This is a genomic window from Enterovibrio norvegicus, from assembly GCF_002876705.1.
GTDB classification, from domain to species: domain Bacteria; phylum Pseudomonadota; class Gammaproteobacteria; order Enterobacterales; family Vibrionaceae; genus Enterovibrio; species Enterovibrio norvegicus_B.
This window is the reverse complement of record NZ_MDAG01000057.1, coordinates 465437-580779: the sequence shown is the minus strand read 5'-3', so window position 1 is coordinate 580779 and position 115343 is coordinate 465437. Positions and strand designations below refer to the sequence as shown.

86 protein-coding genes and 5 tRNA genes (1 of these 91 cut by a window edge) are annotated in these 115343 nt (G+C 47.0%); 45 read left to right on the top strand and 46 right to left on the bottom strand.

The features are described from left to right. Window positions 1-1371, top strand: the 3' portion of a protein-coding gene (locus BCT27_RS21920; protein WP_102396762.1) for an FAD-binding and (Fe-S)-binding domain-containing protein. 1533 nt of this gene lie to the left of the window's left edge; only the last 1371 of its 2904 coding nucleotides appear in the window; its start codon lies beyond the left edge, outside the window; it ends in the stop codon at window positions 1369-1371. A gap of 19 nt (window positions 1372-1390) precedes the next feature. On the opposite strand, the gene BCT27_RS21915 is transcribed toward BCT27_RS21920, so the two are convergent. The 4 genes from BCT27_RS21915 to hrpA all read right to left on the bottom strand — a co-directional run bounded on the left by BCT27_RS21915 (window position 1391) and on the right by hrpA (window position 8607). Then, window positions 1391-2398: a LacI family DNA-binding transcriptional regulator gene (locus BCT27_RS21915; protein ID WP_102396761.1), complete on the bottom strand. Its 1008-nt coding sequence runs from the start codon at window positions 2396-2398 to the stop codon at window positions 1391-1393. 193 nt (window positions 2399-2591) lie between these two features. After that, window positions 2592-3476 (bottom strand): DNA ligase, encoded by an 885-nt coding sequence (locus BCT27_RS21910; protein WP_102396760.1) that lies wholly within the window; start codon window positions 3474-3476, stop codon window positions 2592-2594. Between the two features lie 242 nt (window positions 3477-3718). After that, entirely contained in the window at window positions 3719-4345 is a 627-nt protein-coding gene (locus BCT27_RS21905) for a murein L,D-transpeptidase catalytic domain family protein (protein WP_102396759.1), read from the bottom strand. 359 nt (window positions 4346-4704) lie between these two features. Continuing rightward, window positions 4705-8607 carry an ATP-dependent RNA helicase HrpA gene (gene hrpA, locus BCT27_RS21900; protein WP_102396758.1) on the bottom strand — a complete coding sequence of 1301 codons (3903 nt, stop codon included), beginning with the start codon at window positions 8605-8607 and terminating at the stop codon, window positions 4705-4707. A 412-nt stretch (window positions 8608-9019) separates the two neighbouring features. Here hrpA and BCT27_RS21895 point away from each other — a divergent pair, with 412 nt between their 5' ends. Beyond that, window positions 9020-10696, top strand: a complete 1677-nt coding sequence (locus BCT27_RS21895; RefSeq protein WP_102396757.1) for a GMC oxidoreductase — start codon at window positions 9020-9022, stop codon at window positions 10694-10696. A gap of 204 nt (window positions 10697-10900) precedes the next feature. After that, entirely contained in the window at window positions 10901-11881 is a 981-nt protein-coding gene (gene trhO, locus BCT27_RS21890) for an oxygen-dependent tRNA uridine(34) hydroxylase TrhO (protein WP_102396756.1), read from the top strand. A gap of 92 nt (window positions 11882-11973) precedes the next feature. Here trhO and BCT27_RS21885 read toward each other — a convergent pair whose 3' ends face one another. From BCT27_RS21885 to BCT27_RS21875, 4 genes are all read right to left on the bottom strand, one after another. Continuing rightward, window positions 11974-13317 (bottom strand): endonuclease/exonuclease/phosphatase family protein, encoded by a 1344-nt coding sequence (locus BCT27_RS21885; RefSeq protein WP_102396755.1) that lies wholly within the window; start codon window positions 13315-13317, stop codon window positions 11974-11976. A 196-nt stretch (window positions 13318-13513) separates the two neighbouring features. Continuing rightward, window positions 13514-14482 carry a TAXI family TRAP transporter solute-binding subunit gene (locus BCT27_RS21880; protein WP_102392228.1) on the bottom strand — a complete coding sequence of 323 codons (969 nt, stop codon included), beginning with the start codon at window positions 14480-14482 and terminating at the stop codon, window positions 13514-13516. A gap of 19 nt (window positions 14483-14501) precedes the next feature. Next, window positions 14502-14678 carry a hypothetical protein gene (locus tag BCT27_RS25725; RefSeq protein ID WP_017008536.1) on the bottom strand — a complete coding sequence of 59 codons (177 nt, stop codon included), beginning with the start codon at window positions 14676-14678 and terminating at the stop codon, window positions 14502-14504. Window positions 14679-14686: 8 nt separating this feature from the next. Then, window positions 14687-15463 (bottom strand): hypothetical protein, encoded by a 777-nt coding sequence (locus tag BCT27_RS21875; protein ID WP_241902480.1) that lies wholly within the window; start codon window positions 15461-15463, stop codon window positions 14687-14689. 484 nt (window positions 15464-15947) lie between these two features. Here BCT27_RS21875 and BCT27_RS21870 point away from each other — a divergent pair, with 484 nt between their 5' ends. After that, complete coding sequence (locus tag BCT27_RS21870; protein WP_102392230.1) at window positions 15948-16211, top strand: glutaredoxin family protein; 264 nt, start codon at window positions 15948-15950, stop codon at window positions 16209-16211. Window positions 16212-16305: 94 nt separating this feature from the next. Here the strand turns inward: BCT27_RS21870 and BCT27_RS21865 are convergent, their stop codons facing one another. Then, on the bottom strand, window positions 16306-17127 hold the full coding sequence (locus tag BCT27_RS21865; RefSeq protein WP_102396754.1) for a c-type cytochrome: 822 nt from the start codon (window positions 17125-17127) through the stop codon (window positions 16306-16308). Window positions 17128-18078: 951 nt separating this feature from the next. Between BCT27_RS21865 and BCT27_RS21860 the strand changes: the two genes are divergently transcribed. The 3 genes from BCT27_RS21860 to BCT27_RS21850 all read left to right on the top strand — a co-directional run bounded on the left by BCT27_RS21860 (window position 18079) and on the right by BCT27_RS21850 (window position 22122). Then, window positions 18079-20250, top strand: a complete 2172-nt coding sequence (locus BCT27_RS21860; protein WP_102396753.1) for a lipoxygenase family protein — start codon at window positions 18079-18081, stop codon at window positions 20248-20250. A gap of 16 nt (window positions 20251-20266) precedes the next feature. Further along, window positions 20267-20635 (top strand): hypothetical protein, encoded by a 369-nt coding sequence (locus BCT27_RS21855; protein WP_102392232.1) that lies wholly within the window; start codon window positions 20267-20269, stop codon window positions 20633-20635. A gap of 245 nt (window positions 20636-20880) precedes the next feature. After that, complete coding sequence (locus BCT27_RS21850; protein WP_102396752.1) at window positions 20881-22122, top strand: outer membrane protein transport protein; 1242 nt, start codon at window positions 20881-20883, stop codon at window positions 22120-22122. A 432-nt stretch (window positions 22123-22554) separates the two neighbouring features. On the opposite strand, the gene BCT27_RS21845 is transcribed toward BCT27_RS21850, so the two are convergent. The 3 genes from BCT27_RS21845 to BCT27_RS21835 form a co-directional block, all read right to left on the bottom strand. Continuing rightward, window positions 22555-24129, bottom strand: coding sequence for an AMP-binding protein (locus BCT27_RS21845; protein WP_102396751.1), 1575 nt, complete (start codon window positions 24127-24129; stop codon window positions 22555-22557). Between the two features lie 146 nt (window positions 24130-24275). Further along, entirely contained in the window at window positions 24276-25733 is a 1458-nt protein-coding gene (locus tag BCT27_RS21840; protein WP_102396750.1) for a coniferyl aldehyde dehydrogenase, read from the bottom strand. A 253-nt stretch (window positions 25734-25986) separates the two neighbouring features. Continuing rightward, entirely contained in the window at window positions 25987-27048 is a 1062-nt protein-coding gene (locus BCT27_RS21835) for an AraC family transcriptional regulator (RefSeq protein WP_102316467.1), read from the bottom strand. Window positions 27049-27707: 659 nt separating this feature from the next. Here BCT27_RS21835 and BCT27_RS21825 point away from each other — a divergent pair. From BCT27_RS21825 to BCT27_RS21815, 3 genes are all read left to right on the top strand, one after another. Next, window positions 27708-29312 (top strand): ABC-F family ATPase, encoded by a 1605-nt coding sequence (locus BCT27_RS21825; RefSeq protein ID WP_102316465.1) that lies wholly within the window; start codon window positions 27708-27710, stop codon window positions 29310-29312. Window positions 29313-29420: 108 nt separating this feature from the next. Continuing rightward, window positions 29421-29831 (top strand): VF530 family protein, encoded by a 411-nt coding sequence (locus BCT27_RS21820; protein WP_102316464.1) that lies wholly within the window; start codon window positions 29421-29423, stop codon window positions 29829-29831. Window positions 29832-30019: 188 nt separating this feature from the next. Further along, complete coding sequence (locus tag BCT27_RS21815) at window positions 30020-30469, top strand: tellurite resistance TerB family protein (RefSeq protein ID WP_102316463.1); 450 nt, start codon at window positions 30020-30022, stop codon at window positions 30467-30469. A 116-nt stretch (window positions 30470-30585) separates the two neighbouring features. On the opposite strand, the gene btuD is transcribed toward BCT27_RS21815, so the two are convergent. The 6 genes from btuD to pheS form a co-directional block, all read right to left on the bottom strand. After that, window positions 30586-31341, bottom strand: a complete 756-nt coding sequence (btuD, locus tag BCT27_RS21810; RefSeq protein ID WP_102392239.1) for a vitamin B12 ABC transporter ATP-binding protein BtuD — start codon at window positions 31339-31341, stop codon at window positions 30586-30588. After that, window positions 31338-32324 carry a vitamin B12 ABC transporter permease BtuC gene (btuC, locus tag BCT27_RS21805; RefSeq protein ID WP_102316461.1) on the bottom strand — a complete coding sequence of 329 codons (987 nt, stop codon included), beginning with the start codon at window positions 32322-32324 and terminating at the stop codon, window positions 31338-31340. The genes btuD and btuC overlap by 4 nt, the downstream gene beginning before the upstream one ends. Before the next feature lie 63 nt (window positions 32325-32387). Then, on the bottom strand, window positions 32388-33398 hold the full coding sequence (locus BCT27_RS21800) for a succinylglutamate desuccinylase (RefSeq protein ID WP_422386144.1): 1011 nt from the start codon (window positions 33396-33398) through the stop codon (window positions 32388-32390). 318 nt (window positions 33399-33716) lie between these two features. Continuing rightward, window positions 33717-34013, bottom strand: a complete 297-nt coding sequence (gene ihfA / locus BCT27_RS21795; RefSeq protein WP_017008553.1) for an integration host factor subunit alpha — start codon at window positions 34011-34013, stop codon at window positions 33717-33719. Window positions 34014-34426: 413 nt separating this feature from the next. Beyond that, entirely contained in the window at window positions 34427-36814 is a 2388-nt protein-coding gene (gene pheT / locus BCT27_RS21790; protein ID WP_102396748.1) for a phenylalanine--tRNA ligase subunit beta, read from the bottom strand. A gap of 19 nt (window positions 36815-36833) precedes the next feature. Next, window positions 36834-37817, bottom strand: a complete 984-nt coding sequence (pheS, locus tag BCT27_RS21785) for a phenylalanine--tRNA ligase subunit alpha (RefSeq protein ID WP_017008555.1) — start codon at window positions 37815-37817, stop codon at window positions 36834-36836. Window positions 37818-38304: 487 nt separating this feature from the next. On the opposite strand from pheS, the gene BCT27_RS21780 reads away from it, so the two are divergent. Further along, window positions 38305-39669, top strand: coding sequence for a polysaccharide deacetylase family protein (locus BCT27_RS21780; protein ID WP_102396747.1), 1365 nt, complete (start codon window positions 38305-38307; stop codon window positions 39667-39669). A gap of 75 nt (window positions 39670-39744) precedes the next feature. Here the strand turns inward: BCT27_RS21780 and rplT are convergent, their stop codons facing one another. From rplT to thrS, 4 genes are all read right to left on the bottom strand, one after another. Next, window positions 39745-40098 carry a 50S ribosomal protein L20 gene (rplT, locus tag BCT27_RS21775; protein ID WP_017010328.1) on the bottom strand — a complete coding sequence of 118 codons (354 nt, stop codon included), beginning with the start codon at window positions 40096-40098 and terminating at the stop codon, window positions 39745-39747. Between the two features lie 42 nt (window positions 40099-40140). Continuing rightward, window positions 40141-40335 carry a 50S ribosomal protein L35 gene (gene rpmI, locus BCT27_RS21770; protein WP_017010327.1) on the bottom strand — a complete coding sequence of 65 codons (195 nt, stop codon included), beginning with the start codon at window positions 40333-40335 and terminating at the stop codon, window positions 40141-40143. A 103-nt stretch (window positions 40336-40438) separates the two neighbouring features. Beyond that, window positions 40439-40984: a translation initiation factor IF-3 gene (infC, locus tag BCT27_RS21765; protein ID WP_074925450.1), complete on the bottom strand. Its 546-nt coding sequence runs from the start codon at window positions 40982-40984 to the stop codon at window positions 40439-40441. A 3-nt stretch (window positions 40985-40987) separates the two neighbouring features. Continuing rightward, window positions 40988-42916 (bottom strand): threonine--tRNA ligase, encoded by a 1929-nt coding sequence (gene thrS, locus BCT27_RS21760; RefSeq protein WP_017013690.1) that lies wholly within the window; start codon window positions 42914-42916, stop codon window positions 40988-40990. 721 nt (window positions 42917-43637) lie between these two features. On the opposite strand from thrS, the gene BCT27_RS21755 reads away from it, so the two are divergent. Then, entirely contained in the window at window positions 43638-44486 is an 849-nt protein-coding gene (locus BCT27_RS21755) for a hypothetical protein (protein WP_102392243.1), read from the top strand. 267 nt (window positions 44487-44753) lie between these two features. Here the strand turns inward: BCT27_RS21755 and BCT27_RS21750 are convergent, their stop codons facing one another. Then, window positions 44754-46004, bottom strand: coding sequence for a glycerophosphodiester phosphodiesterase family protein (locus tag BCT27_RS21750; RefSeq protein WP_102396746.1), 1251 nt, complete (start codon window positions 46002-46004; stop codon window positions 44754-44756). A 318-nt stretch (window positions 46005-46322) separates the two neighbouring features. Here BCT27_RS21750 and hutC point away from each other — a divergent pair, with 318 nt between their 5' ends. The 8 genes from hutC to BCT27_RS21710 all read left to right on the top strand — a co-directional run bounded on the left by hutC (window position 46323) and on the right by BCT27_RS21710 (window position 55112). Beyond that, window positions 46323-47027, top strand: a complete 705-nt coding sequence (gene hutC, locus BCT27_RS21745) for a histidine utilization repressor (protein ID WP_102396745.1) — start codon at window positions 46323-46325, stop codon at window positions 47025-47027. A gap of 182 nt (window positions 47028-47209) precedes the next feature. After that, the gene (gene hutI, locus BCT27_RS21740) at window positions 47210-48436 is read left to right on the top strand and encodes an imidazolonepropionase (RefSeq protein ID WP_102396744.1); all 1227 of its coding nucleotides are present in this window, start codon (window positions 47210-47212) and stop codon (window positions 48434-48436) included. Further along, window positions 48426-49505: a formimidoylglutamase gene (gene hutG / locus BCT27_RS21735; RefSeq protein ID WP_102396743.1), complete on the top strand. Its 1080-nt coding sequence runs from the start codon at window positions 48426-48428 to the stop codon at window positions 49503-49505. The genes hutI and hutG overlap by 11 nt, the downstream gene beginning before the upstream one ends. After that, the gene (hutU, locus tag BCT27_RS21730) at window positions 49492-51186 is read left to right on the top strand and encodes a urocanate hydratase (protein WP_102396742.1); all 1695 of its coding nucleotides are present in this window, start codon (window positions 49492-49494) and stop codon (window positions 51184-51186) included. Before hutG ends, hutU begins: the two co-directional genes overlap by 14 nt. Window positions 51187-51194: 8 nt before the next feature. Further along, on the top strand, window positions 51195-52742 hold the full coding sequence (gene hutH / locus BCT27_RS21725) for a histidine ammonia-lyase (RefSeq protein ID WP_102396741.1): 1548 nt from the start codon (window positions 51195-51197) through the stop codon (window positions 52740-52742). Between the two features lie 163 nt (window positions 52743-52905). After that, on the top strand, window positions 52906-53769 hold the full coding sequence (locus BCT27_RS21720; RefSeq protein ID WP_102396740.1) for a fructosamine kinase family protein: 864 nt from the start codon (window positions 52906-52908) through the stop codon (window positions 53767-53769). 180 nt (window positions 53770-53949) lie between these two features. Beyond that, on the top strand, window positions 53950-54600 hold the full coding sequence (gene hxpB / locus BCT27_RS21715) for a hexitol phosphatase HxpB (protein ID WP_102396739.1): 651 nt from the start codon (window positions 53950-53952) through the stop codon (window positions 54598-54600). A 308-nt stretch (window positions 54601-54908) separates the two neighbouring features. Beyond that, window positions 54909-55112 (top strand): CPXCG motif-containing cysteine-rich protein, encoded by a 204-nt coding sequence (locus tag BCT27_RS21710; protein WP_102396738.1) that lies wholly within the window; start codon window positions 54909-54911, stop codon window positions 55110-55112. An 81-nt stretch (window positions 55113-55193) separates the two neighbouring features. Here the strand turns inward: BCT27_RS21710 and BCT27_RS21705 are convergent, their stop codons facing one another. After that, window positions 55194-55802: a riboflavin synthase gene (locus tag BCT27_RS21705; protein WP_017013700.1), complete on the bottom strand. Its 609-nt coding sequence runs from the start codon at window positions 55800-55802 to the stop codon at window positions 55194-55196. Window positions 55803-56129: 327 nt separating this feature from the next. Here BCT27_RS21705 and BCT27_RS21700 point away from each other — a divergent pair, with 327 nt between their 5' ends. The 11 genes from BCT27_RS21700 (at window position 56130) to BCT27_RS21650 (ending at window position 65530) form a co-directional block, all read left to right on the top strand. Next, the gene (locus BCT27_RS21700) at window positions 56130-57500 is read left to right on the top strand and encodes an MATE family efflux transporter (RefSeq protein WP_102392252.1); all 1371 of its coding nucleotides are present in this window, start codon (window positions 56130-56132) and stop codon (window positions 57498-57500) included. 185 nt (window positions 57501-57685) lie between these two features. Further along, window positions 57686-58708 carry a DUF3080 family protein gene (locus BCT27_RS21695; protein WP_241908620.1) on the top strand — a complete coding sequence of 341 codons (1023 nt, stop codon included), beginning with the start codon at window positions 57686-57688 and terminating at the stop codon, window positions 58706-58708. Window positions 58709-58921: 213 nt separating this feature from the next. Further along, window positions 58922-58998, top strand: a tRNA-Val gene (locus tag BCT27_RS21690). A gap of 22 nt (window positions 58999-59020) precedes the next feature. Next, window positions 59021-59097 (top strand) — tRNA-Val (locus BCT27_RS21685). Window positions 59098-59125: 28 nt separating this feature from the next. Beyond that, window positions 59126-59202 (top strand) — tRNA-Val (locus BCT27_RS21680). 32 nt (window positions 59203-59234) lie between these two features. Further along, window positions 59235-59311, top strand: a tRNA-Val gene (locus tag BCT27_RS21675). Window positions 59312-59363: 52 nt separating this feature from the next. Continuing rightward, window positions 59364-59439: transfer RNA gene (locus tag BCT27_RS21670), tRNA-Val, on the top strand. Between the two features lie 688 nt (window positions 59440-60127). Next, entirely contained in the window at window positions 60128-60904 is a 777-nt protein-coding gene (locus tag BCT27_RS21665) for an Imm49 family immunity protein (protein ID WP_102396737.1), read from the top strand. Next, entirely contained in the window at window positions 60901-61932 is a 1032-nt protein-coding gene (locus BCT27_RS21660; protein ID WP_102396736.1) for an Imm49 family immunity protein, read from the top strand. The genes BCT27_RS21665 and BCT27_RS21660 overlap by 4 nt, the downstream gene beginning before the upstream one ends. 338 nt (window positions 61933-62270) lie before the next feature. Next, window positions 62271-64160 (top strand): methyl-accepting chemotaxis protein, encoded by a 1890-nt coding sequence (locus BCT27_RS21655; protein WP_102396735.1) that lies wholly within the window; start codon window positions 62271-62273, stop codon window positions 64158-64160. A gap of 407 nt (window positions 64161-64567) precedes the next feature. Then, a complete protein-coding gene (locus BCT27_RS21650) occupies window positions 64568-65530 on the top strand; it encodes a TerC/Alx family metal homeostasis membrane protein (RefSeq protein ID WP_102392255.1) in 963 nt (320 codons plus the stop codon). A gap of 127 nt (window positions 65531-65657) precedes the next feature. Here the strand turns inward: BCT27_RS21650 and BCT27_RS21645 are convergent, their stop codons facing one another. The 4 genes from BCT27_RS21645 to BCT27_RS21630 all read right to left on the bottom strand — a co-directional run bounded on the left by BCT27_RS21645 (window position 65658) and on the right by BCT27_RS21630 (window position 68781). Next, entirely contained in the window at window positions 65658-66437 is a 780-nt protein-coding gene (locus BCT27_RS21645) for a DUF3307 domain-containing protein (RefSeq protein WP_102396734.1), read from the bottom strand. Between the two features lie 81 nt (window positions 66438-66518). Next, entirely contained in the window at window positions 66519-67151 is a 633-nt protein-coding gene (locus BCT27_RS21640) for a winged helix-turn-helix domain-containing protein (RefSeq protein ID WP_241908619.1), read from the bottom strand. A 110-nt stretch (window positions 67152-67261) separates the two neighbouring features. After that, window positions 67262-68053: a ParA family protein gene (locus tag BCT27_RS21635; RefSeq protein WP_102316440.1), complete on the bottom strand. Its 792-nt coding sequence runs from the start codon at window positions 68051-68053 to the stop codon at window positions 67262-67264. Between the two features lie 194 nt (window positions 68054-68247). Further along, window positions 68248-68781 carry a cytochrome b gene (locus BCT27_RS21630; RefSeq protein ID WP_102396732.1) on the bottom strand — a complete coding sequence of 178 codons (534 nt, stop codon included), beginning with the start codon at window positions 68779-68781 and terminating at the stop codon, window positions 68248-68250. 302 nt (window positions 68782-69083) lie between these two features. Between BCT27_RS21630 and BCT27_RS21625 the strand changes: the two genes are divergently transcribed. After that, window positions 69084-70802 carry a mechanosensitive ion channel family protein gene (locus tag BCT27_RS21625; RefSeq protein WP_102396731.1) on the top strand — a complete coding sequence of 573 codons (1719 nt, stop codon included), beginning with the start codon at window positions 69084-69086 and terminating at the stop codon, window positions 70800-70802. An 81-nt stretch (window positions 70803-70883) separates the two neighbouring features. Here BCT27_RS21625 and BCT27_RS21620 read toward each other — a convergent pair whose 3' ends face one another. From BCT27_RS21620 to BCT27_RS21580, 8 genes are all read right to left on the bottom strand, one after another. After that, a complete protein-coding gene (locus BCT27_RS21620; protein WP_102316437.1) occupies window positions 70884-71168 on the bottom strand; it encodes a hypothetical protein in 285 nt (94 codons plus the stop codon). 36 nt (window positions 71169-71204) lie between these two features. After that, a complete protein-coding gene (locus BCT27_RS21615) occupies window positions 71205-71945 on the bottom strand; it encodes a metallophosphoesterase family protein (RefSeq protein ID WP_102396730.1) in 741 nt (246 codons plus the stop codon). 192 nt (window positions 71946-72137) lie between these two features. Then, window positions 72138-72536: a hypothetical protein gene (locus BCT27_RS21610; RefSeq protein WP_102316435.1), complete on the bottom strand. Its 399-nt coding sequence runs from the start codon at window positions 72534-72536 to the stop codon at window positions 72138-72140. A gap of 345 nt (window positions 72537-72881) precedes the next feature. Beyond that, a complete protein-coding gene (locus BCT27_RS21600; protein WP_102396728.1) occupies window positions 72882-73727 on the bottom strand; it encodes a citryl-CoA lyase in 846 nt (281 codons plus the stop codon). Then, on the bottom strand, window positions 73724-74926 hold the full coding sequence (locus BCT27_RS21595; RefSeq protein ID WP_102396727.1) for a CaiB/BaiF CoA transferase family protein: 1203 nt from the start codon (window positions 74924-74926) through the stop codon (window positions 73724-73726). The genes BCT27_RS21600 and BCT27_RS21595 overlap by 4 nt, the downstream gene beginning before the upstream one ends. An 8-nt stretch (window positions 74927-74934) precedes the next feature. Continuing rightward, entirely contained in the window at window positions 74935-76485 is a 1551-nt protein-coding gene (locus tag BCT27_RS21590; protein WP_102316431.1) for a tripartite tricarboxylate transporter permease, read from the bottom strand. A 4-nt stretch (window positions 76486-76489) separates the two neighbouring features. Then, window positions 76490-76963, bottom strand: coding sequence for a tripartite tricarboxylate transporter TctB family protein (locus BCT27_RS21585; protein ID WP_017013715.1), 474 nt, complete (start codon window positions 76961-76963; stop codon window positions 76490-76492). Window positions 76964-77061: 98 nt separating this feature from the next. Further along, on the bottom strand, window positions 77062-78045 hold the full coding sequence (locus tag BCT27_RS21580; protein WP_102316430.1) for a tripartite tricarboxylate transporter substrate binding protein: 984 nt from the start codon (window positions 78043-78045) through the stop codon (window positions 77062-77064). A 241-nt stretch (window positions 78046-78286) separates the two neighbouring features. Here BCT27_RS21580 and BCT27_RS21575 point away from each other — a divergent pair, with 241 nt between their 5' ends. From BCT27_RS21575 to BCT27_RS21565, 3 genes are all read left to right on the top strand, one after another. After that, complete coding sequence (locus BCT27_RS21575) at window positions 78287-79891, top strand: ATP-binding protein (protein ID WP_102392263.1); 1605 nt, start codon at window positions 78287-78289, stop codon at window positions 79889-79891. A 113-nt stretch (window positions 79892-80004) separates the two neighbouring features. Continuing rightward, window positions 80005-80730 carry a response regulator gene (locus BCT27_RS21570; protein WP_026024875.1) on the top strand — a complete coding sequence of 242 codons (726 nt, stop codon included), beginning with the start codon at window positions 80005-80007 and terminating at the stop codon, window positions 80728-80730. Window positions 80731-80912: 182 nt separating this feature from the next. Further along, entirely contained in the window at window positions 80913-81806 is an 894-nt protein-coding gene (locus BCT27_RS21565) for a DNA-3-methyladenine glycosylase family protein (protein WP_102396726.1), read from the top strand. A 30-nt stretch (window positions 81807-81836) separates the two neighbouring features. On the opposite strand, the gene BCT27_RS21560 is transcribed toward BCT27_RS21565, so the two are convergent. Continuing rightward, the gene (locus BCT27_RS21560) at window positions 81837-82694 is read right to left on the bottom strand and encodes a hypothetical protein (RefSeq protein WP_102396725.1); all 858 of its coding nucleotides are present in this window, start codon (window positions 82692-82694) and stop codon (window positions 81837-81839) included. A gap of 330 nt (window positions 82695-83024) precedes the next feature. On the opposite strand from BCT27_RS21560, the gene BCT27_RS21555 reads away from it, so the two are divergent. Next, entirely contained in the window at window positions 83025-84065 is a 1041-nt protein-coding gene (locus BCT27_RS21555; RefSeq protein WP_102392307.1) for a Preprotein translocase subunit SecY, read from the top strand. 140 nt (window positions 84066-84205) lie between these two features. On the opposite strand, the gene BCT27_RS21550 is transcribed toward BCT27_RS21555, so the two are convergent. Then, on the bottom strand, window positions 84206-85522 hold the full coding sequence (locus tag BCT27_RS21550) for a hypothetical protein (protein WP_102396724.1): 1317 nt from the start codon (window positions 85520-85522) through the stop codon (window positions 84206-84208). Window positions 85523-86335: 813 nt separating this feature from the next. Between BCT27_RS21550 and BCT27_RS21545 the strand changes: the two genes are divergently transcribed. From BCT27_RS21545 to BCT27_RS21535, 3 genes are all read left to right on the top strand, one after another. Next, the gene (locus tag BCT27_RS21545; RefSeq protein ID WP_102316425.1) at window positions 86336-87736 is read left to right on the top strand and encodes an L-cystine transporter; all 1401 of its coding nucleotides are present in this window, start codon (window positions 86336-86338) and stop codon (window positions 87734-87736) included. Window positions 87737-87910: 174 nt separating this feature from the next. Next, the gene (locus BCT27_RS21540; protein WP_102396723.1) at window positions 87911-89248 is read left to right on the top strand and encodes a CoA-disulfide reductase; all 1338 of its coding nucleotides are present in this window, start codon (window positions 87911-87913) and stop codon (window positions 89246-89248) included. Between the two features lie 415 nt (window positions 89249-89663). Beyond that, the gene (locus BCT27_RS21535; protein ID WP_102396722.1) at window positions 89664-91091 is read left to right on the top strand and encodes an NAD-dependent succinate-semialdehyde dehydrogenase; all 1428 of its coding nucleotides are present in this window, start codon (window positions 89664-89666) and stop codon (window positions 91089-91091) included. Window positions 91092-91255: 164 nt separating this feature from the next. Here the strand turns inward: BCT27_RS21535 and BCT27_RS21530 are convergent, their stop codons facing one another. Both BCT27_RS21530 and BCT27_RS21525 read right to left on the bottom strand, forming a co-directional pair. Next, window positions 91256-92302: an NAD(P)H-dependent flavin oxidoreductase gene (locus BCT27_RS21530; protein WP_102396721.1), complete on the bottom strand. Its 1047-nt coding sequence runs from the start codon at window positions 92300-92302 to the stop codon at window positions 91256-91258. A gap of 59 nt (window positions 92303-92361) precedes the next feature. Next, window positions 92362-92685: an Imm58 family immunity protein gene (locus BCT27_RS21525; RefSeq protein WP_017010936.1), complete on the bottom strand. Its 324-nt coding sequence runs from the start codon at window positions 92683-92685 to the stop codon at window positions 92362-92364. Between the two features lie 350 nt (window positions 92686-93035). Between BCT27_RS21525 and BCT27_RS21520 the strand changes: the two genes are divergently transcribed. Beyond that, window positions 93036-93524 (top strand): hypothetical protein, encoded by a 489-nt coding sequence (locus BCT27_RS21520; RefSeq protein ID WP_017010934.1) that lies wholly within the window; start codon window positions 93036-93038, stop codon window positions 93522-93524. 59 nt (window positions 93525-93583) lie between these two features. On the opposite strand, the gene BCT27_RS21515 is transcribed toward BCT27_RS21520, so the two are convergent. The 3 genes from BCT27_RS21515 to BCT27_RS21505 all read right to left on the bottom strand — a co-directional run bounded on the left by BCT27_RS21515 (window position 93584) and on the right by BCT27_RS21505 (window position 95281). Next, the gene (locus tag BCT27_RS21515; protein ID WP_241908629.1) at window positions 93584-94135 is read right to left on the bottom strand and encodes an NnrU family protein; all 552 of its coding nucleotides are present in this window, start codon (window positions 94133-94135) and stop codon (window positions 93584-93586) included. Between the two features lie 201 nt (window positions 94136-94336). After that, entirely contained in the window at window positions 94337-94954 is a 618-nt protein-coding gene (locus BCT27_RS21510) for an HAD family hydrolase (protein WP_102396719.1), read from the bottom strand. 75 nt (window positions 94955-95029) lie between these two features. After that, the gene (locus BCT27_RS21505; RefSeq protein ID WP_017013725.1) at window positions 95030-95281 is read right to left on the bottom strand and encodes a hypothetical protein; all 252 of its coding nucleotides are present in this window, start codon (window positions 95279-95281) and stop codon (window positions 95030-95032) included. Window positions 95282-95560: 279 nt separating this feature from the next. Here BCT27_RS21505 and BCT27_RS21500 point away from each other — a divergent pair, with 279 nt between their 5' ends. Both BCT27_RS21500 and BCT27_RS21495 read left to right on the top strand, forming a co-directional pair. After that, window positions 95561-96577, top strand: a complete 1017-nt coding sequence (locus BCT27_RS21500; RefSeq protein ID WP_102392272.1) for a TAXI family TRAP transporter solute-binding subunit — start codon at window positions 95561-95563, stop codon at window positions 96575-96577. Window positions 96578-96683: 106 nt separating this feature from the next. Then, the gene (locus tag BCT27_RS21495; protein WP_102396718.1) at window positions 96684-98819 is read left to right on the top strand and encodes a TRAP transporter permease; all 2136 of its coding nucleotides are present in this window, start codon (window positions 96684-96686) and stop codon (window positions 98817-98819) included. Between the two features lie 127 nt (window positions 98820-98946). Here BCT27_RS21495 and BCT27_RS21490 read toward each other — a convergent pair whose 3' ends face one another. Beyond that, window positions 98947-99975: a chemotaxis protein gene (locus BCT27_RS21490; RefSeq protein ID WP_102392274.1), complete on the bottom strand. Its 1029-nt coding sequence runs from the start codon at window positions 99973-99975 to the stop codon at window positions 98947-98949. Between the two features lie 127 nt (window positions 99976-100102). Next, the gene (locus BCT27_RS21485; RefSeq protein WP_102396717.1) at window positions 100103-110371 is read right to left on the bottom strand and encodes a retention module-containing protein; all 10269 of its coding nucleotides are present in this window, start codon (window positions 110369-110371) and stop codon (window positions 100103-100105) included. A 455-nt stretch (window positions 110372-110826) separates the two neighbouring features. Between BCT27_RS21485 and BCT27_RS21480 the strand changes: the two genes are divergently transcribed. Then, entirely contained in the window at window positions 110827-112278 is a 1452-nt protein-coding gene (locus BCT27_RS21480; protein WP_102316417.1) for a TolC family outer membrane protein, read from the top strand. Then, the gene (locus tag BCT27_RS21475) at window positions 112275-112901 is read left to right on the top strand and encodes an OmpA family protein (RefSeq protein ID WP_102316416.1); all 627 of its coding nucleotides are present in this window, start codon (window positions 112275-112277) and stop codon (window positions 112899-112901) included. Before BCT27_RS21480 ends, BCT27_RS21475 begins: the two co-directional genes overlap by 4 nt. A 304-nt stretch (window positions 112902-113205) precedes the next feature. On the opposite strand, the gene BCT27_RS21470 is transcribed toward BCT27_RS21475, so the two are convergent. Next, complete coding sequence (locus BCT27_RS21470) at window positions 113206-113541, bottom strand: hypothetical protein (protein ID WP_102316415.1); 336 nt, start codon at window positions 113539-113541, stop codon at window positions 113206-113208. Window positions 113542-114013: 472 nt separating this feature from the next. Between BCT27_RS21470 and BCT27_RS21465 the strand changes: the two genes are divergently transcribed. Then, the gene (locus BCT27_RS21465; RefSeq protein WP_102396716.1) at window positions 114014-115297 is read left to right on the top strand and encodes a DASH family cryptochrome; all 1284 of its coding nucleotides are present in this window, start codon (window positions 114014-114016) and stop codon (window positions 115295-115297) included. Window positions 115298-115343 lie beyond the last annotated feature (46 nt).

Sequence of the window (115343 nt, the reverse complement as noted above, 5' to 3'; positions counted from 1 at the left end):
ATGAAACGGATTAAGGCACTGTTTGACCCTCATGGTTTGCTCAATCCCGGCGTGATCATCAATGACGATCCGAACGCCCACATCACACACTTAAAACCCATGCCCAAGGCCGATGACTTAATTGACCGCTGCATCGAGTGTGGTTTCTGTGAAGCGGTGTGCCCCTCAAGAACCTTGTCCTTGTCACCGAGACAACGCATTGTGCTGTATCGCGAGCTACAGCGGCTCGAAAACACCCCGAATGCAGACGAAGCCAAAAAAGCAGAGTTGAAAAAGACGTTTGATTATTTGGGTGTCGATACCTGTGCCGCAACGGGTTTGTGCGCAGAGCGCTGTCCGGTAGGCATTAACACCGGGGATTTAATTAAACAGATCCGCACCGAAAAATACCAAAGCTACCAGCCGATAGCGCGTTGGACTGCAAAGCATTTCTCAACGGTTACATCCTTGACCAAGATAAGCCTAAAAACCAATCAGGTGCTTCAAAATACGCTGGGTGAGAAAGCGTTAGATAGGACGGTGAATGGCCTGAGAAACCTGACAAACAAACGCACGCCAGAATGGCATGCTGCCTTTCCGTCACCCAATGCATATCGATTGAAAGCGAGCTCGGAGCGTCGACAAAAGAAAGTGGTGTATTTCCCCTCTTGCGCCAGTCGCAGTATGGGCAATGAAGTTGGCAGCGAGGAAGAAAGAAGCCTTACCGAAGTGACAGTGTCACTACTTGAGCGCGCGGGTTATCAAGTGGTTCTTCCTAAACAGGTTAACAACCTTTGCTGCGGCATGCCGTATGACAGCAAAGGCATGAAAGATATCAGTAAAGACAAACGCTACCGACTTGAAGCTGCACTGTGGCAAGCCAGCGAATTGGGTAAATGGCCAATCCTAATGGATACCAGTCCCTGTAAAAAACTGACCCTTGAAGGGCTGACGTTCCCCCTAGACGTGTTCGAGCCCTCGGAGTTCATCATGCAGTATTTGTTTGATGATTTGGATATCACGCCGATCGATGACACCGTCATGCTGCACATTACCTGCAGCACGCGCCGTATGGGGTTGGCGGAGAACTTTGAAAAAGTCGCTAAACGATGCGCGAAACATGTCGTTGTGCCTGAACACATTGAATGCTGTGGCTTTGCAGGCGATAAAGGCTTTTTCACCCCGGAGTTGAATGCATCAGCAACCGCACCGTTGAAAGAACAAATACCTGACGGCTGCACTACAGGTTTTAGTAATAGCCGAACCTGTGAAATTGGCCTGACAAGACACAGCTGTATTCCCTACCGCTCAATTCTCTATTTGCTCGATGCAGCGACGACCGGCGCCACCTCTATCAGCCGTAAAAAACAAAAGGAAAGAGAAGCGCTATAGCGCCTCGACCTAGTCAAGGTTAAGCATGAACAGGGAGAAGGCTTTCTCCCTCGTCCAATTCAAACTCAAGGGGTGTTGAACTGTGTGGCAACCCTTGTATCTGCGCCAATAAAGAGAGCGCCGCTTTTTCGCCAGTTTGGTGGTCTGGGGTCACGATACTGGCCAGACGCGGCATCATGGATTGGCCAATGTCGAGCGCATGTACACCTGCAATGCCAATGTCTTCCGGCACGTTGATGGATTGTCGCTGACATTCAAGTAGCACGCCGGCCGCGATTTCATCGTCTGTACAGAAAAACGCATCCGTTTCAGGATACCGTTCGAGCACTTTTCGTGTCATTTGGCGCGCCAAAGAAACCGAGGACATCGATTTGGCTGCCAAACTGCGCGGCGTGAGCGAATGGCTCTCCATGGCGTCGACATAGCCTTGTGTCTTCTCTCGGGTAAAGATGCCCTTTTTCGCGCTCAAACAAACGATGTGCTCATAACCACGCTCAATCATCATAGTGACCATGGAACACGCGGCGAGCGTGTTATCGACGCCTACAGACGGTTTAGAGGAGGTTTCGCTTGCGTCCATCATCTCCACTACGGGCACACCGGCCGTTTTTATCATTTTATGGCTTCGCACTGAATGTTCCGAGCCGGCCAGAATCAGGCCATCCACGTTGAATGACAACAACGTCTCGATACGCTTTTCTTCTATGCCTTGGTCATAATCATACTGTGTGTACATCAATTGATAGCCCGACTCTTCGGCCACGCTCTCAATGCCACGAATCACGTCTTGAAAAACAGGATGACTTAATGATGGCAAGATAACGCCAAGGGTTTGGCTGCATTGGTTTGAAAGGATGTTTGGGACACAATTGGGAATGTAGCCAATTTCGTCTAAGGCCGTTGCGATCTTCTCACCGGTTTTCGACGCAACCTTTTCAGGTGATTTCAGATATCGGCTCACGGTCATCTTGGTGACGCCAACACTGTCAGCGATGTCTTGCATGGTGGGACGACGAGGTTTTTGCATTTGACCTAATCCTTGTTCAGCGTTTCTTTGATGCTTACTGTTTTAAGTTTCTGAACAGTTAAGCACTTTCGCCAAAAACAATGATGGAAGTGTGACGGGTAACGTAGAGAGAAACGCCCTCACTTGAATGCCAACAAGCGCCAATGGATAAAGCGCGCGGCGAGCAAGGGTGATGAAGGCGATAGGTATCGAATTACTGCTTGGTTTTGTCGATGCGCACAAAGCGTGCAAACTTTGGAACGCCGTACTTGGTGTACCCGTTATAGCGATATGTGACTTTGCTGCCGACTGATGGTGGCGTTTCGCGTTGTTTGTCGCTAAACCCAGAACCAATTTTGAAGGTTTTCCCATTCGCCATACGAACAATGATTGCACCCATCATGTTGGTGTATTTCCCTTTGCCTTCAACGTAGCCGATGACCTCTGCTTCGGCATCTTGGGCAATCTTTACTTTAAGCAGGCTGACATCCCTGCCTTGAATATAGATTTCATCAACATTGCGTAGCATGATGCCTTCCGCGCCCTGAGCATGAAGATTGCTCAGCGCCGCTTGAATGTTCGCATCGCTTATCGCGGGAAAATGAGGAATCAATGCAACGTGCCCATGCGCTTTCTCGAGTGACACAGGCACAGCGTTCAGATACTGTTCAATAGCCTGGGTGCGTTGTGAGAAATTTCCTTGGTGATTTGGAGCATCAAATAACATAAAACGAATAGTTTTCCACTCTAGCTCGTTGGGCGTGTCATCCATCACCGCAGACAACGTATGTTCGAACTTGCCTCGACCAGCCCACAATTCGCCTTCGACAGGAAATGGTGGTAGCACTTCAATAAACCATTGAGGCGCATGAATCTCATTTCCTTTGCGCGTCACCAGACGCTCGCCTGTCCAGTAAGCGCGAATACCATCAAGCTTTTCACTGTAGACGTACTGAGACCAATTTCTCGCCTCATTCTGTTCGTAATCCATCGCGAGTAAAGGCACGTAGGATTGTTCATTGACCGTTTCAACTGCGTGAACATGGCTCGCACTCAATAGCGCTGCGCTCAACACATTTATGCTAACACCTTGCTTCATGGATATTTTCCCTCCTCACTGATCTAGACAAACATACCAACACCTAACGAAGGGCATGTTATCTTCAAGCGGGAAAGACTCTAGTTAGGGCGGCAGGATTGGGATTGTCTTTGAAGTGCCACAAGCCTGGTTGCATTTCTATACAGAAAAAAGGCGCGTTCTCTCGATACGCGTCTTTCTCATTTGGGGAGTAACTGCTTGTTTCTATGTTTTTTTCTATGCTTATTTCTCTGTATTAACGCCTAGGCATACGCATAGATGAAGGTTCCGTCTTTAATGACGTTAATCACTTTCTTCGACAAGTAACTCGGCAAAGCGGGACACCCCCAACTGCGTCCAAGCTGGCCTGTTTTAGATATCACCTTTGGGTTCGCATAGGCTGCACCATGGATCACGATAGCGCGGCGTCTCGCGTTGTCGTTCACCCCTTTCGACAACCCATCTAACCGCAAAGAGTAGCCATGCTTGCCATAGTAGGTTTCGCTGGCGCGGAAGACACCTATCGAGGTTTGATGCGAATTCACGCGGTTTGAAAACTTCTTCGCGTAGAGATGACCACTGTTTTTCCCGTGAGAGACATACGAGGAAAACAGGGTTTTACGTTTTGCCACATCAAACACCCAAAAACGTTTCTCTGAAGATGGCTTACCGTAGTCGATCAGTGTAAACACAGGTCTTGCGCTTTTACTGAACTTGAAATGGTTATAAGCGTCGGCAAATTTATCAAACGACAGTTCATGTTTAATGCCGAGTTGGTTGTACATGCTATAAGCATCAGGCAACGGGCTCGCAGCCGCAGCGCCTGAATAGATCAAGGTAGAAAATGCGATTAACGTCAGCGCACAAAAAGCGTTTAATGCCCTAAACATGGTATTCCCTTAAAAAATGATACTAAACCCAACAAAGCAATGCCTTTACCCGGTATGGTTTGGGATTGCCGCTTTGTTGTAATGAGTACCAAAATCCGTGCCAGAACAGCGCCTAGGCAATGTATGACATGAATTACATATAAAAATTCAATGAATTAGATACTGAAGGGAGATCCATTCTTCTCTGCGCATTGGGCCACAAACACAAGAAAACAGCGTGAACGGCTTGTCTTTGCCGCCTTGTTTCTTGTGAATGCGGAATATTGCCATAGGGGGAATACGTGAAAAAGCCAGCGTGGACGCTGGCTTTCTATTTATTAATAAGTGTGACTCTTATTTAATACAAAGGTGTAAAGCAATCAGATTTGGTTAATGGCATTCTTGATGCGCTTATCTGAAATTGGGTAAGGCGTACCGAGTTGCTGAGCGAAGAAACTCACGCGAAGTTCTTCGATCATCCAGCGAATGTCTTTCACTGATGTCGGTATTTTTTGCCCTTTCGGAATCTTGTTTAACAGCTCTTTGTAATCACCGCTGACGGATTCAATTTTCAGCATATGTAAACGATCGCGATTAGGATCGACAGGTAGCTTATCAAGTCGACGCTCAACCGCATTTAAGTAGCGCTGAATGTCAGGCAAGCGTTTCCAACCGCATTCAGTCGCAAAGCCTTTAAAGATCAATCCATCGACTTGCGCCTTAATGTCCGACATCGCAAATGCCATGGTAAAGTCGATTTTGCCTTTCAACTTCTTGTTGATGTTGAACGCCGTCGTCAGGATCTGTTCCACTTGCTTAGCGATATCGACCACGGTGTCACCCAATTCGCCGCGAACGACTTCTTTGAGCGCGTTAAAGTCTTCAGACTGCCACTTCAACCCGCCCTGCGATTCAACAAGCTTATCCACACCACAAGCAATGCAATCATCGATCAAATCCAACACGCGCCCGTACGGGTTAAAGTACAAACCAAGTTTCGATTTGTTCGGCAAGTTATCGTGAAGGTATTTAATCGGTGACGGCACGTTCAACAAAATTAATCGGCGTTGACCTTGCGCCATCACTTGTTGCTGTTCATCTTCCGTTTCGAATAGCTTAATGCCTACTGAGTCTTTGTTATCGACAATCGCAGGGAAGGCTTTGACTTCAAAACCACCGCGCTTTTGCGTGTACATTTGTGGCAATGCGCCAAAGCTCCACGTCGTTAATCCTTGCTGTTCAATATCGTCATCCGCCACTTGAGAAAGGGTTTCTTGTACCTTTTCCTTCAAGCTGTCTTTTAACGCATAGAGGTCTTGGTTTTCTTTTAGCTTGCGGTTCTTATGGTCAACCGCGCGGAAAGAAATCTTTAAGTGTTCCGGCAACTGATCGGTTTGCCAGTTCTCGCGCAACACTGTCACACCCGTCATGCGTTTCAACTCGCGCTCCAACGCATCAAGCAGCGGCATTTCCATTGGCGTAACACGCTGTAGGAAGGCAGACGCATAGTTCGGTGCTGGCACAAAGTTACGTCGTAACGTCTTTGGTAGCGACTTAATCAACGCAACAATCAACTCATGGCGTAATCCTGGAATTTGCCAATCAAACCCTTCTGGAGCAACTTGGTTAAGTACGGGCAATGGCACATGCACGGTCACGCCATCATGATCTTCGCCGGGTTCGAACTGATAACTCAAACGCAGCTTCAGGTTGCCTTGGAACCAAAAGTTCGGGTAATCCAACTCGGTAACATGGCTAGCATCACCGGCCAGAAGCATGTTCTTTTCGAAGTTCAGCTTTTCAGGTTCGTGCTTACTGACCTTCTTCCACCATGCATCGAAATGACGGCCTGACACGACAGTGTGGTCAATACGTTGATCGTAAAAACCATAAAGCGTGTCATCATCCACCAAAATATCGCGGCGACGAGATTTAAGTTCCAGCTCTTCCACTTCCGCCAATAGCTTACGGTTTTGGTGGTAGAACTTATGCTTAGTCTCCCAGTCCCCTTCTACAAGTGCAGAACGGATGAAGATTTCGCGACTAAGTACAGCATCAATGTGGCTGTAATTCACCTTGCGCTTCGGCACGATCGGAATGCCGTACAGCATGACTTTTTCATGCGCAAAGACGGCCGCTTGTTTTTTCTCCCAATGCGGTTCGCTGTAGCTTCGCTTGATCAAATGCTTGGCTAATGGCTCTACCCACTCAGGTTGAATTTTGGCAGCAACACGGCCCCACAACTTAGAGGTTTCAACCAGCTCTGCAACCATCACCCACTTCGGCTGCTTTTTGAAAAGACCGGAACCTGGGAAAACACCGAAGCGTGCGTTTCGTGCGCCTTGGTATTCGTTCTTCTCTTGGTCTTTCAAGCCAATATGAGAAAGCAAACCAGCCAGCAAGGCAGTATGAACCGCTTGGTAATCTGCGGGCTCTTGGTTGATTTTAAAACCAAGCTCATGCACGACCTGACGAATTTGGAAGTGCACGTCTTGCCACTCGCGAACACGCAGATAGTTTAAATATTCTTTCTTGCACTGACGACGGAACTGATTACCTGACAGTGCTTTTTGTTGCTCGGCAATGTAGTCCCACATGTTCACGAACGCGACAAAGTCTGATTCTTTGTCGTTAAATCGGCTGTGCTTCTCGTCAGAGGCTTGTTTCTTGTCTGATGGGCGTTCACGCGGATCTTGAATCGACAACGCAGATGCAATCACCATCACTTCTTTCAACGCACCCAAACGTGCGGATTCCAGCACCATTCGCGCTAAACGCGGATCGATCGGCAAGCGCGCCAAAGCACGCCCTGTGTCCGTCAGGCGTTTTGCGTCGTCTTTATTTCCACCTTCTTTTAGTGCGCCAAGCTCTTCAAGAAGACGAACACCGTCTTGAATGTTACGACTATCCGGTGGCTGAACAAACGGGAATGCGGCGACGTCACCAAGGCCAATGGCCGTCATTTGTAAAATTACGGACGCCAAGTTAGTACGTAGAATTTCAGGATCGGTAAATTCTGAGCGAGAAAGGAAATCCTCTTCAGAAAATAAACGAATACAAATACCGTCTGATACACGACCACAACGGCCTTTACGCTGATTCGCACTCGCTTGCGAGATGGCTTCAATCGGTAAGCGTTGTACTTTGGTGCGGTAGCTGTAACGTGAAATACGCGCAGTACCTGGGTCGATCACGTATTTGATGCCCGGCACGGTTAACGAGGTTTCCGCGACATTTGTTGCCAAAACAATGCGACGACCACCGTGCGTTTGGAACACACGATTTTGTTCCGCTGAGGACAAACGCGCATACAAGGGCAAAATTTCCGTACCGCGCAAGTTACGCTTGGTCAGCGCGTCAGCGGTATCGCGGATTTCCCGCTCGCCATTCATGAAAATCAGAATGTCGCCTGGGCCTTCTGCATGAAGCTCATCCACGGCATCAAAAATCGCCTGTAACTGATCGCGATCGGTGTCGTCACTGTCATCCACAATGGGACGGTAACGCACGTCAACCGGATATGTACGACCTGATACCTCAATGATTGGCGCACCACGGAAGTGGTTAGAGAAACGCTCAGGGTCGATGGTGGCTGATGTGATAATCAGTTTTAGATCGGGGCGTTTCGGCAGTAACTGTTTGAGGTAGCCAAGAATGAAGTCGATATTCAAACTGCGTTCGTGGGCTTCATCGATGATGATGCAGTCATACTGATTTAAGAAACGGTCATTCTGAATCTCTGCCAGCAAGATACCGTCTGTCATCAGCTTCACTCTCGATTCTTCAGACACTTGGTCATTAAATCGAACCTTGTAACCGACGGTTTTACCTAACTCGGTTTCAAGTTCTTCCGCGATACGCGTTGCGACAGTGCGCGCAGCAAGTCGACGTGGTTGTGTATGGCCAATCACGCCCGATATCCCTAAACCAAGCTCCATACAGATTTTAGGTAGCTGGGTGGTTTTACCTGAACCTGTTTCACCCGCAACAATAACCACTTGGTTGTTGGCAATGGCTTCCGCGATGTCATCTTTTTTCTGACTAACGGGCAATAATTCAGGGTAGGAAATCTTTGGTGTAGCAGATTGGCGTCGCAGTTTTATTTGCATTGAACGCGCAATATCAATGGCGATTTCTTCAAAGACGGCCTGACGGGCTTCGTCTTTATTAATGCGTTGCGCCCCTTTGATACGCTTGCTCAGACGAAATCTGTCTTTGATCATGCAGTCGTCTAGCGCGGAGAACAGAGTTTTTGCGTTATTTTGATGATTTGAACCGGTCAAAACGTTGTCCAAGAAATGCTGAAATGGATGAATAGCTGAGGATGGTATGTTTTCGGCAATAATGAATGCTGAGATACCATGTCAAAATTGGCTCAATTCTATCACAGTCCTAAATAAACGCCCTACCATTCTGATTTTTACGCCGTCTTTGCTTAGGGCTCGTTTTCCCCTCATCGCCTATTAGACCAAGGTCTAACGTCCATTAACATTTGCTTATATTCTCAACCATGAGCATTAGTCACATAAACATTGTGTATATCATTCTAGCCAGTTAGAACCTGTTTTTTTCATGTCTTCAGTTTCTAATTTATCTATATAAAACTGTTCATTATGCAGCCAATTTCATTGTCAGTCCTGTTGATTGTATGTCACGTCATACATTTTGCGTTGTAAACGGCTCAAGGAGAAGGAAATGGAAAGCCCGAAAAGAAGGCAATTTGTAAAATCCACCATCGGTGTTTCAGTCGCAGCTGCCGTTGCGCCATATTCCAGTGAGACGAAAGCTCTAACCTCCCTCTTACCGATCAATTATCGATTGTTGGTTCCTGAATTATTCAATACGCCGCCAAGGCTCTCTTATCACTATCCTGTCTTGATCATTGGCAGCGGCTTTGGTGGTGCAGTGAGTGCGCTCAGGCTGGGTCAGGCTGGAATCAAAGCCGCCATTATCGAACGCGGTAACCGCTGGCCGTTGAGCAAGCACCGAAAAATCTTTGCTTACGACATGATTGCTGATGGCCGAATGTTTTGGCATCGAGAAACCACAACGTTCCCGGCACTCACTTATCAACTTCCCTTTTTTAATGCCATACAAACCAAAAGCATTGATAAATTTTGTGGCGTGCTCGATATCATTGATCGTCAGGGCGAAAACTACCGTGGCGGATCTGATATTTTGCTCGGCACTGCCGTGGGCGGCGGCTCTGTTATCTATACCGGCGTAAAGGCGATTCCTAAACAAGCGTATTTTGAACGACTTTTCCCTGCGGACATTACCTTTAGCGAAATGGTGAATACCTATTACCCGCGCGTGAAGTCTGTCCTGAATTACAGCCAAATGCCAAATGACATCTACAACAGCCTTTCCTTTAAACACTGTCGAGATTGGGACAGAGAAGCCGCCAAAACTGGTTATCACTCTTACAAAATCGACGGTAACTGGGATTGGAATGTCGTTCGAGAAGAAATGACAGGGCACTCCCTCCCTTCGAGCACCTTAGGTTTAACCAATTTCGGGAACAGTAATGGCTGCAAACAGAGCCTAGATCAGAACTACATTCCCATGGCGGAGGCCACCGGCAACGTGACGGTTCACCATAATCATGAAGTGAAAGAAATCTCACGTAATGGTGATTTGTATGAACTGGATATTGTTGAATACGATCCTTATGGCGAGATCATCCATCAAAAAACCGTTACCTGCGACAAGCTCATCATGGCGGCCGGTGCATACCACACCCCGCGTATGCTGGTTCGTGCGAAAGCAAAAGGCACGCTCCCTGAGCTCAATGAATTTGTTGGTAAAAACTGGGGCGATAACGGAAACCGCATGGCCTTTAGGCAGTCACTGTTTGGGCTGCCACAAGGAGGCCCTCAAGCATCGCCCTCGCCGTCAGCCATCTACGTGAAAGATCACGGCGAGAGCCCGATTGTTGCCGAGAATTGGGCCAATGCTGCCATCGCCGAAGTTGGCGTTTCCATGTCGTTAGCCGTCACTGCGGATTTCAACAATCGCGGATACTTCTATTACGATGGCGCAAAAGACGACGCTGTTTTGCATTACCCGAAAGCACTCGAAGCGGATGCAACTAACTCAATGCGAAAAGTGAACACCAATATGGCCTTAAGAAATTGGCAGCGGTTGGGCGCGCCGGGATTTGATGATGTTATTTTTACGGGTGCTCACCCTGTTGGTGGTATGGAAATTGGCAAAGCAACAGATATGTATGGCCGCGTAAAAGGGCTACCTAACATGTATGTCATGGATGGCGCCTTGATTCCCGGTAACACGGGTGGCGCCAATCCCTCATTGACCATTGCGGCACTGGCGGAAAGAAACATAGAGAAAGTGATTCAAGAAGATTTCTAGCTTCTTACCTAGACGATAAACCACACCAAAGCCGAGCCCGTCTCGGCTTTTCTTTACCCACCCATCGTAATGTTTATTCGTTAGATCTTGATTACGTCTTTGCGATTTTGTATCGCAATAACCACATTTTTGTTGCATGTTTATAGTGGCGTCCATCAGTTACACTATTAATCGTTAATTAAACCTGCAGTGAAAGGAAACCGTGTGAGTCAGTTTGTAATTTGTGCGTTGTATAAATTTGTTGAATTAAAGGACTATAAAAACATTCAAGCGCCACTGACGGCGTTGATGGATGAACATGAAGTTCGAGGTACATTATTGCTCGCACAAGAAGGCATAAATGGCACAGTGGCAGCGAAGCGCGAGAGCATTGATACCCTACTCGCTTATTTGAATGCTGACCCACGACTGGCAGGTATTAATTTCAAAGAATCCTTCTCTGATGAACAACCGTTCAATCGCACCAAGGTCAAACTGAAAAAAGAAATCGTCACCATGGGCGTTGAAGGCATTGATCCTCGTCATGTGGTCGGCACCTACGTAAAGCCTTCTGAGTGGAATGCACTGATTTCTGATCCTGAGGTTTTCGTGGTTGATACACGTAATGACTACGAGATTGAACTCGGCACATTTGAAGGTGCAGTTAACCCAAACACAGAAACGTTCCGTGAGTTTCCAAGTTACGTAAAAGAAAACATGGATCCAACGAAGCACAAAAAAGTTGCGATGTTTTGTACCGGCGGCATTCGTTGTGAAAAATCGACGGCCTACATGAAAGAGCAAGGCTTTGATGAGGTGTATCACCTTGAGGGCGGCATACTTAAATACCTTGAAGATGTGCCTGAAGAAAATAGCCTTTGGAATGGCGACTGCTACGTGTTCGATGGCCGCGTTGCCGTGAACCACCAGCTAGAGCAGAGTGATTACAGTTTGTGTAACGCGTGTCGTTTACCGATTACGGAAGAAGACAAGCAATCGCCACAGTTTGAGCAAGGCGTGAGCTGTCCGAAGTGTTTTGGCACACACACAGAAGAACAATTGGCGAACTTCCGTGAGCGAGAAAAGCAGGTTCAACTTGCGGCGGCACGTGGTGAAACGCATGTGGGCGCAGATGCAATAAAACAAAAAGAGGCGCGCCGCGCAGAAAAGTTAGCGTTAAAAACACAACAACGCGCTAGAAAATAACGCGCATTCGCAGTATTGGTTAGCCAATAAACATTAAAAAGAAACCGAGCATTCCGCTCGGTTTCTTTCTTTTATCGATAGCCCAAACGCGTTTAGTAGAGCTCGACAACGTTCCAGACTAAACGGTGGTCTGACGAAATGTCCTTACCATCACCATACTGTCCTACCCGCTCGTCGTTCATCAGCAAACGCCCTTCTTCACCCGTCGCCGGCCAATACACACCTGACTCAATAACGTTTAAGCCTGCGGACGGAATAACATGATCCACTCGCAAACCAAAGGTGCTGGTAACACGCTCAGGGTACTGCCCTGTGTTATTGGCCTCCAATGCCCCCGTGCTGGTGGGTGTTAAATCACCTTCAGTCGCATCGTGATTCACGCGAGGATGCGATAACAATGCACCGATGGTTTCTTGAAATCCGTCACCTTCAAAAGGATCAGCATTCAGATCGCCCATCACGACGAAATGCGCTTTCTTAGAAAGCCCGCCAACCTTGCCTTTGTCGTCATAAATGAAGTCTGCATTGTCGATATAATCAATCCAAAACTGAATTTCATCGCGATTACGCAATTTGTTATTTTCAGTCACCGTGTCAAAAACAGGCGGCGTGGGGTGTGAAAGCAGCAAATGCACGACTTCTTCGCCAAACGGCGTTGAGATCTTAATGGGCACATCAATGTGGTTCTTGGAAGAAAGGCGCATGCGTTGCCATTCTTGGTCGGAGTACCACTCATCACCACACCCTAGCCCTTCAGGGATGGGGTTGTTCGGATCATCGCAATTCACAACCCGCGGCTTCTCTGCATTCGGGAGGTCTTTCCATTTAAAGGTTTGAAATGTTCGGGTACGTTTCTTATCAATCTCAAATTTCGACATCAATGCAAACGCATACTGCCCATGATAAAAACCAAATCCCCATGCATCCCCAGGTAATTGACCCGCTTCGCCGTTATTGTCTAAATCCAGCCCACTGTTAAGGCCGGTATTGGTGGCATAGGTTTCTTTAAAGGGATATTTAATAGGTTTTAGCTTGTCTCCACCATCAATACTGTTGGGGCTTTGACCATGAGACAGGTAGTTTTTCTGAAAACCTTTCAACGCCTTTAGCTTAATGCCGTTACCGTCGTTGTTAAACTCACCCATCATGAGAATATCGGGACGTGAGGTTTGAATGATCGCTGCAACATTACGGATCTGAATGATTTTCTCTGCGCGTTCTCTGTCTTCGTCGCTCATGCCATCCTTGTCACTAACATACGCATCAACCAATACAGTTTGCTTCTTCCTCGATGTTTTCATTTCATCGACGAGTTGCTCAAACGATCCACGATCAAAGGAAAGATTGAACGACGCCACCGTCACTTCCTCGTTTTTGCAGCCCATCAGCGTTAACGTACTAAGGAGCGTAACAAGCCCCCATACTCGCATTTTCATTGCCATTTCCTCGATGTGATCACCTATTCGCTATCACGAGAGTTAACTTAAGTATTGTTTGGATAGCGATGTGTGAATAAACATGGTCGCTTTGAGCTATCTTCATGCTCTCTTTTTCAAGAATCACACCGTCACTAACAAAAAAAGAGACCTAGAAGGTCTCTTTTTTGTTCTATTGTTCTGTTGTTCTGTTGTTCTATTCGTATTCTTCTAATTTTTCTTCATCAAGAGGAAAGTACGACCAATCTGATTGACCTTCATCTTCAATGTAATCATAAACACTCGCCCAGTTTGGGTTTGTATTCGGATCATCGGCTAAATCAGCGACATTCGCATAAATACATGTTGCGAGTTCTGTCATCGACGCATTTCGTGTTTTCTTGCGGAAAGATTTACCGACGAGCAAAGCGCGAACACCGACCGTTTGCACGGACTGAACTTTACCACCAATCTGGTAATTGACATTTTGCTTGCTGTAAAAGCCTGCTGTTTGCGAAATATCATCGTAATCCAGCGCTGCCAATGTCCACTTGCCTGACTTAAGATATTCGTCAACCACTGAATATGGAGCACCACCAACCAAAATCAGTGGCATGCTTACATCATTCACGTTGTTGGATGTTTCAGCCACACTAAGATTCAAATTGAAGAAATAACTCAGTGCTTGTGCAGAAACCATTGAACCGCCCCAAGACCCTACAGTCTGGCCTTTCAACATAGAAAGTTCGAATTTACTCGCTTTCTTGTCCGAATTTCCAAACCACTTGTTCCACATCCCACCACTGTCTTTACCCTTAGGTTTGTAGTTTTTAGGAATCAGTAAATGAACCGCTTCTTCGTGCAAGCCAACCAGCACCTTAATGCGATTCTTATTCACTTGCTTCGGTGAACGTTTTGCGTGGAAGTTGAGAACATCTTCTTGCACCATGCCCAATGCGTACTTCTTGTTTGTAATGCCAAGTAGGTTGTCGACAGAACCACCAGAGTTTGCAATGCTTAAGTCATAGTTTGTCACATCATCTGCACAATATTCGCTGATGTCATTCCCCATACCAAAGTAGTTACCCGTTGGCCCACCAGTTCCCATTACAAGTTCTTTTGCTGCCACTGATGTTGTTACAAGGCTTGCCGCGAGTACGGCAACCGAGGTGAATTTATACTTCATTTCGCTATACTCCGTTAGCTCAGAAAGGACTTTCCGTTAGTACGTTATCGTTATAGTTTTCTGATGAATCGTCACTTGGGCCGCTTAAAAAACTGAGCACACCAAATGCTAGTGTCATCACACACAAAATTGCGATAACAATCTGCATCACTTTTGTCGTTTTTCCGACGTTTACTTCTTGATCAACATTTGACATATAGCCTCCTATCCATTGTCAATTTCATAGTCAGCTACTGAATTTTCTACGCTTACCATTGCTTCATGAAAATCTTGTTCAATAGCAGCAAACGCTTCCATGCCGAGCATTTCTTCAAGCTTGTTTCCATTTGAATCATTCGCAAACTTAAGTGCATCACCCACCATGTCAGAGAACTCTGCCATCTCTTTGTAATCACGCACTTTTACTTCCAGCGCTTTGTGGGCGTTGGCCGCGCGATTTACATTGGCTTTTACCATTTCATACGCAAGTTCAACCTTTTCCGTCATTTCTACTTTTCTATCAAAATTAGAAGACTCTTGGTTTGACGCTTTAAGGCGCGTATTTATTTTGTTCACAAACCCACCCATTTTGTCTCTAGCCGCTCGCGCTGAATTCAAACGATTTCCGGATTCAATAACCATGTTGGTGAGTGTTTCGATTTTGTGCGTTTTAGCTTCTTCAATCATTTTCTTAAGAACATGATTGCGCATTTTTTGCTTTATTAGAGGGTCCGCCATTTTCAGGTATCTGTAGGCATAGATCATAAGTGCAACAGCCCCTAGCCCCACTACAAGTGCGATAACACCCGTGATGATTTGGAACATGATCGTTCCCAAAAGCATGAGGCCAAGAAGTGCAAAACCTGCAAAACCTAAGTTTCTTGCTGTACCCGTGACAGATGAGCTCTGCTCTCGTTTAATATCAGCAATTCTGTTATTGCTCTCTTCAACGAGCGAAGTGAAATTCAATGATTTTGTAACCGTAGACAAGCTACCTCCCAATCCTTTGGTATTTATTTGAAATGCTCCACGTTCTTGCCTGCCGTTAAAGAAGGCAAAAGAAAACGTCAGCTTACGTTTCGAGTTGCGCGACCTTTTAATACAAACAAAACATATGAGGACACGATGCCGAAAGGTCTTAGAGGCTATGTGTAAAATGCAAATAGCTCTCAGAGACAAAACACGTAAGTTTGAGGAGTAAAACTGGATACACAACAAAGAGGAATACTAAGATAGAGCGCATCAAGAATTCAGTCGCACAACAGAGAAAAGCTCAAAACAGGCTGCACAAGATCTCAAGTTAACGTTCGGGAAGAACTCAAGAACCGACGAAGGTAATACTCAAAGTATCAAAAACTGGCTCGTTCAGCGCAAAGCTATGGTGATCAGGGTATAAAGAGGACTAAGATGAAAGTGATTTATGAAATGTGCGGTCTATTTTACGCAAGCAATTAGACCCAATCTCTCAGATGTATAAGGATTATTCATGTCAAACTTAGAACTTCTTAGCCTTTACCACAAAGACTACTGCCCATACTGCTTAAAAGTACGTGCAGCAATGACATACATGGGTGTCGACATCAAATTGGTGAATGTGGGGACAGATTCAGATGCGCGCGATCGCCTCATTTCTGAAGGTGGCAAAAGCATGGTTCCGTGTTTGCGCATTGAGAGCACAGATGGCTCAGTTGAATGGATGTATGAATCCGATGATATTATCGAGTATTTAAAAGAAAACGTTGCCAGCTAACATTAAAAAGGCCCTTTACGGGCCTTTTTTTGTGCTTGTGTTTCTCACGCGCGCACACCTGGCAGTATTGTATTACCACCAGCAAATACGCACATTATTGATCAATCTTATCCATCATTTTTTGACCTTTCATGAAGGTCAGGTAATCAATGATAGCGCTAAGCTCGGCGTCGGACAGATGGTCGAACATCAACATACGAGACTTAGCACGGTAAGAGTTCGGATTTTTAATGAACGCCATTAAGTATTCCGTGTCTCGATACTCTGTAATGTTCTGAGGAATGTTGAGTTCAGGACCGATATCCCCGCCCTCCAAGTTGACAGAGTGGCAAGAGATACAAAGGTTATTGAAAGTGGTGTAACCCGACATCACGGTTGAGCCTTTGTCTGCGCCAACAGGGAAGTAATCCGATGTTGGTTTTTCGTAGTTAAATTCAATTTTGTAAACTTGGAAAGGCCATGTCCACTTCTTGTATTCACTGGGCTCTGTCGTCATGACGTAAAATGGGCCCGGGTTCAATACCTGTTTACCTTCTCCGATATCGGTAAACAGTGCCTCATTCCCCTCTTCGCCAGTGACAACGACTAATGGGCTTTCAGTCACTCCTTTTGACCACGTAGCAATGAATCCATCCAATGCATGGAATTTGATTTCTTCAACTTTAGCAAAGTCGATGCCAGCAAACGTTGCCACGTCAATGAAGTCCATACCGTTGTAAACCATATCTTGGTGGTAAACAGGTGATGTAAAGGACAACGTATGGTTTTTCGATGCCTTATCCAACTCAGCTATCTTAAGTGTTTTATCAAATATAACCGTGTCACCTTGCTTTAATACAAACTCCAGCTTTCTATCATCTGCTAACCCAACCAACGAATAACAACCAAGAACAAGAAAAAGTATACATCTCAACATTGGAATCCCTTTTTATTAATTGCGAGTCACATCTTTGACTTAAATACTACCTTTCCTTACACCTCAAACATTCACCATGTAAAAACACAGGCCATTTCAAATATTGAAGAAGTAAGTCAGAAGGCACACCACCAAACCTTCAACTCATTGACTAAGAAAGATTTAAATAATGCGCCGTAGTAAATCGATTATAGGACTAAATTCAAAGACTGAAGGATGTTTACGTTGATCTAGCGCATAAATGAGAAATTAGGCGTGCGGTATTAAGCGTGAAGATGAAACGTGTTTTATATATAAATATATTCTTATATTCATATGCGAAAGAATGCTTACACCTCACCATTCATAATATGCATTTCAATACATTGACTAGCCCTGGCGATTATTTTCCACACCTACAAGTTGCAAATTGCCATACTTTTCAACTTTTGCATCCACATATTCAGACTGGCAATCTAATAAATTAGTCACCACTAATGCGACCAACTATACACCTGCCGTAAACCTACTCAGTTAAATGGCCTAATGCTGTCCGGTCGCACTGCGAGATTCCGTTGCTACTCGTATTAAGTCTCATAAAAAAGACAATGTCATTGTCAGTTATTTTTACACTTTTAATGGTGCGCTTTGCCAGAAAGGAATGTTAAGACAAGTCTTATTCGTGTTCGGATAAACCCTTTCTTTTTTTGCTTGATATGGTTACTGAGTGATTTTTGAGTGCTGATTGCAATCAAAAATATCCATGCCTCTACGTGATTGTGTCTCTACATTTTCGTCTACGTGTTAAGAGCAGGTAGACACCTACATTTCAGCAAGCACGTGGTCGTGAACTTTAAGGCAGTACTTGTGTAATTCATGAAGACTGAGTGAGTAATAGCCAACGAGGACATTAACGTTACGTTGACCAACTCAGCCAAGTGACGTATCCACCAGTGATGAAGGAACGAAACGATGAGCGATGACAAAATCGAAGAACTTAGGGCGCTAATTAATGCGCCCGCTCCCCAATCAGATAGCGCTGCCACTCAGCGAAGTGCTCGATTCATAAGTACACCCCAATGCTACGAAGGGTTCGATCTCTTTGGTCTGATAGATGACGGTGGTCCCCCTCTTGGATTGGGCGGTGTTGAAAATGAGGTCGCCCCTTACCCTTACGTTTCCTTACCTCAATACGACAACGCGACATTAGATGACAGGCAACAAGCACTGGTCCAAGCAAAACTCGATAACGTGTTCGACTACGCGAAATTACGCGGTGCAGTTGTTCACGGTAATGTCAGATGTGATGACGTGCAAAATGCAAAAGATTGGCGTTATCGCGGAGGATTGGAGGAACAAGAATACAACTTTAATGTTGATGATGCTGATGCTGATTTCGTTGGTGTTCGCTTGTTTGAAGGTACCATCGCCTATCTTGGTAAAAACTTTGTAGCCATCGTTCTTTCTCAGAACATCGCTCAGAAATTCCTTGATTTGCTTGCGGTTGTTTACAGTAGTGTGGCTGATAACAATTTTGAGCGGATTTCGATAGAAATCATCGATCCCATCCTATTAACCTTCCCCAGTCGAAAATGTAACAGCGTTGAGGAACTCGATTTCTACCCTGATTTCTGTCCATCGCACCCAGAGTACGACGCAAGGATTAAACAATGGCCTAAAGCGCCTTATGACAATGACTTCCGTTCTGATGACCTGGTCGGCTGGTTGATGACAGCAGCACCAACGCCGGTGTTTAACTATCTAAAACCCTTCACAGAACACATGAACAAATTTCCGATGACCAATGACAAATTCAAGCGCGTGCCTGGGTTTGAGGCAGACGATTTAGACCAAGCAATGGCGGAAGGAAGGCTGTTTATTCTCGATTTCAAAGATTTCCAAGAAGAAACCGTGGCTGCGCGTAATTGGGATAACTTTGGTGCCAGACTGCATGCTGGTATCGCGTTGTTCGCCCTGCCCACGAACAGCAACACATTAAAAACTGTCGCCATCCAGCCGACACAGCACCCTATCGGAAATTCTTTTTGGGATGGCATCGGTTGGACGCTCGCAAACATCTTTGGGTATGGCGGGAATACCCAGCCTCCATCCAAAATAGTCACGCCTGCGGATAACTATTGGGCATGGCAAATGGCGAAGAATGCCATTACAACCATGACGTCCATGGCGGCGGTTGTAGATCATTTATCAACCCACGTTTACCTCGGCCCAATACCTGTGGCTTACTTCCGCAACATTCCCAATCAACACCCTTTGCGCGCACTTCTTGATACCCATTTGATGGCATTGGTCACCAATAACCACACCGGGATTTTTGAGGTTGGTGCGCCTATTGTTGGACCAGACATTGTTTACAACAACCCGTATAACGGATTGTTGACGGGGGCAATTCAGCGCTTATCCGGGTTCAGCAGTGTGACATTTGTGAATGCCACGGTACGAAGAAAAGACCAATATCATTTCTTTGAGCAAAGCACGCCATTTGATCGCATGAATGACCCTTCCTTCGCACAAATTGGTGATTATCCCCAACATGACGATAACCGCTTAATGCCAATCATCAAGGAATGGGTTGATGGCTACCTTCGCCTCTACTATCACTCTGATCAAGATGTGACTAACGATACAGAACTACAAGCATTCTTGTATGAAACCACACACGATGGTCGTGTTAGAGGTTTCCCTGATGACGCTAGATCGATTGAAGAACTGGTCGATATCGTTTCAAGAATCATTTATTGGATGTCCGTCAACCACGGCTTTACGAGTTTGGCTTCGTTCATGAAATTGGGTGCGCTTGGCTTCTATCGAGACCACCCAATCGAACCAACGCATCCTTACTCTGAGAGAGACTGGTTGAACGTGTGCCCTCCAATGAATGTCGGCGCTGGTCTGTTTTTCTTCTCGAGGATCTTTACGGATCTTCCAGAAGATTGGCACCGTTCTCTCGGTAAATACCCGAAAGGTCAGTTCAAACACGATCCGAACGTTTACCCACTGCTAGATGTTTTCCAATCTCAACTTCAATCGTTGGATAATGAGATTAGAGACAAGAATGCTGACAGACGTTGGGCATACGATTTAAGAATGCCATCCACCATTACTGTCAGTCCTTGGAACTAAGGTTAGGAGACGCAAAATGAAAGACATTAATCTTACTCGTCGAGCAACCATGCGCGGTCTACTAGTTGCTGGCGGTTCTTGCGTGGCACTCTCGCAAGTCAACGTTTGGGCGCAACCAAGCCAAAACTTGTCCGCACATAGAAATAGCAAAGAAGCGATTGAAGCCAGTCAACAATTAGAGTTAACCACACCGGAGCAAGATGTGTTTGTTGCCATCAAACAGAACCTTGTTCATTCAAAAAAGGTGAAAGACGAACAAATCGCTGACTTTGCCAAGAAAATTGTCGAACGTAGTCCGAAAGACACCGACTTTAAAGCTGTCTTTGCTAATCTTCATCAAGAGTTTCAGCTGATGGATTATTTCATTCGCTATATCCATGCATAACGTTTTTAGCAGGTAGAGCAACACTCAACGGGCTATGTGGTATAGCCCGTTTTCTATCGGTTCTTATTCCAAACCGCCCGCTATCGTCCCCCCGTAACTCAATGTTTTTGCACTGTTCACTGCCCTGATAACCTTCTGGCACGACAAGACAAACACCTTTTCAACAAAGCACTTAACATCAAAACATCCCCTTTTCTTTTACGTGTTTCACACGGCAGTAAGGAAAGAAAACCAAGGAGGTTGATATGTTAGTTTCTCATTGTTCAAAAGCGCGTTTATCTAAAACCGCATTAACGGGAGTCGCAATGTTTGTTTCTTCCGCTTTAAGCATCAATACTGCACATGCTGCGGGTTATCAGATTGCATTTGATTCCGCCAGTGGGTTGGGTCGAGCATACGCAGGTGAAGCTGCTATTGGCGACACCGCCGCAGCCATGGGAAGAAACCCCGCGATCATGACATTGTTTGAACGCGCTGAGTTTTCTGGCGCTTTGGTGTATTTCGACGCGGATATCGATGTTGTCGGGTCTTCTAACGCCCAATCGTCCAGCGATACCGTTCCTTCAAATGTTGTACCTGCCAGTTACTATGTTCAGCCTTTAAGTGAAAAACTCGCCGTTGGTTTAGGGCTTTATTCTAACTATGGACTTGCCACGGAACTTAAGGATGGATTCGCGTCGCCAGACATTGCAGGAGAAACATCGCTGCTTTCAGTTAACCTCAACCCAGCAATTGCATATCAAATTACCCCTATGGTCAGTCTGGGTGCGGGTGTGAGTTTGATTTATGCCACGGGTGAAGCAAAACGTGAGAACTTACTGAGCTGGGAAGGCGACGATGTGGCGTTTGGCTGGAACATAGGTTCACTCGTGACACTGGATGAAAACAACCGCTTTGGATTGGCCTATCGCGCCGGTGTTGATGTAAACCTTGAAGGCGATTTTACCGATCACACTCCCGGGCTTGTTGCTGTGCCTGGCGGTGGCACTGTATCGAGTAGCTCAACCGTGCCCCTGCCTGCAACGGCTGAGTTTTCTGGTTTTCACCAACTGAATGACAACATCGCAATCCACTACAGCGCGCTTTGGACGCAATGGAGTGATTACACCGAGTTTAAGGCAACAGGCAGTGGTTGTTCTGTTACGGGCGGCACCTGTTTTCTTAAACCTGAATCCTATGACGATAGCTGGCGCTGGGCGATTGGCACCACCTATCAACTCAATGAGGCGGTGAAACTCCGCGCTGGGTTTGCGCTTGATGAAAAAGCGGGCGAAACCACGCTAAGCGTCCCCGACCAAGATGCTTATTGGTATTCTGCGGGCATCAACTATGTCCATGATGCAAACTGGTCGTTTGATGCAGGGTTGGCTTATATGGATAGGTCGGACGAAACCTTCACGGAAACCAGTTTGTTTGCAGGCAGCAATGAATACGAAACCAAGGGGTATCTCATCATTGCGGGCGTACAAGCCAACTACCGTTTTTAGTTTTCCTGAGCAGCCCCCCTTATTTAGGACGGGACAATCCATCAACAAAAAGCCCGGTAACCCGGGCTTTTTCATTCTCAGCGCTCAGCCTTACTTATATCACTTGTTCATGTTGCTGAAATTTGATGTGGATAAGAGCGTTAGAAAGCCCGAGGAAAAAACCACAGATGACTAACACCATGAAGCCCTGCGAAATAATGGTCATTCTTCCGTACGAGCAGCAATATATTTAATCCAAAAGAGGCGCGCAATGCGATGCAGGTAAAACGCGCCGTATTCCGTACGTTTTTCAGAAAAAATACGCCTTTCCTAAAGCCAAAAAAAAAGCCCCGCTATCAACAACAGGGCAAAGTTTACCGATAAGTTTTTGGAATGAGATTGTGACGTCTGGACTATCGGTAAAAACAGAGTAACGCGGCACTCGGACTAACGTCAGCTCTCCGCTCTAAGTTCCCGACGCAGTATTTTACCGACGGCAGATTTTGGCAGTTCTTTGACGATCCGAATATCTCTTGGGATCTTATAAGGCGTAAGGTTTTTCCTGCAGTGAAGCGCGATGTCATTTAAAGAAACGGTCTCTCTTGCTGTGATGTAAGCGACGACAGCTTCGCCTGTCGTGTCATCTGGCACGCCAACAACAGCCACCTCGAGCACATCGTTATGGCAGCTCAACACATGCTCGACTTCACTGGGGTAGACATTAAAACCTGACACTAAAATCATGTCTTTAAGGCGGTCAACAATTTGAACACAACCGTCGCTAAGTATTTTCCCCATGTCACCGGTTTTAAAATAGCCGTCAGAGGTGATCACTTGGTTCGTTTCTTCGGCGTTGTTCCAATACCCCTTCATGACCTGCTCACCCTTGACGACAATCTGACCGACCTCACCTTGAGGTACTGATTTATCGTTTACGTCCCAGATCTCGACGATCGTGCCAACCAAAGGAACACCAACAGTGCCGTAATGCTCTTTTCCTGGAATGTTAAGACTGATCACTGGAGACGTTTCAGACATGCCATATCCTTCAGTAATGTCACCGCCAGTCACCTCTTTCCATGCGAGACGCGCATTATCGATAAGGGCAGTTCCCCCTGAAAAGGTCACCTTGAGGTTTGAGAAATCGAGCGCTTTGAAACCGTCATGTTGGCACAAGCCGACGAATAAGGTGTTAATCCCCGCCATGCCGGTAAATTTATGTGGCTTAATCAGGGAAACAAAACCGTCTAAGTCTCTTGGGTTCGGGATCAGAATATTTCCGTTCCCTTGTGAGAAAAACAAAAGCAAATTCACGGCAAACGCATAGATGTGATAAAGCGGCAATGGGCAAACAAAAAGTTCTTCACCTCGCATCACTGTGCCTTCTAGACGCTCTTCAAACTGATGAACATTGGCCAGTACCGATCGGTGAGTCAAACTCGCCCCCTTGGCGCGACCTGTAGTGCCCCCTGTATATTGCAACATGCATATCGCATCAGGAGGGGAAACTATTGGTCTAAGCACTTCATCTTGGCCAGTTAACAGTGCTTGCGGTAGGCCTGTTTGTACTAATTGTTTTTCACAATGTAATGAGGGTTCATCCCCTGCGAAACCCGCATACACCACAACGTCTATATCGGTGTTATCGATGATAGCGGCAAGGTTATCTGCAAACGGGGCAAAAATAACAATGGCCTTTGCGCCTGAATCAGAAAACTGGTGGAGCATTTCTCTTGGCGTATAAAGGGGGTTGGTATTCACAAGAACAAGACCAGCCCGCATTGCAGCGAACGCCGCAATAGGAAAATCCAGAATGTTGGGAAGCTGAATCGCAATCCGGTCACCCGGTTGCAATGCCGTATAGTGTTGAAACCAGCATGCTAATGCTCTGGATTTTTCTTCAACCTCTTTGTAGGTTAGCTGTGAAGGGCCACAGTGAAATGCAACCTTGTCGGCATACCTATCACAAGCTTGTACGATAAAGTTCGGAAGATTATTACAAGCTTTCACATCTTCACTCTTTCGCATGTGGATCTCCTTTTAACGTTTCAGTTTCTGATCTCTCGAAGTTTTCTAGGTGATACAGAATATCGAGGGGGGGCCCTGTTGTTTCTTGGGCGATGCAATTGTTGTTACTAGGGCGATGAAATTGTGCATGTGTCATCACCTCGTGTTTATCGAACAAAAAACCGATAAAAAAGCGCATGTATTTTGCGACCATAAGGGGGAAACAGCATGTCACTGAAAAATAGCCGGCCGCGACTCAGCACTGACTTAGCATGGGAGAAGGTTCTAAAGCCCTCAATCCCGTGATAGCTCCCGATCCCCGACGCGCCGACCCCTCCAAAAGGTAGATCATCAACAACGACATGAAATGCAGCATCATTGATACATACCCCCCCAGCATGTGTGTTGTTCAACAAAGTTTGCTGAAAGGCTTTGTCAAAACTCTGGATGTATAGACCCAAAGGTCGAGGGTTATCGTTGATGTCAGCAATGACATCTTCTAACGTTGTGTAGCCGACAATGGGCAGAATCGGCCCAAAAATCTCTTCCTGCATGACTTTCATGTCGCGGTCAGCACCTAACACTACCGTCAGTGGCATATAACAATCTTCTGGGTTTTCTGAGACTTCCCCGAGCGGTATGACTACAGCCCCGCGCTGTTTTGCATCGTCCAAGTAACCCACAAGACGTTGATACTGTTTGGCATTAATCACTCTCGTACGTCGTGCGACCCCTTCTTCAACGGGATACATGGATTGATATCGAACCTTTATGGCTCTTTTCAATTCACTGACACGGTTTTTCGGACAGTACACATAGTCCGGAGACACACAGGTCTGTCCTGCATTCATCGTCTTTCCATAAATAAAGCGTTTTACTGCTTCGTCGAGGTCAATACTGTCGTCAATAATGACTGGCGACTTCCCCCCTAGCTCAAGCGTGACTGGCACCAAGTTTTCGGCTGCCGCCTTCATCACATGCCTTCCAACCTCCGTTGACCCCGTAAACAGCAAGTGATCAAATTTCAGAGACGAGAATGCGCGTGCAACATCGGCCTCTCCTTCGATCACACATACTTTTGAGCGGTCAAAAATGCTCGATAACATGTTCGAGATAATGGCATTGGTGTTGGGCGTAAATTCAGAGGTTTTAATCATCACGCGATTACCCGCAGATAACGCCGCCACAAGCGGACCAACGGTAAGGAATACTGGGTAGTTCCATGGCGCTATCACGCCCACCACACCTCTCGGTTGATACATAACCTTTGCATGCGCAGGTTGAAAGACGATGCCAACGGCTCTTTTTTGCGGCTTCATCCAGTTGGAAAGATGCTTGATGGCGTAATCAATGGAAGACAAAGAGGAAAAGATGTCACCCAAGATACTTTCATCATGACTGCGGTATTGAAAATCCTTTTCCAGCGCATCAAGCAATGCACCTTTGTTGACGAGAATGGCGTGTTTCAGCGCCTTCAGGTCGCGGACTCGACGCTCATGACTTGGGAATTTATCCTCTTCAAACGCCAGTTTTTGCCCATCAAACAGTCGTTGCATATCGACGAGGAAATCGCTGGTTATCTGCTTCGAGTAGGTTTGCGCCGAGATTTGCTCTACATTCGTCATTGAATTTCCTCTCATTGGTGTCGTGCATATACCATCAACGTTTTGGTGGACAACCTTTGTGTTGGTCTACATGCCACTATGAGGGAAACTGGAGGAACCGGATTGTTAATTTATGCCAAAGGCTTATCTTTCAAATAAACACCGGAAAAAAGTGCACAAGAAAGAGGCTGTAAACCGCCACCGAATAGCGTGTTTACAAGCCAGAATGAGAGATGTAATTTTTGGAAACCACGGTAGGAAGAGAAAGCAAAGATCAACTTACTTTCGGATGAAGGTGCTCCACTAACGCATTTCCGGTGAGGTAATTTTGGCGATATTCGCCGGGAGCGCAGTTTTCCCAGCGACGAAAGGCGCGGTTGAAATTAGCCACGTTTGAAAAGCCGACCAAATAGCCTATTTCACTGATGCTCATGTGCGGTTGTCTTATGTAACTTAAGGTCAAACGTTTACGCGTGCAATCGAGGATATCTTTGTAACACGTCCCTTGCTCCGCAAGCTTTCGTTGTAGATTTCGCAAACTCAACCCAAGGTGCTTAGCAACAACCGCCTGTGACGGCGCGCCTAATGGCAGCTCCTCCAATATCTTGTTTTCAATCAAATAGGTCAGGTTTGTTTTATCTACCCGCGTCATAAATTGATCAAGAATTTCAAGATGCGCTTGGTTGATAATGGGGTTGTTGCCAAAGGCACGCTCATTAGCTTGCTCAAGATCCAATACCACGGCATTGCGCTCGCAACCAAACTCCACCGGACATTGAAAGTGCGCGTCAACATCTGGACAGTCTGCCAATTCTGCGTATGTAAGCTGGATGCGGATCGGGTTCAAATCACCACCCACTAATTCCCTAGATAATTGCACCAACGTGGCTAAAAATGACTCAATTAAATCGGAAGAAAGCACGAAGCGCCCGCTGTCTGGGTAGCGATATACATCAAGCTCAACAATCAGCTCATTCCCAGATTCATAGGTCAGCATGTTGCTACAATTTGAAACAACCCGCTTGTATTGCGATACACGCTCTAGTGCTTCTTTTAAGCTATAAGCGGATTGCACTGTATAGCCCAGAGCATGCAAGGCTGAAGGGTGGAAGTTACGCGCCACTTCGATATTGAACTGTCGATGCCCCACGCGTTTATTGCAATAAGAGAACAGGTTTCCCAAGCTCTCCACACAAATTCTTCCTTCTGGATCATTCACTTCAGCAGGGTCGATACCGAACTTAACCAAGGTTTCTATAGGATCGATATCTAACGATTTCATTGCCCGCGTAACCGGAATAATCCAACCACTTAATGTTGAATAATATGCGTTCATTTAAGCCACTTCTCACTACAGTCTTCAAAGTGTTGCAACAATGTTTCAAAATGTAAAGTTAGCTAAAATGACACAAGATAGAAGAAATTAAGGCATCGATTCTTGCCCACTGCCACCCCATTTTGGATACGTTAAATTGCCTTAAAAACGTTTATTTAAGACAATGCTAACTAAATATCTCTGGCTTTATTTCAGACAGTTAGCGTTAGAAAATGAACCGATGGATTTTACCTCATCATTTTAATCATGGCGTATTCACCGTCGATACACCACGCTGCTTCCACCCCACTCTGTTCTGCTTTCCTACAAACGATAACTAGAAAACCAAGCAACTGATTGGCTTTAGTCTCAATTCGTTTACAGTGGGCTACGTCATTCTCAACATCACTGACATAACCCCTTATTGCTCCGTGAGTTACGCGCATAACATACGGTATTTTGGTATCTAAAAAATAAAGCATCCAAACATCACTCCCCTCAGCCACACAAATCACTTCATTGGCATTGAGATGCAGATTTCTAACGTGATTTAGGTCTCATATCTGTCGTTTGTTAAATTAATCTGTATAATCCGCGGCCTATCTATACATCTTTATTTTCTGCTGGTTGATCTTTCCGACCGCCGGATTCGTCAACCATTAAAAACTAGGAATACTTCTTTGATATCTACCGCTAACATCACCATGCAGTTTGGTGCCGAACCTTTATTTGAAAACATTTCTGCAAAATTCGGTAACGGTAATCGTTACGGCCTCATTGGGGCGAATGGTTGTGGTAAATCAACCTTCATGAAGATTCTTAGCGGTGCACTTGCGCCAAGCTCAGGCAATGTCTCCATCACGCCTGGACACAAGCTTGGGGTATTGAGCCAAGATCAGTTTGCTTTTGAACAACACAATGTTATCGATGTGGTGATCATGGGCGATCGCAAATTGTGGGAAATCAAACAAGAGCGTGAGCGCATCTATTCGTTGCCTGAAATGAGCGAAGAAGATGGTATGAAAGTCGCGGAACTCGAAAGCGAGTTCGCTGAAATGGACGGTTATACAGCGGAAAGCCGTGCCGGCGACATCTTACTGAAAGCAGGTATTGAAGAAGATCTTCATTTTGGCCTCATGCAGCACGTTGCGCCTGGTTGGAAATTGCGTGTTCTTTTGGCGCAGGCCCTGTTTGCTAACCCTGATATTTTGTTGCTGGATGAACCTACCAACAACTTGGATATTCATACCATCAGCTGGCTAGCTGAAGAATTGAACCAACGTAAGTGCACGATGATCATCATTTCGCATGACCGTCACTTCCTCAATTCAGTGTGTACCCACATGGCAGATATCGATTACGGTGAATTGCGTATCTACCCGGGTAACTATGAATATTTCTTAGAAGCCTCTTCGCTAATCCGAGAGCAGTTGCTTTCTGGTAACGCAAAGAAAGCCGCAGAAATTAGTGAACTGCAAGACTTCGTTAACCGCTTTGGTGCTAACGCATCAAAAGCAAAACAAGCAAGTTCACGCGCTAAGAAGATGGATAAAATCAAACTGGATGAGGTGAAATCTTCGAGCCGTATGAGCCCTTCCATTGATTTTGGCGAAGGTAAGAAACTTCACCGCCAAGCACTTGAACTGCAAAACCTTGGACACGCATTTGAAGACGAGCTTTTGTTTGAAGGTGGAAACCTATTACTAGAAGCAGGGTCTCGCTTAGCCGTCATCGGTGAAAACGGTGTGGGTAAAACCACCCTGCTTCGTTGTTTGGTGAACGAGTTAGAACAAAAAGAAGGCGTTGTTAAGTGGTCTGAAAACGCATCTATCGGTTACTGCCCGCAAGACAGCACGGCAGATTTCGACAATGACATGACCATCTTTGATTGGATTTCGCAGTGGCGTACCACCAAGCACGATGATTTGATGGTTCGTGGCATTTTAGGCCGTTTGTTGTTTACAGCTGATGACGTCAATAAGAAAGCCAAGAACTGTTCAGGTGGTGAAAAGAACCGCCTATTGTTCGGTAAATTGATGATGCAAGACATCAACGTGTTGGTGATGGACGAACCTACGAACCACATGGACATGGAAGCCATCGAAGCATTAAACAATGCCCTGAAAACGTACACCGGCACGCTAATTTTTGTTAGCCATGACCGCGAATTCGTATCGTCACTTGCCACATCAATCATTGATGTTAAAGATAAAACATTGGTGAACTTCCAAGGTACGTTTGACGAATATCTTGCGCATCAACATAAAGTGTTGAACGTTGCATAATAGGCGTCACGCTAAACAAGAAAAGAACGAGACTGCTTAGACGGTCGCTAGAACAATCAAGACGTCGCGAACAAGCGTTGTTCGCGGCAACCAGTGGAGACACTCTTCATGACAGAACAAGAACGCATTGAACTGCAACAAAACAACCCTCTTCATGGCCTAAAGCTTGAAGATATGTTGAGCCAGTTGGTCGACCATTACGGTTGGGAAATTCTTGATACAGCAATGCGCTTTAACTGCTTCAGTACGAAACCAACGATTGCGAGTAGTGTGAAGTATTTGAAGAAAACCGAGTGGGCACGTGAGAAGTTGGAAAACTTTTATTTGTACCGCTTCAAGCGTATGCCAAAAGCAAGCGAAGCTGAGTTTTTAATGCCGCCGCGTACCCGCACCTTTGCACACGGCGTTGAACCCCGTGAGCCGATGGAGTTAACGGTTGAATCTATTTTGCTTTCACAAGCAAAAGCAGCATCCGCACACAAAGCGCGCTCTTCACGCGGACGCTTTAACCGACGCTGATCGACATACGGTCATACATATCGCGTTAAGCGCCAAAGCAAAAAGCGTATACAAGCCAGACCTTCAAGGGTTTGGCTTTTTCTTATCTGTGGATCATGAAACTTTTCCTGATGTTAGCCACTCTTAAATAAGAAATGCTAGGCTGCAATAAGGCGAGTCAGTCATACGAATTGAAATGGGAAGTAAACATGTTTTCAAAACTGTCATCCATTCTGAGAGAAGTTTTTGCCGATGAAGGCGGAAGTGCAACGTCTAATGAGCACCTTTACCAACGTGCGATGGCTGGGTTGCTGTGTGAAGTGGCGGGCGCAGATCATGAACTTGACGCACGGGAAGAAGTCGCGAAAACACGGATGCTGAGTGTGTTACTCGACATTGATGATGAAAAAGCCAAGAGCCTTGTCGATCAAGCGCGGGGGGAATCAGCGCAATCAGTGTCTCTTTACGACTACACAGATAAATTGCGTCAGCTTGAGCCTGAGCAACGCTTCGAATTGATCAAAGCGATGTGGGAAGTTGCCTACGCAGATGGCAGGCTGGACCCGTTGGAAGAATCCGTGATCCGCAAAACTGCAGAGCTTCTATACGTGGATCATCCGCTGTTTATTAAAGCTAAATTGGACGCGCAACCTAAGTAGTACAAACCTAAGTAGTGCAAATCTAAGTAGCGCAAACCAAGTAGTGCGACTTAAATAGCGCGAGCTTGGGTGCCAGTGATACCAAGCAAAAAGACTTGCCGAAGCAAGTCTTTTTACTATTCGCTCAGCATCAACATCTGCCCATCGACGTGAATGCGCTTTAGCCGTGTTCCGAACACTTGCTCTAACGTCTCCACATCCATAACACTCTCTGGTTTGCCTTGAGCGACGACATGCCCGTTTTTCAGCAGCAATACGCGATCAGCATCCGTGAGCGTTCTGTTGATGTCATGGTTAGACATGACGACCGCGATGCCCTTCTTGGCTATCTGACGCACCATTTTGTACATCACGCTTTGCTGAGCGATATCCAATGCCGTCGCAGGTTCATCAAGAAGTAACAATCGCCCTTCGGGATTAATGTCAGGCCAAATCTGCAAACACACGCCCGCAAGTCGAACGCGTTGCCACTCGCCGCCTGACAATTGATCCGTACTTCGGTTTAGCTTGTCTTCAATGCCTAACAGCAAGCAGATTTCACTGACCGCTTTTTCTAGCAATTTCGGGTCTGTGCCATTTAGCGCAGACAAACTTAAGCTCAGGTATTGATACACACCGATGGCAAACGCAGGACGTTGCTGCTGACTCAAATAGGCACGTTGTCTTGCAAGGTGTTTGCTATCGATATCATTAAGATGCTTTCCGTCTATGGAGACATCTCCCTGCCCCTCGGTCAATCCGGACAGAAGCTCAAGTAAGGTACTTTTTCCGCTTCCGTTGGCGCCGAGTAGATGCACTATCTCACCCGGTTCGACATTCAAGTTAAGCGGCAGTAATCGGGTAGATAACGCGATATTTAGAGCTTTAATCATACGCGCCTCAACAACATCCAAATGAACAGTGGTGCGCCAATCGTTGTTGTTACAGAACCCACAGGTAATTCTGCTTCTGCAATGGCCATACGGCCAATGGTGTCAGCGACAAGCAAGAGTGATGCGCCAGCCAATGCTGATAAAGGAAGAAGAAAACGGTTTTCTGTCCCTAACCATAAACGCAGAAAATGAGGTACCACTAGCCCAACAAAACCAATCACACCCGCCATCGCAACCGACGCACCCACTAAAACGCTTACCGTTAGGATCAGTTGCCAGCGAAGCCTTTGGATATTCAACCCAAGTTGTTTTGCCGGTGTTTCCCCTAGCATCATCAAATCAAGGTTATTGCCTTGTGTGCATAGCCATAAAACAGCAGGAACAACCAAGACAGTCAGTGATAGCTGTGCCCAATGAACACCAGAAAGACTTCCCATTAGCCAGTAAAGAAGCTGACGAAGGTTTAAGTCGGAGCTGAAGTAAAACGCCCAGGTGACAATCGCACCAGACAAGATGCCCAACGCGACGCCAATGAGAAGTAATCTCGCCGTCGACATGGTTCGCTTTCGTGCAAGCCATACCAATATGGCCGTAAACGCTAACGCGCCGAACATGGCGGCTGCCATCAATCCATATTGACTTGCTAAGGACGGAAATAAGAAAAGCACAATCACCAACGCTAAACTTGCTCCACCAGAAATACCAAGCACACCCGGTTCTGCCAGAGGGTTCCCAAGAAGCACTTGGAGAACAGCGCCCGAGACAGCAAGAGATGCACCGATAACAATGGCGGCAATAACGCGAGGAACACGAAGCTCCATCAGCAATTGTTGCTCTAACAGGGAGTCATAGAAGAACGGTGTAATCCATATCTCCCCCGCAGAAAGTGACAACATCGCGCACAAAACCATGAGTGCGGACGCTATGCCTAAAGAGAGGTGCCAGCGTCGTGTTCGACGCTCAACAAGTTGAAGTAAATGCATGGTTTTACGATCTAAACATCAATGGGCGCCAACCATACAGAGAAGAGTCATAAATGAAAAGCGCTAACTCGCCGCAATCGGCCCGGGATCGCGCTCTACATTCACGTAAAGAGGCAGTGATAGGTCTGGAGTAAAGGGCTTCACAAGCAAGCATGCACGTTGCCCAACAGCAACCTTGGCATTGGGAAACACAACGGCTTCTCCGCCTGCTTCAGACACGTATTCCTTTCCATTTTCTTCCGCTAACGCCTCGCCTTCCTTAAAGAAGGTAAAGTTGGCCGCCTCGTTGCTAAACGCCAGTGTAAAAGCATCGTCAGTTTTGGTGATGGTTCTACTGACTTTGTAGATATCAAACGTTTGATTACTTGCTGATTCATCGAGCGTCTGGTTGCTGAGCAGTGCTTTGATACCCGCTTTTAACGGCTCAAACTCTGTCATGTCATTTTTGTACAATGGCGCGACACGTCCCATCTCGAACGTTGCTGCCAATGCACCAAACGTTTCCCCTGTCCACCAACTAAAGGTTGAAGACGGTGTTCGGCTCAGCAGCATGGCATCCATTGCAGAGAACTGTAAAAACGACGACATCGGGCGGATGTCCGTGGCGTGGCTTGACGCTGGGATAACGGCAAACATGTAATGTTTAGAATCGCGAATGGCGCTGTGCAAATCAAAGTGCCACCGTTCTCTGGAATGTTCCGCTTCACTGTCTACCGAGAGCGAAAAGAAATCTTTAACGTGACACTGTAACCTATTTGCCAGCACGCACTCTTCGTTTCGGTGATCGTTCTCACCAGCAAAAAGTCGATTTAGGTTTTCTTCGATAAATCGCGTGTATGCATGAATTGCTTTGGGGTGTGCAATCATAAATAGCGTGCGCTCAGTCGGCACAAAATGCCCTTCTACAATCTCTTTCACTAAATCATCAACCAATTCAATTGGCGCAGTTTCGTCACCATGAATACCCGAAGAGATAACAATGTCTTTGGTAGCGGTCGGCGGTGAAATTTCAACAACACCAACATCATGATGCTTCACCTCTACCCCATTTTCTAAGGTAAATGCTTGAGGCATAAAATTCGTAGGAGGATATAGCGTATGTTGAAGAAAACCGCCGGAGAGATAACTATTAATCATTGTATTGTCCCTAATATATACCCACCTTCTCGTATTCATTGCGGTGGTTGATCGTATCTTTTAGACAATATACAAATCTAACAATGTGACAACAATGATTTCACTGATATTGACGATTGAATTGGGAGATAGGCGTTTGAAATTGAACCGGAAGACAGGGGCTAATCTCTGTATTTGAGGAAAATGAGGTATGTCACAGGCAATAAAAAACCGCAGCGATTAGGCTACGGTTTCTTCTAACGTCACACTGGACTGTTATTTTTCCAGCTTGGCATCTTCAACGCGTGCTTTCAGTTTCTGTCCCGGACGGAACGTCACCACACGTCGAGCAGTAATTGGGATATCTTCACCCGTTTTTGGGTTGCGGCCAGGACGTTCATTCTTGTCTCGAAGATCGAAGTTACCGAATCCCGACAGCTTTACTTGTTCGCCAGCTTCAAGCGCTTTTCGAACTTCTTCAAAAAAGGCTTCAACAGTCTCCTTGGCGTCCCGCTTGCTCATTCCGACGTTTTCAAACAGGTTCTCAGCCAAATCGGCCTTGGTGAGCGCCATAGGTCATTCCCTCAAGAAATGTTAAACACAAATGTGATACGTCGTATCTACACCACGATATTTTTTCACTGCATCGAAATATTCATTTCCTGTTCATTCGAGCAGTCAGTTCCTCTGCAGCAACTTATCAACAGTGTATGCCAACTGGCTGATTTGCGCCAACTTTTTTCCATATCATTATTTAGAACAGTGCTCTGTTTATGAGTTTTTCATTCTTAAGACATGCATAAAAAGTGATACACGGTTTTTGCGTATCTCTCATTATCATCTGTTTTTACTAGACTTTTATCGTTTGCGTAAGGTCATTTGTTGCACAGCTGATAAAACATTGATTTATCAGAGTGATAGGTGTTAGAACTTTTAGACATAAAAAAAGCAGCCATTAGGCTGCTTTTTTATTGATATTTTTCACATTAGTCGCGAAGATTCGCGCCAAATTTTTCGCCAAGGTGTGCAACTACCGCCGCAACTGACTCAGAAATATCGCTTTCTTCAAGTGTGCGTTCGTCAGATTGAAGTGTCAGCGCAATGGCTAAACTCTTCTTACCGTCTTCAACACCCTTGCCTTTATAGAGGTCAAAAAGCTTAGAGGCTTTAATCAGCGCATTGTCTGTATCCAAACACGCGCGAACCACTGCTTCAGACTCAACGTCGTCGCCCACAATCACTGCGATATCACGACGGTTCGCAGGGAACTTCGAAATGACAACCGCTTCAGGGGTAACACGTTGGTTAATCGCAGCCCACTCGATTTCGAATACGACAGTACGGCCATTAAGACCAAACTTACGCTCTAGTTCAGGGTGAACAGTACCGATGTGACCAACGATTTTGCCGTCAACTTCGATAGCTGCGCTTTGGCCAGGGTGCAGTGCTGGGTGCTTAGCAGCTTTAAAGCTGTATGCCAGCTCGTTAGCAGTAAGCTCTAGAACCGCTTCCAAATCGCCTTTCATGTCGAAGAAGTCAACGCCGTTAGTTGCGATGTCCCAATGCTCTTCTGAGCGAGGGCCTGCAATCACACCCGCTAACATCATCTCTTGACGCATGCCATTCTCAGCAGACGCTTCAGGAATAAAGCGAAGACCCGCTTCGAACAAACGAACACGTGGTTGCTGACGTTTTTGGTTGTAAGCAACAGTGTTTAGCAGGCCAGTCCACAAGCTCAAGCGCATGGCTGACATGTCCGCAGAAATTGGGTGCGGCAGAATCAATGGCTCAACGTTTGGAACGATCAACGCTTGTTGCGCAGGCTCTACAAAGCTGTAGGTGATCGCTTCGTGGTAACCACGGTCAACCAACAAATCACGTACACGTTTCAGAGGCTGGTTCGCTTCTTTGTGTAGGTTCATTGTTAGGTGTGCTGCTGGCGCTTGGTTTGGAATGTTGTCGTAACCGAAGATACGGCCAACTTCTTCAACCAAATCTTCTTCAATGGCCATATCAAAACGCCATGAAGGTGCTTTCGCTGTCCAACCTGCATCTGTGGTTTCAACGTCACAGCCCAGGCGAGTCAAGATTTCAACAACGTCGTCGTTAGAAATGCTGTGACCTAGCAAGTTATCAAGCTTAGTACGACGCAGAGAAATGGTTTTCGCTTTCGGCAGATTCTCTTCAGACTCTTGACCCACGATCTCCCCTGCTTCACCACCACAGATGTCAATCAACAGTTGTGTTGCACGTTCCATTGCATGGAACTGAAGATTTGAATCTACGCCACGCTCAAAACGGTGAGAAGAATCAGTGTGCAGACCGTAGCTACGTGCACGACCACGGATTGCATCTGGTGCAAAGAATGCAGCTTCAAGCAATACATCCGTCGTTTCGCCACTTACACCTGAGAACTCACCGCCAAAGATGCCGGCAATCGCCAGTGCTTTGCTGTGGTCAGCAATAACTAGGGTGTTGTCGTTAAGCTCAGCTTCGTTACCGTCCAGAAGAACCAGTTTCTCGCCTTGCTTCGCCATACGCGCAACAATACCGCCTTCGATCTTCGCAAGATCAAATGCGTGCATTGGTTGGCCTTGCTCTAGCATCACGTAGTTTGTGATATCAACGATTGGGTCGATAGAACGCACACCGCTACGACGCAATTTCTCTTGCATCCAAAGTGGCGTTGCTGCTTTCACGTTTACGTTGCGAACAACGCGACCTAGGTAGCGCGGACACGCTTGTGGTGCTTCGATAGCAACAGCAATTTTGTCGTCAATTGACGGCGCAACTTTGTCGAATGCTGGATCAGTCACTTCTGCGCGGTTCAATACACCAACTTCACGCGCCAGACCTTTGATGCTTAGACAGTCAGCACGGTTTGCTGTTAGGTCTACATCAATGGTGACGTCGTTCAGTGCAAGGAACTCACGGAAATCAGTACCGATAACCGCATCTGCAGGCAATTCCATGATGCCGTCAGACTCAACATCAATACCTAGCTCAGTGAATGAGCAAAGCATACCGTGTGAAGGTTGACCGCGAAGTTTCGCTTTCTTGATTTTGAAATCGCCAGGCAGCACAGCACCTACTGTTGCTACTGCAACTTTCAAACCAAGGCGACAGTTAGATGCACCACAAACGATGTCTAGCAGCTCTTCGCCACCTACATTCACTTTGGTTACACGTAATTTGTCTGCATCAGGGTGTTGACCACACTCAACAACTTCACCAACAACAACGCCGGTAAATTCACCAGCGACAGCTTCTACGTCGTCTACTTCTAGACCAGCCATGGTGATTTGGTGTGCCAGTTCTTCGCTATTTACAGCAGGTTTAACCCACTCGCGAAGCCAGGATTCACTGAATTTCATTTATCAATTACCCCAATGCTTACTTGAATTGTTTCAGGAAACGCAAATCGTTCTCGAAGAACGCACGCAGGTCATTCACGCCATAACGCAGCATGGTTAGACGCTCTACACCCATACCGAAGGCAAAACCTGAGTATTTCTCTGGGTCGATGTTCACGGCGCGAAGCACGTTCGGGTGAACCATACCGCAACCCAAAATTTCCAACCACTTACCGTCTTTACGACGTACATCCACTTCCGCAGAAGGTTCAGTGAACGGGAAGTAAGAAGGACGGAAACGTACTTCCAAGTCTTCTTCAAAGAAGTTACATAGGAAGTCGTGAAGGATGCCTTTCAGCTGTGCAAAGTTTACGTTCTCATCAACCAACATACCTTCCACTTGGTGGAACATTGGGGTGTGAGTTTGGTCGTAATCGTTACGGTAAACACGGCCAGGTGCGATGAAACGCAATGGCGGCTGGTTTTCTTCCATGGTACGGATCTGAACACCAGAAGTATGCGTGCGTAGCATCAAGTCTGGGTTGAAGAAGAACGTATCATGGTCAGTACGAGCTGGGTGATCTTCTGCGATGTTCAGTGCATCGAAGTTATGGAATGCATCTTCGATTTCTGGACCGGTTTTGACATCGAAACCCAATTCACCAAAGAAGCTTTCAATACGCTCAATGGTGCGCGTTACTGGGTGAATACCACCGTTTTCAATACGACGACCTGGCAAGGTTACATCGATGGTTTCAGCAGCCAGCTTCGCTTCTAGCTCAGCACTTTCAAGCGCATTCTTACGCTCTGAAATCGCAGCTTGAACCGCTTGCTTCGCTTTGTTGATGCTTGCACCCGCTTCGCGGCGTTCTTCAGGGGGTAATTTACCTAGCGCCTGAAGTTGCAAAGTCAGCTCGCCCTTCTTACCCAGGTACTTTACGCGTACCTCATCCAGAGCCACAACAGAGTCAGCCGCTTCAATGGCTGCCGTTGCGTTGGACAGAATGTCTTCTAGTTGTTGCATCGTTTCCTCATCTACCCAATTGGGCAGTGTCCTACGGTGAGTAAAATACCAATTCTCGTAACAAAATTTGGATTTAATGCCTTTCCAGCAAGCGACTAAATTTTGTTCTGAGAATTGGTATAGACGTAACGCTACATAGTAAATAAACCGCGTGACAAAGCCAAACTGAAAGTGCGTTAAAGTAAGAGTCATGGCTAATTCGTCTTCAATTTTTAACGAAGAGGAGTCGAGATATGAAGAATTGACGTTTTTACCCCTCATTCAGCAAGCATGAAGACGGTTTAGTGCTTACACACTCAAGGTGTAGAGAGATCGAGAACAAAGGATTTTCGCCCAAACGTGTAACAAGTACATGAAACTTCATATTGCCTCTAAAAAGTCGCCACCAAACGCGGAAAGACTCCCCTTTATTCGCCTCTCAGACCTAATTTGATCTTGGTGCGCAGTTCGAGCACCTATTTACATGCTTATCTATAAGGCAATAAAAATGAATAAGATATCGCGGCACAAAGGAAGCCGCTTCACACAGTCAGTTGGGATAACCGCTATTTTGTCGTCTTCTATGTTATTCGTAGCGTCACCGAGTTTTTCAGGAACCATCACATTAGACGCCTCGCAGCATTCCCCAATTCCCGTGAACATCACACCGATGTTTGTCAGCTTAGGTTTCGATGACAACCTTGATGTCGATGGTATGACATGGGCGTTGGCATTTTTAAATAGCCGTAAAAACCCGCAAGGTGCAGACGCTTTCGCCAACGCACCGCTTAGCGCAAGCTTTTTCATGCACTGCAGCCCTGCGAGAACAAATGAAGACGTTCTGCAGCTGTGGCGAAAAGCGAATAAGGCGGGTCACGACATTGGCAATCACACTGAAACGCACCCTGATGACAAAGTGAACTGGAATCCGCTCGAAAGCTGGATGACCGCCGAAGAGTGGCAAAAGGAAGTCGCACGTTGTAATACGCTGTTGCTTGCAGCAGAAAGTGAAGGCGGCATTGGCGTGGAGACAGTAAGTGGTTTCCGAGCACCGTTTTTGACCTATAACGAAAACACACTCGCGGCAATTGCTGATAACGCGATCACCTATGATGTCAGCTTCCCAGCGGGCATCACGCCAGAACATGACGGGACAAATAATTACTGGCCGCATACGCTTCATGATGGCAGCAAAGAACATAACCTCGCCGTTAACGGTGGGTGGAAGCCCCCTGTGTCTGAGCAAGCATCACTATGGGAAGTGCCGCTACACACGCTGATTGTTCCGCCTGACTCAGAAGTAGAGAAGTACGGCTTAACGTACTCATTGAGAGACAAGATTGCTTCGCGTGTTCCTTGGTTTGATGCTGTTTCAGGAAAAGGTGACAACTTTGATTGGAATCTGTATTCGGAACCCGCTTGGGGCGCTGCAGGTTTAAATGAAGATGATGTTGTGGCGATTTATAAGTACAACCTTGACCTAAGACTACGCGGAAACAAAGCGCCTTTGGTTTTGGGGCTTCATTCTGGGTTCTATGGCTATGTGAATGGTCAAGAGCACTTTGGCATGCCAGGAACAACGGTTGAGAATAGACGACGGGTATTAGAGCGCTTTGCTGATTACGCACTATCAAAATCATCAGTTCGATTCGTAAACCATAAGCAGTTGATTGATTGGATGAAAGCACCAGATGCGTTAACACTATGCCCTAATGAAGAATGGAGTGTGTACGAGACGTACAAATCGGGTGACACCGTCACGTATAACGGAAAGAAATACCTAGCAAGTTGGTGGACGACACAGCAGATCCCTGCCCTTTACGATAATTCACCTTGGCAAGAAATCACGGCGTGTACACCACGAACTGAGTGATTAGCCTCCTCGGATTTTAGGCAAAGAAAAAGGGGAGCCGAAGCTCCCCTTTCACGCGAAATCTAATCTGTAAAATTACAGAGCAGCTTTTGCTTTCTCAACAAGCACAGCAAATGCTGATTTGTCGAATACAGCGATATCGGCAAGGATCTTACGATCGATTTCGATAGACGCTTTCTTAAGACCGTTAATGAAACGGCTGTAAGACATACCATTTTGACGAGCCGCAGCGTTGATACGTGCAATCCACAGTTGACGGAATTGACGTTTCTTCTGACGACGGTCACGGTAAGCGTATTGACCAGCTTTGGTAACTGCTTGGAAAGCTACGCGGTAAACACGTGAACGTGCACCGTAGTAACCTTTAGCTTGTTTTAGAACTTTCTTGTGACGAGCACGAGCTTGTACACCACGTTTTACGCGAGCCATGGACTCTCTCCTAAACTAATTTGTTAATAATACTAAGAATAATTATGCGTATGGAAGCATACGAACAACTGCTGCTACTTCGCACTTAGGCAAAATCGCGTTTGGACGCAGTTGACGTTTGTTCTTAGTAGTACGCTTAGTCAGGATGTGACGTTTAGTTGCGTGCTTGAACTTAAAGCCGCCAGCAGTTTTCTTGAAACGCTTAGCTGCACCTTTGTTTGATTTCATCTTAGGCATGATGAATAACTCCGCATTGTATGCATGTTAATAACTATGTAACCCGGCGAATAAAGAGGCTATGCCCTAAGGCATAGCCTCTTACATTACTTGTATGCCGAAATTACTTCTTTTTAGGGGCAAGAACCATGATCATTTGACGACCTTCGATTCGAGTCGGGAAGCTTTCTACCAAACAAATTTCAGCAGTGTCTTCCTTCAAACGATTCAAAACGTCAACACCGATTTCTTGGTGCGCCATTTCGCGACCACGGAAACGGATAGTGACCTTGACCTTGTTACCCTCTTCAATAAAGCGAACCAGGTTGCGTAGTTTTACCTGATAGTCGCCAATATCGGTACCAGGACGGAATTTAATTTCCTTAACCTGAATAACCTTCTGTTTTTTCTTCTGCTCTTTCGCAGCCTTGCTCTTTTCGAATATGAACTTACCGTAGTCCATCACACGACAGACCGGCGGCTCGGCATTAGGGCTGATTTCAACCAGATCGACTCCCTCACCTTCAGCGATTTTAAGCGCTTCTTGGAGAGTAACAACGCCGATTGCTTCACCATCAAGGCCTGTTAGACGAACTTCGTTGATATCACGAATTTCATCATTCAAGCGATGAGCATTTTGTTTAACTGGGGCTTTTCTTGCGCCTTTAATACCTTATTCCTCCAAAATATTGAGCATTCGGGTGCGAACTTCGTTCTCAAGCAGAGAAACAAAATCTTCAATCTTGAATTTACCCAAATCTTTACCTTTACGAGTACGTACTGCGATTTCGCCGGCTTCCATTTCCTGGTCACCACAAACAAGCATGTAAGGTACGCGCTTCAAAGTATGTTCTCGGATTTTAAAGCCAATCTTCTCGTTTCTCAAGTCCGCAGACGCTCTAAATCCTGCTTTTTGCAGTTTTTTCGCTACTTCCTGAACATAATCGGCCTGATTGTCTGTGATATTCATAACCACAGCCTGTTGAGGCGCTAACCAACTCGGGAAATGACCTGCGTACTCTTCGATCAAAATACCGATGAAACGTTCCAGAGAGCCGAGGATTGCACGGTGAATCATTACAGGGGTATGACGTTCGTTGTCTTCGCCAACGTACGTTGCGCCCAAACGCTCAGGCAGAGCGAAATCGAGCTGCACAGTACCACACTGCCAAGCACGATCCAAACAATCATGTAGGGTAAATTCAATCTTAGGTCCGTAGAAGGCACCTTCCCCGTCCAGAATCTCAAATTTAATGCCCATAGCGTCAAGCGCCTCGGCCAATGCGGTCTCTGCACGATCCCACATTTCGTCTGAACCAACACGCTGTTCAGGGCGTGTAGACAGTTTTACAACGATTTCATCAAAACCAAATGTTTTGTATGTGTCATATACCATAGAGATGCATGACGTCACTTCTTGCTGAACCTGTTCAGGGGTACAGAAGATGTGTGCATCATCTTGGGTAAAGCCACGAACACGCATCAGACCGTGCAATGCACCTGATGGTTCGTTACGGTGACAGCTGCCAAACTCCGCCATGCGTAGCGGCAGATCACGGTAAGATTTCAAACCTTGGTTGAAAATCTGAACGTGACCAGGACAGTTCATTGGTTTCAGTGCATATTCACGGCTCTCTGATTGGGTCGTGAACATGTAATCTGCGTATTTGTCCCAGTGACCAGAGCGCTCCCAAAGAACGCGGTCCATGATCAACGGGCCTTTTACTTCCTGATATTCGTATTCAGTCAGTTTTTCACGGATGAACACTTCCAATTCACGGAATACAGTCCAACCATTGTGGTGCCAGAACACCATACCCGGTGCTTCTTGCTGCATATGGTACAGATCAAGTTGCTTACCCAGTTTACGGTGGTCACGTTTTGCTGCTTCTTCTAGGCGAACAAGGTGAGCTTTCAGCTCTTTCTTGTCGTAGAACGCTGTGCCGTAGATGCGTTGAAGCATCTTGTTGTCGCTGTTACCACGCCAGTATGCACCTGCCACGTTCAAGATTTTGAAGTTTTGGCAGAAGCTCATGTTTGGTACGTGCGGACCACGACACATGTCGATGTATTCTTCGTGGTGGTACAAGCCTGGACGGTCATCGCGAGACACGTTCTCGTCAAGGATTTCAATTTTGTAAGATTCGCCACGTGATTCAAACGCATCACGTGCTTCTTGCCAGCTTACGTTCTTCTTAATGACCTGGTATTTGGTCTTAGCAAGTTCCTTCATGCGCTTTTCAATCGCATCCAAGTCTTCTTGCGTAATAGAACGGTCAAGATCAACGTCGTAGTAGAAACCGCTGTCGATGGTTGGACCGATCGCCATTTTCACGTCAGGGAACAGTTGCTTGATCGCGTGACCGAGCAGGTGAGCACATGAGTGGCGAATGATTTCAAGACCGTCTTCGTCTTTCGCAGTGATGATTGCCAAGTTTGCATCTTGTTCGATCAGATCGCACGCATCAACACGTTGACCATCAACACGACCAGCGATACATGCTTTCGCAAGACCAGGGCCGATATCTAGCGCGACATCAAGAGTAGAAACAGGGTTGTCAAAAGAACGTTGACTACCGTCAGGAAGAGTAATTACAGGCATTTTTATGTCCTATTACAGTGGTGCTACATACGCAGTAGCACTTGTTCATGAATTCTGTGCACGGGAAAAGGCATCGCCGCTGCACTTGAAAAGTACGCTCTCGATGGTGCGGATTTTGTTACAAATCAAAATGTGAGCACCTAAGCGAAGACAAGGATTGTACCCCCATTAATGGAGAACGCAACATCCATCACATTGATCGCTACACGTTATACGTATGCCGTACCTCTATACCTCTCTCCCCTTCTTTATATAGGGTTAATCCAACCCATACTTTGTCGCGCTAACAGTCTTAGCGATCCGATCACTTTTCATCTCACGCCTCTAACTTCACACCAAATTCACACACAAAGCCTCCGTGAATTGCACCAACGTCTAATTTTGCCACCTCGATGCACAGTTTGCGTGACATTAGGTTTCGGCATTCAGTCAACAAAGCACGAGATAGATATATAACTCAGTGATTTAGCAATCTCTAAATTTTTATAAACAGCTAAACCATGCGGGTTATATACGCAGTACGGGCTTTATGCAGCAAAGCCACGAGCGAAACGACGGACAGGTTAATCGCTCAATCAAAGGAGTTTGCAAGACGTCTACATATTTCACGCCAGTGAGATAAACGCATTTTGACGGATTGCATTAAAACGGTCTCGTTCATTCAGGACGAAACCATTATGGAACGTGAAGAAAACTTCACAGTATAAAAGGAAGAAACATCATGGGATGGTTTACAGATATCTTTAAAGGAATTGGCGACGCAATCAGTGCAGTAGGCGATGCAATCTCTACGGCCGTAACAACCGTAGCAAATGCAGTCAGCACCGCCGTTAGCGCTGTGGATGAATTCTTGAGCGACGTGGGTGATAAAATCGCAGAGGCAACGGCAGACATACCGATAATTAATGGTATTACCGCTGCTGTAGCAACGGTCGTTGACGGTGTCACTGACGCCGCTGAAATTGTAACGCACCACTTTATGATGAACGTTGCTCAAGTGGGTCAAGCTGTTGGTACGGTTGTTTCAACAACGGGCGAAGTCGTTGATGCGGCAATCGAAGGTCATGGTGAGTGCATTCCAGACATCATCAAGGAAGGCGTTGGCGAGATCGTTGAAACTGCAGAAGAGCATATCGCGATGCACCTAGAGCACGACATTGAATTGCTACAGATTCCAATTGATATGATTTCTGAGGCGTCTAGTGAACTGCTTACTGGCATCATTGGTCACAATGAAATCTCTCAAGCTCCGCTACTTTTAGATGATGCTCAAAGCTTTGTGTTCGACAAACTGACTGACCACGTTGTTGATCCAGCGATGGAAGCATGGGAAACAGCAAACAACCACGTATTTGGAAACACAGTGGATGGCCTTTCACACGCAGACATGGGTATGGGTTGGTTAACTGACCACGGTACAGGGCATGGCGGCGGTCATGGTACCGACATGGGTCATGGCACAGATACTGGACATGGTACTGATATGGGCCACGGTACTGACCATGGTTCAAGCTGTGGTTGTGGCGACACAACAATGCCAGCAGCAGCTGACGAGTTCATGTGGGTTTAATCCTGAAACTTTTCAACTGTATGTAATAAATAAAAAATGCCGCAGAATCATTCTGCGGCATTTTTTGTTATTCAAACTGCTTACGCACACATCTGTTTGATTTCACCACTCGCCCATTCAAAATGCATCAATATAGAAAAGTGAACCAGTAAGCAACAAGTGGCGTAACAAAAGGTGATATTGCAATGCTGTAGGTTCAGGCCTCATCGGCACCCGCCGAGAGGCCTGCTTTTTATCTATACTACAAACAGCAAACTGCCAATCTGGTTATAGCTTCATGCAGTTTGCATAGAAGGTCGTTGTTGCTGGCCAATCCGAAAACACCCCTACTACGCCTACATCTTTCGCAAGCACATCAAGAACAGTCAGCACATCGCCATCATTATTGATTGCGTCTTTAACCGATTGAAAATACCACCCGCCGCCATTATTCAAAGAGCCTGAGCGTTCAAGTGTCCAACTGACCACCTTTATATCCGCTTGCTTTGCATGTCGAGCATAATCAGATGCGACGATGTCCCCTTCCTCATTAAGACTCAGCAAGGCAAACTGAGGAGGTGAAATGTAATTCACGCCCTTTTCTGATAACGCCTTCATACCCGCTAAGGACGATTGCCAATTCTTCTGCTTATATATACGCGCATCTAACAGCACAGCCTGCTCACCAAATCTTGGTTCATGCTCAATCCAGTAGGTAACGTCATCAATGCTAAATGATTGTGGAAATACATCTTCAGCGTCTACGCCTGCCGCTTTGTATTCATCAATCATTTTCTGTGCATAATCTGACTGGCTAAATCCATCAAACGGCATCGCGACCTTTGCGACTTTAAGTTCTGGGGTCATTTTAACGTCTAACGATTTCATGAGTTCGATGCTTTCAGCATGCGTCATCAAGGTGCCGCGACTGGCATACAAATCTGTTCTCCAACCAGGCGTGCCTTTCATGTAGGCTTCTGCTGTGGTTGCCATCGGATCTGCGCCATCCATCTTTCCTTTAAGCCGTTTAAACTCTTCAAGCGTAAAATCTGATGTTCGACACTCAACCTTTGCCTTTTCTCCTTCACTTGGATTTGCAGGCGTAAACGGTATGCTGCATTTCGCAGCCAGATCAGGGTGAGCGAGAATGTCTGTTGTTGTGTGTAAATCATTTTGAGAGTGGCGACAAACGAGCACTTTGTCCTTGGTAAATGTCACATCACACTCAACAATGCCCGCGCCCATTTGCGCCGCGGCAACGTAAGACTCTCGCGTGTGTTCGGGAAACATCAGAGATGCCCCTCTGTGCCCAATAGAGAAATCGTTCGCGTCCATTGGCATACCAATACATGATTTTAGTTTTTCTTTTAGCGGGCCTTCATCCATGTCATTCACTAAAAATGCAGGTCTTGGCCCTAATGAAATGCCTTTATGAACATCAGAATGCGCGGCGGCAGACGCGTTATCGGGTGAACTTTCTGCGAAGGCAGTGCCAGACGTCATCAATGCCATCACACCTACAAGATTGAATAATTTCATGAAGCTACTTCCTTGAATTGATTCGACGTTTATACCCAAACAACGTGAAGATGCCGGATTCAGTAAACGCCACGCGAAATGCACGAACAGTGAAAGTGTGCGAATAAAATACGTCTCTCATCTTACTGTTTTATGTCGTAGCTTTTTTATGTCAGTGCTATGCCTATTCACTAATGAGACGAACATTGCGTAATGTTCTAATTCTCGCGTGCCCTAATGCGGTAGAACGTCACAAATTCATGGGTTAATAGTAGATAGCCTTGATTTTCATAATGCTTTGTCACAACATTTGTATATACGAATATTTTGAGCACGCCAATGACAAAGTCACCGCGCTTTATGCAAATCAAAACTTACTTGCTCGATAAGATAGAAAGCAAAACTTGGCCGGTCGGACGCCGCATCCCTACAGAAGCCGAGCTTTGTGAGCAATTTTCAGTAAGTAGAATGACGGTAAACAAAGCCGTAAGAGATTTGGTGAACGAAGGACTGCTAGAACGCACACCGCGGCTTGGAACCTTTGTTTGCCAACGAAAAGCCGAATCACCATTGATGGACATACGCAATATTGCTGATGAAATAAAAGAGCGCGGCCAACTACACCATAGTGAAGTATTAAGCTTAAAAGCCATCAAAGCGCCAGAAGATGTCGCAATGCGCCTTGGGATCATGCTGGGCGGAGACGTATACAAAAGCGAAATCATTCACTTCGCTGATAACACCCCTCTTCAACTTGAAATGCGTTGGGTGAACCCGAACTACGCCCCAGACTATTTGGCGCAAGATTTTACAGATAAGACCCCCAACCAATACTTGGTCGATAATTGTCCACTGTCTGCCATTGAGCACACCGTTGAAGCCATCATGCCCAATGAGATAATTGCGCAGCGATTAGACATTCCGCTTGAGCAGCCTTGCCTTCTCTTACACCGACGCACATGGAGCGGCGACCAACTCATCAGCGCAGCGTTACTTTACCACCCCGCTAATCGCTACAAACTGAGTGCACGCACCAGCTTATAACCCTCCATTTGGTTCATGTCACTGCGCGTCCAACCGACGCGTAAGACATTGAGCAACCCCACAAACCATTCACACTGGCCCGTTTAATTTACACTCTGGATCACATAGCGATCCGACTCCCTCTTGATTACCTCTTTTCTTTTGTCTATACATTTGTATAGACATTTAAATCAGGTTGTTCCATGAAACGGATATTCATCAATTGTAAACTGGTTGATATGCACGCTGACGTCACTGGCAGTGCAGGTTATCAGGTCAAAGAAAATAGCATGATCGAGGTCGTAAACGGCGTCATCCACGCTGTTGGCACTGACCTGAAAATCTCAGATCATGACGTCATCGATCTCAACCATCATTTGGTGACACCTGGTTTCATTGATTGCCACACCCACCTTGTCTTTGCTGGCAATCGCGCCAATGAATTTGAACAACGCTTGAACGGCGTGCCCTATCAAACCATCGCCCAGCAAGGCGGCGGTATACTGTCGACGGTGAACGCAACACGTCACGCAGATCAAAGCACCCTGATTGAACTTGCAATCCCCCGAGCAAAGGCCTTAATGCGTGACGGCGTAACAACAATAGAAATCAAGAGTGGTTATGGGCTAACGCTAGAAGACGAACTCAAAATGCTGCGTGCCGCCAAAGGGTTAGAGCGAGTGCTCCCCATCAATGTCAAAACAACGTTTTTGGGCGCTCACGCCGTTCCTCCAGAATTCAAACACCGCGCAGACGATTACATTGCCTACGTGTGTGATGAGATGATCCCCGCAGTGGCCAGTGAAAAACTCGCTGATGCCGTGGATATATTCTGCGAAAGCATTGCCTTCTCGCTGTCACAAACGCAGCGCGTTTTCGAGTGTGCCCTTCAGCACGGTCTGAACATTAAAGGTCACACTGAACAGCTCTGCCACATGGGTGGTAGCGAGCTGGCCGCCAGAATGGGCGCCTTGTCTGTTGACCATATCGAATATATCGATCTAGACGGTGTTAAGGCCCTCGCCAAACATGGCACCGTCGCGACCCTTTTACCGGGTGCATTTTATTTTCTACGAGAAACACAAGCGCCACCCGTTAGCCTCCTAAGAAAACATGGCGTTCCCATGGCGGTCTCTACAGATTTCAACCCCGGCACTTCTCCGTTTGCAAGCCTAACCATGATGATGAACATGGCATCAACCTTGTTCGGCCTTACCCCAAAAGAGAACCTCTATGGCGTAACAAAACACGCTGCGATGGCATTGGGTTTACATCAGAAAGGACAAATTTCAGCAGGCTTTGATGCGGATTTTTCAGTGTGGGATGTCGATTCTCCCGCCGCATTAAGTTATCAGCTGGGGTTATCGCCTTTGGTGACACGTATCCTTCACGGAAACGTGATTGAAGGAGGTCTCTCCCATGCCAATTGACATGTCCGTATGGCAAGGCCGAATAGATAAAGAAGATGGCGATGCAGGTCGCCGTATTCATCAGGTGGTCAGTAAACTCAATGACAATGTCGAAAAAGGCATTGCCTTGTTTGGATTCTGTACCGATGAAGGCGTGCGCAGAAACAAAGGAAGAGTTGGGGCAAAGGCGTCACCCCTGATCATTCGTCAGGCGCTTGCAAACCTTCCCTTCCATCATGCTCTGCCGTTTTATGATGGCGGTGATGTTGACTGCGACGATGGCAACCTCGTCGAAGCGCAACAAGCGGTCTCAAATAAGGTGACCCACGCCCTTCAGCACCATCATTTCCCTTTGGTTCTGGGTGGTGGGCACGAAATTGCGTGGGCAAGTTTTCAAGGGTTGGCAGCACATTGCTTAGCACGCCACCCGCACCACGTACCGCGGATTGGCATCATCAACTTTGATGCGCATTATGATTTAAGAACGCCATCAGGTGACGCTGTAACGGGAAGCTCTGGCACGCCTTTCTCTCAAATCGCGGAGTGGTGCCAAACTCGCCAATGGCCCTTCCTCTATGCCTGCCTTGGCGTAAGCAGAAGCAGCAATACACAAGCCCTGTTCAACAAAGCCGACACACTCAATGTGTTAACGGTCGAAGAAACGGATATAGCGCCGCATACCTTGAACAACGTCGCGCAATCGTTAGCACAGTTTATGGATAGCTGTGATTACCTATACCTCACTATCGACATGGATGTCTTTCCCGCGTCCGTCGCACCAGGGGTCAGCGCGCCGGCAACACACGGTGTGGATTACCCGCTCGTTGAGCACCTCATCAAGCAAGTACTGTCAGCAAAAGATGCAAATGGCGAACAAAAAATCAGGCTCGCTGACATTGCGGAATTCAATCCGAATTACGACATAGACAACCACACCGCTCGCCTCGCCGCGAGATTGGTATGGACGATCACACGAGGTTTGTCTCCCCGAAAAGCGAAACGGACGGATAACACCCGATTCGACTCTCATCAAATCAACACCGCACATTGCGACTCACAAGATAAGGAAAGATGTGATGACCGATCCTAGATTGGACTTAACGCGTGAACTTGCCGCCCCAACAGGCACCACATTGAATGCGAAGTCTTGGCTTACCGAGGCCCCACTTCGCATGCTGATGAACAACCTGCACCCAGACGTTGCTGAGCACCCTCATGCTTTGGTGGTGTACGGGGGCATTGGCCGTGCCGCGAGAAACTGGCAGTGTTTTGACAAGATTGTAGACGTGCTTAAACGTCTAGAGGAAGACGAAACCTTATTGGTGCAATCGGGCAAACCCGTTGGCGTATTCCCTACACACAAAGATGCCCCGCGCGTATTGATAGCCAACTCTAACTTAGTGCCGCACTGGGCGAACTGGGAGCACTTTAACGAGCTCGATAAACAAGGCTTGATGATGTACGGGCAGATGACAGCGGGCAGCTGGATATACATAGGCTCACAAGGCATCGTTCAAGGCACGTATGAAACCTTTGTCGCTGTCGCTAAGAAGCATTTTAACGGTGAAGCAAAGAACCGCTGGGTGTTAACGGGAGGTCTTGGTGGAATGGGTGGCGCACAACCGCTCGCCGCGACCATGGCGGGTTTCTCCATGATTGCCGTTGAATGCGATGAAAGTCGAATCGATTACCGCTTACGTACAGGTTACGTTGATAAAAAAGCCACGGATATTGACCAAGCATTGGCGATTCTCCAAACCGCTAATGATGAAGGAAAGCCTGTCTCAATTGGTTTATTGGGGAATGCTGCCGATATCTTTGCAGAGCTGGTCACGCGAGGAATCACACCTGATGTCGTTACTGATCAAACGTCCGCACATGACCCCCTCAATGGCTACCTCCCGCAGGGATGGACGCTTGAAGACGCCAATGACCGCAGAAAAGAAAGCGAAGCATCGGTTGTAAAAGCGGCCAAAACCTCCATGGCGGTGCAAGTTAATGCCATGTTGACGTTACAAACTCGCGGTGCAGCCACCCTTGATTATGGCAATAATATTCGTCAAATGGCGTTGGAAATGGGCGTAAAAAATGCCTTTGATTTCCCCGGGTTCGTGCCCGCTTATATCCGCCCTCTTTTCTGCCAAGGCATTGGCCCTTTTCGTTGGGTGGCCCTGTCTGGTGACCCGGAAGACATCTATAAAACCGACCAAAAAGTCAAAGAGCTTATTCCTGATAACCCTCACCTACACAATTGGTTAGACATGGCTCGCGAACGCATTCAATTCCAAGGGTTGCCCGCACGCATTTGCTGGGTCGGCCTTAAAGATCGCGCGCGTTTGGGTCTAGCCTTTAATGAAATGGTGAAAAACGGCGAACTCAAAGCACCCATAGTGATTGGGCGAGATCATTTAGATTCGGGCTCTGTCGCCAGTCCAAACCGTGAAACAGAAGGCATGATGGACGGTTCTGATGCCGTTTCGGATTGGCCTTTGCTTAATGCCTTACTTAACACCGCATCTGGTGCGACATGGGTATCGCTTCATCATGGCGGCGGTGTCGGCATGGGGTTCTCACAACATTCAGGTGTCGTGATTGTCTGTGATGGAAGCGATGACGCTGCGCGTCGTGTGGGACGAGTGCTACATAACGACCCCGCTACTGGCGTCATGCGACACGCCGATGCGGGTTATGGCATCGCCATAAATTGTGCCAAAGAACAGCAATTGGATTTGCCTTTGCTTGATATTCCCAATGTACCGGTGAAGAAGTGAGAATAAACATGGTCGAACTTTGCCTTCAACCTGGCGAATTAACCCTAAACCAATTACGAAAAATAAGCCGCGAACGCGTCGCCCTCACGTTTGCTGACCACGTCGAGCAAACCATGCAACCGAGCATTGACACCGTTGCGAAGGTATTGGACGAAGGCCGCGTGGTGTATGGCATCAATACAGGGTTTGGCTTACTCGCTAACACCCGCATTGAAAAAGACGATCTGGAAACGTTACAACGTAGCATTGTGTTATCCCACGCTGCTGGCATTGGCGAGTTTATGGAAGACAAGACCGTCAGGCTGATGATGGTGTTGAAAGTTAACGGGCTTGCACGCGGTTTCTCAGGCATTCGTTTTTCCGTGGTAGAAGCCATCGCCAAGCTCATTAACGCTGAAGTCTATCCTTGCATTCCAAAGAAAGGCTCAGTGGGCGCATCGGGTGACCTTGCTCCTCTCGCGCACATGAGCACCGTACTGCTAGGCGAAGGTCAAGCCCGCCACAAAGGAGAAGTTATCTCTGGTGCCATGGCGCTAAAAATCGCGGGACTTGATCCCATTACCCTCGGACCGAAAGAAGGCCTCGCATTGCTCAACGGCACGCAAGCCTCCACCGCGTTCGCGTTGGAAGGGTTGTTCTATGCAGAAGATCTCTATGCCTCCGCCGTCGCTTGTGGCTCTTTGTCTGTCGAGGCAGCGTTAGGAAGCAGGCGTCCGTTTGACCCTCGTATCCATCAAGTACGTGGTCATCAAACACAGATAGATGCAGCAGCTGCGTATCGTCATTTACTGGGCGAATCGAGTGAAATTGGCGATAGCCATCAGAAATGTGAAAAGGTGCAAGACCCCTACTCGCTGCGCTGCCAGCCTCAGGTCATGGGTGCCTGTCTTGAGCAGATTCGCCAAGCCGCAAGCGTGTTACAAGTGGAAGCGAATGCAGTGTCCGACAATCCACTCGTGTTTAGCGATGATGACGACATTATCTCTGGCGGTAATTTCCATGCTGAACCCGTCGCCATGGCCGCCGATAACCTCGCATTAGCCATTGCAGAAATTGGCAGTCTATCTGAACGCAGAATGGCGTTACTCATCGACAGTGGACTCAGCAAACTGCCCCCCTTTTTGGTGGACAATGGCGGTGTAAACAGCGGCTTTATGATTGCACAAGTCACCGCCGCGGCGTTGGCGAGTGAAAACAAAACCTTGGCGCACCCTGCCTCTGTAGACAGCCTGCCAACGTCGGCTAATCAAGAAGATCATGTGTCCATGGCGACGTTTGCAGGTCGACGGTTAACAGAGATGGCGGCAAATACGCGTGGGATCTTGGCGGTGGAGTTGCTTGCTGCTTGTCAGGGCATTGATTTCAGAACACCGCATAAGACATCGCCAAAGCTCGAACAGATAAAAGCAGAGCTTCGAGGGCATGTGTCTTTTTACGATAAAGACCGCTATTTCTCACCGGATATTGAAAAAGCGAATTCTTACCTTTTAGAAGCGACACATAATAAGTATCTACCTGACAGACATTTACCAAGTATGACGTCTCAAACACGTTAGGTAGCACATGATTAAGCCCCAGGAATCTGGAGGCTTATCATATTTTGTACCAAAAGTGATGAAGGCCACATGGTTTGTGGTCTAGTCGCACTTTACTCTCCCAAGATTGCGCTACTATTTTGTTATCACACCATTTTGTTTGCCGACACGCAGAGGTAATCCTATGTGGCACTCGCTTTCCGTTCAGCTTTCTCTCACGCTCGGTCAGCAGTTCGAGGTTGATGAGAAAACCCCTATCGATGGTGGAGACATCAACGAATGTTATGCCATTAGCAGCGGAAATATTCGTTTCTTCGTTAAGGTAAACTCACGTGAAAACCTCGCCATCTATGAGGCGGAAGCAGAAAGTCTACGACACCTTGCCAACAGCGGTGTCGTCTCTGTGCCCCACGTTATCTACATTGGTGTAATAAAAGAAAAAGCAGTGTTGGTGTTGGACTACATTCCGATGAAGCCGCTCAATGAAGAAAGTGCCTATCTACTGGGGCGCGAAATGGCGCACCTTCATCAGTGGGGTGACCAACTTGAATACGGCTTTGATATCGACAACTTTGTTGGTACCACCGAACAACGCAACAACTGGCACCGCAAGTGGGCGAACTTCTTTGCTGATCACCGCATAGGCCTTCAATTGAAGCTCGCAGAAGAACGTGGCATGTCTTTTGGCGATGTTGAAACCATTGTTGAATCCATCAAGGAGCGGTTAACGGGTCACCAACCAAAACCGTCTCTGTTACATGGCGACTTATGGACTGGCAATGCGTCTATGTCGATCAATGGCCCCATTGTTTATGACCCAGCGTGTTACTGGGGAGACAGAGAAGTAGATATCGCAACCACCCAGCTATTCTCCGGCTTTCCTGAGCGCTTTTATGAAGGCTACGCTGAAGTGTGGCCGTTGGATGAAGAGTTTGAATCACGGAAAGACATTTACAATCTCTACCATATGCTCAATCACTGTTTGTTGTTTGGTGGGCACTATCTCGAAGAAACAGAGGCGTTGATCACCAAACTGGATTTAACGTAACAAAGCGATTGGCAGTGAATCACTATAAAGTCAAAATGGGCGCCTCGGCGCCCTTTCTTTTATCTAAACAAATGTAAATGCATCCTGCTTTAGCGAAGGATCATCTCACTCTTCATCAACCGGATGGATTTACAGCATGTTTAGCGCGCGCATTTTTATTGAATGGAATAGAGCCTGGTTATGATTCAAGCTGCAATTTTTGATATGGACGGCCTATTGGTCGATTCAGAACCTTTCTGGCAAGATGCTCAAATCGCCATTTTTGGTGAGCTTGGTATTAATGTTACCCGCGAAGATACCATTGCGACGACAGGCATTCGTATTGACCAAATCGTGCGACATTATTACAACACCCGTGGATGGGAAGGCCCAAGTTGTGATGACGTTTGTGAACGCATCACGTTGAAAGTGATTGAGCTTGTTTCTGAGCACAAACCCATGATGCCTGGTGTTATGCATGCATTGAACCTGTGTAAACAAGCTAACTTGCGCATCGCACTCGCCTCTTCATCACCCATGCGTTTGATTCAAGCAACATTGGATGCGTTGGATTTATCTTCTTGGTTTGAGCAGTGTCATTCAGCTGAATATCTGAAATATGGCAAACCCCACCCTGAGGTTTACCTCAATGCAGCTGAAAGCTTGGGTATAGACCCTCAACGTTGTGTCGCATTTGAAGATTCATTTGCGGGTTTGATGGCAGTAAAGTCTGCTCAGATGAAGGCGATTGTTGTTCCCGAGGCCCATGTGGCAGGGCAAGAACGCTGGGTGATCAGTGATGTAAAACTTACGTCGTTAAACGAATTAACAATCGACCATTTGATAAAGTAAGCGTTTTCAGGGAGCCGCGTTTTTTACGTTTTAGGCTCCCTTCCCCAATCTTGCTGAAGCAGCCTCGCAATTCTTCCTGCAACATTTCAATAAATACACGCAAACACCCGCTCACAGAAATACTTGGAAACACAAATATTCAGTAAATGAATCTGAGTTTACAGAAACTCGTTGCTCTTCAAAGTTTCACCTTATTTCACTGAGCAAACATTCTTGATTTCTTAAGATGGTGACACATGGCCAGTTCAGTCAACGACTAGTTTTCCACTGTCATGTTACTGGCTCGCAGTTCAGATAAGGAGTGGAACATGCAAAATTACACCGAAAGAGGGATCGCTTGTCCGCACTGTGGTCATAGCATTCGTATTACTTTGGATATGAGCGGCGGCGATCAAGACTTTTATGATGATTGCCCGGCATGCTGTAATGCTATTCATTTGAATTTCCAAATTGATTCGCAGCATAAAACCGTTAATTTATATGTCGATGCAGACGACGAGCAGGTTTTCTAAATCCTTAATCTCAACGTTTCACATTCGTAGAAAAACAAAAAGCCAGCGCTATGCTGGCTTTTTCTCTCGTGCATAACAACGCTAGCCTCTGGCAGCCATGACACGTTCTACCGTATCCACCACCGCTTGCGTTTGCGGGTCGACTTCAATATTCACCTTGTCACCCACCTTTCGCCACCCCATGTTGGTGCGATTGAGCGTTTCAGGGATCAAATTGACGCAGAAACGGTTATCACACACGTCACCAATGGTCAGGCTGATGCCATCAATTCCGATGTAACCCTTATCAAACACATATTTGGTGACACTCGCGGGAACCTCGATCCAAACCTGACGGTTGTTTTCTGTATCAATCACATCAACAACCTGTGCCATGGTCATGATGTGGCCAGACATAGAATGTCCACCAATCTCATCGCCGAACTTCGCTGCACGTTCTAGGTTGATCTTCTCCCCCACAACAAGCTCGCCAAGGTTCGTTAACGCCAAGGTTGCCTGCATCAAATCAAACCAAATAATATCCTGGTCAATTCGAGTGACGGTTAAACAGCATCCGTTGTGCGCCACAGACGCCCCCAAAGCCAACCCTTCGAGCATGTCCGAAGGAAACACGACGGCGTGACTTTGAAAGTCTTTCTGTTTTTCAATCTTAGCAATATGACCAATGCCTTGAACGATACCGGTAAACATGGAGAGTCCTTTTGAAATGTCATGAAGTGGATCCGTCGCGTGGCAGAAGGCAATAACAACCCCAATATTCGCCACACGGGGTTAAACAGATTGTCATTGTGCCCATTCAGGCAGCTCGGGTATAGCGTAAACGATGTACAAAGATGAAACATAAACCTGTCGATAACCATTGGCGACGGAAATTATTTGTCGATGTATTCTCATCGAATCAATCACGTATTCATTTATGTACTAGTTTATCAGAGACTTTGATTGTCGCATTCGTTCGCGAGCGTATAATGTGCTGTCTTTTTTCCTGCCTCTTTTATCGTATTTTCGGAGTAATAGGTGCAAAACTACCGCCTAGAAGCGAAATCCATCATTAAGTTGGGTATCCCTGTTTTTATTGCGCAACTAGCGCAAACCTCAATGGGGTTTGTCGACACAGTTATGGCCGGTGGCGTAAGTGCCACTGACATGGCGGCGGTTGCTGTTGCATCCAGTGTATGGCTTCCATCCATCCTTTTTGGCATCGGTATTTTGATTGCCATGATCCCAATTGTCGCCCAGCTCAATGGTTCTGGCCGTCAACATAAAATCCCATACCAAGTGCAGCAAGGCGTATACATGGCGCTTGCATTGTCATTGCCTATATCACTCGTTCTTTATAATGCTGGCGCTATCGTGCATTACATGGACGTGGACCCGCTACTCGCAGAGAAAACGGTTGGCTACCTGCATGCGGTTATTTGGGCGGTTCCAGCGTTCTTACTGTTCCAAGTACTGCGTAACCTTGCTGAAGGCATCTCGATGACCGTGCCCGCAATGGTGATCGGCTTTATCGGCCTCGCGGCAAACGTGCCATTAAACTGGATCTTCGTTTACGGTAAGTTTGGCATGCCTGCCATGGGCGGTGTGGGCTGTGGCGTTGCAACTGCCATTGTTTACTGGCTGATGTTCGCCTCAATGCTGGTTTACATCATGGTGAACAAGCGTCTTCGTCGAATCAACGCGTTCCAAAACTTCGAGAAACCGAACATGCCGGCGCTTTGGCGTTTGTTCAAAATGGGATTGCCAGTGGCTGCAGCCCTGTTCTTCGAAGTGACCTTGTTTGCTGTCGTTGCACTTCTCATCGCGCCACTTGGCTCGACAATTGTTGCTGCACACCAAGTCGCCATTAACTTCTCGTCCATGGTGTTCATGCTACCAATGAGCTTAGGTACGGCAGTGAGTATTCGTGTAAGCCACTTGCTTGGTGAGAAATCAACAGAAGGTGCGGCACGTTCTGCAAAGCTCGGCATCATCCTTGGCTTGCTCGCAGCACTCTTTACTGCAACGCTGACGATCATTTTCCGCGAACCTATCATTCATCTTTATACCAAGAACCCTGAAGTGGTCGCGATCGCTGCCAATCTCATGCTGCTGGCTGCTCTCTATCAATGCACAGACTCCGTGCAGGTTGTTGCTGCAGGCGCACTGCGTGGCTATAAAGACATGAAAGCCATCTTCAATCGTACCTTTGTCGCCTATTGGATCCTTGGTGTTCCGATGGGATACATCTTAGGCATGACGGATTGGATTGTTGAACCCATGGGGGCTTACGGTTTCTGGATTGGCATCATTATCGGCCTCTCTTCTGCTGCCATCATGCTTGGCATGCGCTTGATGTGGATCAGAGGACAATCATCCGAGTTCCAGCTCGCGATGGCAGAAAAGTAAACGTTAAACACAAAACATCCCAGCACGCGCTGGGATGTTTCGTTTATGCCCAAGCACATTGTGATTGAATGGGCATACCCGCTGATTTTTCACATTCTCAAGGTCTTACCGCGCACATCGATCGCTTATTCCATATACTTCGTATATTCCTAGGCTTACTCGCTTAAAGAGGCTTTGAATACGTCGTGATCGTCGCTGCCATTCGTCATTCGTTTTATGCCGTCCTGTTAGTGTCACTAACGGGATGTTTTGGCGACGACCCTGCTATCGCCCAGTTTGAAACCTATCAACAACGCCTCGCGAATGTCGTAGAAACTGACCCACTGCCTCTGTCTGAAAGCATATCCATTTCTCTGCCACGCAAGCGCGATTTGCTCTTACCACTCGAAGACATTCGCATGGGGCTTCTCGATGCCTATGAGCTTCGCGAGTGTGGCTTGTTTCAACTCATCGCGGATCGCAATTCTATCCTCGGCAAAGTGCAAGACGCCTTCCGCCACCTTGACTACGAAATAAAACTGTTAAACACGGTCGCCTATTGTTTGTCGAACATTGAAAACGACACCCTGATTGAACAGCTCACTGCGCTGCAAAAACAGAAATCCCAGCAGCTCACAACGGTGTATTGGAACACCTTTGTCTCTAGCGAAGCGTGGCGCAAGCAGCTTATACCCGCAGGCAATGCCCTCATTCCACCCGAAAAGCCTTTTCCTCACAGTGATGCCCTGTTGGCGATTGAGCGCTATGCAAATCTGATTGAACAGAAATCTCACGAGGTAGACGCCCTATCACTGCAAGAGCCCATCGAAAAACAGCATTACTTGGGCGCAGTGTTTCTCTCTTTAGACGAAAGCACACGGTGGCTGAACACCATTACCCAACAGCTTGAACGCGATGATCACCTGATCGTCTGTGGCGAAAATCGCGACCCTACTCGGCTGAATTATTTAAGAAATGTCTTCGACACCTTCTTTATAGGCGCTGTTCAGCCTTATGTTTCAACGCTCAATGGCCTATATTTAGACGTGCAACCATCACTCCACCAACTCAATGACACAATCACGATCGCACCTTCTCACTTTCATTCTTATCAACACGCCTATTTAAGAGGCGACAGATACGATGAATTTCAACGTGCAGTGAAACATCATGTTCAATATTGGCAATCTTTATTCTCTCGTTGCCAAATCACCGTTGGTCGTCAGTAAACCCGTTTTCACCAATATCAAATGTGAAGCACATGGTCGCTTAACCCGTTAAAAACAAAAAATAATGACCACAGATGCGCCAAGTTGTGCATCAAAACAGCAAACAGACCTCGAAACACAAAAAAGTCCGGATTTACGCTTGCGTGCCTTGCCCCTACTCGCTAATATTCATCCCGCTTTCAGGGCAATAGCTGCCCAGCAAATACATGCAGTACGACCGTAGCTCAGTTGGTTAGAGCACCACCTTGACATGGTGGGGGTCGGTGGTTCGAATCCACTCGGTCGTACCAAGTTTTTGTAAAGCACTACAATGCGTCCATAGCTCAGTTGGTTAGAGTACTACCTTGACATGGTAGGGGTCGGCAGTTCGAGTCTGCCTGGACGCACCAAGTTTTTTCTTGGCATTGTATGTAATATGCGTCCGTAGCTCAGTTGGTTAGAGTACTGCCTTGACATGGCAGGGGTCGGCAGTTCGAGTCTGCCCGGACGCACCATTCCTTCCCTAACCAGGATGGAATCAGAATTTGGGTCTATAGCTCAGTTGGTTAGAGTACTACCTTGACATGGTAGGGGTCGGCAGTTCGAGTCTGCCTAGACCCACCAAATTCCAATAATCGCACTTCTCTTCTAAAGAGATTCCCAATCGCGATTATTCGGGCGATTAGCTCAGTTGGGAGAGCACCTCCCTTACAAGGAGGGGGTCACTGGTTCGAGCCCGGTATCGCCCACCACTTTCGTAAGAAGCAAAAAGCCTGCTCATTGAGCAGGCTTTTTGCGTTTGGAGAAAGCAGTATTCTACAAGACGCCTTATAGAAACGCGTCTAAATCGAAATCATGCCGCCAACCTTTAAAATTGGAAGCAATGACAAAGCTTCCGAGTCGCTGATTGATTCACGTTAAACAGAACGCGATAACCTGCTCAGAGACAAACGTATTGGTTTGAATAAAGTCACCCTACTCTGCCACTCGCACGATCAAAATCAAATCTCGACGTGTGCAGTGAATGATAGATTTCCGCGAATTTTTTAAATAGTGGTGGTGTGTGGCTGACAAACGAAAGACAACTGAGTAAGAAGGTTTTGCCCCAAAGTGAGTTAGCACCTTTAGAATTACCGTTTTCTCCCATATCAATTTCCCCAAAAAAACTAATGGTTAACACTTCCTAGTCTCAAGATTTATCACACTTGCTCACAAAACATGGCGAAACTAGCCGCAAAAGAGCGCACCACACGGTACGCTTTTGACTAGAAAAGTGGTGGTGTTAGATGGGTATTTCCTACCTACTCGCTGATCAAATGGATAGGTAAAGAACGAATGAAAACAATAGCGTCACACGTTAAGAATTTAGCTGGACAGCATAGAGTCTATGACTCGCGGCGTAGAAGTATCGTCAGTAGTACTTCATTCTCCATGGAGAACATGTCTGAAGATAGATTCAATTTTGAGGCACTTGCTAGGCACGAACGCGATGCTTTCTGCTTAGGTGTTTATCTTGATGATATACCGAGAGAAACCGTCATCGAACATCTTAATAACGCCCAGTATTTCACTACCATGATGCACAGGCAGAATATGGTGTCTAAAAACGCAACTCTCCGCTTTACATATAAAGGGCGAGATTTTAATTTGGCTGGTAATGGAAAAAAAGGGGTACCCATTAACGAGTCAGCCAATTGGCTCAACCAAGTAGAACTTTGCATAATTTCAGGCTGTTATGATGATTTGAATGAAATCATGGAAGTGCTTGAGTCTGGCCAAGTGTTGTTTCGTTCAAAGCAAACTGAGCTAGGCACCTACCTTCGCCTTCATTGTTTAGGATTGAAAGTTGCACAAGACCCGACGGCTTTGTTAGATGCATTTATGGCTGAAGTGGATGCTAACGCTGAAAGTCCAAAGATGAAAGAGCTAGCGCTAGGCGGCATCACTCTTACTTTGGGGTTTTACGATGTCATGCGTGCCATTCGCGAGCAAGACGAAGCTAAATACCGCAAAGCCATGTTCAAAGCCGTTGAAATGCACAAAGAATGGTTTACCCATGACGAAGACTTCAGTAGTCGTATGATTGGGTACGTTTCACTCCCTCTGCTTACAGCTGCGAAGTTCGCATACGCAAAGTATGGCTTCACGTTAGATTTTGAAACGCCATACCTTCCTACCTATGTGTTTACTGAGCAGCCAGAAGGAGCGCAGGTGTGACAGCCAATAAACCCCAACAATACGATTTTAGTACTCACTATTTCCCTGAGACCTTAAAGCAGAACGGGGCGTACGAATCGCGCCCCGAGCTGTTGATATCCGACCTAAAGAGGACTATCAAGCGGTTCGAATCTCTTGGAAGCCACCGCTACCCACATATCCTTTATATGCGAGCTGATGAGTTCGTCCGCCTAGCTGTTCAGTACAACATCTTTGAGGCACCGCCATCACACATTAAGTGGTTGTTGCAACAAGCCGTTAACGCCTATCGTGCTCATTTCTTGATGCAGCGAAATCCCGGGGAAGAAATCACTTTTGAGTTGTATGGCAAACACTACGTGGGCGTGGGCGAGAAAACCGACGAATACTCAAATAGCGAAACATGGTTAAACGCGTTAAGTCTTGCCATTTTGACGGGAGATAATCAGGCATGCCAAGATTTACTAAAGGTACCCACTGAGAGCTTCGAGAAAACCGGGGCAATCAACTCGCTCAAGACCTCGTTAGTTTTTACTGACCTGTTCAAGGCGTTTTTGGGCGACGAGCCTGATATTGATGTGAGAACAGAGGCGTTTCATCGCTGTCGTGCATTAACAAAACCGGGGGCCATTGAGGCAATCGATTCTCTTTTTGTTGAAACCTATGCCTGGTTTCGAAGCATTCCCCTATTCCAGATAGTGGCTTATGGTTGGGGAGCGGCGAATGACGACTTGAACACCATTGTTAAAGCTGCCATGCAAGCAAACTACGAATATTTCAGTGAAATTGTTCCTAGGGATGACGCAGAAACGTTTGGTGGCCCACCTGATAATGGCCCCAACTCTGACAGCCTGAACAATAAATACGCCATGATGCACATTAACATTCTGGCGTTCATGCGTGTCATCAACCAAACACTCGGTGAAACCGTTAGCTTTGACTCACCTTTTTTGCCGCAGTGGCTCATCAAGGGTGAAGGGCCAAGCCTGGAGGAACTAAAGGCGTCACCGCCTGAGTTTGATGTGAGTATCTTCCCACCGCTTGATTAATAGAATGTACCACTCTGCTTGTTCTGGGTGGCTCCCATCGTTTTTCCTAAACTAAAGTTATCCGAAAAAGGCGGTTGTGAGTAAACCCGCTAACTCACTATTGTCCAAACCCGATCTATCGCCCATTGTGTATACGCTTCCTCGCACTCAACGGCTCCTCCCTCGCCTTCCCGTCTTATTGATAAAACACAGAGTTAGACGTATCACCGTCATCTTAGCGGTGCTTATTGAGCATTTTCTTAATGGCTCTCATGAACTTGAAAGGATCAATCCAATGTCATGTTCTATGCTAATCGAGTGTCTTAATTAAAATACTAAATTCGCAATGTAGAGACGTCATGATGATTCTACCTCGCTCGATCAAACACAAAATATCACTCGCCATCGCTTCTATTATCATTGTTGTTGCTGCCATTCAGTTTCAACGACAAGACCAGCAACTGGTCGGATACACGGAGCAATCTGTCGCGCAATTCATTGACTCTGTGGGTATCGCCAGTGCCAAGGGCGTCCAAAATTGGATTGAGCCTCGCATCGAAGTCATTGAAAGTGCCATGAACAGCGATGTGAATGCACAGAATATCCCAATTTATTCCTACCTTGATCAAGCGCGCGTAGCGGGCGGTTTTGAATCTGTTTACGTAGGAACAAGCGAAGGTGAAATGATTCGTTATAATGCGAAACCTTCGAAAGCGGGATACGACCCAAGACAGAGGCCATGGTATATCAGTGCCTCGTCGGCTGAAGGTCCAATCATCACCGAACCCTATAAAGACTCTTCGACAGGAGAAGCGGTTGTCACTATCGCTCAAAAATACACGCGTAATAATGGTGACTCAGCGGTTATCGCTGGCGACATAAAAATTGGTCAACTGATAAGCTACATCAACAGTATCAGCAACGAAAATACGCAAGCAATACTTCTGGATAACAACGCGACTATTCTTGCCAGCGTTAACCCTTCTGTGAGTTTACAACCCGCCACAGAACTGACCCCTCAGCTAACGCCCGAAGCGCTAAACTCTTTCGCCGCCAGTCCTGATGTCAGCATGATGAACATTGCAAATGTGCCTTACCTCTTTAATCTTCACGCTGTAGAAGGCACGCCTTGGTTCCTCGCAATCGCAATGGATGAAGAAGCCGCTTTCGCGAGCGTGACATCAAGTAGAGTTGATTCCCTTATCTTTGCCATTGTCCAAGTAATTTTGATTACAGGGATCGCGATTTTGCTGGTTAACAAGCTCCTTAGACCGCTATCAGACATTATCCGCGCGATGAAACGCTTAGCACGAGGTGACCTCACCGCACGCGTTAACGTGACGTCGCGAGATGAAATAAGCTTAATTGCAAATGGGATGAATGAAGTTGCTCAGAATCTACAAGACATTGTCAGTGGCATTTCTGAAGCGACGAAGAAAATTTCTCATGAAGTGGAAGAAGTGAAGAACAAAACCGATGAAAATCATCGCGTTCTTCACCATCACAGCCAAGTCACTCAAGACGTTGTGTCGAAAATCGATAATATGAATTCGACAGTAGAAACGGTTGCCGAAAGCGCGTCAGAAGCCTTGAGTTGTACGCAAAAAACCAACACACAAACGGTTGAGTCAAAACAGAAGGTTAAAGAGTCTGTTACGAGTGTAAATTCCCTACTCCAAGAAATCACGGACATGGAGTCTGACATTCAAAACATGAGCGAAAACTCTGAAAAAATCGCTTCTGTGTTAATGGTCATTGGAGACATTGCCGAACAAACCAATCTCCTTGCATTGAACGCCGCCATTGAAGCAGCCCGCGCGGGTGAGCAAGGCCGCGGTTTCGCTGTGGTTGCAGATGAAGTTCGCGCACTGGCCAGTCGCACACAACAGAGCACCTCTGAAATTAACGACATGCTGCAAAACCTCAATGCAGGCACAGACAATGCTGTTAAGTCGATAGAACACACCAAGCGCAGCTGTTTACAATCAGTTGAGCAAACCAACGTGGTGGATGCAAACCTTGATGTGATGGCTGGATCGATCGAGGAAATTAATCAACTCAACAGCAACATTACTGACATTACTAACAAGCAAAACCAAGCTTCACGCGATATCAGTAAAAGCATCCACGCTATTAGTGAAATGGTAGAGCAGCTTAATGTCAGTGGCGAAGCGACATTAAGCAATGTTCAGCAACTCTCTTCCTCTAACCAACAACTTAGCGCTGCGATTGCGAAATTCCAGATTTAGCACCAATAAACACTGAAAAGTAACAACCTCAATGCCCTGTCGACACAATATCGACAGGGCATTTTTGTTTTTCGCTCCTCCGTTTTCAGCCATTCGAGCACGATTCACTTTCTAAAAACCTCAGCGATAACCAAAACAACAACCTCGCGTTTTTCTCGGCGTTAAATTTGGTACGAATTCACAATATTTTTGTTTTCTATTAAGGTGAAAAGCACTACTATGGCGGCGTTTTGGGGAGTAGTCATTTCGTCGCGCTGTCGTCATCCCGAAGCTTATGCTTCCGGCACGCGAGAACTCATCATCATTGAGTTCTGACAAGACCAACACCACGTATTGCTTTTCTTTTTTTAGCTTTGCGGTTGGTCAGGCTACCCTGTTTTCCTGTACCTTCCGCTCGCGGAGGTATCATGTTCTTAAGTGAACTCTTCTCAGGTTATGAAGGCCTGTTAATTCTTACGCTTTTGATGCTAGGCATCGACTTGCTGCTGACAAGAGGCAGTATCAGCTTCCGTTCTGCAGCCATTTGGAGCGTATTCTGGTTTGCTCTCGCGTTTCTTTTTGCTGGTGCGATTTTCTTCTTTTGGCCTGACATGTCACCAACAAGTTTGTTGTCGAACAGCGAAGCCGCAACTGCTTTCATCACGGGTTATCTGCTTGAAAAGTCACTGAGCGTTGATAATCTCTTCGTGTTCGCATTGATTTTTAGCCAATTCAAAGTGCCAGAGAAAAACGTACCACGCATTCTGATGCTCGGTATCGTGGGTGCCTTGATACTGCGTGGCATCATGATTTCCTTGGGTGCACCGTTGATCGCAAAATTCCACGTGGTGCTTTACCTGTTCGGCTTCTTCTTGATCTGGACGGGTGTTCAAATGTGGCGTCAGCATGGCGAAGAAGACGAATCGTTCTCAGATGGTTTTCCTGTCCGCATGGTGAAGAAATTCTTGCGCGTAAGTCCGGATTACCACGGCAACAAACTGCTGATCCGCGATGCGGTAGGTATCCTCGCAACCCCTATGCTGGTGGTTGTGCTGGTTATCGCAATGACTGACGTGATGTTCGCACTGGATTCAATTCCAGCCATCTTTGCGGTAACACAAGAACCTTACCTTGTATTGGCCGCGAATGTGTTCGCCCTACTCGGCTTGCGTTCACTGTATTTCGTGCTGGGTGGCATGCTGAACAAGTTTGCGTACTTGCACCACACGCTGGCATTCATGCTGTGCTTCATCGGTGTGAAAATGCTGCTTATCGAAACGCCGTTTGCGATTGCAACGCCGGTTTCTTTAGGGGTGATTGTAACATCGTTGGCAGTCGGTATTGGCGCGTCTATTTGGAAGCAACGCCGAATAGAAAAAGCCGCTGCTTAACGGCAGTGATTAAGATGAAAAAAGGCACTTCGGTGCCTTTTTTTGTTTTTGTGTAGTCAGAGAAAGCGATCCTTGATTGAGCAACGCATCACGCCAGAGCGTGTTTTCAAACTTCAACGCTTACACGTCAAAGATGAACGAGGTAAAGCCCTAACACGCCGCTCGCTATCGCAAACAGTGTGCTTGCAAACGTACCTAGCATGACGTACTCGGTGAACATTCGGCTGCCGTGATCTTTCATATCCCCAAATCGAAACACAGATTTAGCCGCCAGCACCAATGCAACGCCTGGCAATTGCCCCCAAAGCACAAAGGTAACTATCAACGCGCGCTCAAAATAACCGATGTAGGTTCCCGCATCTTTCAGTGGGCGGTTCTTTTCAATATCAGACGCGTCGTTCAATTCCTGCGTCCAATTTCGCAGTAGCAGTGAAATTGCGACGGAAGAAGGTTTCATCGCAAGCAAATACGCTAAGCCCCCACAAAACAATCCCCACCAACTTTGCTGTTGAAGCGCGGCAATCGCTTCACTTCTCGCATCTGACGAGGCTATCGCTGTCGCCACAAAAAGTAGTAAGCCAAGGTGAGCACTTTGTTTAATCAAGAGTGACCGCAGTGTTGTGACTCGCTCTACGCCCCACACATCAATCACGAAGGCAAACAAACCGATGAACAGTGCAGCACCAAATGCATAAAGAAATGTTTGCGTGAAGAAGAGAAGCGCAATGAGCATCAAGATGCTTTGGCAAAGCACAGAAACAATCAGTCTACGATTGATCGTTTTCTTTGTATTTTCCTCGCCACTAGGTGTGCGTAAGAAGCGTGGACCAACACCATCTTCAGGAATAACGTAGAACTCAACGAATACGTGAATCGCCACCATGGTCAGAAATACGGTGAGTATCATTTTTCTGCCCTCTCCTTCTCGTTGATTTACTTGACGGTTTTATAAGTATTGCGAACATATTCACTCGCAATTACAGACATGCTATCCAGCAAGATAGCGATCGTATCGGCGTTGATACCAATTGAGTACATTTTCCACTTTGGCGTAGTTTGCACGGTTGATAACACGGGTAAACGCGCTGCGAGAAAGGCCAACCTTTTGCGCCAATTCAGCGTGGGAGAGCGAAGAATCTTCAATCCAAACATCAAGTGCAATCGCCATCTTCATGGTTAATCCACTCATCACATCATCAAGCAGTGAACACACCATTTTGCCATCATCCGCAAAGGCTTCGTCATCCGCACTGAAGGCTAAGCGCTCGCTTTTCATTGCGTCGAGATGTCGCCCTGATAAAAGAAATGCTTCGCTGTTGTTCGACATACGAACCGGTAACTCGCGCGCCGTTGCTTTGGCGACAGACAAAGACAATCTCACGTCTGCAGAGGGCTCAAGACGCAATAAGCTCAATCGGAGTTTGATGGCCATATACAGGAGTTGGTCGGGCGCTGACGTGTATATCTGGAAGGCATCCCCTCGATATATTTCGCCAGTAGCACGGCTACCAAAAGCGGTAAAACACGCTTCTATGGCCGATAAACATTGTCGACGTGTGGCTTCGTCCATTTTGGTGGAGTCCACGACATCCCCTGTTATAACGCCTGCAACACTCATCATGTCTCCACTCACGTCAACAAAAGCACAAAAATAAAGAGTTACATGAAAATGTAACTCTTTAGATTGTTACGCTAATACGTAACATTGTCAAATGTGCCCGAATAAGATCACTAACAGGCTTCTTTGTTCTCAATCGTGACTTCTAGGTTGTCGTATAACGCTGCGAAACTCTGAGAAAGCTTATGTTTCGGTGCGAAATGAACGAGCGGCATTTGTTGATAGTGCGATTCCTTCATCTTCACAGATTGAGGAATAAAAGGCTCTAACAGAGGTAGCCCAAGCTCTCGCACGTTTTCGATAATTTGACCGGGGAACTTCGCTTGTGCATTAAACATGTTCACCACCACCCCTTCCAACATCAGCTTTTTGTTGTGGTCATCACGCAGTTCCGCAAGGTTGTCCATTAATGTTAACAAGGCTTGGTGCGAGAAACTGTCGCAATCGAAAGGAATCAGTAATTTGTGCGCGGCGATGAGCCCCGCTTTACTGTAGAAATTCAGGTTTGGTGGTGTATCGATATAGATGCGATCATATTCGCTCTCGAGTTCATCCAGCGCATCGCGGAGTTTGTAGATTTTATATCGACGCTCAAGTTCAGGTTCTAACGCCGCCAATCGTGGACTTGAAGGGATGATATCGAGGTTCTCATACGCCGTTGCTTGCGGAAATTGCTTAATCGGCGTGGACATTGAAAACCAAGAGACGGTTTGATCCAATAAATCTGCAACGCTTCTTTCCGTTTTGGCGTTGATATCAACGCCCAAGTAATGACTGCTGTTGCCTTGTATGTCGAGGTCTATCAGAAGTGTCTTTTTGCCGCTCGCGGCACTGAGCGCAGCAAGGTTTACTGTAATGCTTGATTTACCGACGCCGCCTTTTTGATTGAATATGATCCGTCTCATGATCCCTGCCCTGTTAATTGTAAAGAAGCACGACCACGAACTGTGCATATCTATTAACAATATCAGGTTGTTAAGGCAGAAAAGTGAAGGAAGCTCTCGATTAGCAGGATTTAAAACACGGACGCACGTTCAACAGGCAAAACCAAAAAAGCCACCTTTTATAAGGTGGCTTTCTTATAAAATTTCACGCGACGTTAGGATTTCCCTAACATACGTTTTAGTGTGGCATCTTTATCGACAATGTGGTGTTTGAGCGCCCCAAGAACATGCAGCGCCAGCGTGACCATCACAATATTTGCAAGAACCTCATGGGTTGTGCTGCCTATTTGCCCCAGCAGTTCATTTTTCTCGCCTGCGGTAATCAGCGTAACGCCAAACACACCGATATCATGGCCACCGCCAAGCGACATGGCGATACCGGAAACGGGCATCAATAAGGTAGCGAGCAAAAGAAGATGATGAACACCGGCAGCGATTTTTTCCTGCCATCTTGGTGACCCTGGTATAGAAGAAATAGATCCTTCCTTAAAGCGCCACAACAAACGAGATACTGCTAAAACGAGGACCAATACGCCAAAGGATTTATGCAGGCCGATAAGCTCACCTTTTTCAGGCCCGCCCGGTAAATCTTCCACATACAAACCAAACGCAAGCACGCCGATAAAACTGATTGCAACTAACCAATGAAAAAAGATCGTCGGTTTAGATAAGGACGACACATTACTCATTTTTACTCACTCCATTATCATTATATTAAGTAAGGCTAATTTAGCGCCAGTCAATCGCTTAAACAATGAGCAGTATGTAAAGTTAGGTAAAATAAACGGGCAAATATTTGATGTTTACTTATTCCATTGATCGTATCTGACACACATTGGAAAACGGTGTTTCACAAACGGTTTTTTCTCTCAATTTTGATAGATAAATCCAGGAAAAAGCCAGGAGTGAGAAGAACTTCCAGTGCTCGCCTCTGTACTAAATGCCATACTGTTCTCAACCTGCTTCCGTCCTATATTTATGAGGTCTCTTGATGATTGTCAGAAAGCATCTGTATGGTGTCCTACCACTTTTCTTCTTATGTTTCGCACTGTTTTCAAGCACTACACTTGCTAGCTCTGAAGCTCCTGAAGCACCTGCAGCAACGCCAACTGCTGCTTCATCGTCCCCCTCTGAATCTCTTGAACAACGCATAAAGGATTTCAATCGTGATTTAGCCGAACTCGTTATCCTGCAAGATAAAGCGGTAGGCGAAGATAAACTGGCTATGCAGCTTCAAATGTTTCAAAAAAACGAAGAGCTGCGAGCGCTGATCTCTCAAGCGGTCAAAGGAAAGAGCACAGACGGCAAGTTCCTCATCGCACAAGTCAACCAACAGCAGAAATACAGCAAAGGTGGGATCAAATACCTCACTGAACGCTCTACCAAACTGTCTGAGGAAATCAGCAACGCGAACAGCGAAGACAAGTTTGCTCTGCTCAGTGATTACAGTGAAGCAAGAAAGTACCTCGACAGTTTGTATGAGGAGCAATCGCAAAATATTGAGTGGCTGAAAAAACTCGATGCCTTAGATCCCGCCGTTCAAAAAACGTTTGATAAAGACATTATCAGACGCACTGAACAATTGGCCGCCAACATTGAGTATTTAAAACAACAACTCAGCGCAGATAACGCGCAGCTCAGTGTCGCCCCTGAATCTGAAAAAGCAGCGATTCAACTTCGTAAACTCATCACCCAACGCAGAATGGACATAACAACCACCAGCCTGCGCACCATGATAGAGATGGCGGATGAGGAAGGCATTCCGAGCGCCGAATACAAACGTTTGTATTTTGAAGTGACTGGCAGCGTAACGCAGGACTTGCTAAGTACTGACGTTATCTTTGCCATCGTGAAAACGTGGTCGAGTAAATTTGGTAACTGGTTCGTTGAAAACGCCCCACAACACATCTTCCAGTTGTTCGTTTTCTTGATCATTTTGCTGGTGGCGCGACAAATTGCCAACGTGACACGCCGCGTGGTGAAACATGCTGTTGCAACGAAGAACTTCAAGCTATCCATTCTGATGCAAGAGTTCTTTATTTCCATGTCTGGCAAAACGGTCTGGTTCATCGGTATCCTGATTGCACTGTCTCAAATTGGCTTGAACCTCACGCCCATCCTGACCGGTTTTGGTATTGCGGGTGTCATCATCGGTTTCGCCCTACAAGATACATTGTCTAACTTTGCGGCGGGCATGATGCTGCTGATCTATCGCCCTTTCGATGTGGGAGACTTTGTGTCCGCGGGCGGTGTTGAAGGCAAGGTTAGCCACATGAGCTTGGTGAATACCACGATCAAAACCTTTGATAACCAAATCATCATCGTGCCAAACAGCAAGATATGGGGCGACGTGATCAAGAACGTCACGCATGAACGCGTTCGACGTGTTGATATGGTGTTCGGGTGCAGCTATAGCGATGACGTGGAGAAAGTGGAAAAGGTACTTACGGACATCGTGGTGAATCACCCCTCCGTGCTTCGTGCGCCAGAGCCGATGATCAAACTGCATGTATTGAACAGCTCATCGCTCGATTTCATTGTGCGCCCTTGGGTAAAAACCGACGACTATTGGGATGTGTACTGGGATGTAACGAGAGAAGTGAAAATCCGCTTTGATAAGGAGGGCATTTCTATTCCTTTCCCTCAACAAGATGTGCATTTACACATGGCATCTTCGGACATTCCTCCCTTGCCTAAAAATGAGCTCTAGTAGCAAACGGCACGGCTTTCATTGCCAAAGTAACACCCACAAAAAAAGCGCCTCACTCGGCGCTTTTTTTACATCGTTTCGTTACCCGTTTTTCTTGGACGTAAACAATGACTTGAACATCATATAGAGGGTATAGAACACGTTTGTTGAGGCATTATAGTCTTCCATAACATAGATGAAGTTCGACTTGTATTTCTCAACCGCCTCTTCTGATGATTCAGCAATAATGACGTCATCTTCGATCTCAAACCCTTGTTCTAACAACCCGGATTTTTCGACAAGAAATGTGTCTGATGCCATATCAAGGTAGGTGTATTTTTTCCTGTCCGAATTCGGAATAGTAAAGAACTGATATTTTGTTGCCATGCGATCCCTCAGCTTGTCGAGTACACGCCAGCATGATTATGCACGCCCCGTTGACAAAAATGACACCCAATCCAAACGATCTCTTTCTTTCGCCGCTTTCACTGCGCGATGAACGTCGTAATCGATACGTTTATGGGAAACATTCCAATCAGCGCCCTCCCCATCCACAATGGCGTATGAGGCATGATGGCTAAACGTCTGCATCTTATGAAATACAGGCTCATCATCTGCGTATGCTGGCAAACCTACACTACCCGGATTAACGATGTATTGCTGCGTTGAGGTTTTGACCAACCGAGGTAAATGCGTGTGACCACAACAAATAAGTGAATGGGCAGTACCTGCTAGCAAACGAAGAATGTCAGATTCGTCACGCACAATAGGCGCACCCTCTTTTAGGTCTTCAAGCAGATAAACCAAATCATCTTCGGGCGTGCCATGACAAAAAAACACGTCATCGTTAAGCGAATATGTGGCAGGTAAGCTTCGCATCCAGGTCAGAGGCGCTTCGCCTAGATCCTCGATGATAAATGCCATGGTGGGATTTGCATTGATGTCGGTCTGCGTCGCTTCGTAAATTTGTCGGTCTTGATTGCCGCGAATGGTAAGAAAATCTTCTTCCATCAAGCGTTCGTAAGTCGCGCGCGGCGCAATTGGGCCATAAAGAATGTCACCCAAGTTCACAACGAGATCGACGCCTTGGCGACGAATGTCATCAAGCACAGCATCCAGTGCATAAATATTGCTATGAATATCTGACATCAGTGCAATACGCATCCCTTCCTCCAAAGCATTGCTTCCGTAGCATTACATCCTTAGTACATAGAACCCCATAAACACATAATTATGCGTCAATTACAAATATAAATTCACAAACAATTCATTTAGGCTGAGATTTCAGACATAAAAAATGACGCCATATACAGCGTCATTTTCATCGAACAATGTGTATACAAGACGTTGAGCAGGCTAGGCTTCCTGATCGAAAACTGGCGCAGATTCAGGCTCTAGCGGCTTCACAGGCGCAGGCTCTGTTTCTTCTGGCGTTAATACTTCGTCGGCTTTCTTCTTCGCTTCATCAGCCAACTCGCCACTTTTTTCTTTGGTTTTATCCCAAATATCTGCACTCTTTTCTTTGGTGCTTTCCCATAAGTTGTCACCGCCTTCTTGAGCGCCTTCTAACAACTCATTACTTTTCTCTTTGGTCGCATCCCATGCGCTATCACCCGCTTCTTTCGCAGATTCCCACGCTTCTGTGGCTGACTCTTTGGCCTTATCCCAGCTGGTTTGCTCTGCATGTGCTGCCCCAGACAGGCCAAACACAGGTAAACAAAATAGCAAAGACAGTAAAATCGGTTTCATTTGCATCTTAATGCTCCTTCTCTCTGGTGACACCCAACCAACCTGTTGTCAGGTGCGCCGAATACTGATGCATTTCCCTACACATTAGTCAATCTCGTTGAATGCTGCATCTCGTTCAGCGTTTAAAAGGCATAGTTTCACAACCATCCCCCTGCTGAAAACAATCAACGCACGTAATATAGACAGAGATAACACTACTCAGCGTCACAGTGACCATAACAATAAAACACTGTTCATTATCATGCAAGTGAATCACCTCTCTCTGAATGAGCGCAATACATCTCAAATGAAAAACGCCATCGGAGAGATGACGTTTATACCTATGCGCAGAATAGTGGCACTGAGCGGGGACTAATCTGAATCTGACACCGAACGTTTTTCAGGGCCGTCATAGGTCCAAAGGAGATCGCGAGGAATTGGGCCTTTGTTTCTGCCGCCCTGTTGTGTCTGCTCCCATGCGTGAGCCAGTATGCCGACGGAGCGAGACAAACAAAACAGCCCTCTCGCAAGTTCAGGTGCTACACCCAGTTCGGCGTATATCACGGCGGTAGCGCCGTCGATGTTCATCGGGATTTTCTTCCCTTTCTCCTGTTCAAGCTGCAATTCGACTTGTTGAGCTATCGCCAAATAACGCCCTTCTACCACACCATCCGTTTTCGCGCCTTCTACCACCGCCATTAAACGCGGTGCTCGTGGATCGACAGGATGGAAACGGTGGCCAAAACCTGGGATGAACTTACCGAACAGCTCGCGCTGTCTCTCAAGCCCATTCTTTGTGGCGGTAACAACATCAACATCTTCGTTTTGCGCAATCTCATCAATCATTTGATAGAAGGCCATGGCCTGCTCACCTGCCCCGCCATGCACATCGCCCAACACATTCACCGCAGACGCCATGGCATTGTTCAAACCAACGCCACAGGTTGCTGCCATGCGCGCAATCGCAATACTTGGCGCTTGTGGGCCATGATCAACGGCAGACATTAACGCGGCATCAAGCAATTTCGCTTTATCTGGCGAAGGCAGAGAACCTTGCGTCATCAACCAAATCATTTGGGTAAAGCTGACGTTGCCAATGAGCTCTTCTATCGGATACCCGTAATAGCCAATCTCCCCCGGTTTCATATCGATAATGTCTGTGCGCCACCAATCAGCAACCGCTTTTTCTGGGCCGTTAGTCGGTCGTCGAATACTCATACTGCGCCCTCTGCTCGAAACGTTTTAATATCGTCATCGCTAAACCCCAGCTCAGAGAGAATATCAGCGCTGTGTTCACCCAATTGGGGTGGCGGCGATGCCACTTTAGGGCGCTGTCCATCCACAAGAAAACCGGTTCTGACGATATGAACGTCTCGCCCTACGCCTTCGACATCATCGAATGTGCCTTCAAAATCGCGTTGTTTTACTTGGTCTAAATTCAATGCCTGAGGCACCGACAGCACACGCCCTGCTGGCACACCAATGGCATTCAGTTTTTGCTCCCACACTTCAGCTGAATCACAGGAAAACGCATCTTCAAGAATCTCTGTCAGCACATCGCGATGTTTCAGTCTGGCTTGTCGCTCGCTAAACCGAGGGTCAGTTTTTAGTTCAGCCCGCCCTAACAAATCACAAATGGCGTCGAACTGCTCCTGCTTGTTGGCGGCGATATTGATCAGGCCATCACCGGTGTTAAACGCACCAGAAGGACTGGCCGTCACATTGTCATTGCCCATGGGTTGCGGTTCACGACCTGCGACAAGGAAATTCGATACCGCCCACCCCATGGTGGCGAGTGTTGATTCCAACATGGACACATCAATGAAGCAGCCTTTTCCCGTGTGAGCACGTCCCGCGAGCGCAGAAGAAATCGCAAATGCGGCAGTCAGGCCACCAATGGTGTCTGCAATGGGATAACCAACACGGTACGGCGCATTGTCCGGCGCGCCGGTTATCGACATCACGCCCGACATGCCCTGAATGATTTGATCATAGGCAGGCAGGTTTTTCATGGGGCCATCAGCACCGTAACCAGAAATGGCGCAGTAAATCAGCTTCGGATTTACCGCTTTCAACACGTCGTAGTCGAGCCCCAAGCGCGCCATGACACCCGGTCGGAAGTTCTCCACTAACACATCCGCAGATTCAACCAGCTTTTTAAGCACGGCTTTGCCGTCAGGGTGTTTGAGGTTGACGGTAATGGAGCGTTTACCCGAGTTTTGAGCGAGAAAGGAAATGCCCATTTTCTCGCGGTTTAAATCCGCATCGGCACCCAATTGACGCGCAAGGTCCCCACTATGGGGGACCTCCACTTTTATCACTTCTGCACCTAAGTGCGCCAACTGATGGCAGGCAAATGGGCCTGCCAGTACATTGGTTAAATCCAACACCCTAAAGGATGACAATGCATCGTACATGCTTCCTCCTAGCCGTCATTGCGATCCAATTGGGCTTTGTTCGGATTTACCTTCATGCCAATTCCCATTTTGTCGAGCACGCGTCGAATCAGTGGCAAGAACAATACAAATATCGAAATACACATGATGGTCAGCGTTAACGGACGATCCCACAGGAAGCTCAAGCTGCCGTCAGAGATGATCAGTGCGCGACTGAGGTTGTTTTCCATAATCCCGCCCAAAATGAAGCCGAGTAACATCGGTGCCATTGGGAAGTCGAGCAATTTGAGGAATATCGCCACCACGGTAATTAACACCATCATATTGATATCGAAGGTATTGAAACTCACCAAGTACACACCGGTGATTGAGAAGAACAAAATCAACGGAATCAAGATGGGGCGAGGAATCGCCAACAAGCGCGAAATGTACGGAATCAGTGGAAGGTTCAGGATCAACAACACTAAGTTACCGAAGTACATAGAGATGATGACCGACCAAAACACATCAGGATTATCAATAAACAAACGCGGGCCGGGCTGAATACCATAAGCAATCAACGCACCCAGCATGATCGCCGTTGTGCCTGAGCCAGGAATACCCAAGGTCAGCAAGGGTACAAATGAGCCTGTAGACGCTGCATTGTTCGCAGACTCTGGCGCTGCCAATCCGCGCAATGCGCCTTTACCGAATTTCTCTTTTAAGCGTTTTGGTGCAAGGTTACGTTCAAGCCCATAAGCAAGGAATGACGCTATCGTCGCGCCTGCTCCCGGCAAAACACCGACGATAAAGCCGAAGATGGAAGAACGGGCCACGGTCGGTGCCACTTCTTTCACTTCCTCTTTTGACAGCTTCATACTGCCGAGCGCAGCCATGTCCATGTCCGCTTCTTTTTCTTTGTGCTGCCCTTTCATAACGGTGGTGACAACTTCTGCCAATGCAAACGTCGCCATCGCGAGCAATAAGAAACTGATGCCATCCACCAAATCGATATTGTTAAAGGTGAAGCGTGGCGCACCGGTAATTGCGTCTGTCCCTACAGTGGCGATCATCAAACCAAACACGGTCATTGCCATGGCTTTCAGCACTTGGCCTTTACCCGCAAACGCTGACACTGCAGTCAAACCGAGGATCATCAGTGCGAAGTAATCAGAAGACTGGAAACTGAGTGACACCGATGCCAGTGCAGGCGCCGCGAAAAGCAAAATGATTGCGCCAATAGTGCCGCCTGTGAAAGACGAATACGCTGCCAGCGCAAGGGCTTTACCTGCTTGGCGTTGCTGCGCCATTGGGTAGCCATCAAACGCAGTCACAACCGTACTTGCACAACCCGGTGCGTTGATCAGGATAGAAGACGTTGAACCGCCAAATACCGCACCGTAATAGACACCCGCCATCAAGATGATGCCAGACGCAGGATCAAGGCCGTAAGTGATCGGGATCATTAGCGCAACGGCTGAAATAGGGCCAAGACCCGGCAGCATGCCAATGAAGGTGCCAGCGAAACAGCCAACGACCACCATCATGAGGTTGAACGGCATTAAGGCAGTGCCTAAGCCGGTTGAGATTCCTTCCCACATCGTCTTACCCTCCTAAAACTTGTGTAAAGAAGCGACCTGGTGCGAGATAGATATCCAACAACTTCGCAAGAATAAACCAGATGCCAACAGCAAAAGGCACGGATGCAATGAACAGCATTTTTGGACGGCGTTCGCCAAGGATCCAATATCCGCCCACCAAAAACAGAATCGTCGATAACATAAAGCCCACCCACTCAAGGGCGAAAGCAAAAATCATGATCAAAACGAGAAGTTTCGCGACCAGCAGAAAATCAAGCCCGGCCACAGAGAGTTTGCTTGCAACGTCGCGACGCGCCGTTACCAACATAAGAAAACCTAGAATTCCGCCCAACCAAGATAGGAAGATGGGCAAAGTTTGTGCGTTAAACGGTTCATACTCATCGCCGGGAAACATAGGGATTTCACGCGCGTAAAAACCATAGGCCACTGAAAGACAGAGAAAGACGAGACCACCGATATGGTCTTTAGTGACAACCATCTGACACTCCTTGATACAACAACAAACGAGCAAGCCCGTCAGAAATATGAACGCCGAGTTCTAGGCCTAGTGCTAAGAACCCGGCGCGTTTTTAGTGATTAACGTAGGAAGCCAAGTTCTTTCATTAATGCACCCACTTCTTGTTCTTGTCCTTCAAGGAAGGTGACGAACTCTGCGCGTGGTTTGAAGATTTCAGTCCAACCGTTACGGTCTCGCACTTCTACCCACTCATCGGTTGCGTACATTTTCTCAAGCGTTTGTGCGTATTCGTCTGCTTGTGCATCAGAAAGACCCGGCGCACCGAAGAAACCACGCCAGTTAACGAAACTCGCGTCGTAACCTTGCTCTTTCAGGGTTGGCACATCCGGTGCCGCAGCAGAACGCGCATCGCTGGTAACCGCTAGAATGCGGACTTCACCCGCGTTTTTCAGCGCAAGGGCTTCACTGAAGCCAGTAGAAAGCACTTGGGTTTCACCCGAAAGCATACCCGCCATGGCTTTACCGCCCGCATCGTATGCCACGTATTTCACACGTTTAGGATCACCGCCCGCCGCTTTAAATGCCATCGCCGCAACGAGGTGGTCCATGCCGCCGCGAGAAGAGCCCCCAGCAACAGCAATTGATCGTGGATTCTCTTTGTAGTCTGCAACGATTTCTTTAAAGCTGGTGTATTTAGAATCTTTCGGCACAACGAACGCCGCATAGTCACCGATCGTTGCAGCAATAGGCGTCAAATCGCGAAAAGATTGAGGGAACACTTTAGAAAGAGAGCGAATGACGATAGGTGTAGAGTTCACCATCAAGGTGTTTTCTGACTGCTCAGCAACTTCAATCAAATGCGCGATCGCTTTACCGCCGCCGCCACCAGACATGTTTTCGTAAGAGACCGTTTCAACTAAGCCAGATTTTGATAAAGCCTCACCAGTACCGCGAGCAGTACCATCCCAGCCACCACCTGCACCACCAGGGATGAGGAAGTGCACTTCTTCTACAGCAGCCGATGCTAACCCTGCAGTCAACGCAGAGGTAAGCGCAATTGCGGCAACGAATGAACGTTTTTTGGTGAATAGATTCGAAATCATAGGTGTATATCCTCGTGTCGTTCTGTCCTTAGGACGAATTTATTTTGTTGACCTACCCCTTCAAACTATTTCTCCATACTTGTGTTGGAAAGCTTCTGTATTTAATGTTTTTTTAGTGTTTAAAAAACGTTAAGTTCATTTTGTTCATAGACGTGACCCAGTGCTGAAAAATGGGAATCTGACGACGCGCATCACGAAATAACGCGTACAGTCAGCCACACATATAAGGATGTATCAGCATATGTTGCTTTCGCTTCGCTCGTTTAAATTGAAAACCCGCATGGTGCTGATCCTCGGCATGATGGCGTTACTACAAACCGGATTGATCGGTTTTTTTGCCTTGGCATACCTCAGTCACTCCCTTGATGAACAGATTGGACAGCGCGCACTTCATGTTGCCAAGACCATCGCCTCCATTCCTGAAGTGATTGAAGCCGTCGAAAACCGCGACAGCGAATTGCTTCAACCCTTGACGATTGAACTGGCCAATACCAATGACGCTCGTTTCGTGGTGATCGGAGACAGAAACGGCATTCGTCTCGCTCACCCCTCTTGGAAGCGCGTCGGGAAACCCATGTACGACGATGATGGCGACTACAACGAGCCCGCCCTTCTCTATGGCAAGCCGTATATTCAAAAGGCGACAGGAAGCTTAGGGGCGTCCGTCCGAGGCAAGGCCCCTATTTTCGACTCCAACCATGAAAACGTTGTTGGGATTATTTCCGTGGGCTTCATGCTCGATACGGTCGAAGAGATTATCGATCGATATCGAAACACGCTGTATTTGGTTATCGCATTAAGTTTTGGTTTGAGTGTGCTCACCGGGCTCTGGTTTGCCTCTCACTTTAAAAAAGCCATTTTTGGCTTAGAGCCAGAACAGATCGGGCAACTATTCCAAGAACGAAATGCCACACTGGAATCGATTCGTGAAGGGATCATTGCGGTAAACAACCAAGGCAATATCACGACCTTTAATCGCGCCGCTATTGAAACGTTGGGCCTAGATGCAAATACCCAACTCACCGGAAAACCCATTGAAGAAATCTTGCCCGATAGCCGTTTAATGAACGTGATGCTTTCTGGAAAACCCCAGTTTGATAAAGAAATATGGTTACAAGATAGGAATTTGATCGTTAACCGTCTTCCTATGCACCAAGATAATGAAATCACGGGGGTTGTATCGAGCTTCAGACGAAAAGACGAGCTTGATTTGGTTAGCCGCCGTTTAACCCAAATCCAGAAATACGCGGACACATTACGTAGCCAATCTCACGAGTATTCTAACAAGCTACATACCATCGCAGGTCTTATTCAAATCGGCGCAACCGATGAAGCCCTCGCACTCATAGGTCAAGAAACATTGAGCCACCAAGCCTTGATTCAGCTGCTGGTGGAAGCGGTACCCGACCCGATTCTTGCAGGCTGTTTGTTAGGGAAATACAACCGTGCCAAAGAACTAGGGTTGCACCTTGATATTGACCCTGAGAGCAGCATGAAGGCGATCCCTGATCGTATTCCTCGCGAAGAGTTGGTGAGTATTCTCGGCAACTTGATTGATAACGCCCTCGAAGCAACGTTAAAGAACCAAAAATTCGAAGTAAAACTCTCAATGACGGATTTAGGCAATGACCTTATTTTCGAAATTGAAGATCAGGGCGCAGGTGTTCCCGAAGAGCAGCACGAAAACATATTCCGCAAAGGTGTTACGTCGAAACAAGGTGAAGGTCATGGATTCGGCCTTCACTTAGTCACTAAATTGCTTCAAAAGCTCGGTGGCACCATTATGTTAGAACCTGGCGATAAAGCAGGAAGTCGCTTTACCGTCTATATCCCTAAAGACAGATAGCCCTAAAAATAGACCGCGATAAAAATAGACAGGGATAAAGAGACAAACAGAAAGGCATATAAGTGATTACGTTGTAACGCTTGCCTATCGAAACCAAGGAAGAAGCCGTATTTATGAGCCAAAACATTCGCGTCGTCATTGCTGAAGATGACCATCAAATTGCAGAAATTCAAAAGCGCTTTTTAGAACGTATTGACGGGTTTGAACTGGTTGGTATTGCCCATACGCTTGAAGATGCAGAAGATCTCGTGGATGTTTTTAAGCCGGAGTTAATTCTGCTCGATAACCATTTCCCCAAAGGTACTGGGCTCGATCTGCTCAGAAAACTGCGTGCCAACAATTGCGCCACAGATGTCATATTGATTACTGCGGCCAAAGAAGTCGATACGCTCAGGGAAGCCCTTCGCAGTGGCGTGTTTTACTACATTCTCAAACCCTTGGTGTTTGAACGCCTTCAAGAAGTGCTAGCCCAATATTCAGCGCATTTAGACAAACTCAAAGCGATGGAATCCCTCGCGCAAACCGATGTTGACACCCTGCTGCCACAACGCGCAACAAACACCTCAGCACATCAACAAGAGCCTCAAACGACGTCATCACATCCACGACTGCCAAAAGGCATCGATGTCATTACCCTCGATAAAATTCGCGCCGTATTCAGCGATGCTGATGAATCACTCAACGCAGAAGAAGTGGGTACATTGATCGGCGCAAGCCGCACCACCGCGCGACGCTACCTTGAGTACATGGTGAGCGCGCAAGAACTGGAAGCGCAGGTGAATTACGGCAGCGTGGGAAGGCCAGAAAGACGGTATTTGGCGTTGGGTGTTGCGCAGTAGGCTCAGAATCAAAATCTGCATTTTTTTCTGTTAAACCAATACAGCTATCGGGTTCACCTGTGATCTTTGCTAGAGAATGAGAACTCAACACATTCAGTTATAGTGCATTAGAGCCCTTTTACTCGCATTCTCTTTCCAAGCGTTTTAGGGTTGTGAGGCTAACCTAATGATGGATACCCTACATGCCCTCAACACAAAGCATTTCCCTGCCCTTGCCTTCTAATTTTCGCTACCAAGATTTCATTGGTTTTCATCAACGCGATAAGACCGAGCTTTCGGAAAAAGTAGATGGCATGGAAATACATAAAGGTGTGTTGATGAATGCGATTCCCTGTCGTCTTTCACTCTCGCTAGGTTCAGAGAACGCAACCATGACAATCAATGCTGACGCTGATGAAAATGCATTGAGTGACAGTGAAATGGCTCTACTGGCAGGCCGTATGCTTGGGCTTCAGCAGGACATTGCAGGCTTCGAAAGCAAATACCAGAACCACCCTGATATCTCGCGTCTTCTTTCACATCAACATGGTTTACGCATTCCCCAAACAACGACCCCATTTGAAGCAATATCCTGGGCGATTACCGGGCAACTGATCAGTGTGGAAGCTGCTATATCCATTCGCAGAAGATTGATCGAGGCGACTGGAAAGCCACATAGCAGCGGCATTTGGTGTTTGCCGGATGAACATATTCTGGCAAACACGGATATCGACACCTACCGTGCATGTGGATACTCAAACAGCAAAGCCACGACACTTCAACGGATTGCTAAGGCCATCGTTGCTAAAGAATTAGACTTATCACCAGATAGAGACCCATTGGATGCGGGGAAAGAGTTACTCGCGATTAAAGGGATAGGACCTTGGACAGTCAGTTATACCCTGCTGCGTGGTTTCGGGTATCTAGACGGTTCACTTCATGGCGATGTGGCCGTTAGACGAAACATACAGCGCTTACTTGATAGCGACGAGAAGCCGACAGAAAAAGAAGCGCAAAAATGGTTAACCGAGTTCGCCCCTTGGCGTGCTTTGGTCGCAGCGCACCTCTGGGCGATGGATAAAGACAAGGCGTATTAATGCTGAATTATTTATGATCAAGCCGCAGGGCTATTTTGATTTTGCATCTCTGATATTTTCATTTATGTTCGAATGCATCTGCTTGATTGAAGGTCGAGTAATTTCAATCTGCCGACTCCAATCAAAATTTTCTATCCCTTCCAAACGTGCGGCTGATTCTAAAGATTCAAGCCTGCTTAAGTGTTGGCAAACTGCATTGTCTTTTCCAACAGCTGGATTAAATCGACAAAATGCAGCCATTCTTCTATAAGCAGAATTGCAATGCGCTTGGCTATAGAAATGCCCTTTTTGTTTTACGCTTTGATAGCAAGCCTCAAAGGCCTCATCAAGCTCAGTGTTCCCCGATACTGGTCTATCACCATTCACCTGTATAATCCGGATACAACCTTTGTTTACAAATTCGCGCATTGCTTCCTTGTCATCACAATTCTTCAATTTAGGTGTATGGGACATTTCAGGAATTTCAGCAGATTCAACCCTAGACGCTATAGCGAGCAGGCTTTGGTTAATGTTCTGTTGTGATGGATTAACATCGGAATGTTCTAATCTAGTACCTTGAAACACTGTTGGAATGTCAGCCGACTGCATCATAGATACAATAGCGAGTGCGCGTTGGTTCATGTTCTGTTGGGCTGGATTAACATCGGAACTCTCTTCAATTGTGCCAATGAACTTCATGGCGTTCCTATCACTTGGCCCTGACATTAGATATTCAACGTAATCCATAAGATCGGGTGACTCATCCATTGCATCAATTAACGCAGGCTCAGCTTCGTAGACAGGTGCACTCACGACAGAGGGCGTCGAAAAGAAATGATCAACAACGAGGTTAACAGCCAATGCTGAACACAATAAAAAAAAGATACTGAGATAAACTGAACTGCGCATACTAGACCTCATTAAACACTTGGGAAAGTTATAGAAAAACCCCGTTTCCGTTTCAATATGCAACCTAGGTTCAAACAAGTAGTTCAGGCTTTCTTGCTCATTAATTTATACACACTCTTAAAAATAAAACTTTTGGTAATACGCTGAAAGCCGAAAACAAAGCCTAAGGAGATCAACGTTCAGGTTCATCCATACTCATTGGTTCGGTCAATTAACTGTCAATGTGACCACATACTAAGCAGTTGAACATCTTTGTGTGCCGCAGTTGCGGAAGCCTTGATGTCATTGCTGTATGCTCCGCGCTCTCGTAACGTGATCTGTGACGCATTTATGCACTATAAAAACATGCTGGGGTATCGATACCCTAAAGGTCCGTTTGCCATGATCAGCGTATACACCTTCACGGGTGCTGCTGTAATCACGTCGACGGTTTTCTCTTTGCTGCTTTTCCTTTCGATAGACGACAGTCCACTCATGAAAGGCCTTTTCGGCACGCTGGCTATCATTTTTGAAGCGGGCAAGTTTTACGCTTGGTATGAGTTTGGTGAACGTCGCGCGCACAAAAACTACACTGGCGCGATCACTTCTTTGATTTTCTATTTGGTGCTTGCAGCAATCTCTATTGGAGGTAGCGTTGGCGGCATCAACAGTGCAACCAATAAAGCACAGAGCGTTATCGCCATAGAACAATCGAAAGTCCTTGCCTACGACCGTCAGATTGAATCTATCGAAAAACAGATTCAGCTGAATAATCTGGCGGCCGAAAAATACATCGAGATGGAACGCATCGCGACAGGCGTTACGCGTATTCAAAAACAAAATAACCAATTACGTGAACAACAAATTCGATTGGCAGCAGAACGTGATGCCCTTCCGCCTGTGGCTCAAGGTTCCGCTATTGGCTTGATCAACAGTTTGGCTGATGCGTTTAACGTTTCAACGCAAATTGCACAGCTTGGTTTGGTAGTATTCCTTTCTATTTTGCTTGATTTGTTTGCGGCATTTTTTGTTGGCGTGATCGGCGAAGAACTGCGTTTCCGTCGATTCTATGAACATTTCGGTGAGATTGCGCTAACACCTCACGCCATGGCTATGCCTGTCGGCTTTATCGAGCACAAGCCCGAACAAGACGTGGTGTATAGTCAAAGCCATCAAGAAAGTGAAGAAACAACGCCGCCACTGACCTTGGCAGAAAACGTTGAAAAGTCAGTACGCGATGGTGTCATTACCTGTTCGAAGAAAGCGGTAGCAAAACATTTCTTGCTGGCTGCAGATGAGGTAGATGCCTTGTTTGAACAAATGATGAAAGCTGGCGTAATGGCGAAAAAAGCGAATCATCACTACTACCTCGCACAATCGGTTGTGGCTTAAACCGCTCTCTCTGAGAGATACGTAACGTCCATATAACGAAAAGCGCCTATCCAGGCGCTTTTTTAGTATCAATGGCTCGTCGAGGATTACCCTCTTAACGGCTTAGTTACTTAGCTGCTTAGTTGCTTAGTTAGACAGCTCTAGTTACTTGCCGTTGGTGTTACAGGATCGACTGACGACGCCGGTGTCAGGTTAGTGTCAGGAAGACCACCCACTTCTTGGTCTACAAACGGGCTCAATGCGTCCGGCTTTATCGTATTAATGATCGATTTCAAGTCGCCAATTAAGCTCTCGTTATTTTCGTTAGCCATCTCAAGCGCCGTCACTTGCGCAGTAAGCACTTGGTTTTTTGATTGCTTTGAAGACAAGTCCGCATTGACGGCATCTAACCTCGCAACAAGCGCCGCCAGTTGAGGATCAGCACTCGCGTCAGCAGCGGCCGATTCGAGATTGGCTTTTTCGTTGAGTTGAGCCACTTTATCAGCAAGGACATCCGCTTGGCGCTGCATTGGCGTATTTCGTAAATCGAGATCATCTAACGTTTGTGCGATCACATGCAGCCGATTTTCGAGCTCCAAAATGAGCGGTTCAAACTTGTCGTCGTCAACATTTTTAAACTTCTTCACCTCTTGCCCGATATGTTTGAGGTGCGCGATTTCAAATTGCACGTCTTCAACGGCAACGCCAATGGCTTCTGCGTCTCTTGGATTCAAGTTGACCACAGCTTGGGCCTGTTCAAGTGCGGCACTCGTTTTTGTGTAGCTAATCGGCGCAACAGTTTTGAACCCTTGCTTACGCAATGTGGCGATCTCAGTTTGAAGCGGTGCAATGTTGCGTTTCATCGCAACCAAGGCTTCCAACTGCTTGGCTTTTTGAAGAAATTCAGCCTGTTTGACTTGCGCATCATCAATCTCGTTGTCTTCGACATAGCTGTAGAGTTTGTAGTAATCCCTCTCAACACTGCGGAATTTTGTTGCGTAAACAGATTTTGCGTCTATCTCATTGAGGTACGCCATCTCGGCGATAGAATCCGCTAGCAAAGAGTCCGCGGTCTTTTTCAACCCCTGCAACTTATCGTACTGAACAGAAACTGTTGCAATGTATTCATTAAACTTGTCAGCATACGTGCCTGACGAAAAGACAGAGTAGCTCTCCATTGTCTTTGCTGGATTTGATGCAAACTCATCATAAACATCGACGGCATCATCCCACGCGTCAAAAAGTGTATTCACAGTGCCTTTGCTATAGATAACAAGCGTCTTGCTTTCAGCCACTTTTTCAAACCATGCCGAATAATCCGATTTGGCTTTTTCGTAGACTTGAAGTGTGTTTTGATTTTCTTGCATGGCGGGTTTGTTGGTGTCACTGACTGCTTGGCGAGGTTCTGAGGTTGACTGGCAAGCGCTCAAACTTGCAATGATCAACACTGCCAGCGCAGGTCTGTTAAATCGGTTCATAAAGCTAGCCCCTTCATCATGTTCTTATTTTATTGTCTTTAATCGTCTTTTCGACGCAGCAACCACTGAGTGCCTTGGAATAAAAGCCGCGTACGATTTTGCGATTTTCACATTAAGTACTGTTCAATCTAGCTCAATAAACCTTTAGCGCTCGCAGTGAATATGGTGATCAAAATCACACAATATAACGCAAAACATACAGCATGAAATCTGGTATCAAGAGTCAAAATACTCATTGAAGATTCGTAGCAAAATCACACCGAGACATCACTCGCATTGAGAAGCTCAATAATAGTGATGTACACAACGAATTCAGGATCCCAACCATACCTTGTTTTTAATAAGAGAAGACGCTCACTCTTTACACGAAAATAATCGGTATATTCATCAACACCGGTAAAACATTAAAACGAATTTAATTTAATCAGCAAAAATAATTAACATTTAATTAATATAAAACTCACACCTGAAATGCCTGAATTATTTTAACCCAACACTTAAATAATGACATTTTGGTTTAATAAGCAGCATACCGAGAATAAACAAAGCAGTTATTGTTCACTTTATAACTTAGAACTTTTAGGCATATAAAATTGTTATTGATGCATAAGAGCATGCACTATCATCTCCGCCATTCCGGCAGACAGCCTGCCAAACCACGCTCAGCGTTGGCTCAGGAGATGTAGGACCAATAAAGATGGAATGTTAATACGCCGTTGGCGGTTTAACAGTATTTTGAGGAAATGGAACTTACCTCCCTACATTTGGCCAGTGTTTAACCACTGCGCCCTCTAACAATAATAAGGAAATACAATGGCACTAAGCGTTATATTTAACCTCGCGATATTCATTGCGTTAATCTATTTCCTCTATACGCTCCAATCTAAATACGTTGCTTTCACAAAACGCGTATTTGCAGGTTTAGGTTTGGGTGTCGTATTTGGTGGCTTATTACAACTGTATTACGGCGCAGGCTCAGATATTATTGCAACCAGCATTGATTACTTTGACATTGTTGGTAAAGGCTACGTAAAACTGCTTCAAATGATCATCATACCATTGGTCATGGTGTCGATTATTTCGGCGATATTGAAACTCAATGGCGGATCTTCACTGGGTAAAATCAGTGGCATGACCATTGGTGTCCTGGTCGTAACAACCATGATTGCAGCGCTTGTCGGTATCGCATGGTCAGTGATGTTTGGTCTGTCTGCTGAGGGCCTCACTGCAGGTGCAGCAGAAATGGCGCGCGCAGAAGCACTTCAAACCAATTTAGGCAAAGTCGAAACCATGTCTTTCGCCAACATGTTGTTGGAGTTCATTCCTGCTAACCCATTTTTAGACATGACAGGGTCACGTAAAACATCGACCATTGCAGTGGTTATTTTCTCTATCTTTGTCGGCATTTCTGCCACGGGCATAGCCAGCAAGAAACCTGAGATTTTCGCATCATTCGAGCAGTTCATTAAAGTCGCGCAAGCTATCGTCATGCGCATGGTGACACTGGTTCTACGCCTTACGCCATACGGTGTATTGGCTCTGATGACCAAAGTCATTTCAGGTTCAAACTATGCAGACATCGTAAACTTGGCGAACTTCGTTCTTGCCTCTTACGGTGCGCTGTTCAGCATGTTTGCTATCCATCTTGCGATTATCGCAATGATCGGCCTGAACCCTGTTCGTCACCTGAAAAAAATCATCCCTGTTCTGACATTCGCATTTACGTCTCGCAGCAGTGCGGCGTCTATCCCAATGAACGTACAGACGCAAGAGAAGGCCTTGGGCATTCCAAACGGTATTGCGAACTTCGCAGCATCGTTCGGCTCAACCATTGGTCAAAACGGCTGTGCCGGTATCTACCCTGCCATGCTTGCAGTCATGATCGCACCAACCATGGGCATCAACCCGCTAGATATCAGCTTTATCGTGACACTTGTAGCTATCATCACCATCAGTTCATTCGGTGTTGCAGGCATTGGCGGTGGCGCAACGTTCGCGGCGCTCATCGTGCTGTCAGCGCTTGATTTCCCAGTGGCATTGGCGGGTCTATTGATTTCTATCGAACCCTTGATCGACATGGGCCGCACCGCGCTTAACGTGTCTGGCTCGATCACTGCAGGTTCAGTGACCAGTAAATTGATGGGTGAAACCAACATGGACGTCTTTAACGATGGCCAACCTGTCAACCTAGATGGCGAAGATGCGACGGCATAAGCCTCTAAAAAAGCAGTGTCACCAACGCAACGATTTATAAACGTAAACAACAACGAATAAACGTGGGGGCTTGCCCCCACGTTTTGCTCAACATACCCAAACACACACCGACAGAACGCGCTTCTTGGGGCTGTTTGGGCATAAAAGCACGAAAGACTTTTTAGGAAACAACCCATGAAAATAGTGATTATTGGTGGTGAAGCCGCAGGCATGAGCGCTGCAGCAAAGGCACGTCGTGTAAACCCAAACGCCGACATCATTGTGTATGAAGCGTCAGAGGTAATTTCATTTGGTGCCTGTGGCCTGCCTTACTACGTGGCAGATGAATTCCAAAACCATGAGTACATGTCTGAATTCACACCTGCGCAATTTGCTGAGCGCGGCATTCAAGTCAATACCGGACATCGCGTCACAAAAGTAGATGCTGACAATAAGAAGCTGGAGATTACACATAAAGACGACGTATTTGTAACCCACTATGATCGGCTGATGATCGCCACGGGTGCAAAAGAAGTGTTACCACCAGTATCGGGATTAGATAAAGACGGCGTGTTCACGCTTCGCGTCATGAATGATGGCATCGCACTGAAGCAAGCCGTAGCGCAAGAGAACTGTAAAAACGTCACCATCATTGGTTCTGGTTTCATTGGCTTAGAAGTCGCTGAAGCCATGGTGCATCAAGGTAAAAATGTATGCCTCATCGAACGTGCTGAGCGTTTGATTCCAGATGCGTTTGACCCTGAAATCAGTATCCACTTCTATGACGAGCTGAAAAAAGCGGGCGTTGAAATCCTGACCAACGAGTCGTTACTCACGATTGAAGGCGATGCAAAGGTTACGCACATTACGACAGATAAATGCACATACCCTGCCGATCTCGTGGTGGTCTGCACGGGTGTGAAACCCAATACCGCGTTTTTAAAAGAAACCGGTATTGAAACCTTACCCAACGGCGCTATTCGTATTAACCGACAAGGGAAAACATCTCTGCCAGACGTTTGGTCAGCCGGTGACTGCGCAACAATTTGGAACGCGGTTTCGGGGAAAGATGTGTATGTCCCTCTCGCAACAGGCGCGAACAAATTGGGTCGAATGATTGGTGATAACATCGCACAAATAGACGGTGATGCATTCGAATTTCCTGGTTCGCTTGGCACCAGTTGTGTCCGAGTCATGGGCTTGGAGGCGGGTCGAACGGGCTTGTCTGAGCGTGAAGCGAACGATGCAGGCTTTGATGTCAAAACGTTAGTGATCAAAGACAAATGCCACACGAACTATTGTGATGGTCAATCAGACCTTCACATGAAACTGATTTATGAAGCAGGTACAAAGCGCGTGCTGGGCGCACAAATCGCAGGATACAAAGGCGCAGTCCACCGCATTGATGCCATGGCTGTTGCAGTAACGATGGGCGTAACGACAACACAGCTTGGGATGATGGATTTCGCTTACGCGCCTCCTTTCTCTCGCACGTGGGATATCATGAATGTTGCGGGGAACATCGCGAAGTAAATTTCGATGCATATTTCCTAGGGTCACCACCCATTTGTCTTAAGGCCAGTAATTACTGGCCTTTTCTTATTTCGATATGCAAACACTGCACTGGCTCACACTGACAACATTGCGGCACGCCATTTTCATCGTTACGCTAGTTTTATCGTTTTGAAAGCGTCAATGTTTTGAAAGCATCAATGCTTTCAAACCACCTAAGTATTGAAACAGCCTAGGTATTGAAACCACCAAGGCTTCGAAACTTCCATCATTTAAACGCTTCACACGATGCTACGCGCCTGTATTGCGCAGCCTCCCACACCTTTCTGTTCGTGGTGCTTACGCGCAATCTGCCCCATGCATGACAAGAACGCTTTTCTTGCTTTTCATTCGCCGACTGAGCAATGAATTGACACCACAAGGACACAGTGACGCAATGAAACAGATCAAAAACCTATCGCTACTTTCAGCGCTGTGCGACAACCTCGACAACACCATTCCCGTCACGAACCCTGCTGATCAAACCTTGATCGGCCATGTTCAAGCACACTCACGGGAAGAGGTGGAAGCCACGATTCTTCGCGCTCGCGATGCGCAAAAGGCCTGGGCAAGAACCACAGCAAAGCAGCGTGCAGCTATTTTGATGCGTTGGTACGAGTTGTTGATGGAAAACCAAGAAGATCTCGCCCGCATCATGACCTTAGAACAAGGGAAGCCGTTGGCTGAATCTCGTGGTGAAGTGGCATATGGCGCGTCTTTCGTTCAATGGTTTGCAGAAGAAGGTAAGCGCGCATACGGCGAAACAATTCCAACCCCCTTGGCGGACCGTCGGATCATGACGATCAAACAGCCTGTGGGTGTCGCCGCTGCAATAACACCCTGGAACTTCCCCATCGCCATGATCACACGCAAAGCCGCACCAGCCCTTGCTGCTGGCTGTAGTTTTGTTGCAAAGCCTGCCATACAAACGCCGTTGAGTGCGTATGCTGTGGTCGAACTGGCCCGCCAAGCTGGGCTGCCTGATGATCTTCTTGCTGTCGTCACCAGCGAAGACGCCCCCATGATCGGCGATGTGTTTTGTAATAGCCCACACATACAAAAAATCTCGTTCACCGGCTCGACCAATGTCGGGCGTATATTGATGAAGCAAAGTGCTGATTCTGTAAAACGCGTCTCCATGGAGTTAGGCGGCAATGCCCCATTCATCGTGTTTGATGACGCGGATATCGACTTAGCGGTGAAAGGTGCAATCACGTCAAAATTCCGCAATGCAGGACAAACTTGCGTCTGCGCTAACCGTTTCTATGTTCACGACGCGGTGTACGAAGAGTTCGTTCATAAATTCTCGCTGGCTGTTGATGAACTCACCGTCGGCAACGGATTGGATGACGATGTTGTTATCGGCCCGCTGATCGACGACAACGCCAAGCTAAAAATTAAATCATTGCTCGACCAAGCCCTTCAACAAGGTGCGACTGTGTCAGCTGGCGGTGATGATTTGGGTGGCCAGTTCTTTGAACCTACAGTGCTCACCCACGTTTCACACAGCATGGACATTGTTCAAGCAGAGATCTTTGGCCCGATAGCCCCGGTAATTCGTTTTAATAACGACGAAGAACTGGTTGAAATGGCGAACGACACCATCTACGGGTTGGCCAGCTACTTCTACAGCAAAGACATCAATCGAATTTTCAACATTGCGGAAGCGCTTGATTACGGCATGGTGGGTGTTAACGAAGGTGTTATCTCAACAGAAGTCGCGCCCTTCGGCGGCGTGAAACAATCTGGTATCGGACGAGAAGGCGCTAGACAAGGTATCGATGAGTACCTCAACACCAAATACATTTGTCTCGGTAGCATGTAGCTTTGTGACATATAGCTTTGTGAAACATAGCTCGGTGATATCTAAGCGACAGCGCCAACGAATCTCCATCGATGACAGAAACAAAAACAGAGGCATTCGCCTCTGTTTTTTTATTCTCTGTACGCCAACACAGTGCGCCGGCATGAAGCCGTTGGCCGTCTGAGTTAACTGATCCCTGCCAGTTCCCTCGTCAACGTCTCCGCAGAAACCTCTTTGCACCCTGACGTATTTTGACCACTCCATAACGGAGAGAAATCACGTTTGCCCATTTTCTCAAAGTGACTCCGTAACTGCCCCATTTCGATGGACGAGTAGGGAAACGCAGGCGCCAATTCATTGATACATCCGAGCTCTGTCATTGCGCGATTCATGATGCCTCGCGCAGGACGACCCGAAAATATGTTCGTGATGGCAGTGTCTGCCTCTGATGCACCTTTGATGGCATCTCGATGCAGCGATGACGTTTTCGCTTCTGAACAAAGCATATAGCTTGTTCCTACCTGCACTGCATCTGCACCTAACGTCAACGCGCGTTGCACATCGTCATGATTGCCAATACCACCAGCGGCTATGACAGGAATCGAAACAGACTCAACGAGACAAGCCACTAACGCGTTCATCGGCGACTGACGAGACAGGTCGTTAGAAAGAAACATGCCTCTGTGTCCACCCGCTTCACTGCCTTGTGCAATGATGGCATCGGCTCCATTTGCTTCAAGCCAACAAGCTTCTTCGACGGTGGTTGCAGTCGAGATCACCTTCGTTCCCCAGCGTTTCACACGTGCGAGTAATGCCTTGTGAGGCAAACCAAAATGAAAACTGATGATAGGAGGTTTCAATGATTCGATGGCATCCGCAACATCATGATTGAAGGGCATTCTGCTTGCGCCATTAGGATTTGGAACACATTGCGCATCGACCTCTTCAAAATACGGCGCTAAACATGCTTGCCACCGGGCGTGACTGAGTTCACTGTATGCTGGCATAGAATGGCAGAAAAAATTGAGGTTATAGGGCTGTGTTGTTGCTTTGCGAATACGGTGCGTTTCATTGACTATCTGATCAATGGTTAACATGCCACAGGGTATGGAGCCTAAGCCACCTGCACGACACACCGCGATAGCAAGTTCACTGTCTTGTACGCCAGCCATTGGCGCTTGAATGATTGGCAGTTCCGTTCCCAATATTCGCTTTGCACTTTCCCGATACACGCATTTCCCTCATCAATACCAGATGACGATTTAACGTCAGGTTATTGTTTAACGTCAAGTTACTGTTTAATACCCACAATCGTTCGCGCTGAACCAATTTTTAAACACATGTTGCCTGCGTTTAAACAGCCACTTTTAATGAAAGGATCTTCTTCATTACTTTCCGTCACGATCACTTCAAACGCTTCTTCAACGGGCATGCCTATCAAACCGTGGTTCGCAGTGAACATCGCAATTTCTAACTGTGATGATTTCCGATCATTGCTGGATTGAAGGTGAGTGAGACTGATGCCTGAGTCAACAGTACGATAAAAGAACATTGCCCCCCAAGTGACATTCGAGACAATTAAAAGGAGTAACAGAATAACGGTACTTTTTTTCATCGAATTCTATGCCTTATAACAACCACATTTTGCCTATTTTGGCGTTCATACAACCCTATTATTGTGGTAATACGATGAAATTGAGAAAGTTTCTCACCACCTTTTTCGACGAGTGTGACATTCGTAGGCATCTGTAAAAACATGGAAATGTTTATCATGGCTGTCAGGTCTATATGAACTCACGTGTATTGGTCGTTGATTTTACCATCAGCATTGGTGTAAAAATTCATCATTCGCGCTTGTTCAACTTAACTTCTTTGCGCGAATGTGAGGCGTGACACCGTAATTAAATGAAACGGTGCGACACTACGCTCAATTCCAAATTCCCTATTAATAATGAAGGAAAGAACATGTCTGATGTACCCGCTGCCGCAGTAGAAGTTGTAAGTGCAGCACAAACAGCCGCCGAGTCTTCTGGCGCAATCTGGCCATACGTTGTTGGTGGTATCGCACTGGTTGTTGCGGCTGGCTATTTTGGCTTTAAACGTATGAACCGCCCTACCTTCGTCATCAATCAGATCCGCAAACGTAATCTGAAAGCGATGAAAAAAGAAGGTGTTGAAAGTAATGAAGCGACCGTTGATTTGGACAAACTGTTGTCTTCTATTGAACGTCACTCCATTGAAAACAAACTGTCAGGCTCCGACATGATCAAACTGCTTGCACCGTTGAACGACAAAAACCGCATGCAGTCAGCGAAAGACATGTACCTCACCATGCAGCACATCGCACGTGAAATTGGTGACAACCGCCTAGCCGGTGAGTTTAAAGGTAAATCTTCAGGCGTGAGATCAAGTTCTAAGCTGATGTCAGGCCTACTTAAGCGTGCAGGTATCTAATACCTCGCGGATGCTCAGTGTTAGCGCACTTCCTGCCAACTAACACTGGGCACTATTCCTTATCTGACTGGCACACCCGCAATGTAAGGATGTAAAAACACCACCACCACGATCATCACCGCACTGATTCCCAGCCCAACAAACTCCTGCTTCCAACTCGGAACATCCGGTTTTACCCATACCCCTTCTCGTCGGTTAATCAGTACGATTTCAATCATCGCCCAAATGGCCAACCCGCCAAACAACACGATTGAACGCGAATCGCCATTTAACATTAGGTGCGCCACAGCCCAGACAATGACACTGCTTAATTGCGGGTGACGCACAAACTGCTTAACGCGTGTCGCGTGTTTTGCCGCCCCAAACAATATGAAAGCAAAAACAATCAACAGCATGGCGATAGGTTTCGTTGATAAAGGCAGGACGTAAACGAATTCAGGAATGGTACTTCGCCAGCCAAACAAAATCATGACCAACGACAACACGATAAGTATCGAGAACACGGCCATGTATGTTTTATCGCCGTATTTCTCGATGACGCCATTTTTGAAAGATAACCCAAGCGTCGGCACAAAATGTACGACGCTCCATACGAGTAAACCCAAGATCATCAGTGTCACGACAGCGCCCCTTATTGTTGTTCGCATAAACCCATAGCATTTATATGGAATTACAATTATATGGATTCGCGCTCGAGGAGACTGTCCTGAAAGTTATAACTTGCTAATATTCCTTGCTGAGACACGAAGGTCTGTGACACTCATCTCTGTAAACACGCGTTCTCAAAAGCCAAGCTCCTAAAAACCAAAAAACTAGAAGCGTAATCCCATTTCCTGCAGTTCACGCTCAGCCTGTGATGCTCGTGTAAACTGTATCGCTGACATACCGACTTTTTGTGCCCCTTCAACATTCTTAGCAACATCATCGAGAAACACGGTTTCGGTAGCGTTCAGGTCGAAGGTATCGAAGAGCTGATGGAAAATATCGGCGTTGGGTTTTAAGCATCCTACTTCTGCTGACACAATCGCGCCTTCGAACAATGGCCAAAAATCGTATTCGTCTTTTAGAAACGCTACGATTTCATGAACATTATCAGTTAATGCATACGTGGCGTATCCGGCCGTTTTCAATCTTTTCATGAGCGCAACGGTGCCAAACAACGGGATCTGCGTTTGCTTTATGTAGTAGAAAAGCCGCTCTACTTCACTAGGTGACAGGGAAAGTGTTTGCACGTATTGGTGTTTGGCTTCTTGCTCTGTCAATTCGCCTCGGTTGAGCGCCAGCCACAATTCTTGCTGAAAAACGCGCTTCGCAAGTTCAGTGGCATCAACATCGTCGCCAAATGTCAGCCGGATGATCTCAACAGGGTTCCATCTCACCAACACATTGCCCACATCAAACACCACGTTTTTAATGTCTGGTTTCATCATTTTTCTCTCCCTAAATGTTTACTCGTGTATTTGTTTAAATGGTGTCGGCGACGGTTACACATCTTTTCATCTTTACTATTTCATTACCGCTTTTCCGCCAATGATTTTGTAGGCGGGTGTACCACGCACGAGGGCTTCACGGCCAAACACGGTTCCGCAGTTCGGGCACTCACAGGGCGTGGTCGTAAAATCTGTCACGATGCGTTCTTTGAAACACTTCACCAATGCGCCCTTTCCGCCTTTGCGGTATTTAAACAGCGGACTTTTACACTTCGCGCAGAGGATATCTACCGTACGCGTGGGGCCTTTTTTGTTCGGTTTTGCCATACTCACTCTCCCTTTCATCTGGGATAGTACTTAAGATCTTACTGTTATCCAATTGGTTAGGTATCTATCACGCTTCACTTAAAAAACTGAGAAGATGCTTATATTTATGCGCTCCGCCTTAACATCGCATTTACAACTCAGCTATCCTCTCATCTTATTCCGTTCTCACACTTACCGTTCGGAACGCTGTACAAACGCAATGGTGTGTAGCCCTAACGACCTTCCGTCATTCATGGCTTGACACTGCTCATATGGAAATCGCCAACATTGGAGCGTTGTATGAAATTGAAATCCCTGTTTAAAACCCTCTCTATTGCTACTGCTATCTCGCTGGCTGGCATGAACACCGCCACCGCTGCAGCAGATAGAGACTACATTCTCGCTACCGCATCAACAGGCGGTACGTATTACCCTGTCGGTGTTGCGCTGGCGACACTGAGTAAAGTGAAGCTTGAACCTAAACATAAGTTCTCCCTTTCTGCTATTAGCTCTGCAGGCTCTGGTGAGAACGTAAAACTGCTTGGCGAAAACGAAGCACAATTTGCCATCCTTCAAGGTTTGTATGGCGCTTGGGCATGGAACGGTGACGGCAAGCTAAAACAGGCAGGTCCACAAAAAGATCTCCGCTCAGTTTCCATGCTTTGGCAGAATGTTGAACATTTCGTCATTCTCAGTGACATGGCAAAAACAGGCACTGTTGATGATCTTAACGCGATGAAGGATAAGAAATTCTCCATCGGTAAGAAAAACTCAGGCACCGAAGGGTCTGGCCGTCAAATCATGTCAGGTTTAGGCATCGATCCTGAAACGTTCAACCTGGCATACCTTGGTTACGGCGCAAGTGCTGATGCACTGCAAAATGGCACCATTGACGGCATGAACATTCCTGCGGGTGTGCCAGTGAGCGCAGTAACACGTGCATACGCGTCGATGGGTGAAGAAATCCGCATTCTGAATTTCACTGACGAGCAAATGAAAAACGCGAACGGTGGCTACAACTTGTGGACACGTTTTGTGATTGATGCCAACACCTACCCAGGTCAGACAGAAGCGGTAAACACCATCGCGCAACCTAACTTCCTTGCAGCGCGTAGCGACCTGAAAGAAGAGGACGTTTATCTTCTAACAAAAACCATCTATGAAAACCTCGCCTTCTTGAATGGCATTCACAAAGCCACTAAAGCCATGTCTCTTCAAAAAGCGATTGATGGTTTGCCTGTGCCATTGCACCCAGGTGCTGCACGTTACTACAAAGAACAAGGCATTGAGATTCCAGCACATTTAATTGCAGACTAATACGGAATCGCTTCGTTATTTTGGAGGCAATGTAAAGCGCTGACACCGCACCGTCAGCGCTTTCTTCATCAGGACATCGTGCAACCGCCGCACGTTAGAAGGAAACATGACAAATCATACGCCTGACGGAACAAAGGCTTCTTCAGACACCGATAACGCCCTGTCTCAATTCGAATTGACGCAACGAACAGACTTCCCACTGCTTACCCGCATTGTCACCGTCATTGGTATCTTGCTTTCACTTGTTCATATTTGGTTCAACACACTCGCGACGCTCTCGGAGTTGTGGGTGTCCTCCGCACACTTCGCTGGCTTTGCGGTGATGGTCGCGTTGACCTACCCCGCTGCCGCCAAATTACGAAAGAGCAAGGTCGCGCTATCCATTGATATTGGCATCGCCATTGCCGCGGTTGCGTGTTTTGTTTACATCCTTTTCGGCGAAGATGCGCTGTATGAGCGCGGCGTTAAATTCGTCACGTCAGATTGGATCTTCTCCATCATCGCCATTCTTATCGCACTCGAACTCATTCGACGCACCATGGGCTGGTTCATTCCTTGCTTGATACTTGTCGCACTGACCTATGTTGTGTGGTGGGGAAGCTGGATAGACGGCATATTCTCCTTCCCCGGCCTTTCTGCAGAAACCATGCTCTATCGCGCTTTCTACAGTTCTGAAGGCATGTTTGGCCCTATCTCCCGTATTTCGTGGAGTTATGTCTTCATGTTCATTCTGTTTGGCGCATTCTTGGTTAAATCAGGTGCGGGCGATTACATCATCAATATCTCACGAGCGGCGGCAGGAAAAATTATCGGCGGGCCCGGTTTTGTTGCTGTACTGGGTTCAGGCTTGATGGGGTCTGTTTCAGGTTCAAGCGTGGCGAACACCGTATCAACCGGGGTTATTACTATTCCCCTCATGAAGAAAGCAGGCTTTCCACCTCGCTTTGCCGCAGGCGTTGAAGCCGCTGCGTCCACAGGGGGACAATTAATGCCTCCAGTCATGGGCGCAGGTGCATTCATCATGGCGTCTTATACGCAAATTCCCTATGTGGAAATCATTGCTGTCTCTTTCGCTCCTGCATTGATTTACTTTTTGTCTGTGGCCTTTTTCGTTCGCATAGAGGCAAAACGTTCCGGCGTTCACCATGTCGAAACGGAAACCCAATCCATGCTTTCCGTGCTCGTCTCGGGTTGGCACTATCTGATTCCTTTGGCCGTGCTCGTCACCTTGCTCGTGATGGATTTCACGCCAACATACGCGGCCGGTATCTCAATCATTTCTGTCGTTGTCGCGTCATGGTTGTCACCTAACCGTATGGGAGTGGCGGACATTTTTGATGCACTGGCGCAAGGCGCTAGAAACATGGCAACCACGGCAGTCTTGCTGACGGGCATTGGTCTTGTGGTGAATGTCATCAGTACCACAGGGATCGGCAATACGTTCTCTTTGATGATCAACGATTGGGCAAACGGTAGCTTGTTCATGATGTTGGTTTTGGTAGCCGTTGCTTCGTTAATTCTGGGGATGGGTTTACCCGTAACGGCGAGCTATATCGTTCTCGGTACCCTTTCGGCACCTGCAATTTATGGATTGATTGCCGAGCAGCAACTTCTTGAGCTTCTCACCACGGGACAATTACCGGAAGAAGCAAAAACCATCTTTATGCTGATCGCCCCCGAGCAACTCGCTGCACTGGGTGCGCCCATGTCGTTCGAAAGCGCGATAGCGCTCGTTGGCTTAGTGCCTGATGATTTCAAAGCCACATTGCTAGAGCAAAGCTTAGGCCCTGTCACCGTTGGACTGGCACTGCTTTCAGCGCATTTGATCATCTTCTGGCTATCGCAAGACAGTAACGTGACGCCTCCTGTCTGCTTAACAGCCTTTGCCGCAGCAACCATTGCGAAAACACCGCCAATGGCGACAGGCTTTACCGCATGGAAAATCGCAAAAGGCTTGTACATCGTACCCTTGCTGATGGCCTACACGCCATTGGTGTCGGGAGATTTCCAGCAAGTGATTGTGGTAACCGGATTTTCTATTTTGGGCACATGGTCATTGATTGCGTGTTTGGAAGGTTACTTAGAGGGCCCGATTAACATCGCCCTTCGTGCCGTGGCTGCAGGTTTAGCAGCAATCATGATGTGGCCAGGGCTGGACATCACTTTCCGTGTTGTGGGTGCAGCGTTGTTTATCGCGTTGCTTTTGTACAGCCGAAAGCAAGCCGCTGTCGTAACGGCGTAAGGCTTGATTGCTGATTGCTGATTGAAACGATAAAACAACACAAGTCATCCTTAAAATCTGAAAAAGCGCCCTTGGGGCGCTTTTTGTTTCTACCGGGTTAGCCAAAGAAAGGCTATCTGAGCGTGAATTATTCTTCGCTTTCAGGGGCCGGTGTGCTCCCCGACCCGCTGGGTGGCTCGATATTCAACACAAAGCTGTCCATCAAGCCCACCATACGTCCAATTTCTGGCTTGGTGATCGTATCGTTCGCACCTAACTCAATGGCTTTTCGACGGTTATCATCACTCATCAGTGACGAAAACATGACGATAGGCGTCGTTTTATATTCTTCGATTTCTCGTAGACGCTTGACTAAGTGCATACCGTCCATTTTTGGCATTTCCACGTCGGTTACAATGCCATCAACGAACTCTGAAATGGGGAGGTTTTCCTCGTTACACAAACGCACAAACTCTGTTAGCGAATCCAGTGCTTGACCGCCGTCTTTCGCCGAAATCACGTTATACCCCGCTGACCGCAGTGTATTTTCGATCAAGCGCCTGATAAAGGCGGAGTCATCAACCACCATAATGGTTTTCGCTTCACGCTTGGCCATCATTGCATCATCAATAACCACGCGTTTATCTTTGGTGACATCGTATTTTTCCATACTGAGTTCTGGATTGATGTCAGCAATGACTTTCTCGAAGTCGAGGATCATGATGAGATTGGTGTTCTGTCGAACAACAGCCACAACGCAATCCTGATCAGATGCCTCAAGAAACTGGGAAGGAGACTCGACTTCCTCCCAAGAAATGCGATGTATGCGGCTCACGCTGTCGACCAAAAAGCCATTCGCCATGCGATTGAAATCAGTCACGATAACGACTTTGTTTTCAAGGTCATTTTCAGTCGGCACACCCAACCAACTGGCAAGGTCGACCAGAGGAATAAGTTTTCCGCGTAACGAAAACACCCCCAACACATTCGGTTGTGCATTCGGGTAATCTGTTGTGTCAGGAACGCGTATGACTTCTCTAACTTTTGCTACGTTAATGCCGTAATAACAAATCTTCTTGGAACCGTCTGGCTGTTTCTTTAACAAGCTAAACTCGATAATCTCGAGCTCGTTGGTTCCACTTTCTGTCAAGATTGAACTTTTTAGTTCTGTACTCATGCCAAATCTCGATGGGTTTATGACGCGGAAATGAAAAAATGTACTTTTACAGCATAGTCACGATCTATAAACAAATGCCTCATTAATCAAAATTTATCGTGCTCCCTCTCAAATCATCTCGGATTACTTAATCCATTTTGAGGGCTTGTTGCTCAATCAACGCGTTAATGATCGCACTGGTTTCCGCGCCAGCAGAGAGATGTAAACCCGAACTCGTAATGTCCATCTGTTGCAATTCAATGTCTTGCTGCTGGCTGCCCGAGATAATCCCTAACGTGATAGTGCCTTGTGCATCAACAGTGGCTTCGTCAATGTAAGGAAGTAGATCATTCACGTCAGGGTTGGCACCCAAATCTGGCAGTAAGCCACTGATATAAAGCACGTCTTCACCCAACTCAAAATCTGTGACGATGTCACTATTGGTGGGAGTGCTCAACGATGATTCAAGCCAAGTGAATACGTCATTACCAGCCCCACCAGTGAGGATGTCGTTACCCGTACCCGCTTGCAGTGTGTCATTTCCGTCTAGCCCAAACAGACTCTGTCCTCCCGCTTGCGCTGATAGGTTGTCGTCGGCCGCGCTCCCAATGGTATCGCCAAGGTAAAGGTTACCCTTGTTCACCATCGCTTCTAGCAACTCCGATTGAGAGAGTCCAGACGATGCACTTCCTACTAACGCATCAAGGCTCACGCCAGAAAACGCGATATGTTGAACCTCACTTCCACCATTACTGATACTCAACAATGCTTCACCATTTGATTCGGACAATGACAATGATTGCGTGAGCACATCGAAACTTAACAGCTGCGCGACATCCATTGCAGCGCTCAAATCAATGACATCGAAGTTAGGCTCAAAATCCATGACAGTGTCCGTCGATGGCACCGTGCTTGACCCCAGATCAGACGCCGTCCATACGAAACGATCTTTCGCGTTGTCACCGTTACCGTTTAGTAAACCGCCCCATAGTGTGTCGTCTCCTTGCCCCCCAGTCAGAATGTCTTCGCCCAAACCACCGATTAAGGTGTCAATGTTCGCGCCACCCTCTAACGTTGCCGCTTCAGCGCCAGAGACAACAATGTTTTCAGCTGATGCATCTTGTGCAGCAATTGCGCCTTGGCTTGGGTCAATGACAGAGATATTGAGATCAATCGCGGAGGACGCCGCGCTTTCTTGGTCTGTCGATGAAATCGCGACAACCTGCACTGTCGTCGATTGCGGGGTGTTACCCATGACATGAAGCTGCGAAAGTTCTGTTGGCGTGAGCGTCAAAACACCACCAACAGGCCCCGTGCCCACTGCAACGCCTTGTGCATTTACGAACGTCATGTCATTGGGAATGCCGCGAATCTCAACACTCAATGTTTCAGCTGCATCGGTCAGTGCAGCGACTAAACCAAGAAGCGGAATGATCGCCGCAGTTGCGCCGCCAACAGACGCAGACTGCGCATTGTTCAATACAAGCGTCGGCACATCTGGTTTTGGCGTGACGTTCACGGTGATAGTGCCAGAGTCTGTAAGCTCCCCTCCCGTCCCCGTGTTGCCATTATCGTTAACAGACACGGTTAATGTTTCTTCACCCGCGAAGTTCGAAGCGCCGGTATACAAAATCCCACCGCCGCCAGATTCTCCCAACAATGCATTAATAGCATCCAACGTGCCTTCCAGCTTGAGGGTTGCCGTACCTGCGCCGGTGATCGTTATGCCTGTGGTATCGGCAGAGGTTGGAATGGACAACACACCGTCCACTGCGGCAATTTCAACGGTTATCGAATGACCGCTGCTTTCATTGGCATCGATGTCTTTAACGCGAATCGATTCAATCAAGAGAGGCGTGTCTTCATCGACCGTTAGCGCTGTCGCTGGCACAGTTAGCTCAGGGGCGTCATTAACAGGTGACACCGTCACATTTATCGTTTGGTTCACCCAAAGTGTGCTTTCCGCTTCAACACCGTTATCGACAGAGCGAATAGACACAGACAACTGCCCATCCCAATTGAGTTCGTTGGCATCACCCGGCATGAAAAGCAATGAGGATAAAGTGGTTTGATTGGCAATGATGACCCAACTTCCATCAGGCTGTTTGATTGCACTGCTGCCAGACGCAACATCACTTGGCAAACTCAACGTGGCCGAGTCTGGCACATTGATGACAACAATTTTTATCGTCTCCGCAGGGTTTTCTGAGATGGCGCTGCTTCCGCCGCTGTAACTTGGCCCCTTATCGATAACCTGGATATCTAACGGCAATGTAATGGTTTCATCTTCCGCCCCAGTCACGGAGGTCGTGATGTCGGTATCAACGCCATCAGCAATGGGGTTTACCTGAATATCAACAGACGTGGAATGGGCTTTTGGAGAGGACAAGGTCGTTTCGTCGGTGTAAACCACCAGTCCGACATTGAAGGTGCCACTAAAGTTGTTCGGTGGGATCACCACGATATCGTCGAAATCAATGGTCGCGCTGTTCGCGGGCACACTGATCGTCCACTCTCCGCCCCCACTGTTTTGGACTAAGTGACTGCCAAGTGTTGAGACTTGGAAGTCATCGGGTAAACCGGTGAGTTTGACCGATACTATGTGTTCTGACCCATCCAGATCGGTGAGTTTTGCTGCTAATCCGGTTAACCGAATACCGCCTGTTTCATCTTCGTTACCTTGGATCGGAGACGTGTTTCCAAAAAAGTCGACGGGGTCGTGCATAGCAACCACATTGAACGAGACTTGATTCGTCACTTCCTGCGTTGAACTGGCGTTTGGTAAGCCTGAATCATCATTTTGAGCAACATCTGTTACCGTCGTTTTAACGGTCACATTGACAGGACCACTGTAATTTTCAGTAGGCTTGAAATAGATCGAAGAAAGTTCAGCTTCCGTCACTGTGATGCTTTGCGCACCATTTAATCCATTTTCATCCACAAATTGCCCCATCGCGCTGTCAACGCTCAGTACTATTTGTGTAACGCTTTCTACGCCTTGTTGAATGTCGGTATCCGGGTCGTCCAATGCCGTTGTGAACGAAAGTTTTACAATGCCATCTTCTAACGCTTGTCCTGATATCGGCACTGAATCAGCAGGATCGGAGACGGGTTGTTTGTCTGCACCCAATCCATCCGTTTCAAGCACGTTAACGCTGACAGTGACACCATCAACCTCTGGCGCAATGACCACGGTAAAACTGTCGTCTGTTTCTTTGGTATGACCGCTCACTGTATCTGTTGTTACCCACTTAACTGGGACAACAAAATCACCCGCGAAATGGGTCGGCAGACGTAAACCTATGCTTGAAAGATCATACTCGCCGCCACTACCAACCGTGACTTTCGCCACGTACTCACTCGTTTCGTAATTGAACTCCATGCCTGTCACAGCAACGTTTGCAGGCAAGTCATCTGCTTTGATGATCACACTGAGCTCATCAGCAGCTGCGTCCGAACTGTCGATAGAAATGCGCCCATTCAGCTGTGTGCCTAGGTCAACGTCACGGTCTTCAATCCCCGTGATGTTTTGCACATCAACCAAAGTAACGGTTCCGGCATCTTGGGTATTATCCGTAGATCCAGTGAAGTTAAGCGTCAAAACAACGGGCGCTTGCTCATCAATGGCGCTCGCATTGCCTTCGCTGTTGTCACCTTGGTCTTGCACTTCTGCAACCACCTTGATGAAAACGGGCTCACTAAGAGGCGTTGACGTGGATATTTCCAATTGTGCTAATCCACTTTTTGGCACTGTCCAACTGCCGTCACCATTGTTAATGCCACCCTCAATGAAGAAATTATCAAAGAAGACTTGATCAGGTGGGTCAAACTCAGACCCTGCCGCGTCTTTTACAAACGAAATAACAACAGAGTCGATCACTTCATCGCTCGAGCCGTCGGTATTGATGCCTTCATCAGTCACAAATGCCAAACGCTGGTCAGATGCAGACAGTGAAATCATCCCCGTCCCGTTATCACTGACTGCCGTTACCGCGGTATCGCTGCCATTGAGCAATGCAATGCTGCCATCTTCAACCACCGCGCGGATAACCACATCAAGATCACCCGTGATGACTTTAGAATCAATCACGGAAGAATCGACATCTGTTTGTTGCACAGTCAGTTCTACGCTGAGGCCTAGATCGCGATCAACATCCGAATTTTCTGGCGCTTGCATCAGTACGTCACTGCCACTGTTCAGCGCCGCAACTTGTGCACTCGTCAGAACGACCTTGCCATTAACGAAAGACAACGGCGCAGATTCGCCCTGAATCGTTAGGGTGTACCCCGCAGCAATGGCGGTCGTCGACATATTGAAGGTGATTGCAGTAATGGATTCGTTGTTATCTGTAAACCCTTGGTCAGTCGAAGGTCGCCAATTGATGGGAATGTTCGCATCTTCATTGCCTTGTGACCCCAAGGTGTAATCTGATGCATCAATGCTTGGTTCAATGTGCACAGTCACTTCTTTGCGCACCGTCAGCGTGTCACCATCGTCTTCGGTGACCACAATGATCACATCCAAGGTAATGTCTTCTGTGCTTCCTAGTGGAGGAACCAACTCAACATCTTCTAAACCATCAACCTTGGCTTGATACTGAGGCTCGCCTTGCGCATCCACACCAGCATAAACGAGGTTAATTTCCTGCTCGTTGTTATCGTAAAGCTTTACGCCGGGCGGAATATTTGTCACCAGCGTGGTTAGGGTTTCAGAGTTATCGCCCGCTAGCGCTTTAGCCTCTTCACCCGATTTAATTTGGAAAGACAAGGACACCGAGCCATCTTCCTTAATGGTGGTTTCAATGCCGGTTTCTATACCGCCTTCAATGATGGGCGTCCATACGTTGCCCGTGTCAGCCGTTATTTCAGGCTCATCAGCGACACCTTTAACCACAATGTTGAGCAGTTTCGATGCAGTTTCACTCACTGTCGTCACACTCGATGCCACACCTGCAGCATTGGTGATGACTGCAGTGTCTTTCACCACACCACGAACATTGATGGAAAAATTGCCATTTGCTTCAGGTGGCGGCAAGAAGGTTAAACCAGGCACTTCCGTATAAGCGATTTCGTAAACACCGTTGGTATCTGTTACTTCGGAGCCATCCGCCAGTAACAGGGTTGCCCCTTCTGGAATGTCTGAAATCCACACATACAAGGATTCTGAACCGTCAACATCAGCCGAATCCGTCAAACTAATATGAGGAGAAAGGTCAATGGCAGTATCTTCCAAGCCATTTGCGCGACTGACCTTTAACGTGGTGGTATCTGCCACTGGATCGACAGCCACTGTGACGGTCCTGGCTTCCGAGTCTGCCGTTTGTTGACCCGACACAAATGGCGAAGATTCTTTGCTCTGCGCAACAACGGACAACGCAATGTCGCCCGAAAAATGCGCGTTCGGTTTCACCACGATGTTATTGATATCGGCAGCTGAAATTTCATATTTACCATTCACAGGCGACAACGTTTGCCCATTGAGCAACAAAGATCCCTCACCGCTTTGCAGGGTGACAACATAATTCAGGCTTTCTGAGTTGTCCGCATCTTGCAGGTCAGCAACCAAATTCAACGTTGCACCGTCACTGTCTTCTTCAATGCTGTAAAACAGTACGGAGTCTGTGTCGTTCCATTGTGGTGTGTCTGCGATGCCTTCAACTGTGATCGTGAAGGTTTGGTCGGTCAGCTGTCGTTGGCTGCCTTGGTTGTCCGTGACAAATCCCGTCACGGTAAACGAAGGGATACCATTCGCGGCGGAATAATCTTGGTCAGGCACGAAGGTGACGTTTTGCAGCGTCCACAATTCATTTTGCGCATCAGGAGAAAACAGCGCGCCGTCTAGCCTGACTTGACCACTACTCACTTGATCAACAGAGATAGGCAGCGCTGTACCGTTTGCGTAGAACGTGCCGTGAGCGTTATTTGGTAAGGTAATGAGCACATGATCAACATGTTCGCTTTGGTCGCTGTCTCCAACATCAACCGTGATGTTTACCTCAATACCATTTTCTGGATTCAGAACGTTTTCATCGTTCGGGTCGAGATCTCGACCTTGATCTTCAATGCCACTTGAATTCACCACAATCAACTGTGGCTCGTTATCTACAACAATGATTTCCGTGGTGCCCACGACGATATCGCCATCACCATCAAAAATCTCGTAGCTAAAACTTTCTTCGATACGGTTTTCCGTTGTCCCTAAGTGGTCAATATCAGGGTTCGCAATGAACTGAACGTTACCGCTGCTTTGAATGACCAAGGTGCCTAACGCTTGGCCACCCACGCCTTCGGTCACGGTAAATCGGTTATTCAGCCCCTGAACCAACTCATGTTGCTCACCATTGATAGTGACAGACTTAATCACGGCATCATCAGCCCCACGATTGCGGCTGGGTAAAAGAGTGACGCGCGCTGATGATTCACCTTCCTCAGTAATTAAGCTCCCCCCACCGACACCTACGCCATCCGTTTCGAGTGAAAACGGCACATCATCCACGACGTTGACGACGATATTTTTCACATCGCTCACATCACCATCAGCATCGGTAATACGAATGGGAAGTTGGACAGACACGGTATCTTTGCCTTGAACCGAATGATCGAGCGCACCCGTCAACGTAAAGGTGTATACCCCTTGGTTACTCAAGGTCACCGTAAACACAGGGCGTGTGCCTGCATATCCGGTATACACTTTCGACTCACCTGATTGGATAGGCTCTGACAGTGTTACCACGACCCCATTGGAAGTAACCCCATTGTTCGACGCAAACAAGCCAACGTCCAACGCATAATCAGTGACGGCGTCACTTCCACTATCAACCAGTAATTTCCCCCGCGCAGTATCGCCATCAGTCCCCGAGCCTCCGGGAGTTGTACCTGAACGGTTTGCATTCGAGCCACTGCCATTTGCATTGATATCGCTCTCTTCCACTGTCAATGCAGGTGCACTTGTAATAGCAGGTGGCTCGCCATCAACAATGTTGACTCGCACATCAACAGGCGTCGCCAACAAATCACCATCGGTGTCTTTTACCTGAACGGGGATTTTGATTCGAATCTGATTGCCATCTATCTCCACTAACCCAGTGAGACTTGCATCTTCGACATGGTCAATGGGCATGGAAATTTTGACAGACGCCGTTGCACCGAGTCCTGGCCCCCCTACAGTTTGATGCGCACTGAACGTAATTACGATCGCTTCGTTGCCATTCACCGAGCCCGTCAGTGTTGCACTGGCTTCGTCGTACGAAAAGCTCATCGCTTGACCGCCACTGGTAAGGTTCGCATCGAGCGCAGCAACTATCGTTGACACAGATTCGGCTGCAATACCGATACTGTCTGGCAGCAACCTGTCGTGAATCGAGCCGATATTAAAACTGGTAGACGACGAATCGGGATAACCCGTTTCTGTGCCTTGAGGCGTAAGGTCTGGTTCATCGACTGACACCACCACATTTATCGACGGTGTCACCAAAGGCTCGACATCGTTCAATGTGATAGTGAACTGCCCATTAGCAGTGTCACCGTCGGTGTCCTTTACCTGCACGCCCAGAGGCAATTCAATGGTGTCGGAAGGCTGGTCAATAGACAAAGGTTGAGAGACTGTATAGCTGCCAGAGGCATCGTTGTTTGCATCCACGTCGAGCGAAATAGTGAGCACTGTAGCGCCGTTGTTTGGCGCTGATACATCATCAACAAGCACACGGATTTCGTCAGTCACACTCGAAAGAGGTTGGGGTTCAACGCGTGTTTGATATCCATTACTGGTTAGCGCATCCAGCGCTGCCTCTAATCCCGCAGGCACAGTGAAGATGATACTTTCGACCGCGTCTGAACCCTCGGTTAAACCTAAGCTGACACTTTCAGTTTGACCTGTTGAGCCAGTTTCAGGATCGAACATATCGGCATCAACTGGGTGTAAACTCGGTGGTGCTCCATCTCGCACCACCAATTCGAAATCACTGGTATTGAAATCACCATCGACATCCGTCACGCGAACACCAAGCGGTAAAGTGACAGTATCAGATTGGTCGAGTGCTTCCGACAGCACCACTTTGTATTGTCCCGTGTCAGGCAACAAGGCCACACTAAGCACTGTGATGACCGAGCCATCAGCAGCGGTATATCCCAAAGTGATGGGCTCAGAAGAGCCATTAATGTCAGCATCCGCCGGGATCAATGACAACGCATTCCCATTACTGGTCAGCGATTCCAATTGCGTTATCAGCGATGGCGACACGTTCCATACAATCGATTCAATGCGGTCACTCCCCGCCACAACGCCGAGGGATGTCGTTATTTCTGAAGGCTGCGCGTTAAATGCTGGATCAGTGACGTCAGAGTCAGCCGCTTGAATGGTTGGCGTTAACCCATCAATCACACTGTAACTGACGTTAATAGGCGCATCGAGCAAGTCACCGTCGGAATCTCGCGTTTGCAGTTGAACGTCTATGACAAACGTTTCAACCGCCTTCCCTTGCCCATCGATGGACTGAATGAATTTCACCCAGCGATTCGCGCTGTAGGTCGCGCCATTTTCATGGTCTAACGGTTCGGAAAGCACCCAATTTGAAGATATTGTTAGCCCCTTCCCGTCAGCGGCTTGCGAAGAGATTAACGTCAGCGTTGCTACAACCGTGCCATCAGGCTTAATACCGTTCAGTACAATCGTGCCTGACGGTGATCCTGACGCAATAGCAAATGTCAGCCCTTCACCATCTGAAGAAAGCGTATTTAGCTCATTCAATAACCCTGGCACACCACTTTCTTCATTCAGGTTAGAAATGAAGATCGTATCTGGCAATAGCCTGTCAGCTCCAGCATCAAGCGTAATCTCGCCAATAGCGGGGGCTTCTGGAGTGCCTGGCGTGGTTTCTTTAATGCCATAGTCACCAGAGATAACAGCGGCAGCGCCCGAAGCATTATCTCCATCTTCCAAAGACACATTGAATGCAGCTTGAACGGTGTCACCGTCTTTGTCAGTGACATCGACAGTGACAGGCACAACAATACTGTCTTTATCGTCGGTATTATCCATTGCTGCATTTTGGGTCACGACATAGGCGTAGGAACCATCTGCTTGGGGGGCAAGCATCAATGAAAATACCGTGACCGAAGGATCCGACGCCAAAGTAACAGTGATTGCAGTGTCAGTGATGGTGTATTGGGTTGGCTCTCCATCACTGGTTATGGACTCAAGGACACTGATAAGCGCTGGCGTCGCGCTAAATCGTACATTTGCGAGCGCATCACTGTTGATATCTATATTTAACGGGATAGGTTCCGATATATAGTCCAACTCATTTTCATTGTGCGTGTGGCTGCTTGGGCTTGCAGAAGGATTGCTACCATCAATGATGGCCACATTCATCTCGACCGCCTCGCGCAAAGCATTTCCACTCGCATCAAATGCTTGGATCAGGACGGAAAAGAGAATTTCATCCCCCACCACGCGCACTAACCCTGCACCATCATCGGCAATATGATCGAGCGGTTGGTACAAGGTGATGGAGGCGTTGAGTGAGGCATCTCTTCCTGATGCCTCACCAGATAACGAAAGGGTAAGCACGGCTTCACCGTTAACGCTTCCCCTCAGGGTTTTACCGTCATCGCTAATGGCATACGTCACCGCATTGCCGTCACTATTCGTTTCAGACGCGAGTTCAGAAAGCAGTGTTGACAGCCCCAGGGTGTCGAATACAAAGCTATTTGGGTCGATGGGCAAGGAGCCAGAAGCAACGAGCAGTTTGGCGTCTACGGTGACTGGGTATCCATCACTTGCATCCAGCGTTACAAGATCACCTTCCCGAATAGACAGCCCAAACGTTTCCCCGCCAGCGGCAGAGATGACGGCAACATCATCATCGTCAACAATCGTGGAAGCTTGCGGTGAATAACTCGTCGAAAAACCCGCCTGGGCTAATACACTTGTGAAGTTGTATTCGATGATGGCAAAACCACTGATTGATGAACTCAGCACACCACCAGCCGCAGGTGCCTCAAACTCTTCTGTCGGGTCTGCGCCTTCTAAAATAGCCTGTTGCAACGCACTAATGTCGTCATTCAACAAGGTAATTGCTTGAGAAGACTCTCGAAAATCGAAATTTTCCGCCAGTGCAATCGCTTCTATTTCACCTTCATTGATACGAATACAGGTCGCACAGGGCTCATTGACGAGGACGGGAACGCCATTTTTCATCACGACGTATTCGGCGTTAGGCCTCGCGACAATCGTGTCGCCAATTAATACACCATTTGCGAAAGGAACGGGCTCAGCGACACCGTCTCTTATCACATAAAGTTGACCACCAATGACGGTGAGTTGTGCATCGAAAGTTGGCGCAACTGATGGTGCTCGAGTTTGCTCGTTAGCTTGTTCACTTTCTCTCTCGGCATTGCTAAATACTTTCTCGTCCATGCTCTCCAATCCTCGCTTTTCTTAACCAAAAATCTAAAGCGTGATAGCAGCCTCAAGACAAATTGATTTTGTTAGAAATGGATAGAAAAAGGAGTGAATACGAAAAAGGCAACACCACTGAAAACTCGCAGTCAGGTAAGCGAAACAAAACGCATATATACCCCTCATGAGTCAGTTTGGTCGCTTTTAACTTGTCTCGACCTGTCTCATTTACGATAGCGGAGCGATATAAACCACTTTAGGGGTGTCAATAGGGGTTTAACTTGCCCTATTTTTACATGGGCGCGAGCAAATACGTGATTTCTCGCGGTTTATAGGGATGAACGCCCTGTTGAAAACGTGAAAAAAGACACTTTTTGGTAGGTCTTCTAGACAATATTTCCTGCGTTCATCCGAGTGAAAAACGAACAGATTTATCGTTTAACGTAGTATCAAGACGCTTTGAGGGAGCATTCATGAAACCGTTCTATACCCGAAAGAGACAGCGATTCTCGCAGACGAACACTGATGCAGCTTGCTTTAAATCAAAAATTAACCAAATAAACCAACAAGTTAAAATAATGACTTTACTCACCGAAAGCATACCAACAAAAATGAGCATGATGGTGCTCGCAGCAACTGTTTCTGTGTACATTCCGTCAGCGGCTGCCCAGTCACTTGAGCAAGCTGTTGCAGAGACACTGTCTCAAAATCCAGTCATTCGAGAAGCGTACAACCAATTCAAGAGTCAGGAAGAGCAAATTGACGCGTCACAAGGCGGGTATTTACCTTCTGTCGATTTAGAGGCTGGCATCGGTTATTCCGACTATGACAATGACAACAATCAAGGTCACTACAAACCTCGAGATGTTCGCATCAGTTTGCGTCAGCTCATTTGGGATGGTGCCATTACTTATAACGACATCAAACGTACAAAGTCAGAAGCTGAAGCACAGCGCTTTCAACTTCTTTCCGAAGCGCAAGACACAGCGCTGAGTGTGGCCGAGGTTTACCTGAATGTATTAAAATCTGAAGAGATTCTAGATTTATCATTGAAAAACCTCGAAACCCACGAACGTATCCACAAAGACATCAAGCGCCGAACTGATTCAGGTATCAGCTCAACGGCTGACCTTTCCCAAGTTGAAGGACGTTTGGCTCAGGCCCACACTAACCTCCTAGCGGCACGCAGTAACCTCGATGATGAAACCACCGAGTTTGAACGTGTAGTCGGACAAAGTCCTGCTGCGTTGGTAAAACCAGAAGTCGATGCCCTCTTCATTCCACAATCTCTGGTTGATGCCCTCGCTGCTGCAAAAGAAAACAACCCTGTTGTGCATGTGGCAAGTAACGACGTTGAAGCCGCTCGTTACCAATACGAACAAGCGAAAGGCGATTTCTACCCGACCTTCACCATTGAAGCGTCACAAGAATGGGGCGAAGAGCTCGATGGCTCGCCAGGTGACACTGATGAGTTCCAAGCCATGCTTCGTATGCGCTATAACCTGTTCAGTGGCGGTACTGACGCTGCAGAAGCACGCAGCGCTGCCTACCAAATCAACAAGGCCAAGAACATTCGTAACAATGCACACCGCATGTTGAATGAAAGCACTCGTCTTGCATGGACAGCGAAAGAACTGTCTGAGAAGCAAACGACCTTCTTGCAACAGCATGTTGATGCGTCGGCGAAAACACTTACGGCTTACGAGAAACAATACCTGATTGGTCGACGCACTCTGCTTGACCTACTCAACACTGAAAATGAACTGTTCGACGCGCGCCGCTCTTACCTCGATGCGCACTTCGAAGGCATTCTCGCTCGCTACCGAGTATTAAACGCGACAGGGTTACTACTCTCTGAACTTCGTGTCGATACACCAGAAGAATGGCAAACCTCGGTCTATGACGATCAAGGAGACGGTCAATGAAGAACGCAGTAAGGTTGGCAACAACCAAGTTCACACTGACACTTTCAACATTTGTACTACTGGGAACATTCGGCCTAGCCGGATGTTCTACTTCCGTTTCAAATCCACCGGTGGCCGATCAAACAGCAAGCTTGCTAGACGATGATAAAGATGGCGTGATCAATGCGCGTGACCTTTGCACCACAACGGCATCAGGCGCTGAAGTGAACAATGATGGCTGTGCGGAGATCGTCGCACTCAATGCAAGGAATGAATTGCACATCCTGTTCGCAAACAATTCATCTGTCATTCCCCCAAGCTTTAACGGTGAAGTGCGTCAACTGTCGACGTTCATGAAGACCTTCCCAGCGACCCGTGTTGAACTAAAAGGCTACGCAAGCCCAACAGGTTCTGACACACACAACATCGCGCTCTCACAGGCACGTGCAGCGTCTGTGAAAAGTGCGCTAACGCGACAAGGTGTTCAAGCTAATCGAATTAAGATTGTGGGATACGGAGAAAGTGAACCAGTGATTGCAGATTCACAAGCCCGTACTGAAATTTTGAGCCGCCGCGTCACGGCTGGTGTGAAAGCAACAGAAGAAAGTGTCGTGATGGATTGGACTATCTACACATCAAAATAGCCAATAGACATGATAAAAAATGAACAACGAAAAAGGGACTGAATAAATCAGTCCCTTTTTTTATCTGGATGTTAGAAGCCAGCTAAAACAAAACGAGAAAAACCAACTTTTGACTGCATTTATCTATCACGCTAGCTCGCAATACCTGCCAACACGAAGGCGAAACACACTCAGGCGACCTTACCCTACGATAATCATCATCATCATCATCATCATCATCATCATCAAGCGTGGCCTACTTTAAAAGCGCCAAGTAAACCATTTGATACCACGGCCTTTAAGAACGGGCGATTCGCCAGACAGATTAGTGGAATATAATCGGGTCAATGGTTCCTTGGTTGGTTGGCAGTGCCAACAACAGCCAAAAATCGAGCTCTGTTTCCGTGCATTGATCTGGTGCGACACGGATGACACCTTTACAGCGTTTCCCACCAGGTTGCTCTAGTTTCGCCCCTGGTCGCCTCAGCGCCTCTTTTAAGCACTCTTCTCCAACAACGAACTGAAGGCCGTCTTCGTCGATAATGCTGAACAAGCGCTCATGTTGATAAAAGTACACACGCTGGTTATCGATTTCTTCACGAATGCCAGATATACCGATCAGTGCATTTCGCACTGACTCAGAAAGATGTTTGTCAGTCACAGTGTTCTCTCTCTTTTTCTCGTTTAGCCAAATATAGAGAAACAACGCTCGCAAATAATCATCGATGAATCATATTCCATCTAAAACCGTAAAAAAGGCTGACATATCCATCAAGTGTCTAGTAGCGTTAACTAATAATTATTCAGATCAAACGGACAAACGTAGTAAACAAAGGGCTTAAGCCCAGAGAAACGCCAAAAACTCATACTTCACTAAGGCTGCAGACTGATAGTACTCTTTCACAAGGCAGGGATTTAGTGCTTGATCCGGCACACACTTCGTTTTGTCATAGCCTTGCTTTTGTCTCGATTACGCTAAACTTCCAGTAAACAAGAATATCCTCTTTAAAGTTAAACATATTTCGTCGTATTCATTTGAATCGCCACGTTATATGTCACCAAGGAAGGAGAGTAAACGGCCAAAATACCACGTGCGACGCTCACCAATTCACCAATATTGAAGGAGAGGCGACATGAAAGGGCTAATTTGGTTTAGGAACGATTTGAGGCTGGGTGACAACCCTGCTTTAGTGACGCTGACACGGCGTTGCGAGAAAGCCATCATGCTTTTTGTCATCGATCCAGAGTGGTTTCGTCCAACCCACTTTCAATCAAAACATATGGGACGTTTCCGCGAAGAATTCCTCTATCAGTCGTTGCGTTCACTCGAATGCGAACTAAAAAAACGAAAACAACGTCTGGTCGTAAAAGTCGGCAACCCACTCGAGATCATTCCAGATATTTGCCAACGCCATGGCATTGACCTTGTCTCCGTCACGGATCATCCCGGCGTTAACGAACAACAACAAGTCGCGTACCTAAAACGCGTGCTGCCAAGCGAAGTGAGCGTCAGCGAAAGCTTTACGCTCTACTTACGTAATCAAATTAATTTTACAAAAGACAGCTTTCCGAAAACCTTCACTCAATTTCGACGTCACGTTGATCATCAAAACCTTTTGCCCTGCATTCCGATTAGCGCACCTGAGTCCTTACCAAGCGTGTTGGACGAACGACGAGATTTTTGGGGTGGACAAGAGTTTGTCTACGACCTAACGCCTTACCATGGCGGGGAAGATTCCGGCTCCCTCCAATTAAACCAGTTTTTCTGGAAAACACAGGGGCTAAAACACTACAAGGACACAAGAAACGATTTGGATGGCTGGCGATTCTCTTCACGCCTATCTGCGTGGTTAGCGAATGGTTCATTGTCAGCACGCATGGTAGCAGCAGAGCTAGATAACTATGAGTATCGCCATGGGCGCGGTGAGTCCACCCGCACCATTTTTGCAGAACTGTTATGGCGCGAGTACTACCAATGGATGATGCATGTTCAAGGGGCAAGAATGTTCGCCTTTGATGGCCTCAAACAAAAACGACCACTTACACGTTTTCATAGCGAAAAGTTCAAAGCATGGGAACAAGGCACAACAGAGTTCCCCATTGTGAATGCCTGCATGCGACAACTCAATCAAACCGGTTGGATGTCTCGCCGTGGTCGTCACATTGCGGCGAGCTGTCTCGTCAACGAATTGGGTATTGATTGGCGATTTGGCGCTGCGTACTTTGAGCAGCAACTTATCGACTTTGATGTGTCGTCAAACTACGGCAATTGGCAGACAGTGGCTGGCGTTGATGCTGACCCAGAAGAACACCCTCAATTTGATGTGAATGTGCTTGCGAGTGAATACGATCCTGAAGGCGTATTTGTTGATAAATGGGCGGAATCTACATCTTCCGAAAGCTTACTGAAGTACTGAATTCGCACCAGTGAACATCTATCAAAACGTATATACATCTACAAAC

Bases quoted from the DNA above. Each gene is read 5' to 3' on its own strand.
- BCT27_RS21915 (WP_102396761.1), bottom strand. From the start codon at position 2,398: ATGCAAAAACCTCGTCGTCCCACCATGCAAGACATCGCTGACAGTGTT.
- BCT27_RS21910 (WP_102396760.1), bottom strand. From the start codon at position 3,476: ATGAAGCAAGGTGTTAGCATAAATGTGTTGAGCGCAGCGCTATTGAGT.
- BCT27_RS21905 (WP_102396759.1), bottom strand. From the start codon at position 4,345: ATGTTTAGGGCATTAAACGCTTTTTGTGCGCTGACGTTAATCGCATTT.
- BCT27_RS21895 (WP_102396757.1), top strand. From the start codon at position 9,020: ATGGAAAGCCCGAAAAGAAGGCAATTTGTAAAATCCACCATCGGTGTT.
- BCT27_RS21885 (WP_102396755.1), bottom strand. From the start codon at position 13,317: ATGAAAATGCGAGTATGGGGGCTTGTTACGCTCCTTAGTACGTTAACG.
- BCT27_RS21880 (WP_102392228.1), bottom strand. From the start codon at position 14,482: ATGAAGTATAAATTCACCTCGGTTGCCGTACTCGCGGCAAGCCTTGTA.
- BCT27_RS25725 (WP_017008536.1), bottom strand. From the start codon at position 14,678: ATGTCAAATGTTGATCAAGAAGTAAACGTCGGAAAAACGACAAAAGTG.
- BCT27_RS21870 (WP_102392230.1), top strand. From the start codon at position 15,948: ATGTCAAACTTAGAACTTCTTAGCCTTTACCACAAAGACTACTGCCCA.
- BCT27_RS21865 (WP_102396754.1), bottom strand. From the start codon at position 17,127: ATGTTGAGATGTATACTTTTTCTTGTTCTTGGTTGTTATTCGTTGGTT.
- BCT27_RS21860 (WP_102396753.1), top strand. From the start codon at position 18,079: ATGAGCGATGACAAAATCGAAGAACTTAGGGCGCTAATTAATGCGCCC.
- BCT27_RS21855 (WP_102392232.1), top strand. From the start codon at position 20,267: ATGAAAGACATTAATCTTACTCGTCGAGCAACCATGCGCGGTCTACTA.
- BCT27_RS21850 (WP_102396752.1), top strand. From the start codon at position 20,881: ATGTTAGTTTCTCATTGTTCAAAAGCGCGTTTATCTAAAACCGCATTA.
- BCT27_RS21845 (WP_102396751.1), bottom strand. From the start codon at position 24,129: ATGCGAAAGAGTGAAGATGTGAAAGCTTGTAATAATCTTCCGAACTTT.
- BCT27_RS21840 (WP_102396750.1), bottom strand. From the start codon at position 25,733: ATGACGAATGTAGAGCAAATCTCGGCGCAAACCTACTCGAAGCAGATA.
- BCT27_RS21835 (WP_102316467.1), bottom strand. From the start codon at position 27,048: ATGAACGCATATTATTCAACATTAAGTGGTTGGATTATTCCGGTTACG.
- BCT27_RS21820 (WP_102316464.1), top strand. From the start codon at position 29,421: ATGACAGAACAAGAACGCATTGAACTGCAACAAAACAACCCTCTTCAT.
- BCT27_RS21815 (WP_102316463.1), top strand. From the start codon at position 30,020: ATGTTTTCAAAACTGTCATCCATTCTGAGAGAAGTTTTTGCCGATGAA.
- btuD (WP_102392239.1), bottom strand. From the start codon at position 31,341: ATGATTAAAGCTCTAAATATCGCGTTATCTACCCGATTACTGCCGCTT.
- btuC (WP_102316461.1), bottom strand. From the start codon at position 32,324: ATGCATTTACTTCAACTTGTTGAGCGTCGAACACGACGCTGGCACCTC.
- BCT27_RS21800 (WP_422386144.1), bottom strand. From the start codon at position 33,398: ATGCCTCAAGCATTTACCTTAGAAAATGGGGTAGAGGTGAAGCATCAT.
- ihfA (WP_017008553.1), bottom strand. From the start codon at position 34,013: ATGGCGCTCACCAAGGCCGATTTGGCTGAGAACCTGTTTGAAAACGTC.
- pheT (WP_102396748.1), bottom strand. From the start codon at position 36,814: ATGAAATTCAGTGAATCCTGGCTTCGCGAGTGGGTTAAACCTGCTGTA.
- pheS (WP_017008555.1), bottom strand. From the start codon at position 37,817: ATGCAACAACTAGAAGACATTCTGTCCAACGCAACGGCAGCCATTGAA.
- BCT27_RS21780 (WP_102396747.1), top strand. From the start codon at position 38,305: ATGAATAAGATATCGCGGCACAAAGGAAGCCGCTTCACACAGTCAGTT.
- rplT (WP_017010328.1), bottom strand. From the start codon at position 40,098: ATGGCTCGCGTAAAACGTGGTGTACAAGCTCGTGCTCGTCACAAGAAA.
- rpmI (WP_017010327.1), bottom strand. From the start codon at position 40,335: ATGCCTAAGATGAAATCAAACAAAGGTGCAGCTAAGCGTTTCAAGAAA.
- thrS (WP_017013690.1), bottom strand. From the start codon at position 42,916: ATGCCTGTAATTACTCTTCCTGACGGTAGTCAACGTTCTTTTGACAAC.
- BCT27_RS21755 (WP_102392243.1), top strand. From the start codon at position 43,638: ATGGGATGGTTTACAGATATCTTTAAAGGAATTGGCGACGCAATCAGT.
- BCT27_RS21750 (WP_102396746.1), bottom strand. From the start codon at position 46,004: ATGAAATTATTCAATCTTGTAGGTGTGATGGCATTGATGACGTCTGGC.
- hutC (WP_102396745.1), top strand. From the start codon at position 46,323: ATGACAAAGTCACCGCGCTTTATGCAAATCAAAACTTACTTGCTCGAT.
- hutI (WP_102396744.1), top strand. From the start codon at position 47,210: ATGAAACGGATATTCATCAATTGTAAACTGGTTGATATGCACGCTGAC.
- hutG (WP_102396743.1), top strand. From the start codon at position 48,426: ATGCCAATTGACATGTCCGTATGGCAAGGCCGAATAGATAAAGAAGAT.
- hutU (WP_102396742.1), top strand. From the start codon at position 49,492: ATGACCGATCCTAGATTGGACTTAACGCGTGAACTTGCCGCCCCAACA.
- hutH (WP_102396741.1), top strand. From the start codon at position 51,195: ATGGTCGAACTTTGCCTTCAACCTGGCGAATTAACCCTAAACCAATTA.
- BCT27_RS21720 (WP_102396740.1), top strand. From the start codon at position 52,906: ATGTGGCACTCGCTTTCCGTTCAGCTTTCTCTCACGCTCGGTCAGCAG.
- hxpB (WP_102396739.1), top strand. From the start codon at position 53,950: ATGATTCAAGCTGCAATTTTTGATATGGACGGCCTATTGGTCGATTCA.
- BCT27_RS21710 (WP_102396738.1), top strand. From the start codon at position 54,909: ATGCAAAATTACACCGAAAGAGGGATCGCTTGTCCGCACTGTGGTCAT.
- BCT27_RS21705 (WP_017013700.1), bottom strand. From the start codon at position 55,802: ATGTTTACCGGTATCGTTCAAGGCATTGGTCATATTGCTAAGATTGAA.
- BCT27_RS21665 (WP_102396737.1), top strand. From the start codon at position 60,128: ATGTCTGAAGATAGATTCAATTTTGAGGCACTTGCTAGGCACGAACGC.
- BCT27_RS21655 (WP_102396735.1), top strand. From the start codon at position 62,271: ATGATGATTCTACCTCGCTCGATCAAACACAAAATATCACTCGCCATC.
- BCT27_RS21650 (WP_102392255.1), top strand. From the start codon at position 64,568: ATGTTCTTAAGTGAACTCTTCTCAGGTTATGAAGGCCTGTTAATTCTT.
- BCT27_RS21645 (WP_102396734.1), bottom strand. From the start codon at position 66,437: ATGATACTCACCGTATTTCTGACCATGGTGGCGATTCACGTATTCGTT.
- BCT27_RS21640 (WP_241908619.1), bottom strand. From the start codon at position 67,151: ATGATGAGTGTTGCAGGCGTTATAACAGGGGATGTCGTGGACTCCACC.
- BCT27_RS21635 (WP_102316440.1), bottom strand. From the start codon at position 68,053: ATGAGACGGATCATATTCAATCAAAAAGGCGGCGTCGGTAAATCAAGC.
- BCT27_RS21630 (WP_102396732.1), bottom strand. From the start codon at position 68,781: ATGAGTAATGTGTCGTCCTTATCTAAACCGACGATCTTTTTTCATTGG.
- BCT27_RS21625 (WP_102396731.1), top strand. From the start codon at position 69,084: ATGATTGTCAGAAAGCATCTGTATGGTGTCCTACCACTTTTCTTCTTA.
- BCT27_RS21620 (WP_102316437.1), bottom strand. From the start codon at position 71,168: ATGGCAACAAAATATCAGTTCTTTACTATTCCGAATTCGGACAGGAAA.
- BCT27_RS21615 (WP_102396730.1), bottom strand. From the start codon at position 71,945: ATGCGTATTGCACTGATGTCAGATATTCATAGCAATATTTATGCACTG.
- BCT27_RS21610 (WP_102316435.1), bottom strand. From the start codon at position 72,536: ATGCAAATGAAACCGATTTTACTGTCTTTGCTATTTTGTTTACCTGTG.
- BCT27_RS21600 (WP_102396728.1), bottom strand. From the start codon at position 73,727: ATGAGTATTCGACGACCGACTAACGGCCCAGAAAAAGCGGTTGCTGAT.
- BCT27_RS21595 (WP_102396727.1), bottom strand. From the start codon at position 74,926: ATGTACGATGCATTGTCATCCTTTAGGGTGTTGGATTTAACCAATGTA.
- BCT27_RS21590 (WP_102316431.1), bottom strand. From the start codon at position 76,485: ATGTGGGAAGGAATCTCAACCGGCTTAGGCACTGCCTTAATGCCGTTC.
- BCT27_RS21585 (WP_017013715.1), bottom strand. From the start codon at position 76,963: ATGGTTGTCACTAAAGACCATATCGGTGGTCTCGTCTTTCTCTGTCTT.
- BCT27_RS21580 (WP_102316430.1), bottom strand. From the start codon at position 78,045: ATGATTTCGAATCTATTCACCAAAAAACGTTCATTCGTTGCCGCAATT.
- BCT27_RS21575 (WP_102392263.1), top strand. From the start codon at position 78,287: ATGTTGCTTTCGCTTCGCTCGTTTAAATTGAAAACCCGCATGGTGCTG.
- BCT27_RS21570 (WP_026024875.1), top strand. From the start codon at position 80,005: ATGAGCCAAAACATTCGCGTCGTCATTGCTGAAGATGACCATCAAATT.
- BCT27_RS21565 (WP_102396726.1), top strand. From the start codon at position 80,913: ATGCCCTCAACACAAAGCATTTCCCTGCCCTTGCCTTCTAATTTTCGC.
- BCT27_RS21560 (WP_102396725.1), bottom strand. From the start codon at position 82,694: ATGCGCAGTTCAGTTTATCTCAGTATCTTTTTTTTATTGTGTTCAGCA.
- BCT27_RS21555 (WP_102392307.1), top strand. From the start codon at position 83,025: ATGCACTATAAAAACATGCTGGGGTATCGATACCCTAAAGGTCCGTTT.
- BCT27_RS21550 (WP_102396724.1), bottom strand. From the start codon at position 85,522: ATGAACCGATTTAACAGACCTGCGCTGGCAGTGTTGATCATTGCAAGT.
- BCT27_RS21545 (WP_102316425.1), top strand. From the start codon at position 86,336: ATGGCACTAAGCGTTATATTTAACCTCGCGATATTCATTGCGTTAATC.
- BCT27_RS21540 (WP_102396723.1), top strand. From the start codon at position 87,911: ATGAAAATAGTGATTATTGGTGGTGAAGCCGCAGGCATGAGCGCTGCA.
- BCT27_RS21535 (WP_102396722.1), top strand. From the start codon at position 89,664: ATGAAACAGATCAAAAACCTATCGCTACTTTCAGCGCTGTGCGACAAC.
- BCT27_RS21525 (WP_017010936.1), bottom strand. From the start codon at position 92,685: ATGAAAAAAAGTACCGTTATTCTGTTACTCCTTTTAATTGTCTCGAAT.
- BCT27_RS21520 (WP_017010934.1), top strand. From the start codon at position 93,036: ATGTCTGATGTACCCGCTGCCGCAGTAGAAGTTGTAAGTGCAGCACAA.
- BCT27_RS21515 (WP_241908629.1), bottom strand. From the start codon at position 94,135: ATGATCTTGGGTTTACTCGTATGGAGCGTCGTACATTTTGTGCCGACG.
- BCT27_RS21510 (WP_102396719.1), bottom strand. From the start codon at position 94,954: ATGATGAAACCAGACATTAAAAACGTGGTGTTTGATGTGGGCAATGTG.
- BCT27_RS21505 (WP_017013725.1), bottom strand. From the start codon at position 95,281: ATGGCAAAACCGAACAAAAAAGGCCCCACGCGTACGGTAGATATCCTC.
- BCT27_RS21500 (WP_102392272.1), top strand. From the start codon at position 95,561: ATGAAATTGAAATCCCTGTTTAAAACCCTCTCTATTGCTACTGCTATC.
- BCT27_RS21495 (WP_102396718.1), top strand. From the start codon at position 96,684: ATGACAAATCATACGCCTGACGGAACAAAGGCTTCTTCAGACACCGAT.
- BCT27_RS21490 (WP_102392274.1), bottom strand. From the start codon at position 99,975: ATGAGTACAGAACTAAAAAGTTCAATCTTGACAGAAAGTGGAACCAAC.
- BCT27_RS21485 (WP_102396717.1), bottom strand. From the start codon at position 110,371: ATGGACGAGAAAGTATTTAGCAATGCCGAGAGAGAAAGTGAACAAGCT.
- BCT27_RS21480 (WP_102316417.1), top strand. From the start codon at position 110,827: ATGAAACCGTTCTATACCCGAAAGAGACAGCGATTCTCGCAGACGAAC.
- BCT27_RS21475 (WP_102316416.1), top strand. From the start codon at position 112,275: ATGAAGAACGCAGTAAGGTTGGCAACAACCAAGTTCACACTGACACTT.
- BCT27_RS21465 (WP_102396716.1), top strand. From the start codon at position 114,014: ATGAAAGGGCTAATTTGGTTTAGGAACGATTTGAGGCTGGGTGACAAC.